Raw genomic sequence first — 110,846 nt, 5'->3', positions numbered from 1 at the left:
GCGCTCCCGCAAAGTGCGAACCGCCTCCCTCTGCTCCCAGCGGGTGATCGCGGGACGCCGCAGATCGCGATAGGGCACCTCGAGGTGCTCGCCATGTGGTAGCTCGAGCCAGACGCGCGAAAGGTCGCGGGGATCCCACCGCACCGGCATCGTCTGCCCCGGCCGCGTGTACCAGCAGGATAGCGCATCATCCCAATAATGAGTGCGGAACAGCTCGATGCCGTGTGGTGTTACGGCGCGCAGCTCGCAGGGTAGAAAGTCGAACAGAAACGCGGCATCGTCGGCCGGAAGGCGGACCAGCTCCGGGCGTCGTTCCACCCCCTCGGCCCAAGCAAGGGCGGGCGGAATGCCGATCCCACGGTGCCGCTCCGCATGATATGGGCCGATGATCTGCGCGGCGAGCCAGACTTCCAGCTCGCTCAGCGTCATGCACGCCTCACCTTCCGCATCGTAGTCGCCACGCTCGGCGACGTTAGAGAATGTAGTTCCGGGTAGGAGGTGGACGGCCCCCATCATCGTGCCAATCAGCCGCTCGATGTGACCGCCAAAGTGCGGCCGACGCACCGGCCGATATTCGACCGCAATCGAGTGAGCTCGGCAGCCGCGCTTCAGCGCGTCTGAGCGGTGCTCGCGCGCGTTGTCGAGGTGCAGCCGATCCATGAGCCCCTGGCTGTCCCACGGTGCCTTCATGCTCCGCTCAGCCAACCAGTCCCGCTTGGGGAGAACGGCGTGCCGCATGCACATACCGACTGAAACAGCGGACGGCGCGAGCATGTGGAGGTGGAAGCCGGGCACGGTTCGGCTCGCCACGTCGATCATCAGCGTGAGCCAAGGCCGGCCGATAGGCTTGCGGTACAGGTCGTCGACAACGATCACGTCGACCAGCGTGTGGTCCGACTGCACGAGCTCAAGCGCGTAGTCCGCCTCGAGCACGCCTCGCGTTGGCTCCCACTTGTCAGCCGCTGACTTGGCACCCTGTCTGCGGGCCGTAACGATCTGAGGAGCGAGCCGAGCCAACCGGGCCTGGATCGCCTTAGTGCTGGGCACCTTGACCCCGATCTTCGTTCCTTCGTGTCGCAGCCAGCGGCGGAGCGCCTGAACGCTGGGCTTCTCGAGTGTGAGGTAGAACTCAGCGATGCCGCGAGCGATAAGATGCTCAGCCGCGGCCGAGAGCCGCTGCTCCCCCTTCTCCCTTCCTCGCGGTCGCGGCAGCAGTGACGCCGCAGCGGGCGAGGCTCGGTAGAGTTGCAGGAGCTTGTGGAAGCGAGCGCGGCCGAGTTCTAGCTGGACCATCGCCTGGGCGGCCACATCGCCGGGCACGCGCGTCATCGAGGCGAGCGGGCGAATGATCTTCTCGCGGCGATGCGCCTCCGCCCAGTCGGCGTCGCTCGCCGTCCTCAGGTCCGCGGTTCGCATGGCACGACGCCTCGGCTAGTCCCAGCTGGGCGATCGTCCGCTGTTTCGGGAACAATGTCCACTGTTTCAGGTGCAGGTCGTCGCTCAGCGGCAATCTAGCCGCGAGTCCACCCTTTCAGGAGAACCGACACCACCCCTGCCCGGCAAGCTCAAGTCTGTCCGATAAGAAAGATTATCGGACAGACTTCTGAGGTGGTGCCGTTGCGGCTGAGCGATCAGAATCCGATCGTCCAGCCGCCATGCTGAAGGTCGATCGCCTGACCGATGGAGCGGCCGTAGACCGCCGGACTCACCAAACAGAACAGCGCCTGCCGTCCACGACGGCGGCGCTGCCGAGCCTTCCGGCCCAACGTTTCAGAGCCGGATTATTCCTCCCGCTGCCCGAACAGGCTGAGCAGCAGCTGGAAGAGGTTCACCAGGTTCAGGTAAAGCGAAAGCGCGCCCATCACGGCCAGCTTTTCGGCTCGCTCCGACCCGGCATAAGCCAGATATTCGCTCTTCAGGCGCTGCGTGTCCCAGGCCGTCAGGCCGGTGAACACGAGCACGCCGACAATCGAGAAGACGAGCTGCAGCGTCGAGGAGCCGACGAACAGGTTGACGATGCTCGCGATCACGACGCCGATCAGGCCAACCATCAGGAAGGTGGACCAGCGCGACAGGTCGACGTTGGTCGTATAGCCCCACAGGCTCATGGCGGCGAACACGGCCGCGGCGCTGAAGAAGGCCAGCGCGATGCTGGTGCCCGTGAACACCAGGAAGATACTGGCCATCGATACGCCCATGACCGCAGCAAAGGCGAAGAACGCCGTTCGCGCCTGTCCTGTCGTCATGCGCTCGACCCTGAACGAGAAGAACATGACAAATGCCAGCGGCGCGAAGATCGCGACCCACTTAAGCGGCGTGCCAAAGATTGGCTGGTACAGCGCCGGCACGCTGGCGACGAGGAATGCCACCAGCGCTGTAATGCCGAGGCCGAGCGCCATGTTGCGATAGACGCCGAGCATGTGCCGGCGTAGGCCTTCATCATAGACGGCCGTGGTTGTGGCCCGGGCCGACGGGAAAGGCCGATAGGTATTCGGTTCGAAAATTCTGTTCATGCCTCACTCCATTGCTCCAATGTCAATGAGGCACTCGGCCGGCTCCACCTGGGAGCCCGCGATCCTGCACCGAGCGCACTCGATGCGGTCCGACATGACGATGGCGTAACGCCGTCGACAGAGGGGCCCGGTCCGCAGGCTTAATGTTGTATTCGCCCGCACCCGTTTCAAGGGCGGAGATGCTTGCGAAGTGCTTTGCTGACTTCGCTAAATTCCACTTGAAACCTCTTGAGCCGTTCCTAGTTTTTCGATTGCCGGACGCCGTTCGGGTCCGGTGGACATAGAGGGCGTCGGCTCTCCGTTTCCGACGCTTCTCATGCCCAGATTGCTCACAGGAGGATTTGGAGATGAGAACCAACTTCGACTTTGCGCCGTATCGGCGATCGACGGTCGGCTTCGACCGTCTGTTCAACCTGCTCGAGGCAGGTGCCCGCGACGACGATGGCTACCCGCCCTTCGATATCGTCAAGGAAGGCGAGGACAGTTACCGCATCACGCTTGCGGTGGCCGGCTTCCGCCCGGAGGACATCGAGATCGTCGCTCAGCAGAATCTGCTCAGCGTCACCGGCAAGCGCGCCGAGGATGACGGGAAGGGCGAGTATCTGCACCGCGGCATCGCTGCCCGCTCATTCGAGCGGCGCTTCCAGTTGGCTGATTTCATCGAGGCCGGCGACGCCCGGTTCGAGAATGGCCTTCTGTCGATCGCGCTGAAGCGCGTCGTCCCCGAGGCCATGAAGCCGCGCAAGATCGAGATCGCCGGCGGGACCGGCGACAGCGATCGGCTCGAAGCGCCCAAAGGCGAGAACAGCGCAGCGGCCTGATCGCGCGATAGATGTGGCTCCGCCGGCGCGCTGCTTCGGCGGCGCGGCCGACGGACCATGTCCAACGCCTGCCAGGAAAGGAGGATAATCATCATGGCAATTCGTGATCTCATTCCCTGGGGCCGGCAGGAGAGCCGCGCTCCAGAACGGACCGACGACAGGTCCGACCAGCAGCACCCGCTTGTGTCCCTGCACCGCGACGTGAACCGCCTGTTCGACGACGTCTTCCGGGGCTTCGGCGTACCGGCTTTGAGCGGCTGGGGGCGCAGCCTCGAGTGGCCGACGATTGAGCTTTCGGAGACCGACAAGGAGATCCGCGTCACCGCCGAGCTGCCCGGGATGGATGAGAAGGACGTCGACATCAGCGTCGACGACAATGTCTTGTCGATCCGCGGCGAGAAGCGCTCCGAAACCGAGGACAAGGAGCGCGGCTATTCGGAGCGGAGCTATGGTCGCTTCGAGCGGCATATCGGGCTGCCGCGTGGGGTCGAGCAGGACCGGGCAAGCGCGACGTTCAACAAGGGCGTGCTGACGATCGTCCTGCCCAAGTCCGCGGAGGCGATCGAGAGCCGGCGCAGCATTCCGATCAACGCAGGCTGATGAGACGTCGGGCAGCCGCCGTCGGCGGCTGCCCGTTTCGGAGGCGCAAATGGCAACACGAGCTGATTCTCTTCCACCCTACATTGCGACGCCGCGCGTGCTGGCTCCGCGCCTTGCGGAGTTTGCAAACGATAACGTCGCGAGCGAGGTGTCTTCGCCGTTTGATACGGCGTGGCGACGCTACGCAAGCGCGCTGCCGACGGACGCATTTGCCATCATCGAACCCGATCCGCTCGCCGGTCGGTCCGGCGGCCGCGCCCGTGAGGGTCGATGGCGGCTCCGTTTCCGCCCGCGGTCGCGCCCGTTCGTCGATCCGCTCACCGGCTGGACGGGAGGAAGCGACCCCCTCGCCCATCTGGAGCTCGGCTTCCCTTCGCGTGAAGCCGCCGAGGCTTATTGCCGGCGGTACGGCCTCTCCTACGAGAGCCGGGGCGCACCGCGACGGTCGGGACCTCGGCCACGGGAGGAGATGGCTTTCATCCCGGTAGGCGCGCCTACCTGCTGCATGCCTGCGGGTCCTCATCCCGTGTGCTGCGGCAACGCAACGTCGGAGCCGATCGAGGCTGCCCATGCGGACACCTGAACAAGGCTTGCCGTCGCGCAGGTAACAGGGACCCAACGCTTGGCATTCCCCTGCCCCAACTGCCGCCACCAGCTTCACTTGGAGGAAAGCGCCTGCCCGAGCTGCGCACACGCCGTTGGCTATGACTGGCGCATAGACGCCTTTCGTCATCTCGACCCCAGGGCGCGCGAGTGGCACGATGCAGAGGGATCAGCCGCCGCGGTAAAGCCTTGCGCCAATGTTCATTACGGCGCGTGCAATTGGCTGGCAGATGAGACGGGCGCTGAAGCGCTCGGTCCGACCCGAGCAATGTGCCGCGCCTGCCGGCACAATCGCATGATCCCCGATCTCGCGGTGCGCGGCGTCCTTCAACGCTGGCGGCGGATCGAGGAGGCCAAGCGGCGCATGATTCGCGGTGCGATCAAGCTCGGCCTGCCCCTCGAGACCAAGGCCGAGCGCGGAGACGGGCTCGCCTTCGATTTCTTGTACGATGCCGCCGCCGAGAACGGCTATGTCCCACAGCTTCTCACCGGCCATGCCGGGGGTGTCATCACGCTGAACGTGATCGAGGCGGACGACGCGGCGCGGGAGCGCATACGCCATCAAATGGGCGAGCCCTACCGCACTCTTCTAGGCCATTTTCGACACGAGATCGGCCACTACTATTGGTACCGGCTCGTCGCTGGGACCGACATGCACGATCCCTTTCGCGCACTGTTCGGTGACGAGCGCATCGATTATGCTGCAGCGGTCCAGCGCTACTATGCCGGCCGTCCGGCACTCGGCTGGGCTGATGACCATGTCAGCGCGTATGCAACTGCGCATCCCTGGGAAGATTTCGCCGAGACGTTCGCTCATTACCTGCACATCGTCGACACGCTCGGAGCGATGGCGGACTTCGGTGTGGGGCTGGAAGGCAATCGCGCACCGCACCCGGACATCGATGCGTATCGTGTTGCAACGGCGACGCTCGTTGAGCGCTGGATACCGATCTCCTTCGCGCTCAACGCGGTAAACCGGGCAATGGGGCAACCGGATCTCTATCCCTTTCGTCTCAGTCCCGGCGTCATGCTCAAGCTCGATTTCGTTAGCCGCCTGATCGCGCGGGCCGCGGGCCGTGAGGAAATCCCGGAGGGGTCTGAGCTGGCCGCGATGATCGCAAGCCTCGGGCACGGCGTGTGAAACCTGCGGGACGCCGGATCGCGGAGTGGAGAGACGTCCATTCAGCTCGTAATGCCCTTTGGAGAACCCCTTGCCCACGCTCGTGCTGATCCGCCACGGCCAGTCGGTCTGGAACCTCGAGAACCGCTTCACGGGCTGGTGGGACGTGGATCTGACGCGGCAGGGCGAGATTGAGGCGAAAGCGGCCGGCGAGCTGATGGCGGCGAAGGGGCTGGACTTCGACTTCTGCTTCACGAGCCTCCAGACGCGTGCGATCAAGACGCTCAACCTTGCGCTCGAGGCGATGGGGCGGTTGTGGTTGCCCGTCGAAAAGGACTGGCGTCTGAACGAGCGCCATTATGGCGGGCTCACCGGCCTCGACAAGGCAGCGACCGCAGCCAGGCATGGAGCGGAGCAAGTGAAGATCTGGCGCCGATCGTTTGACATCCCGCCGCCGCCACAGCAGCCAGGGGGACCCTATGATGTCACCGGCGATCGCCGCTACGCCGGCATCGCAATTCCGAGCGCCGAGAGCCTGAAGGACACGATCGGGCGCGTGCTGCCCTATTGGGAGGCAAGGATCGCGCCGGAGCTCAAGGCCGGCAGAAGAGTCGTGATCTCGGCGCACGGCAATTCGCTGCGCGCGCTGGTGAAGCATCTGTCTGGCATCCCCGACGATGAGATCCCCACGATCGAGATCCCGACCGGTGAGCCGATCGTGTATGAGCTCGCGCACGATCTTACGGCAACAGACCGCTATTATCTGTACGAGCGGTAGGGCGACTACTGAAATGCCACTCGGAGCCCGCCTGTCGCGTGGAGCCCAGCGCGGTGGCTGATCCAGCGTCAGCGCGGCTTGGGGCGATCCGAACCCTTCGCGGAAAATGGTGCCGGCCTTGTCCCGCCTCCCATTCTGACCGGAGTTCGTTCGCTCCATTTATCGACCCAATGCTTGCCATTGCCGGCCATCGCGGGCGATCAGTGCGTCGGCGGCGCGAGGTCCGGAAGTGCCTGGCGTATATTCCTCCAGTACTCCCTCGCCACGAGCCCAGGCGTCCAGGATCGGCTGCACAACGGCCCATCCCGCCTCGATCTGGTCAGCACGCTGGAATAGCGTCTGATCGCCCATCATCATGTCATACAGGAGGGTTTCGTACCCTGTCCGGTGCGCGACGGCGAACTTCTCTGCATAAGCAAAATCGAGCGCTACGGGGACCGCCTCCACTTGCGGACCCGGCCGTTTGACCAGGAAACCAAGGTCAATCCCTTCGTGCGGCTGGATCTGGAACACGAGCTGATTGGCCGGGAGATGAGCGACCGGGGTCTCCCGAAACGTCGCGTAGGGCACCGGGTTGAAAGTCACCACGATCTCGGTGTCCCGTGCGGCGAGCGCCTTACCCGTGCGCAGATAGAAGGGCACGCCGGTCCAGCGCCAGGTGTCGACCATGAGCTTGAGCGCCACATAAGTTTCGGTGGCGGTGTTCGGGTCCACGTGCGGCGTCTCGCGATAGGCGGGGATCATCTGGCCGTTGACCTGGCCGGCTGCGTACATGCCCCGCACCGCGTCGCTTCGCGCCTCATCCGGGGTAATGCGACGGACGGCCCGAAGCAGCTTTGCCTTTTCGTCGCGAATGACCTCGGCGTCGAAGCTGTTTGGCGGCTCCATTGCAATCATCGACAAAAGCTGCATCAGGTGGTTGGGAACCATGTCCCGGAGCGCACCGGTTGTGTCGTAGAACGCCCCGCGGGTGCCGATGCCGATCGCTTCGGCGGCTGAAATCTGGATGTGGTCCACGTAGCGGTGGTTCCATACCGCCTCCAGCCAGGCGTTGCCGAACCGCGCGACCAGGATGTTCTGGACGGTTTCCTTCCCCAGGAAGTGATCGATCCGGTAAACTTGGCTCTCGTTCACTCGCGACAGGATCCGCTGGTTGAGAGCCCGTGCGGATTCGAGGTCGTGACCGAAGGGCTTCTCGATCACCACCCGCCGAAAGCCGCCGTCATGTTCCTCCGTGAAGCCGGCGTCGGCGAGCCTGTCCACGATGACCCCGAAGAACTGCGGCGGCGTGGCCAGATAAAATGCCGCGTCGCCCTCGCCCAGCCGCTGCTTGAGCCTTTCGTAGACAGTCCCAAGCGTGAAGTCGCCGGGGAGGTAGCTGGTCCGCTGGCGCAATCGTTGCCAGCACTGTGTCTGCGGCGCGAACTCATCGAGGCTCACGCGCAGACTTTCATCATCGCCATCCCGAAGGGCTATGCCGATGACGTTGAGCTCTTCGCTCAAGAGTCCGTCGAAGCAGAGGTTGGCCAGCGCCGGAACCAGCAGCCTGCGGGTGAGGTCTCCTGTCGCGCCGAAGATGACGATCGTCGCCGGGCGCCCCGGCACGGTCACTCCATTCACTGCGGGATCTCGACATGCCCGCCGAACCCGAAGCGCATCGCGGAAAGCACCTGGTCGGCGAAGGTGTGCTCGACCCGGCTCCGATACCGGGCAAACAGCGCAGCGGTAAGGACCACAGCGGGAACCGCCTCTTCCATGGCCGCCTCGACGGTCCAGCGCCCCTCGCCCGAATCCGCAACCCGCCCGGAGAACTGCGAGAGCATCTGATCCTTGGCGAGCGCCGCCGCAGTGAGGTCCAGAAGCCAAGAGGATATGACAGAGCCGCGCCGCCACACCTCGGCGATGTCGGTGAGATTGAGAACGTAGCGCTCATCCTCGGGAAGCTTGCTGGACTGCTTCGACTTCAGAATGTCGAAGCCTTCGGCATATGCCTGCATCAGGCCGTATTCGATGCCGTTGTGCACCGTCTTGACGAAGTGACCCGCGCCGGCGGGCCCGGCGTGGATATAGCCCTTCTCCGCGCGCGCATCCTCTCCCTCATGCTCCATCCGGTTCGGCGTCCGCGGAATGGTGCCGATGCCCGGCGCGAGCGCGTCGAAGATCGGATCGAGATGGTCGACGGCCTCCTTCGGTCCGCCGATCATCATGCAATAGCCGCGCTCGAGGCCCCACACGCCTCCCGAGGTACCGACATCAATATAGTGGATGCCCTTGTCGGCCAGCAGCTTCGCCCGGCGAATATCGTCCTTGTAGAAGCTGTTGCCGCCATCGATGACGACGTCGCCAGGTTCGGCGATCGTGCGGAGGATCTGGATCGTCTTCTCGGTCGGCTCGCCCGCGGGCAGCATGACCCAGAAGACTGCCTCCGTGCCCAGCTTCTTCTTGATTTCCTCAAGCGAGTCAGCCGGCTCGAATCCTTCAAGCTCGAGTTCCGCCACCGCCTCAGGATTGCGGTCGAAGACCACTGGCTGATGTCCGGAGCGTTGAAGCCGACGGGCGATGTTGCCTCCCATCCGGCCGAGGCCGATCATTCCGATCCGCATATTTCCAGGCTCCCGCTCAATTCCGGAGTGCTTCGTCGAGCAATTCTTCAAGGTCGCTCAGACTGGCGCTTTGGAGGTGGGCCCGCAGGACGCGCTGGCCCCGGCTGGCGAGCACGTCGAGATCGCCTCGCGCTTGGGCGAGCTGGACCGTGCCGAAGCTGGCTTTACGTCCTAGGATCGGGACGTCGGGATCGGGCGTGCGGGTGATCTCGAGAAACACTCCCGAGCGCGGCCCTCCCTTGTACGCCTGACCAGTCGAGTGGAGGAAACGCGGCCCGAAGCCAGCGACGGTGGCGACGTGTCGCGCCTTCACGACCCGTTCGCGCATGCGTGCGACGAGAGCCTCGTTCGCCGGGTTGCGTTCGACGTAGAGAAGGAACCCTACATAATCGCCGGGGCCGGGACGCGCTAAATGGGTGCGCAGGATCTGGACCGCGTTGTCGCCGGAATGGCCTCGGTCGGCGGGCCCGAAGAAGGCCACCCTGCCATCCTCGAAAAATGGTGTCTCGGGCGCCAGGCTCCCGGTGGCTTCGTAGGCGTCGATCAGCACCCGCGTCCTGATCTTGGCATCCTCGACGTCGGGCTGGTCGAAAGGGTCGATCCCGATCACCGCGCCGGCGACCGCGGTAGCGATCTCCCAGCGAAAGAACTCCTGCCCGATCATCTCCTTTGACGAGAGCGCTATCCGCACGACCGGCTGGCCGGCGGTAACGAGCGCATCGGCATGGGCGTCGAGCCTGGCGTGATCGTCGCCCGAAAGCGACAGCAGTACGAAGAGGCGGTCCGATCCATAGTGCGCCGGCGGTACCGGCGGTTCCAGGTCGACGGGAACGATGCCCCTGCCCTGCTTGCCGGTGGACTCGGCCAACAGCTGTTCGAGCCACGCTCCGAATGCCCGAAGCGCGGGCGAGGTCAGCACCGTCACCTTGTCGCGCCCGCGGTTCGCCGCTTCCCCCAGGATCGCACCGAGCCGCACGCCAGGATTGACGGCGGGCGGCGCGTCGGGCGCGCAGCTCTGCACCATCGGCGCAACCCTGGCGAAGAACTCGGCCACGTCCATGCCCATCACGGCCGCGGGCACCATCCCGAAGACGCTGAGAACCGAATAGCGGCCGCCAATCGTTGGATCGCCCAGGAAGACGCCCGCGTAGCCATGATCGTGCGCGATCTTTGCCAGGCGCGATCCCGGGTCGGTGATGGCGATGAAGCGACTGCCGTCCTGGCCCGCCAGATTCCAGAAATAGGCGCGCAGCAGTTCCGGCTCCATCGTCGAGCCCGACTTGGAGGCAACGATGAACAGCGTGTGCTCGGGGTCGATCGCCGCCGCCACTGCGGCGATTTGCTTCGGATCGGTGGTATCGAGCACATGGATCATCGGGCTGCCGCTCCGCGGCCCCACGATCTCGGCCAAGACCTCCGGGCCGAGGCTCGACCCGCCCATGCCGAGGAGCACCGCGGACCGATACTGGGCTGCCTGAGCGCCGAGAGCTTTCAATGCCTCGGGGTCGATCTGCTCGCCCTTACCTGCGGCAAGCCACCCGAGCCACTTGGCTTCCTCGCCGCCGGTCCATAGCGTGGCATCGCCTGCCCATAGCCGTCTGGACCAGCTTTCCTGACGCATTCGCTCGAGCCGCGCCTCTACCGCCTCGTCGAGCTCCCGCGGCAGTGCCTCGTGCATGCTGTTCAGCCCGTCTCCGACAATGGCGGAGCGCTTGGCAGCAACGGCACCAAGGAGCGCATCGGCTGCGTCGGCGAACTGCTTCACGCCGTCTCGCACGAGCTCGTCCGCGACCGCTGGCAAGTCGAGCCCGAGACGGTCTACCTCGCGGAGAATCCGACGCGCGCTTTCCACTTCGGCGGTCAGGGACGGCGCGAGCGTGCCATGATCACGGAAGGCGTCCATCGTCTTGGGCGGCAAGGTGTTGACGGTTTCCGGCCCGATCAGGTTGTCTACATAAAGGGTGTCGGGGTAGCTCGGATCCTTGGTGCCGGTGGAGGCCCAGAGGAGCCTCTGCGGCATCGCCCCGCGCTCCGCGAGCGCCTGCCAGCGTTCCGAAGCTACGAAGCCGAGATACCATTGATAGGCGAGCTTGGCGTTGGCGATGGCGACCTGTCCGCGCAGTCCCGTAAGCGCCTCGGCCTCCGCGTCAGCGCTTTTCAGGCGTTCGGCAATTTTCCTGTCGATCGCGGCATCGATCCGACTGACGAAGAAGCTCGCCACGCTTGCGATACGGTCGATCGGCTGGCCTTGGGCGAGCCGTGCTTCCAACCCCTCCACGAAGGCCATCGCAACCGCGGCGTAGCTCTGCTGGCCGAACAGCAGCGTCACGTTGATGTTAATGCCATCTTCGATCAGCTGGCGGATGGCAGGGACACCCGCCTGGGTACCGGGCACTTTGATCATCAGGTTGGGACGGTCGATCTGTCGCCACAGCCGCTGTGCTTCCGCGACCGTCTCCTCGGTGCTCTCAGCGAGATAGGGGGAGACCTCGAGACTAACGTAGCCGTCCGTCCCGTTCAGCCGCTCATAGACCGGCTGCAGCGTGTCGGCCGCGTCTTGGATGTCCTGAACCGCGAGCGCCTCATAGGCTTGGGTGATGCTCGTGCCGGGCCGGCTCTGGAGAAGAGCCAGGAGTTGCGCGTCGTAGGCATCGCCATGCGCGATCGCCTTCTCGAAGATGGACGGATTGGAGGTCACGCCGGTGACGCCGTCTTCCTCGACGAGCCTTTGCAGCCCACCTTCCTTGAGGAAGCGGCGGTCGACAAAGTCCAGCCAGGGGGCCTGGCCAAAATCGTGCAGCTTCCTGACCCGGCTCGCCATCGTCACGCCTCCTGCAAGATCATCGAGCGCGCTGCCTCGACCACATGGTCGACGGTGAAGCCGAACTTCTCCTGGAGTTTGGCAAGCGGGGCAGACGCCCCGAACGTCGACATCGTGATCGTTCGGCCGCGAGCGCCGACATAGCGGTCCCACCCGATTGCGCCGCCCTGCTCCACCGCCAGGCGCGCCTCTATGCCGGGGGTTAGGACCAACTGCTTGTAGGCGTCGTCCTGCTCCTCGAAGCGGGACCAGCTCGGCATCGACACGACGCGTGCCCGTACGCCCTCCGCTGCCAGCTTCTCATAGGCGCCGACCACAAGGCTCAGCTCGCTCCCGGTGCCGATCAGGATGAGCTCCGGATCATCGGCGCTGGCAAGGATGTACGCGCCCCTCGCGACCCCGGCGGCGGCCGCATAGCGGCTCCGGTCGAGCGTCGGCAGCGCTTGGCGCGAGAGGATCAGCGCGCTCGGCCGACGGGTCTGGCGGACGGCAAGTTTCCACGCCTCGGCCGCCTCGTTCGCATCTCCCGGGCGGATGGTGTCGAGCCCGGGCGTCGCGCGCAGTGTCGCCAGATGCTCGATCGGCTGGTGGGTTGGGCCGTCCTCGCCGACCCCGATCGAATCGTGCGTAAAGACAAAGGTGACGGGCAGCTCCATGATCGCCGCAAGCCGGACCGGCGCTCGCATATAGTCGGCGAAGACGAGGAAGGTGGCGGCAAAGGGCTTGATGTAGGACAGCGCCATTCCGTTGGCGATCGCGCCCATCGCATGCTCGCGCACGCCGAAGTGCATCGTGCGCCCGCCAGGATTGTCCGCCTGGAACGAGCCGAAATTCTTTAGCTCGGTCTTGGTGGATGGCGACAGGTCGGCCGATCCGCCCACCAGCCAGGGCACGTTGCCGGCGAGCGCATTCAGCACTTTGCCGGCGGATTCGCGCGAGGCGACGCCCTTGGGATCCGGGTCGAAGCTCGGCAGGCCCGACTCCCAGCCCGGCGGCAGCGCGCCCTTGCGCATCGCGTCCAGCTCGGCCGCCATGCCGGGATAGGTCTCACGATAGCCGGCGAAGGTCGCCTCCCACTCCTCGCGCAGCCGGCGCCCGCGCGAGGCGATCGCCTCGTTGAAGTGCTTGGCGACGCCGTCGGGCACGTAGAAGGTCTTGTCCTCCGGCCAGCCATACGCCTTCTTGGTGGCGACGATCGCGTCGGCACCAAGCGGTTCGCCGTGAGCCTTCTCGCTGTCCGCCTTGGGGCTGCCCCAGCCGATGATAGAGTGGACGACGACGAAGGTGGGTCGGTCGTCGGTCGCCTTGAAGCTTTCGATTGCCCGCGCGAACGCCTCAGTATCGTTGGCGTCGTCGACGTGGAGCACGTTCCAACCATAGGACTCGAAGCGCTTGCCCACATCCTCGGTGAAGGCGAGGTCGGTATGGCCCTCGATGCTGATACGGTTTGAATCGTAAATCCAGCAGAGGTTGGAAAGCTTGAGATGTCCGGCGAGACTTGCCGCCTCGCCCGACACGCCCTCCATCATGTCGCCGTCGCCGCACAGCACGTAGACGTCATGGTCAAAGAGGGTGAAGCCATCGCGATTGAAGTGCTGGGCGAGCCAGCGTTCGGCGACCGCCATACCGACGGAATTGCCGCAGCCCTGACCGAGCGGGCCCGTCGTGGTCTCGACGCCGGTCGTCACCCGATACTCGGGGTGGCCCGGCGTCCTGGAGCCCATCTGGCGAAAGTTCTTGATGTCCTCGAGGCTAACCGCAGGCAGGCCAGTGGCCCTGCCTTCCGCATCGACCTCCTTGATGCCGGCGAGGTGGATAAGCGCGTAGAGAAGCATGGAGGCGTGCCCGACCGAGAGCACAAAACGGTCTCGATTGGGCCAGTCCGGCACGTTGGGATCGATCCGGAGGAACTGCGACCACAGCGTGTAGCCCACCGGCGCAAGCGCCATCGGGGTGCCGGGATGGCCGGACTGCGCCTTCTCGACGGCATCCATGGCGAGCGTACGGATCGTGTTGATGGCTAGACGATCGAGGGCCTCGAACGCGCCGCGTGCGGTGGCGGGCTGGCGCAACATGTTACCTCCCGTGGGGCGTTCGCCAGGTTGAACGCCCCTTGTGCTTGTGTTGACCAGCCCCCGCGCGGGAGACGATCGAACGCCGAGTGCTGCCTAGCGCGGGCGCTGGCTCGACCGCCTGGCCTCGTCGAACTTGGGACCAAAGGGATCGAGCAACCCCTTGGCGGATTGCGAGCCGGCGGTCTTACGCTCGAGATCGTCGACCGAGGCGATCAGGTCGGTCATCTCGCTGTCAGTGGCATAGCCCAGCGCTTTGCCGAGCTGGAGCTGCGTGCGGGCCGTTCCCAACAGCTGGCGCATGCGGGCGCTTTCCGCGTCGGTCCGCTTCCTTTTCTCGAGCAGGCTGCGCGCGTCCTCGAGCGCGAGCTGCGCGCGAACGAGAGGGAGCGGGATCACGATCTGGTCGATCACGATCGTGCCCAGTGCGGTCTGAAGGACCACCTTGGCCTCCTGCGGCTTGCCCTGGTGCAGCAGCGCGGCCGCCTGCTTGAGTGCGGCGGGGTAGGTGCCGAGCGGGAGCTTGCTGATGTTCACGACCGTTTCGGAACCCAGGTCGGAGATGAGCTTGCGCGCCAGCTGCAGGCGACCCTGCGCGATCGCGGCGCCCACCTCTCCGCGGATTTTCTCGACGTCGGCCGGGGTTCCGATCACGTCGTGCGTCACGACGCTCACATCGACCGGAGCGAGCGCAAGCGTCGGCGTGCGGGCGAGGACGATCTCGAGCTTGCCGGTCGCGCGCTCCAGCGCCGCGATCGCGTCGTCGTTCTTGTTCTGGTCGATTGCGGTCAATGCGTTCTGCGTCTCGCGCACCGCGGCAACCGCCTCGTCGACGAGCTTGTCCCGCTGCGCCTCGGGTGGATCGGTGGGCTTCGACTGCGCTTGGGCTCCGGCCGGCGGAGCCGCTTGAGTCGAAGGCTGCGGCTGCGCTTGCTGACTGGCTGCAGAAGCCTGGGCCGCCGCGGCGCTCGACCACGCCGAAATGGCGAGGGCGCCAAGGGCTGTCGAGATGATTAGGTGTTTCCGCATCGTCCATCCTCCGTTTGTGAGTTAAAGTTCGGATTTCACAACGCGTGCTGCCGAGTACGGCGAAGTGCTTTCGGACGGGATGGCAGTGCTTCGCTGCCCCTCCGAACCGGCAAGTTGTTGCGGCCTATCGTCGTCACTCGGCACCTGCTCTTGTTTGCAAAGCATCGCGCGAGCATTGCTATGGAGACGCCGTCTGCTAGCTGCGCTGACATATCTCAGCCCGGTTCCGGCAATCTCGCCGTCGTCAGGAAGCCGGCGCGCCGCTTGTTCTCGGCGCTGCGGAGCTTCCGGGTTCAGCCGACGACCCGCCGATTTGCCGCACGGCGTAGGGCGCAATCGCGCCCGTCAGAAGCATGGAGTCCACGAGAGTGTCCGAAATGGCTTAGGCGATGAGAGCGACGCCTGGGCCCGGTCTTCTCCGCGTGGTCAGCACGCGCTCTCGCCGCGGCAGGAGAGTTTCAATGCCTGATCTTGAACGCGCGATCGAAGCGGCGGCTCGTGCCCTTTGCCGTCTTGATGGGCACCCCGAGAATATCAAGTTCGAGGGAAAGCCGATGTGGAAAAGCTATCTCAGCGGCGCCAGGACAGCGGTTGAGGCGGCGATACCACACCTCCGGTCTGCCGATGATCAAAGCCCATGATCACCGCGGCCCTGGCGAGGTGCGATCCTGTTAGTGGAAGTCATGGCTGCGGATGCGCAGAACCTCGGCTTCGTCGATCGCAGTTCCGAACGGCGGCGAGGCGAGCGTACGGGCGCGCGCAAAGTTCGGGTCACGCGGGTCAGGCCCGCCGCCGTTCTTCGCCCCGTCTCCGCGGCCTGGTGCGACGCTGAACTCCATTCGGCCAATCGAGCGCAGCATGTCGTCATGATCGACGATGCGATCGCAGATGATATGGATGACCTCGCCTTCCTTCTGTAGGTGCCCGCGCATCGCGATCATCGACGACGACATGACCTGGCGGCGGTAGATCTCGAACCGGTCGGGCCAGAGGATGCCGTTGGCGATGCCGGTCTCGTCCTCGATCGTCACGAACAGCACGCCTTTGGCGGAGCCCGGACGCTGACGCACGAGAATGACGCCGGCGACCTCGATGTTGCGGCCGTCGCGGATCGTCGCGAGATCGGCGCATCGGACGATCTTCATCGTATCGAGCTGTTCGCGCAGAAAACTGACCGGGTGGCCGCGAAGCGATAGCTGGGTCGAGCGATAGTCCTCGACCACTTCCCGGCCATCGCTCATGGGCCGCAACGCCACCGACGGCTCCAGCCCCTCGGGCGAGAATTTGGCCTCGCGTTCGTCCGCCGCCGCAAACAGCGGCAATGGTGCTTCGCCCAGGCCCTTGACCTTCCATAGCCCCTGTCGCCGGTCCTCGGCGATGCAGTGGAACGCGTCGGCTTCCGCAAGCCGCTCGATCGCGGCGCGCGGCATGCCTGCGCGGCGCCAGACTTCCTCGACGCTATCGAACGGCGCAGGCCCGCGTGCGCCGACGATCGCCGCGCCGTGGATGTTGGCGAGCCCCCGGACCTGCCGCATCCCCAGCCGCACCGCCATGTAGCGGCCTTTGGCCGGCTCCAGCGTGCAATCCCAATGGCTGTCGTTGATCGACACCGGCCGCACCTCGACGCCATGTTTGCGGGCATCGGCGACGATCTGCGCGGGCGCGTAGAATCCCATCGGCTGCGCGTTGAGCAGGGCGGCGCAGAACACGTCGGGATGATGGTGCTTCATCCAACAGCTCGCATAGGCGATCTTGGCGAAGCTGGCGGCATGGCTTTCCGGGAAGCCATAGGAGCCGAACCCCTCGATCTGCTTGAACGTCCGCTCGGCGAAATCCTTCGAATAGCCGCGCTCGACCATCCCGCCCACCAGCTTGTCGTAGAAATGCGAGACGCCACCCGTCAATTTGAACGTCGCCATCGCACGGCGGAGCTGGTCGGCCTCGACCGCGGTGAACCCGGCGCCGACGATGGCGACCTTCATCGCCTGCTCCTGAAACAGCGGCACGCCCAGGGTCTTCTCGAGCACGGCGCGCAGCTCGGGCTTGGGATATTCGGGCTTCTCCTTGCCCTCGCGGCGACGAAGATAGGGATGGACCATGTCGCCCTGGATCGGACCGGGGCGGACGATCGCGACCTCGATCACGAGATCGTAGAACTCCTTGGGCTTGATCCGCGGCAGCATCGACATCTGTGCGCGGGACTCGATCTGGAAGACACCCAGGGTGTCGGCCTTCTGGATCATCGCATAGACGTCGGGATCATCATCCTGCAGGTCGGCCATGCCGACACCGATCCCCTTGCAGTCGCGCAGCATGTTGAACGCCCGGTTCATGCAGCCGAGCATGCCGAGGCCAAGCACATCGACCTTCATGAACTTCAGCTCGTCGATATCGTCCTTGTCCCACTCGATAATCTGGCGATCCTCCATTCGCGCTGGCTCGATCGGCACGAGCTCGTCGAGCCGGTCCTGGGTCAGCACGAATCCGCCGGGGTGCTGAGAGAGGTGGCGCGGCGTGCCGATGAGCTGACGCGCGAGCAGCAGGGTGAGCTTGAGGCGATGATCCTCGGCGTTGAGGTTAAGGCCGGCGATCTGTTCGTCGGTGATGCCATCGACCGACCAACCCCAGACGAGGCCGGTCAGCATCTTGGTCAGGTCGCGCGGCAGGCCGAGCGCCTTGCCGACCTCGGCGACCGCGCCGCGGGTGCGATAGCGGGTAACGACCGCGGTCAGCGCGGAGCGGTCGCGGCCGTAGGTCTCGTAGATCCACTGGATAATCTCCTCGCGGCGTTCGTGCTCGAAATCGACATCGATGTCGGGCGGCTCCTTGCGCTCGCCCGACACGAACCGCTCGAACAGCAGCTCATGCTTGATCGGATCGATCGACGTGATGCCGAGCAGGTAGCAGACGCAGCTATTGGCGGCCGAGCCGCGGCCCTGACACAGGATGCCGCGTCGCCGGCTTTCGGCGACGATCGCGTTGACCGTCAGGAAGTAGGGCGCGTAGCGGAGCTGGTCGATCAGTCGCAGCTCATGGTCGATCTGGTCGCGGTAACGCTGCGGCAGGCCATCGGGAAACGCCCGCGCCGCCGCATCTTCGGTCAAACGGGCCAGCGCCTGCTGCGCCGTGCGGCCGGCCATGACCTGCTCATAGGGATATTGATACTGGATCTCGCCAAGATCGAACCGGCATCGGGCGGCGATGTCGGCGCTGGCCTGAATTGCATCGGGAAAGGCCGCGAACCTTCGCTCCATCTCGACCGGGGATCTGAGATTGCGGTCCATGAACCGCTCGCGCCGGAACCCCAGCGCGTCGATCGTCGTCTTTTCGCGGATCGCGGTCATCACGTCCTGCAGCGGCCGCGCCTCCGGCGTGTGGTAGAGCACGTCGCCGGTCGCGACGCTGCGCATTCCGGCATCGCGCGCCAGCGCGTCGAGCTGGACCAGTCGCTCCACATCGTCGGGTCTGCGCCGCAGCGACAGCGCGAGATAGCCCCGCGCGTCGAACGTCTCGCGCAGCTCGGCGAGATGCGCGGCGGTATTGTCGTCCGGCAGGTCAGGGACGAGGATCGCGATCAGACCCTCGGCATGGGCGACGACATCGCACCAATCGAGGATGCAGCAGCCCTTGCCACCGCGCGCCTTGCCGACCGATAGCAGCCGAGTGAGCCGCGACCAGGCCGCGCGATCGGTGGGGTAAAGCAGCAGCGCGCGGCCGTCAGTGAGATCGACCCGCGCGCCCGCGATCATCCGCACGCCGGTCGCCTTCTGGCCACGCCAGCCTCGGACGATGCCGGGCACACCGCCCCAATCGGTCAGGCCGAGCGCGCTGTGGCCGAGCAGCGCGGCGGCCGAGAACAGCTCCTCGGGCGACGACGCACCGCGCAGAAATGAGAAATGGCTCGTCACCTGAAGTTCGACGTAAGTCGCCATCAGCCAAACAGCCCGTGCATGTACCAGCTAAGATCGCCGGTGCTGCCCTCGACTCCGTCGCCGCGCCGGAACAGCCAAAACCGCTCGCCGCCCTCGGCCTCCACCCGGAAATAATCGCGGACCGCCCACATCTCGCGCTCGCTGCGCCACCACTCGCCGTGGATGCGCTCGGGACCATCGCCGGCGACGACGCGATAGGACTGGCCACGCCACACGAACCGGCGCGGCGGATGATCGGGCAGCAGCGCCACCACGTTGGACAGTAGCTCCGGCCGACGCAGCAGCCGCGCGGGCCGCTTCCATTTGGGCCATCCCGAGGGGCACGCAAGCGCATCGGCGCGGACGATCGCGCGCTCGGGCACGTCGCTTTCCTGGGCGCCGATGCGAAACAGCGCGGCATCGCCGGCACGGCCGGCGAGCTGGTCGACCAGTGGCGCAAGGTCGGGCGTGCTGGATTCGGCCAGCCCGGTGCCGAGCGACACCGGCATCAGGTCTTCGACCCGCGGTGCGGTCAGCGCCATCGCTTCGATGCCGAGGTCGGGTTCGATCCGCTCGACCCGCATCGCGAACATGCGCTTGAGATGCTTTGCATCGCGCGTTGCCTTGGCGGTGCCAAGGCCGATGCGTTGTTCTACCCCATCCACTCGCAGGCAGATGAGGACAGCAGCACGTAAGCCGAGACCGCGTGCCTGGAGCACGCCCACCATGTCGTCGATCAGATCGTCGATGACCTGGGTGATCGCCTCGGCGGTGCTGATCGGTTCGAGCAAGCTGCGCTCGACGCGCGGTTCTTCGAACGGCACGACGGGCACGATCGGCTCGGCGACGAGCCCGCGGGCCTGGTCGAGCCGCGTGACCGTCGTCATGCCGAGCCGTCGGGCGAGCGGTCCGCGCGCGATTGGGTAGAGATCGGCGACGCTTTCCAGCCCGAACCGCGCGGCGGAGCTCAACGCCTCCGGGGTCAGCCGGAGCGCGGCGAGCGGCAGGTCGGCGATGGCCTCCATTTCGCGACCGGGAGGGAGGACGGTGACGGGCTCGCCGCCGTAGCGCGCCAGCGCATGCGCGGTGCCGGGCGAGCCGGCGATCGCGATGCTGGCGGTGAAACCGAGCCGATGAAGGAAGCGGAGCAATCGGCGGCAGAAGCCCGCCTCGCCGCCGAACAGGTGCGTCGTGCCGGTCAGGTCGAGCCACAGGCCATCCGGCCCGGCGACGCTCGCGGTCGGCGTCCAGCGCCCGACTGCATGCAGGGCCAGCCGGTCGAGCAAGGCGCGATCGTGATCAGGCTCGGCATCGCGCACGTCGAGATCGGTGACAAGCGCGCGGGCGTGCGCCGCGGCCATGCCGGGACGCAAGCCCAGCTCCAGCGCGACCGGGCAGGCAGCGGTGACGACATCGCGTTGGCCCATGCGTTCGATCAGGATGGTCGGTCGCGTCCATGCCGCCACGAGTGGCAGCGGCGCGGCGACGGCATAGCCCGTCGCGCCTTCGTCGGGCGGCATCGCCTTGAACGGATTGTCGGCGGCCTCGCTGCGTCGGCCCATCTCGCGCATCGTCGGTCGCTGGTGCGCCGGCAGCGCATCGATCTCGGCCTGGCTCGGCTTATCCGGCCGCGCGCCCTCACGCGGCCAGCTCGCAGCGCCGTGGTCGGCGAGCGCCCAGCGCGCGCCCGGCCGCCAGCCGCCGCCACGCGGCACCGAGCAGGCGCCGGGGTCGTCGTCGATCGGCGCTGCAAATCTCGATTGTGCGGGGACCGGCGGCGCGTCAGGCGGCTTGGCTGGCCGCTCCAGCCGTCGCAATCGCTCTATGGGGAGCTGCGGCAGGTAGAGCGAGGCGACCCGTATCATCACATGCTTCAAGTTCGAGGGAGAAAGGATTGCCGTTCCGCTGGCGGACCAGCTCGACGGACCAGCGAGCGCGGCCGACACCGGCATAGGGCAGCCGTGCCGATGAGGCGCAACCGATCCGCCAGCGCGTCATCGCCGAGGAGGGTTGATCGAGCGGGCAGCGGTCGCGGGCACGGTGGCGGCGATAGAGGAGCATCGGGGTCTTGCCATCCGACGCGGCGAGCTGGAGCCGGCGGGTCGCCGTCTGATCGGCCGCCTTCACTTCGGCAATGACGCAGGCGATCGAGCCATCGCGAAGCGCGTCCTCGGCCATCGCCAGCACGTCGGCGTCCTTCCGGCCCTGCGCGTAGAGGATACGATCGGGACCGAGCCCGACCTGTTCAATGCCGGGTGCATAGAGGTCGAATTTGGAAAGTGCCCAGATCACCGTGAAGCCGGGTCGCGAGGCGAAGCGGGCAGCGATACCCGCCGCGAACAAGGTCGCGGCCGCATCGTCGCTCAGCGACGGCCGCGCCGCCGCGATCTCATGCAGCCCTGCGCCATCGAGGCCGTGATCGGCCAGCCGGTCGTCGAGCGCCGCCAGCCCGAACGCCAGTGCCGGCCCGCGCTGGCTCTGGGCCTGCGCGAGCTGAGCGCGAAGCGCAGCTAGCTGATCGGCGCAAGGCCGATCGATGGGCGACGGTTGGACAGACATCGGGCAAAATCGACTCACTTGTTCCCATTATGTTCCGCCTCAATCGGCACTTCGTCAAGCAGAGTCAGTCGTCGCCCAGGAGCCGTAGCGTCATCTCGTCGCGCTTGCCGCCGAACCAGCGGTCGAGCGCGGCGGCGAGTAGCGGCGAGGGGCGGACCGTCTCGAAGAGAGTCAGCGACGATCGCAGCTTCATCGCGTCGATCTCGCCGAACACCGCGACGGGATCGCTGATGGGCAAGTCCTGCAACGCGGTCACGCACTCGATATAGCGCGGGCCGAGCACCGGATGATCGAAATAGTTGCGCGCTTCGTCCGCTGAGCGGATCGCGAAATGCTGCGCGGTCGAGCTGCGCCCGAGCCCCGCGATCTGCGGAAAGATGTACCAAATCCAGTGCGAGCGCTTGGCTCCGCGGCGGATTTCGGCGAGCGCGCCGGGATAGGCGAGCGTCTGGGCCTCGACGAAGCGGTCGAGCGAATTGGCGTCGGGCATTGTCAGAGCAGCGCCGGCTCGGCGAGGGGCGGATAGACCTGCGTCACGGTGAGGCTGCCCTTCGGCAGTGCCTTCAGGACATCGGCCGCGGGCACGGCGGGATCGAGCCAGTCCGCCCATTGATCGCGCCGGAGCGGGACGATCTGGCGATGGTGATAGGGCTTCACATCCTCACCCGGCTCCATCGTCAGCATCGTGAAGGCTTCACCTGCCTGGGGATGCGAGCGCCAGATCCCGGCGATGCAGAACCATTCATGGTCGTCCAGCGTGAACAGGTATTTGGTCTTGCGCTTATGGCCGGGTTGGGGGTCCCCAAATTCGTAGAAGCCATCAGCAAGAATTAGGCACCGCCCGCTGGTGAACTCGCGGCCTTCGGACCGGAAATTATACACCGGCTTCCCGCCCTGGCCGGGCCAGCTCCACTTGCGATTGACCAGTTCGCCAGCCCCCCGCTCGCCCTCCGCGCTGCGGACGATCGGCGCGGTATCGCTGATCCTGATATCCTCGCGCGCGGCCACGTTCGGTGTGCCCTCGGGCATTTTGATCTTGATCTTCAGATCGTCGAAATCCCCGGCGATCGAGGCGATATCCACCTCCAGTCGGTAGTCATTGCACAAAGCGGTCAGCCTTTCTTGCGACTCTTCGTTGTTCCCATTATGTTCTAGACTATGGAGTCGCCAACCCCCTTTGATTCGGATGCGCCGCTGGGCGCTCGCCGCGCCATCATCCGGCGAAATCCGGACGATGCCAGCGAAATCGAGATGGTCGAGGCGACCTGGGGATCGAACCCGCGTTTCAGCGACGGCGAGTCTTACCGCTTCGTGCGCTCGGAGGGGCGGACCTTTCCGAGCCATCGCTGCCTCATTCCGGCGAGCGAATTCCACATGACGGTCGGCAAGAAGCGCTACCGGGTGTCGCTCGACGACGGCAATCACTTCTACCTTGCCGGCATCTGGGAGCCGGCAACGGGCGACTGGCCGCTCTGCTACCGCGTCGTCACCGTACCGGCGAACTCCGAGGTCGCCCGCTATCAGGATCGCCACGGCGCGATCATCTATCGCCGGCAGGTCAAACAGTGGCTCGATCTCACCTTTGCCGAAGCGGACCTGCTGGTGACGCCGCCGGCGCGGACGTTCGTGGTCGAGGAAGTCGGCGCCAGCGCCGGCCAGCGCATGCTGGCGATCTGACATGCGGGGGCGGTCATCCAGAGAGGAACCCTGCCATGATCAGCTCTTCCAGCGCACCGGGGTGAGGCGGATCGGCAGGGCGGGATCGATGGCGCGCCAGCCGCGCTGGCCGATCACATCATTGCTCTCCTTCGCGGCCCGGCCCGACGCGAGCGACCAGGTAATATGGAAATGGCTGCCGTCGCCGCGCGCGGTAGTTCCGCCAATCTCGACCACAAGCGCCTGCACGCCCACTTCATCGTCCGCCTCGCCGACTACCTCGCCCGCGGTCGCGGTGGGCAGTGGTGTCGCCTCGTCGGTGGAGAACCGCAGCGTCACATGATCGGCGACTGTCTCGGCATAGCGGGGCGGGAAGCGCGCGAGCAGCGCCGCGCGGTCATCGGGATCGAGCTTCCAGCCGACCGTCATGCTTTCCAGCTTTGGCGAAGCGGGCCGTCCTTCCCGAGGATCGGGTCTTCCGCCGGGACGGGGAGCGCGCGCATCCGCTGTCGCGCTTCGTCGGACGGCGCCTCGCGGCAGATGTCCCAGTCCTGCCCCTGCGGGTAGGCGCCGACGACCATGAAGTCGTCGCTTACCTCGAGCCGGCGATGGCCAGTGCCTACCGGCAGAACCACCGCATCGCCGGCGCGCACTTCGAACTCGCGCCCGCCCGGACCACCGAGCAGCAGCGTCCCGAACCCTGTCGCCACGCCGAGCGCTTCGTGCGCGGTCGAGTGATAATGGTGATAGCCATAAACCGTATCGCGCCATTGCGGCGGCCAGCCGTGATCGGTGAAGAGACGCTCGAATTGCTCGGCGGCCTCCTTGCCTTCGGCTTTGACGGCACCGCGATAGACGATAACCGGGAGCCGCTCGTTATTCGGCACCCAATCCTTCTGGTGCAGAATGAACTGTTCGGTCTCTATCATGCCGTCTGCCGCGCTGTCGCCTTGCGGCGACGTTTCGGCTTGTCCGCAAGTTCGATCCACACCGGGGCATGGTCGCTGGTCTTCTCCCACCCGCGCACATGCGCGTCGACCTGCGCATCGACGAGCCGGTCGGCCAGCGCGGGGCTGAGCAGCAGATGGTCGATGCGCAAACCAGCGTTACGGGCATAAGCGTTCCGGAAATAGTCCCAGAAGGTATAGATGACCTCGCCGGGATGGATCGTCCGCAGCGCATCGGTCCAGCCCTGGTCCAGCAGGCGGAAATAGGCGGCCCTGACCTCGGGCGCGAACAGCGCGTCGTCGAGCCAGCGCTCGGGTTTATAGACGTCGAGATCGGTCGGCATGACGTTGAAGTCGCCGGCGAGCATAACCGGCAGGCCGCTGTCGAGCAGTCCCTTCGCGTGCTCGATCAGCCGATCGAACCATTTGAGCTTGTAGTCGAACTTGGGACCGGGCCTGGGATTGCCGTTGGGCAGATAGAGCCCACCGATGAGGATGCCGTTGACGGCGGCCTCGATATAACGGCTGTGGCTGTCGTCGGGATCGCCGGGGAGGCCGCGGCGCGTTTCGTGGATTTCGCCGACGCGGCTCAGGATCGCGACGCCGTTCCAGCTTTTCTGGCCGTGCCAGATCGCGTCATAGCCAAGATCACGGATCGATTGTTCCGGGAATCTCTCCTGCGGCGCCTTCAACTCCTGCAGGCAAACGATGTCGGGCTGCGCCTCTTCAAGCCAGCGTAGCAATACGGGGAGTCGGCCATTGACGCCGTTCACATTGTAGGTGGCGATCTTCACAGGTCGGGGAGGGTCTGATCGGCGCGGCCCCAGCCGGCGAGCGCCTTCGACGCGGCGCGCTTCACCAGTTCCTTGGCATCACCGACACGCCAGTGCGCGGGCGTGTCGATCGTCTCCATCTCCTTCCATGAGATCGGCGCTGCGACCGGCGCGCCCGATCGTGCCCGCACGCTATAGGGCATGATGGCAGTCGCGCCGTGCTGGTTGCGCAGATAATCGACGAAGATGCGGCCCTTGCGCTGCGCCTTGGGCAAGGCGGCGGTGAAGTTGTCGGGGTCGCTCTGCGCGACCGCCTGGGCCAGGCGGTGCGCGAAGCTCTTCACCTCGGGCCACTCGGCGCGCGGTACCAGCGGCGCGATAACGTGGATGCCCTTGCCGCCGGTGACCATCGGGAAAGTTTTGAGTCCGATCGACTGGAGGATCTCGCGAAAGTGGAAGGCGGCCTTGCGCACGGCCTCGAAGTCGAGCCCTTCGTCAGGGTCGAGATCGAACACCAGCCGGTCGGCTTTCTCGACATCCTCGATGCGCGCTCCCCAGCCGTGGAACTCGATCGTGCCCATCTGGACGCAAGTCAGCAGGCCGTCCGGGGTGTCGATGTAGAGATAGGGTTCTTCGTGTCCGTCCTTCTCCATGATGCCGACATGCTTGACGGCATCGCCGAAGCTGCCGGCGTCGTGCTTCTGGAAGAAGCACTTCTTGGCGCGGCCCTGCGGACAACGCACTAGGCTGATCGGCCGCGATCCGACCCATGGCAGCATGATCGCGGCGACGGCGGCATAGTGGTCGGCGAGCGCGCCCTTGGTGATACCGCTGTCCGGATCGATGATCCGCTCCGGGTTGCTGATCTTTACCGACGATGGCGCCGTCACGGTCTCGACTGGCGCCGCGGTCTCCAGCACCACCGCCTCGGGCTTCTTGTCCTCGCGCAGGCCGAGATAGCTCGGATGGCGAAGCGTGCCTTCATTGGTCATCTCGGTATAGGCGATCTCGGCGACCAGCTTGGGCTTGAGCCAATGCGCGCCGCGAACTTCGGCACGGGGCGCTTTCACGGTGGGCGCCGACTGCTCGATCGGCTTCATGATCTCCATGAGCCGGATCAGCTCGGCGGTGTCGAAGCCGGTGCCGACCTTGCCGGCGTAACGCAGCTCGCCTTTCTCGTGGATGGCGAGGATCAGCGAGCGGAACAGCCGCGACTTGTCCGACGGTGTCCAGCCGACGACGACGAACTCCTGTCGCTTGATGCACTTGGTCTTGAGCCATCCACCCGAGCGCGAGCCGACATATTTGCCGGTCGCGAGCTTCGAGATCACGCCTTCGAGCCCGGCGGCGCAGAACTGGTTGAGGAGCTTCTCGCCGCTGCCCACGATATGATCGGAGTAGCGCAGCCGGCTCTTGCTCTTTGGCAGGATCTTCTGGAGCTTCGCCTTTCGCTCGACGAGCGGCAGGCCGGTCAAATCCTCGCCGTCGAGCTCCAGCAGGTCGAACGCGAAATAGTCGATCGTGGCCGGCGCGCCCTTGAGCGCGCCCTGTAGCGCCTGAAAGCTCGATCGCCCGTCGACATCGAGCACCACCGCTTCGCCGTCGATCAGCGCAGAACCGACCTTGAGCTTGAGAGCGTCGGTAACGATGCCGGCGAAGCGATCCGACCAGTCGAGACCGGAGCGGGTGTAGGCACGGCCTTCGCCGCCGCCGACCGCGATCAGCGTCCGGTAGCCGTCATATTTCATCTCGTGGAGCCAGCGGTCGCCGCTCGGCACGGTATCGACGAGCTGTGCGAGCTGGACAGCCCGAAAGGGTGGGGGTGCCGCTGCCCCGGCGCGCGGGAGAGACGTATTGTGCTCGCTACTTGCGCGGGAAGCAGCCCGGGCCATCAGGTGTCGGCGGAAATCGCGATCATCGCGACATCACTTCTTCTTCTGATCGCCGCGATCGCCCTGGCCGGGCTTGACCGTCGTCTTTGCCTTGGTGCGCCGATCAGCGGCCAAGGATTTGCCGACGTCATCTGATTCCTTGAACTGGCCTTTCTCGTCACGCCGAACGTAGCGTTTGTCTGTACCCGTATCGATCAGTTCGCGCTTGCTCATGGACGCTCTCCTTCTTGGTGGAGAACGCGCGAGGAGTCGAGCGGTGCCCGGACAGGCTTCGCCTTCGGCCGCAATGATTGCGGCGCTACTGCCCGGTCTCATCGAGCGTTGTCCGGTGAAGCAGTTCTCGACCATGCCGTGCCAGCAATCCAAGCGGCTCGGGAAGCGCGGCGGTAGGTTCGTTCCTCTTCGATGGAATCAGAGCCAATCTGTTTAGAACTCGCTCGCACGGTGGTAATTCGCTGGGCGGGTAATGAACGAGGCGGATAAGACCCGCTTGTCCAGCGCAGTGAGGATCAGGATCCGACAGCAGCGAGTTCACGGAGGCCAACAAGCACTTCTTGACTGCGCGCCAGGCCTTGATCTTGTTCAAATCATTTCCAAATCTTTCGAGCGGTTCAGCCGGACCGAAGCATAGCCGCGACCTGAAACGAAAGGAGGCAGAGTCATGTCGCAGCCTGTTTCCCGATACCTTCATCCCTTCGATGTCGCCGAGCATCCGACACTCGAACCCGAGGTGAAGCGCGCCATCCTCGCTTCCTGGGCATCCGACCGCGTCGCGGTCGAGGGTCAGCCGGCGCTCCGCCGGCCGCCAGGCGCCCGACATCCCGTCTCAGTCGACGAGATATTGGCTGCTCTACGATCGCTGGACGGCGAAGACGCTGGGCCAACCCTGCAGTGAAAGGCGGACCGCTTCGGCGCTGGCGCGAGCGCGGCGGACGGGTTGTACGCGTCCTGCTGCCCTTTGAAGACATCATGGATGTCGCGCTCGCGCTGCTTGCCCTCTCGCCGGGTGAGCTTGCCGCGCTGGGCTGGAGCTTTGCCGCTCGCAAGCGTCTGCTCGAGCACTTTCTCATAGCCGGGAAAGAAGCGGATGCGATCGATCCGACGGCGCTTGACCGAACGATCCTGACGTTACGTCTGCCAGCGCGGGACGTGCGGCGGCTCCAGGATTTCGCTCGCCGGGAGCTCCCCAAGATGGCGAGCCGCGCGGCCGTGATCGATCGACTTGAAGCGGCGCTAGACACTGCCATCGGTGGGGAGCGCTGAACCCCGCCCGCGCGGCGGGTCACCTCCCCGTCCCCTCGACGGCGAGCAAAGGCGGCGGGTCGCCGATCTTGACCCGCGTCTTCAACGTTCCATCCGGGCGTCGATGCAGGTCGATCCCTCCGAAATGCCGTCGCGTGAATGTCATGAGCTTCACGATGCTTTCGTAAGTCGTCGATGGTCCGAAGAACTTCACGGGCCCATGCCATTTGTCGCCCTCGATGACACGCATCCGATAGGTGCCAGGCGAAACCGGGACAGTGACGTCATCGTCGCCATGGACATAGACCGAGATGACGTGGTGGTCGGATCCGGGGTCGAACAGTTGGACGACAGCATTGGCCGATGCCGTCACCACCCGCATGCGCGATGTGGCATCGTGCGGGTCTATGGCCGCGTTCACCGTGACGCTTCCCGAGGGCGGAAAAGGCAAGGCTGCTTCCCGATCGGGGAGCCAGCCACTGCGCCTCGCTTCCCGGTACATCGGATAAAGGAAGGAGGCGGCGGACAGCAGAATGATCCACTTTTGCATGGGGTGGGGACCGAACCGCACCTTGCGGCCCTTCTGATAGTCGAAGCCCCGGTTGGTACCATCGAACCACGGGGCGCCTCCGAAACGTCCCACCCTGCGCCGCCGTTCGCGCATATAGTCCCTGTCATCGAGGCCCACGGCAACCCTCTGGTGGCGAGGTTCGGGGGACACAGCCGGAGCCGGCGCGCTTCGCGATCGGCAGGGGCGCGAGGCGCATGCAAAAGGCTGCCGTCCGGCTCCAGTGGATGCCAGGGTGCCGAAGCAACAGGATCGCGGGGCCGGGCCCACCCATCGCCTTCAAGTGTCGCTCCGATGGCATAGCGCGTGGCCGTGGGCGCGGAAGCTCAGTGGTCGCGGTAGGCTCGCGAAAGCTAGTGCGCCGAGCGGGGAGCTTCGCCGGCGCCGGCCGCTGATCAAGCATCGCCCGCCTGCCGGTCTTCAGCCGCCGAGATGCTCGTTCTCGACTGGAGGAGGGGCGCGAGCGCGAGCCGGACATCTGGAAGGGCCGGCTTGGCCCGGGCGGGAATGCGGATCGTCGTGTAGCCCGCGCGCTGCGTCATCGCATCGCGGTCCTGGTCGCGACGCGCGACGTGAGAGGAATCGTCGACCTCGATCAGGGCGACGACGGATCCGCTCGAGCGATCCTGCACGACGAAGTCGACAATTTTTTGCGAGAAGCTGTTGCGATCCGCCGCGCTGGCCTTGCGTCCATCGCGGCGGGGTGCCCGCAGGAGCGCTCCCATGGATACTTGGGCGTGGATGCGATGGCCGGGGAGGATCTGCTCGATCGCGGCCAGCATGGCCTCCTCCCTTTCGGTTAGGAACTGCCGCGCGACCGGTTCCGCTTGCGCTTGCGCTGGGACCGGCTCGGGCGGACCGCCGGGACGGGACGAGCTGTTGTTGAGCAATATCAGCAGCGCGAACGCGCAGCCGAGGAATATGATCATCGCAAGGGACGATCCGATGAGGCTGGGCATATGTCAGGCTTCCTCATTGTGGGCGATGTCCCGGCGCAGCCGCGCCGGCTTTGAAAGTCAGCTCCAGCCGTCGCGGCGGCCCTCACCGCTGTCCTTGAGCCCGCGCCGGTCGAGGCTTGAGCGCCGGATCTCCAGTTCGACACCGTCCCGGGTGTCGCGCGTCCGGATGTCCCGCGGATCGACATCGTTTCGCTTGGCAAAATCCTCGGCCGCCTTGGCGCTGCCGAACTTGCCCACCTCGTCGAAATCCCATCCACTCATCGTCGTCTCCATCATCAAGCTCCGGCGTCCGGCCGGCCGGTCTTCACAGGTCGAGCCCCAGGCTACGTTCCGGCAGCGGCGGCAGGGCGTCGCCAAGGTCCGGCTTGAGGTCGGGCGGTGACTTGGAATGGCCGGCAGCGGCGGCGGCGCCTTGCGTGTCGGCTGCGGACGGCAGCTCACCCGGCAACGGCGGCAGGTCGGCCAGGTCGACCGGGCCGACATGAAGCTTCTCGCGGGGACCGCTGCTCTTGCCGCGTGTGCGTCCCTGATCGACGTCGAGCCGACCGAGGGTTTCGAGTGCCGACGTCTTGTTGCCAGGATTGTTGTCGAGCTGGCGCTCGAGCTTCTCCTTGTCGTCGACCACCATCGTGAGCTCATCCCGCACGCGCGTGACCCCGACATTGAACAGACGCTGGTTGGAGAGATTGCGCTCCTGGCTCGACATGACGGTGATCGCCTTGTCGGTCGTGATGCCCTGCGCCATGTGCATGTTAAGTGAGTAGGCAAGGTCGAGCCGCGACAGCATCGGGTCGCCGAGATCGAGCGTCAGCCGCTCTTTGCCGGTGGTCTCGACGGTCACGCCGCCGGCGTCGACCGCGAGCACCCGCGCCAACGCCGAGTTGTGGAGCCCGCGTTCCTTGTCGTTGGCGGTCCAGCGAATGCGGTCGCCCTCACGCAGGTGGAGATCCTTTTTCTCGCTGAGCTGCAGCCGGTCGCGCTTTTCGGTCGGCGACAGCTTCTGCGGATCAAAGCGTATGGACCGGTTGCCGAGCTTCAGGTCGACCTTGCCGTTCGGATGGACCTTGGCGACGTCATAGCGGCCAGCGGCCAGGCCGACGTCCTGGCCGCCGCCGCGGCCGACCTCGAGTGTCTGCCCGGCCTGATAGGTGGCCGCATAGCGCAGCTCCTCGCGCGTGGTGTTGACGCGCTCGTACACCGTGAGGTGGATGCCCTCCCCTCGCACGCTGCCTTCGGTGGCGAGGCCGTCCTGGATGCGCTGGTTGATGACTGCTCGCGCCGCGCGCCCCGACGCGAACACGGCCGTCGCGTCGCGATCGGCGGCGGAAAGGCCGAGCCACATCTCGGCCGCATGGAGCGCCGGACTCTGATGCTCGACGACGCTTTCGCCCAGCACCTTCATCGCTTTGGACGCTTCGCCGAGGTTCGCGAGCGCCGCGACGGTGCGGAGCTGATCCGTGCGCTGCCGGATATTCTCGTCCATTCGCGCCATCGTGCCTCCACCCGCCTGGATGAGCGCGAACGACTTTCCGGCGTCGATTGAAGAGAGCTGCTGGCGGTCGCCCACGAGGACGAGCTTGTCGACGCCGAGCGCGGCGGCGATCTGGTGGAGCTTCAGCATGTCGTCGGACGAGACCATCGAGGTTTCGTCGACGATGAGCATCGAGCCGGCGAGCGCGGCGCGGGCTTCGTCGTATGCGGGTCCCCCGGCCTGAACGTGGCGCTCGTTGGCGAGGATGAACGAGGCGATCGTCTGGGATCTGATCCCTGCCCCTTCCGCGAGATCGGCGACCATCTTGTTCTGGAAGGCCAGGCCCACGACGGCGCGGCCCTCGGCTTCCGCGACACGCGCGACCGCCTGCAGCATGGTCGACTTGCCGGCGCCGGCGATGCCCTGGATCGCGACGGTCCTGTCCTCAGAGGAAAGGATCAGCGCGGCCGCGCCGAGCTGGCCGGCGTTGAGCTCCCTGTCTGCGACCGCCTGGAGCCGCCCTGGAGCGTCGTGCGCGGCGAGGATGGCCGAGGCGAGCCCCCTGCCCTCCTCGACTGCCCCGAGGATCCGTTCCTCGGTCAGGAGGGCTTCCCGGGTCGTGACCATCCGCGGGCGCGTGTCGCCGATCCGCGTCTCGCCCGCGATGAGCTGGCCACGCCCGACAAGCTGCTCGATCCGCCGCTCGACATGGTCGACCGTCACTCCCTTCAGCCCGAGGTCGAGCGCGGTCTTGCCAAGCTGGTGGACGCTGAAGGCGGCTTCGCGTTCGGACAGCATCCGGACGGCGGAGGCGACCGCCAGTTGCGCGCGTGCTTCGGCCGGCGAGGTGGTCACTCGCGCAAGGCCGCGATCGACGAAAGGATCGTGCGCGCGCAGGGCCGACCCGAGCTTGTCCCATGCCGTCGACACCGCTTCCGATACGGCACGGTAGCCGCGTTCGAGCGCGCTGCCGGGATCGCGTTGCGCCGCCCGGGCGAGGGCTGCGTCGAGGAGCGACTTGCCGTCGAAACCGAGCGCTGCCGCCTTGTCGATCCATGCCTGCCGCAGCGCCTCGCGATCCTCGACGTTGAGCTTGGAATCGCGCGTGTTGGTGGTGACGCCGTCCCGCCCCTTTGGCGAGGAGATGCCGAGCTCGGCCGCCTTTTCGAGGATCGCCTCGCGGCGCTGGCTGAACGCGTCCAGCACCGGCTTGGGCACGCCGGCGATCTCGAACGTGCCGTGCTTGCCCTTGAGCTCCACCTGGTAGCCGAGCTTCTCGAGCTCCTCGCGCAGGAAGGCATGGTAGATTGAGCCGATCACGGAGTTGTTCGACCAGATCTTGTCTGCGTGGAGCGCCTGCCACTTGCCGTCGGGCATTTTGGTCAGGTTGGCGATGACGGCGTGGACATGGGCCTGCGGGTCGAGGGCGCGGCTCGTGTCGTGTTGGAAGAGCGCGTAGACGAGGTTCCCGCTCCGCATCGGAACCTTGCGGCCTTCGATGTCCTTGCGCCCCTCGGCGAGGTTGCTCTCGACCCAGGCCATTGCGCGGGTCACGGCTTTCATGTTGGCGCCGTCGGGACCGAGGATGCGCTTGTCGCCGGCGACATAGGCGAGCACCGAAACGGATTTCGGGGCCGAAAAGGTGAGATCGACTCCGGCCCGCCGGTTCTCGACCTGGGCGACGGCCTCGCCGCCCGGCAAGATGCCGTTGAGAACGCGTTCGAATGCCTCCTTCGACACCTCGCCCGAAAGGCCGAGCGCGGCGGAACCTTCCCCGCCCCAGGCGCTGATCTCCGACGAGCCTTCGACCGTGTAATAGTCGTCCTTCGCGAAGTAGCCCGCGGCGCCGGACGCGGATCGGACCGATGCGACCGAGAGCATGGGTCAGATCCCCATGTCTGCGCCGTCATGATCCCGGCTCGCGGAGAAGTCCTGCCGCAATTCGGCGAGCGTCTGATCCTCGGGCATGGGGGCTGTTCGGGCCGCGCGACTCTCGCGGCGATCGTCACGGGCCTCCGTTGGCGCCTGCGCCTGATCGGGCGAGTTGCGGACCGCCTGTGCCCGATCGACGGCGTGCGCGCGCGGAGCTTGCTCCTCGCCGCGATTCTCGGTGCGCTCGGCTGGCGGGCGGCTTGCTTGGTTGTGCTCCTCCGTGGCCTCCGCGGAAAGGATCCGCGCGGCCAAATCCTTGGCGATGTTGACCGGCTCGACGGCCTCTTCCACGACCTGGCCGGCGCCATCCCGCCCGCCCGCGTCGCCCTCCCCGCCATCGTCGAACACCTCCTCTCCGCGCCTTGACCGGACCGGCTGAAGGTCGGGTCGCGGCAGGAAGCCCTCGGCGACCTGGGGATAGTCCTTCCAGAGGAGTTGGGTGCGCGCGGCGGGGAAGCCGTCGGGGAACTTCACGAAGCCGTGCATCGACGGCAGGTTCGTGATGTCATCCGCAATCACGAGCGGCTCGACCTGCTTCCTGGGAGTCAGTGTCGAGGCGTCGCGGGTGTTGTTGTAGCCATAGCTATAGGCTTCATCCATCTGCCGCACCTCGCGATTGCCGATGTAGCGCGCGCACTGCTCGGCGGTGTCGAGATCGGCCGTCGCAAGGATCAGCTTGGAACGTGCAAGCGAGGCGAGGTTGCGGGCGCCTTGCTCGCCATAAACCTCGATCAGTTTCTCGAAGCTGTGGATGCCGAGGATCATGGCGCCGCCGAACGCGCGCGCGGTCTGGAGGCCGTTCTCGATTGCCGGCAGCTTGTGCAGTGCGCCGAGCTCGTCGAACATGAACCAGGTCCGCAACTCGCGCGTGCGCGGCATTGTCATGAGGCGGTTGATGGCGAGGTCCATCCAGAGCGTCAGCAGCGCCCGGTTCATCGGGAGATCGACGTAGTTGGAGGTGATGAAGAGGATCGACCCGGGCTGCTTCTCGCCGGTGATCCAGTCCCGGATCGAGAAGGGCTCGCCAGTGTCGGGAAGGAAGCGCAGGACCTGCGCATTCGTGTTGAAGACGGCGCGGATCGACTCCGCCATGCGCGCCGCTTCGGGCGCGGTCAGCGGGTCGGCGATCGTGTTCTGGAGGAAGCGATGGACCCGCTTCAGATCCGCGGTCATCAGGTTCTCGGAAAGCGCCAGGTTGGTCGTCTGGCCCCGCTCGACCAGGCGGATGCACATCTCGATGAACAGGGTCCGCGCTGCGAGCGCCCAGAACGGCTCGGACGAGCCGCCATCGGCGGGGATGAGGGCGGCGGCGGCGGCGGTGAACTCGCTGTGCGTGCGGCAGTCCGAAAAGATCGACCATGCAGGGCAGCGGCGGTCCATCGGATTGAGGATCGTGTCGCGCGCCGGGTCGTAGAAGGCCTCCACATAGGCACCGGTCAGGTCGAAGATCACGGCGCTGTCCTGACGCTCGCGCATCTGCCGGACGAGGCTCCGGAGCTCGGTGGTCTTGCCCGAGCCGGTCGTACCGATCAGCATGGTGTGCGACTGCTCCATCCGGTGCGGAAAGGGGATGCCGGCGAGCGTGTAGGGATGGTGGATTCCGGCGCGCTTGCGCGCCGTGAAGGGAAGCGCGAGCACCTGCTTGGGCGACAGGCCCGGGAAGCATTTGCGCACGTCCGTCTCGAAGGCGGCCGCGTTATGCTGCGAGACCTCGGCAACGAGGACCTCGCGATCGACAAGCATAGCGCCGCGCTCGTGCCGCTCCTGAAGGATCGTCTTGCCACGGCGACGCGAGAGATCGACGAACCAGATCGACAGGGGAATGGTGAGGAACACCGAGAAAAGCAGCGCGCCGAGAAGGCCGCGCACGGCGATGCTCCAGGCCCGCTGGACCTCGGGCATCAACGGCACCACGGCCATGATCGTGCGGTGGAGTTCCCCGCTCGGAAGCCTGACGTTGACGCGCTTCGTCGGGTCGAACCCGACCCAGTCCCAGAGCATGGCGTAGAGCTTCATGCAGACGAGTTGGAAGCCGTGCTCGTCCAGTTTGAGCGACATGATCACGAACCAGGCCGCGAGAAACACGAAGAACCAGACGACGAAGGGGAGTTTTGCGCCGGCGAACCACATCAACAGCTCGTGGGTCAGGAGCTGGCTGCCGCGCGTGAAATTTCCAGAATTGCGTTGGACTTTTCCGCGTGCGGAATGGTGGGTCAGCGGGATCGGCCGGCCGTCGGTGCGGATGTCGTTACGCGCCATGGTATTGCTCCAGGCGCTTGTCGGCGTTGGCGATGATCCGGTCGCGGAACTCGGGATATTGCTCGCTGATGATGACGTCGAGCGCGAGCTGCATGAACTCGCTGATTCGCGCGAGCCGACGATGGCTTGACGTGAGGAGCGTGGCGGTGCCGAGATAGGCATCCACGGCCGCCCGGATCACCTCCGACGGATTGCAATTCTGCTCGGTAGCGAGCGCGAGGATGCGATCGTGCTGCTGGCGGTTCAGCCGAACCGTGCAGTGCCTGGTAGTGGACAAACCAGCCTCCTAGCAGAGAGGCTGGTGGGGATCGAAAGAGGCGACGAGCCTTATAGTCGATCGCCGCACTCGGCGCAAAGGGTATTGCCGTCGCACGGACCGCGTGTGACCGAGTGGGACGCATAAGTCATTGGAATCGCTGAAATCGGACGTAAGCGCCGAGCTGTCCCACGGCGTGGCACTTACCAGATTGCCCGTAAGCCACTGATATACCCCGGAAAACCTGCACCGCCAGGTGCGTAGGGTGTGCTAGAATCCATCAGGATTGCTCCAGGTCGCGGGCGGTCCTGGTCATCGTCGTTCAGGGGTGGGTCCCGGCTCCGGCCGGGAATGGAGCCGCGCGTCGCGCGGTACCGGCGCCGCCGGGAACGGCTGGCGCGAAAGGGGGGACCTGCGGCATGCGTCGCCAGCTGTCCGAAACATCCGCGCCTCGGATGCGAAGGCCGAACCCGATCGGCAGGGATCGTCACCCGAATGGGCGAAGACGGCGCGTGCCGGCTTCGTGAGCGTGTGTTCGACACGCGAGTAGAGCCCGTGCGGCGGCGCCGGAAGGTGCCGCCGAGCCGCCCGAAACATGCCAAGCCCCTTGAATGCGCGATCAAGGCGCTTCAACAATAGGCCGCGTTCACGGCCCGATCAGCTTTGAACAGCGAGGCCCTTATGGCACGGACTTTGGAACAGGAACGACAGGCGCTCGAGGAAGAGGAGCGCAGGTTGGCGGAGCGCCGCGAGCAGCTCGCGAAACGCGAGCGCGAGGAGGCGATCAGGACGATCGAGAAGGCGGGGTTGCTCAGGCTGCCCGCCCCTCGCCTGGAGGCGCTGACCAAACGCATCAAGGCGCTCGGAATCGAGGAAGTGGAGCGGCGGCTCGCGGCCTGAGCCGGACCCGCCGCGACGCAGTCGCGGCACGGGCATGGGGGGCTCGATGCCCCTCATGCCCGTATGCCCCGGCAGCAAAAAAAGGGAGAGGCGTTTCCGCCCCTCCCTGTCGTTTCAGAACTCGTCGGACATGCCGCCGGGGACCGTGTGCACCACCCGGTCGATGAGCGCCATCGGCAGCGCGCCATAGTCGCCTTCATCGATGGCGATGTAGCCCCGCGCTTCGTCCTCGATGACGTGCTGGTCGAAGAAGCTGTGGAGTGCGCGGCGCTCGGCGTATCCGAGGGCGGCGAGGTAGGCGGCGGTATCGTTGTGGGCGCTGGTCGGGTTGATCTGCATTGGAGCCTCCTGTCGTCTTGAATGACAGGGGAATGGCCGTCGTTGAGGGAGACGCCGTGTCAGGAACGGAGGCGAAGCCGGAGCCGCGAAGCGGGGAGCGGGGGTGCCGATTTTGTCGTGGTCGGAGTGGAGCGAAGCGGAGCGCAGGCCGCGGCAAAATTGGGGGCACCGCTCATTCTTGACGCGGGGTCTCCCTCAACGACACACTGGGAAGTCTGTGAGAGATTTCATCCTCTGATCTGGGCGCGACGGCCGGCGTGAGCACCCTCGACCGCGGCGGTCGATTTGACACGCGGGAATGGTCCGGCCACGTGCGGCGGGACCGCGAGATCTGATCGATCTTGGGGCCGCCGCGCGGGCGCGCCCAACCATCATTGACCGGGGGGCGCAAACAGCCGGCGAGCAGTCGCGGGTTGGTTCGCCGATATGCCTATGTTAGTCCGCAGGGGCGCTGCAGAGCGGCAGCGCCGGGACTGGTAATCCCGTCGAGAACGGCAACTCGGTGTGGTCTCACGCCGGGGTGCCTGCGCATATGTCCAGGTGCCCCGGCACTAAAAGCGTAGGCGCATGTCTCGACGTGTTACCAGCCCCGGCTCCCGCGCCCAGCGCGCGGGAGTTCGTTGGACGGGGCGCTCCGACGCGACCGCTGGGATCAGGTGCGCCCGGGCAATCGAAATGGACGATCTCGATACGGACCCGACGCTCCAGAAAGCGATGGCGCTCGCGCTGATGCGGCAGGCGCTGGAGTGGCTGGAAGCGGCGGAGGAGGACAAGGCTGCCGCGCACCTCCGCGAGGCCGTGGATGCAGTGCTGAAGCGGGCTCCGCAGATGGATCGTGCGGCCGCATCCTGACGCGGGTGAGAGGCCTGGCTTTCGGAGGCGGTGAGGGCGCGCCAGCGAGCTGGCGCGCCCCGCCTGGCGACCGGTTCTGGGTGGAGGCTAGGCCCATTCCAACCGGCAGGATTCGTCGGGAGCCGCCGCCGCGACAAGGCGCTCGAGCCGTTCGATATGGTGGGCTACGCCCTGCTCGGCCGCGTGCCGCCGGACGGCCGGGCTGGCGAGGCGTTCCCGGATGGTCTCGATCGCGGTCTCGCCCACGCTTTCTGCGCCGAGGCCGAGGCTCTCGAGCAGCGCGAACGCGTTGTTCGAGGCGAGGTCGAGTTCAAGCGCCATGTCGGTGGTGAGCGCCACGGTCAGGTTGATCGTGCCAGCCGCCTCGTCGCGAAAGACGCTGACGCGCCGCCCGCGGAACTGTGCTTCCTCGACCACGGTAATGACGTCCGCGGCATAGTCGAAGAGGCGGGCGATTGACGCCAGTGCGAGCGGGCAGACGCGAGCCTCGAAGCGGTAGGAGAGGAACGCGTCCTCGGGAGCATCCGGGTCGAGCAGCACGGCGCCGATACGCTCGCCCTCGCCGCGCAGGAAGGTGCGAAAGGCGGCGAGCTGGCGCGCGGCAATGACCGCCATCGGGCGGGCCTCGTCGTCAGCGGCGGTGGCGATGCGAAACGTGATGGACATCTCGTCCTCCCCTGTTGAACGCTCCCACTCAATCCCTCTCCCCTTGGCCGCCTCGCGGGTCTGCAGGTCGGCTGCGCGTCGGCGCCGGCTCCTCGCGGCGCGAGGGGGCTCGATGCCCCCGAGCGCCGCCCTTGACGCAGCAAAAGGAGGAGAGGCCCCGGCCGTGGCCGGAGCCTCTCCGCGAGGGCTTCACGCCCGCCGTGCGGTGCGCTGGTGGGCGAGCCGGACGATGTGCAGCGGCACGCCTGCCTGGCGCAGCTTCTGGGCGAGGTTCTGCTGGATGCCCGAGCCCTCGCAGATGACCGCCTCGACCGGCTTCAGGCCGAGGATGCGGTCGTTCCGGACGAAGGCCGCGCGGTTGCCCTGGCTGCGGTCGAGACGGAACTGGATGACCTTGACGCCGCGCGATGCCGCCCAGGCGTGTGCCACCGCATCGCAGCCCTTGGCCTGCGCGGTTGTCGCGAGGATCATCTCGGGGATGCGGGCCTTGATGCTGTCGAGGCCGTTCCACAGGAGGTCGGCATCCTCCCAGACCTGCCCGCCGGAGAAGGCCACTACGGGACCCTCGGGTGCGAACTGCTCACGGCGTTCCCGCGCGCGCGACGCGAGATAGTCACGGGCGTCGATCATCGAGGCGTTGAGGGCGCTGGAGACCCTGCTGCCGCGGACCGGCGAGAAGGGCTTGCCGGTCTCGACGCGGTACACCTCGGCGGCGTGATCGCGCATGCATTCCATTGCCTCGCGGCACCCCTGGAGGGTCTGGCAGAGCAGCTGCGTGTCCTCCAGTTCGGTCGCGTAGATCTCGGACGGATCGTAGTTGCGGGCGAGTTCGCCGAGCTTCTTGGCGGCATCGTCCTCGCGCCCTTCGATCCGCTTGGCGACGACATGGAAGCTGTTGGCGAACCCCCAGGCGAGATCGTTCGCGAAGGGCTCCATGCGCGTGTCGCGAAGGACATCGAACATCGTCTGCATCATCATGTCGACGGCGGCCCGGACCTGCTCGGGATCGGGCATGTCGAGTGCCTCCGGCGCGTCGACGATGCTGAGCTTCGCCATCTCGTTCGGCTCGATGAACGCGCCGTCGTAGGTCTGCGTCAGCTCCTCGTTCTCTCGGCTTGCCGCGATGTGGCTGGCGAGGTCGGCAAAGTTGGTGAAAGTGGTCTGCATGATAGCCTCCGTTGGATCTCATCCACTCGATGAGGCTTCCCCTTCGACGTGCGGCGGTCGGGGCAGTCAGGGACGTTAACCGGGAAGCCGGCGCAGCCGGACCCCGGTTAACGCCGCGCCAGCGGGGAGCGGGGGAGCCGATTTTCTCGGGCGCGGAGCGGACGCGTAGCGGGCGTTGCGGGCTCGTGAAAATTGGGGGAACCGCTCATCCTTGACGGGCTCGAATCCCCGCACGTCATATCTAGGAAGTCAGAGAGAGAGAGATTTTTGGTCACCACGGTGCAGCCAGGCCCCCCGCAAGGTGATCGTCACCCGAAGGGCGGAGACCCGCGCATCGCGGGGCTCCGGGAGCCGGAGGCGAGTAGAGCGCCGGTCCCGGCCTGAGCAGCGCGAAGGGCCGGGATGCGCCGCCCTCCAGCGGATGCTCTGGTGCGGCGATTGCCGGTCGCGCGGATGGGGATGATCTGACAGGATCGCGCGCATGAAGGATCCGTTTGGCTTCCCCGAGAGCAGCGTCGAGCGCCTCCTGCGCGAGGAGCGCGAGCGCACCCGGCTGCTCGGCGGCGGCACCGCCGCCCAGGCTATCCTAGAGGCGACCGACGTGCGAAAGCGGCTCGGTCTGGACTTCGGCGCTCCCTATCGCGGCGTCCTCGATATGCTGGAGCGGGATCGCCGGCAGCAGCTTGAGTTCCGGCAGCTCACCAGCAGTGCCTGGGCGCTGTCGATCTCTGAAACCGCGCGCAGCATCGTCGACCGGAACGCAGGGTTGCTCGACGACCAGCGCCGCCTCTCGAGCAGCCTGCTCGACACGGTGAAGACCTTCGATCTCAAGCGGTCGACGATGGCGAGCGTGATCGCCGCCGCGGCGACCGGCGGGACCTACCGCCGGATGATCGAGGAAGCGCTGCCGCGCCTGTCGGCATTTTCGCCCATCGCCGAGCAGATGCGGCTGCTCGATGCGATGACGCTTCGCGCGAGCGAAGGCGTGATCCAGTCGGCGACGGCGCTCGCGACCGAGATGGTGCTTGAGACGCAGCGGATCGCCGAAGCGATCCTTGCCGCGTCGACGGACGAGGAAAGCGCCGAGCTGCAGGGCCGGCTGATCGACCTCATCGTCGGGTTCGTGCAGCAGCTCGGTCCGCGGACGATCGCCGAGCTGCACGAGATGGGCCTGTTCCAATGGTCCGGCTGGCTGGCCGGTATTCTCGGCCTGTTGCTGGCGATCGCCGCCCTCCATCCTGATCAGTCGCCCGAGGAGAAAGCGGCGTTCGCCGCGTTGAACCAGAAGGTGGAGGCGCTTCAACAGGAGACCCGTCGCTATCACGAGGCCGAGGCGCGCGCGGACGAAGCCTATGTCGCGGACCTTCCAAGGGCCGAGCTGAGCCGGGATGCGACGTTTCGGCGCGAACCGCGGCGCGAGGGCGCCGTGGTGCTGAAGGCGCCCGACGGAATGGTGCTGGCGATCGAGAGGCGGCAGGGGCGCTGGCGCCTGGTGGTGTATCGCGATCCGCTCACCGGCCAGCTTGCCCGAGCGTGGGTCCATGCGAGCGCGGTGTCGCCGCTCGCGCCGCCCGTTGACGCTGACGCGCGGTAGCGGGGCTCGACCGATCCGGACGGCGCCGGAGCGCCGCCCGGGCATTCGCTCAGAAGAAGTCGAGCTTGTCCGCGATGATCTCGCAACCATAGCGGGTGATGCCGTCGCGGTCTTCCCAGCTCGAATAGTGCAGCCGGCCCGTCACTGCGACGACATTGCCCTTCTCGCGCGACGCGGCCGCCTTGCCAAGGCCGTTGAAGCAGGTGACCTTGTGGAACTCGGTTTCCTTGGCGGTATAGCCGGTCGCCTCGTCGACATAGGTCTTTCCGTCCCTGAGCTTCACGCGGTCGGTCGCGACGATGAGGGTCGTGACGCTGCCGCGGGTGTCGGGATCCTTGGCGACCCGGCCGGCGATGTTGACGTTGTTCATGGCGATGCTCCTTGTTGGGTCCAGCGGCCTTTCCGCCGGTGCCACCGGGGAGCGGCGTGCAGCCCGCTCCGCACCGGAGCGCGAGCGGAGGGGAACTCCTGAAGGGAGCTGGCGCGGGCAGCCGCGAGAGCGGCAACACGGGCGACCGGCAGGGGTTGCGGGGCCGGCCTGTCACGCCGCAGGTGGCAGGAACAGGCGGAGGAAGGCCGCGGCGCCCTGGGACGCGGCGCCCCTGCAACGACCAACCGCCGGCCGGCGGCTCAGACCGGGGTCGGCAGGCTCCCGCCCCGGTCGATGACGCGGAGGTGCAGATGGGGGACTGGCTGGCGCACTCCGAGCGAGACGGCCGCCGTACGCGGACCGTGGGTCTCGATCGAATGGCGGACGAGACGGCGGCGCTCGGCGCTGGTCAGTGCGTCCCACCAGGCTGGGCTCAGATAGCTGTTCTCGAGATATTCGAGACCAAGGCGGACCGCGGCGGCGGCGTGGTCATCGTCCCCGAGGTCCTGGTAGGATCGCACGAAGCGCTCCGCCGGGCCCTCGGGCCCGCCGGTCCACCCGAAGACGATGACCGACTGGCCGCCATAGGATGTGATGTTGAGCGTGACCTGTTCGAACGTACCCGTGCCATGGGCAAGTCGTTGGAGCGGGCGACCGGTCAGATCATTGTCGGGCAGGAACGCGCCGCAGCAGACCAGTGGCAGGAGCCCGTTGAAGCGTGTCCAGGCATAGGAGAAGCCGTTCGCGTCCCGGGCTCGGACCCGCGCGTCATAGGCCGCCTTCCGGGCGCGCGTGCCGGCCTCGCCCGCGAGAGCGCCGTGATGGAAATTGCGCGCCATGTTTTGGGCGAGTTCCTGGTCCTCGACGGGCAGGCCCTCGTCCAACCGTGCGAAGAGCGGCGCTACGGCAAGCATGGCGCGCTTGAAGAAGGCTTCGAACGACACCGCGCGATAGGCGAAGAGCAGCGCCTCCCAGGCGCCGATCGCGCAGTCCTTGTCCTCGATCGGCTTGAAGAGATCGTTGTCGTGGGTCGAGCAGAAGCCCGGGAAGACCGAAGCGTCGCCGATGCCCACCAGCCGCGGGTCGAGGCGGCCACCATTCTTCTCGAGCCCGCCCATCGTCGCGATGAGAGAATAGACCTTCCCAGCGCGCGAGATCGCCCGCAGCCCGCCTTCCTTCTGGACAGTGTGGGCGCCGATGATCTCGGCGCCACATGGCTCGCCGGCCTCGCCGGCATAGGAGCAGTAGCGTCGGCGCAGCTCCTTGCGGAACGCCTCGGCAACATGGTGGTGGTTGAATTGCGGCAGCCGCTCACGCCCGTCGTGACACGCCTTGAACTTCCTGCCCGATCCGCACCAGCACGGGTCGTTGCGGCCGATCTTCGGCGGGCGGTGGACGCGGGGCGGCCGGTTCAGGGGCATGAACAGCGAGGGGTGCGCAGCGGGAGGCGGTTGGATCGGCATGTCTTGGAGGTTGAGCGGAACAGGGTTGGACGGCGTGCCGGGCAGACGGAGAGGACCGGCGACTTTGGGGAGCTATCGTCACTCGGTGCGAACGCCTCAATGGACGTCGCTCAGCCAATTCTCCACCTTGAGGGCCCGGACGCGGGAGAACTCGCCGATGTTGGCGGTCACCAATGTGGCGCCGAGCGCATAGGCATGAGCCGCGATGAAGAGGTCGTTGGGCCCGATGGGTTTGCCCGCGCTCTCCAGCTCGGCTCGGATACCGCCATATTCAGTGTCCGCCGGGACATCGAGCGCAAGCACGGACACGCTGCCGAGGATCGCCTCTATCTGGGCCAGGAGCCTGGGGGACCCTTTCTTCGCGCAGCCGTAGCGCAGCTCCGCCGCGGTGATGATGCTGACGCAAATCGCATCGGCACCGACTTGCGCGATGCGGGTTGCTACGGCGCCGTGCGGGTTTCGCGCGAGTTCCGACACGATGTTGGTGTCGAGCATGTAGAGCTGGGTCACAATTCGACGGCCTTGGCGGGAAGCAACGTGCCGTCGATGTCCGGGAACTCATCCTCGGGGCCAAGGGGTTCGAGGCTCGCAAGGACCTCGACGATGTTTCGGCGCCGGATCGGCTCGATGACCAGTCGATCTCCCTCCCGGTGGATCATGACCCGATCCCCAGGCAGCTCGAAATCGGCCGGGATGCGCACTGCCTGGCTCTTGTTGTTGCGGAACAGCTTCGCTTCTCTGGTGACCGTTGCTTCATGATCGGGCGTCACGGCAGACTCCTTTGCATATACATAGGCATATACATCACTGGGTGGGTTTGTTCAATGATGTGTTGCCGACGGGAAGAGAACGTGGTCGCACGCTGCCAAAAAAAAGGGCCCGCTTCGCGGTGGGGCGAAGCAGGCCCTGTCGTGGCGTCGGCGCGCAGAGGAGCTGCGCGCCAATCGGTTGGCGGCGATCAGTCCGCCATCTCGGGCGTGCGGCGCCGGCGGCCGCCCGGCGCGGGCTCGCTGCCGCCGAACGCGCCTTCGGCCGAGGACTCACCCAGACCGTCGGTTCCCACGGGTGCGGCCGGCTGCTCGGTCCCCGGCAGCGGCGGCAGGCCGTCGTCGGTTGCGACCGTGTCGGTGGGCGCCTCGCGGCGGCGGGTGGGGCGCGACCAGACGATGTTGTAGGAGCCGTCCTCCTGGCGGAACGCCGAGATGTAGAGCGGCTTGTCGAGGCTCGGATCCTCGATCTTGCCGTTGAGGAAGGTCTCGCCGGTCGAGTTGGAGGCGAGCTCGAAGAGCGCGCCGACTTGCACCCACTGGCGGGCGGCAGACAGTGCGAGGATTTCGAACTTGGGCGCGCGCGGGTTGGTCGACTGGACCGTCCGAAGCGCGATCACGATCGCGACGGTGAGCGTCGAGATCTTGCCGGTGTAGGTGCCGCTGGCGTTCTGGGTGATGGTGCCGATGTTCATGGGAAGTCTCCTGAGATTGAGCGCTCGAACCCCTTGTCCGAACACTCTCTCTCACCCACTCAGCTCCTCGGCCGTTCGGCCGAGTAAGGCGCGTCAGCGCCGCTCCGACGAGCGCCTCTTCGGCGCCGTCGGGATCGTCCCGCAGGTGCCTGGGCCCGGAACCTCAGGCCTCGACTGCGCCAGCGTCTGCGGGTTGCTGCTTGCGCCGCCGCGGCGTCTTGGCGCTGGCCTGGGCGGGGGGCGTGTCCTCGGCCTTGGCGGGGCGGGCGCGGGGCTTCGGTTGCGGAGCGGGCGCGGCGTCACCTGATGGCGGTGCTGCCTCGGCGGGCGCTGTGGGCTCCTGCCGCTTGCGACCCAGGCCGAGACGCTTGGCTACCTCGCGCCGGTGCGCCGAGTAACCGGGCGCCACCATCGGATAGTCGGACTTGAGACCATAGCGGACGCGGTATTCGGCAGGGGTCAGGCCGTGGCTGCTGAGATGTCGCTTCAGCGACTTGTAGGGCTTGCCGTCGATCATCGAAAGAATGTGATCAGGCGAGGCGAGGCTCTTGCGCACGGAGACGGCCGGCGTGAACTCGGGCTCGGCCGCCGGTGTCTCTTCGGCGGGTGTTTCGGGTTCCTTGGCGATGCCGGTGATCGCAGCGTGAGTCTTGGCGATGAAGTCCGGCACGTCTTCGGGTCGGATATTGTTGTGCGCCACGTAGCTTGCGACGACTTCGATCGTCATCGCGACCAGGTTGTTCTCTTCCGGCAACCGCACCTCCCACGAAAGGATACGCCCTGGCGATCTTCGCCCGACGACTTCCCGTTATGGCGCGCGATGGATATCGCGCAAGGTTTGGCGCCCCTCCGGGGGGGTGTCTGTGGCGGCCTCGGTCCGAAAATTCGGGTACCGGCGCCCGGTCAGGTCGCCGAAGTCGAGACCGGCTTGCGCCAGAGCGCGATGATGTCCTGCATCTCCTCGGCGAAGCCGAGGGCATCGATGTAGATAGCGCCGGGGCGTTGTCCGAGATAGCCGACGATGGTCGCAATATCGTTGGCCACAGCGACATCCAGCCCGAACAGGTCGGCGATCTCGAAATGGCCGAGTTCCGGCCCGTTCCACCACGCCATCAGGAAGTTCGCGACCCGGCGCGACTGGCCGGTATCGCTCATCGCGATCGGTATCAGCCGGGTCAGCGCGGCCAGCATCGCGTCGTGATCGGTGGGTATCGAAGTCATCGGCATCTCCGGCGACGATGCTATACGTCTGTGTCGATCGCGCAATCGCGACGTTCGGATCAAAGGCGCAGGGGCTCCGGCATCGCCAGCCATTCGGGCTGGTCGTGCGCGAGAGGCACGTTATGGTTCGCGGCCTCGGCCTCGCTGAAGACCCGCGCGCGCGACAATCGGTCAAAGCCGGTATCGTCGTTCCAGAAGCTGAGCCCGTGCTGCGGATCGCGGATCGCGAGGACGAATCCGTCGGCGCCTTCATCCCGTGCCCGGCAATTGCACGGTCGAGCAATTGGGTCGTGTGGCCATAGCTGATGCCGTGTTCGCTGATGACGACATAGCCGCCGCCGAACTCCCCGATCCGCAGCCTGTCGCAATCCGACGCCCATTCGAACCCGAAGGGCAGCGCCGAGCGCGCGCAATGTTGGATCAGCCTGGCCGCGACATCGATTCCGAACTGCTCGCCCGAGAACGTCACGAGCACCCGGCCGAGCTGGTCGGCCTCGCTGAACGCGACATCGAAATCGAGATAGGGATATTGCGGATCCTCGAAGAGGTCGAGCACTCCCGCAAACGGGTCCTCGTCGCTGCGCGGGAACAGGGCGGCGAAGTCCGGGCCAAGGCTGGTATAATGCGCTTCGCGAACGTCGATCCCGGCCTCGGTGTCGTCGATCAGTTCCACCGTGGCGATGACCCGGCGGAGCATGTCGGCCTCGGCGACGGTGACGGTCAGGTCGAACGCCGCCTTGGTGTAGCTATTGGACATGGTGCGCTCCGTCAGTCGAGGTGAGCGCGGGAGCGGCGGCGGCGGCATCTGCAACGACGAGCGCCGGCACGACGAATTCCGCTGCATCGAAATGAGCGAAGATCGCATCGAGCGAGCCAAGCGCCGTGATGGCGCTGCGGCTGATGACAACCTCGTCATCCTCGGTGACAGCGTAGGACACCGCCTTGCCGTCGCCGATGGCGACGACGCGCTCGGGTCCCCACTGCCCGGAATAGCCGCCGCACCAGCGTACGAAGGGGACGCGATGCATCACGCACCAGTCCTCGATCTCCTCGAAGCGACCGCCTGCGACTTCGTGCGCAAACAGGCGAAGCGGCTCGCCGTCGACGCGATGTTCCGGCTCGAACGGATCGCCGTCCCACTCGACGGCAAGACGCTCGGCAGCAATGAGCTCGGCAAGTTCTGCGAAGGCGGGAGCGTCAAGCGCGCCGCCGATGACGATGGAGGCGGATACCCGGTCGGCCATGATAGTCTCCTCTGGTTGGGCCGGCGCAGCGCGCACGTTCGGCCACCGCGCCGTGATCGCGGGGACCGTTGATGATCGGGCCTTGGAAAGGTTCGTGGCGGCAGCGGCTCGGCTGCGCCGGCACCTGTCTGATTGCAGCTTCAGTGGGTAGAGCCGAACAGGTAGCGCTTGGCGGCGACTTGCTGGCTGCCATCCTCGATGCCGATGGACGACTGCATGTCGGCAGTGAGCTGCCGGTGGAGGTCGGGAGGAATGATGGCATGAGGCGCGACAACGGCGATCGCGGCCTCGGCGGAGAGGAGTTCGCCCGGCTCCGTGCCGATCCAGACGAGGGGCTCGCCTTCGGCGGGCTCGTCTTCGGTGCGAAAGAAGACTTGCGCGAAGAAGGTCTGAAGCGGCCGGTCCCATCCGACCGTCGCGCGGACGACGTCTGGGCTGTCCGGCTTGGCCTGAAGGTCGTGACGGCTCATTCCATCGTCCTCCGGATGCGATGCTGGACATGGCGCGCCGCGCCTTCGGCGCTGCTGATCGCCTTGCCGGCGGCCGAAGCAGCCTGACGCGCTCCGGCCTGGCGAAGCAAGGTACGGGCTTCGCGCAGCCGCTCAACGGCTACCGCAATGGCGTGCCCGTCAGCGGGCGTGGCGGAGGCGATCCGTCGCATGGGCTTCTCCCTTGGATGGACGATGGATGCGGAAAGGCGCGTCTGCGGCGGGCCCCAAGGTCATTCGCAGGGTAGGTCCGCTTGCATTCACGCGCCTACTGCCCGACCCGCTTCCCCTTCACTTTTCCCAGGTTCAGTCGTCCTCGGGCAGCATGATCGTCATGACTCGCGTGGTGACGTGCGGATCGCCAGGGTCTTCCGATCCCCATCCCAGCGCGCGGTCGTAATAGTCGATCGCGAAACGGACGGCGTGGCCACAGACGGTGAACTCCCCGCGAGAGCGTTCCGGGCCATCGTCGCGCGTGAATGCGTAACCTCGGATCGCTGCGAGCAGCTCGGCCTGGGCGGAGAGATCGCCGGCGAAGGCGGCGACGCAAGCCGCAGTGATGACGACGCGGGCAGTCGGATCGAGGCCGTGCCGGCAGCGGTCGTTGAGTTCGGCGATGCGGGATAGCTGATCGGTCATGCAGCCTCCATCAGGCCGGCGTTGAAGGTCTCGATCCAGGCTTCCATCGTCGGCCGCTGGGGAAGCGGCACGATGCTCGCTGCATCCTGGAACCGGATGAGATCGGTGGGTGCATCGCGGCGAATGGCTTCGATCTCGGCGGCCGGGAGCAGCCGCTCGGCGCAAATGAAGTCTGTGATCCTGCCGGGCTTCGTCCTGGTCGAACGCCGCCAGAGCCCCTCGACGGTGCGCAGCCGAGGCTCCGCGCGCGCCTCGATGAGCACGATCAGCCTGAGGCACCAGGATGGCAGCGCCCGTACTTCGTCCGGCTGGATTGCCCCGCAGAAGAAGCAGCTCGATTTGGGAGGGATCGGAAGACCGGCCTGCTCGATACGGGCGGCGCACCGGTCGCGGTTCCAGTTCCACTCACGCAGCGGATAGCGGCACTCGAACAGCGGATCGTTCAACGCGGACGCATGCGCGTAGCGACGCGTGTCGGCAGGCGAGGCATCGTAGCCGATCAGCCGAACGACCTTCTGGCCTCGCTGCCACGCGGCCTGGGCCGGCGCCCATTGCTTGAGGTAGGCGTCCTGCGGCGCGACCTTCCACTTGAGAGAACAGCTATGCCGGCCAAGGCTGATGCTGGGGAGCGTCGCATTGGTGAGCACGTTGGCCAGGATCGAGTAATAGGGTGGCCAGTGCTTGAAGCGCTGCGGCACGTAGCGGACCACCTCATAGGGGATGCGCCGCGCGGCCATCCACGCCGCGATCAACTTCTGGTACTCGTACGTATCAGGCTTCTCGGCGCCGGGATCGGCCGTGAGAACCAAGTCCGGCGGCTCGCCCCGCGAATCGAGTTCGACGAGCAGGGCCGTGGAGTCCACGCCGATACCATAGGCGAGGACGACCGGCGGCGGCGCGCACACCATGATGGTGTCGACCGGCCTCGGCGTGGCAGAGGTGATCATAGGGGCCTCGGGCTTGAACGCGGCTGAATGCCGCCAAACTCAAGGCCCCCCTCCCCTCGCTTGTCCGATGCGACAGCGCCGGAGAGGCGGGTGTCTTCGGGCCGCCTCTCGAAAGCGGGTCTCGCCAGTTATCCGGCGGCCGTGTCGTGCTGGGGTGCCGGGACGGTCGGTTCGCCCATCAGGATCACGGCGATCGAGGGCTTGTCGTCGGGTCCGAGCCTGCGGCTGTCGAAGACGTTCCGGCCGCCCAGGCCGATCGTCAGCATGTCGAAGGTCGGTGACGTACCGCCGTTCGCGTTGGCGATGCGTGTCCCGTTGTCGTGATATTGGATGTCGACGAAGCTTGGCGGGGAGCCGCGCTTGTATTCGCCGAAGAAGAACGTGATCCGACGACCGTCGGTGGTTTTGGCGCTGATCGTGAAGTTGCCGTCGGGGATGTCGATCGGAAGCGTCGGCACGTCGTTGAAGCGGGCGAAGCCGATGCTTTCGGCATCGGCCGCGGTTATGACGGGCAGCTGCGTGATGTCAGCCATGGAGGGTCTCCTGATCGGGCCAAATGAGCGGAAGCAGCGCGTTTCGCGGCGGAAGGGCCTTGGGATACGGCAGGCGCGGAAGGGTGCGGCCGCGGCGGCGGGCCTCGCGCGTCAGCTCGAAGCAATAGGCGAACAGCCCAGCCTGCTGATGCGTGACGAGATGGCGCTCGCGCTGGAGCCGCCACAACCAGCTTCGCGGCTCCTCGCCGATACGCGGCCTCGGGACCCCCAGCGAGACGAGCTGATCGATTGCGCCGGCTTGGCCCTGCTCGCCCAGGCGGATCTTGGACAGCGTGCGCCCCGAGATCGTGATGTTGCCGACCCGAAGGACCGATCGCGGCTTCGTGACTGCGCGGTGGGCGGCCGAGAGCGCACAATAGACGCGGCCGATATGCCCCGCCCCTGGATCGCTGTACGACACCACCGCCTCGATCCCAGGCCGTTCCCGGCGCAGGTGGCGAAAGGCCCGCGCGACGAAGAAGCTCTCGCCGTTCTGCGGCACGGCGTCGGTCAGAATGAGGCGCGCGAGAACGCAGCCGCGGCGAGGATCGTCAAACCCGGTGTGGCGCGAGACGACGGCGCTGGTGGTCGGAACGGCGAAAACGGCAACGCCTTCGAGCGCGCCCTTGCGCGCGAACAGCCCCACCGCGAGCTGCGCGGCCGGATAGCGGGGCAGATAATGGTGCTGCGCGATGAAGGCGCGCGCGGCGGCGTGATCGATGACGTCGACGCTGTAGGCGCCGGGATCGATCAGCGTGAGATCGCGCGCCCACAGAGCGCGCCGTTCGCGCCAGCGCTGGCTGCGGTCGGTCTGCATGGGACGTGGTCCGTGGGTCAGAGGAGCGCGGGCCGGCGCGCGTGGCGGGCGATGATCGCGTGTGCGAAGGCGTCCGCACCTGCCTGGCTCGGGCAGGGGAAAAGATCATGGGAGCACAGCAGGCGGAGGCTGTGGTCGAGCTCCATCGCACAGAGCCAGCGGTCGCTGCCATCGATGTCGACGACGGTAAGCGCGAGGCAGCGCGAGCCGCCATAGGGGCTCGGATCCAGTGGATCGCCCGGAAAGCCGGCAAGCATCCAGAAGCGCCAGCCCAGGGGCGGCGGGTCCTCGATGCGGGCGACGATCCGGAAGGAGCCGGCGGCGGCATGGATCGTCGTCACGACGACATCTGCCGCCCGGCCGCGACCCTCAGCTCTGCAAAGCGCGCCTGGACGGCTGATCCTGTCGGATAGCGGTTCTCGAGCCTGTGGCGCGCCAGGATGGGCCGCCGTGCCGCGGCGATATCCTCGGCCTCGGCGAGGGTGGGCATCCGCGGAGGCCAGCCTTTGACGTATCTGAGGCCTGCCGGCATCGAGGCCTCGAGATGCCGGCGCTCGAGCTGGTCGGCCTTGGCGCGTTCAACGTCCGCGCGGAGCCCGCCGCTCAACAGATGCGGTGAGATGTCGGCGAGCCAGCGTGTCGGCTGGAATGGAAAGGTCGATCGCGCCTCGATGCCGACGAGCTCGCGATAAGCCTCGGTGTTCGCCGGGGCTGCGGCAGAAGCCGACAGGTCGTGAAGCGAGGCGAAGATGCAGTAGCGGCACGAGAGGCGCGTTGCGCCCCATATCGAATAGGCCTCGTGCAGGGTGATGCCGAGCGTGCCGTGAGCACGAAATACGTCTTCGCTGTTCCAATACGCGATCGGGTGCCAGAGGGTGATCGCGGTGCCGTGCCGGTTCCCGGCCTTGGCATGGCGAAGATCGGCCTTGGCGATCGGGGTGGCGGCGCGGTTGTGGCTTTCGTCGCGGCGCAGGCCCAGAACGGAGATGATCTGCTGGCCTCGCAGCATTCTGGCGAGCGCCGGACCGATCACGGCCGCCTTCATCTCGGATTGGCAGAAGCGGAGCGATGCCGACGACCAGGGACCAATCAGGTTGTAGGTCTCGAGCGCCTCGTAGCGGCGCTTGCCGCTTTCGAACCGCTGGATCCAGCGGTCGACCAGGTCGCCGGCCGCCCGGCGCACGACTGTCAGCGGCACGTCGGCGCTAGCGGCTATGCGCGCGACGGTATCGGGGGTCGAATCCCATTCGGCGCGGCCAAGATCGGCATGGATCGCCATCCGCCGCGCCCGCGGATGGCCGAGTGAATCGAGTTGAAGGTTGACCGCGAACAGGGCCGCGCTCGAGTCCTTGCCGCCTGAGAGGTTGAAGACGATCCAGGCGCCGGCGCGGATCGCGGCGACAATCTCGGAAGTGATGGCGATGTCCGGCAGGCCGGGGACGGCCGGATAGGACCGAGTGGCCGCTGCCGCGGCTGCGAGCTGGGCGATGGGTGGCATGACGGCTCCGGAAAAGGGCGGCGGCCTGGTAACTGGCGGCGTCAGGCGAAGAGGCGCTCGGACTGCCGGACCGGCGGCGAGAGCGCGAGTTCGCGGCGGAGCCGGTCGGCGAAGCGGTCTGGGGCCAGCAATTCGGCGATCGAGGCAAAGTGGTTGCGCTCGCCGGTATAGTCCTTGCGCCCCCTGCAGCGCCGGAACAGGATTTCGCGGCCGGCCCCCATCGCGCCCAGGCTGAGGTGGACGTACACCTCCTCGCCGTGGAGGGTGATCTCGCCCGAGACAGCCGGACCACCCTTGTTGGAGCGGACCTCGTAGCTATCGGCCTCCAGCCCAAGGGCCTCGGCGAGCCGGCGCATGGCAATGCGCCCCTCGCTGTGAAAGGTGCGTTTGGCAGCCTCGTCGTAGGCGACACCACGACAAGCGAGGGTCCGCAGGACAGGGTGGCGCCGGATCTCGGCGATCTGGTCCAAGCAGTTGCGGCGCAGCGCCATGTCGTCCGGGCGGCGTTCGCAGACAGTCCCGAGGTGGCGGGCGAGAAGGATGACCGCCGCGTCGATCTCGGGGTCCTTGCCCGCGTTGCGGCAGTCGGTGATGGCGGCACCGATCGCGTGGAGGGTGGCTGCCATCGTGGTCAGCGCGCTGGGATCGAGCGCCTGCTGGTGGCGCATCGCGACATCGTAGTGCATGGGGAGGTTCTCCGGGCTAAAGCGCACGTCCGCTCGCCCCTCCCCTTCCCCCTCTTCTTTTCCTGGCGGTCAGCCGCGCCGACGCCCTGGCCCGGGGCCGATCGCGCGCGCGATGTGACCGGCATAGACACCGCAGGCGGCCCAGTATGCGGCAACCGGCGGCTTGCGGCTCTGCCAGCTCCGTTCGGCGCGCAGCCGGGCTTCGCTTTGGATGTCGAGCAGCACGGACAGCAGCGCGAGGCGCGCCTCCGGACTGAGCGCCCGGAGCCGGGCGACCGCCGGCAGGGCAAGAACGGGGTTGCGCACCTCGGCCCTGGAGGATCGAGCGCCCATCACGCGGGTCCGGGCAGCGCGGCCGATACGAGCTGATCCTGCGCCTCCTCGACCGCGGGAAGCGGGATCGGGACGCATTGCCCGCGAACGAGGTTGATGAAGCCACCAGCGTGGCCGATCGACCCGCGCCCGACGAGGTCGAACAGCAGCGCCAGAGCGTGGCTTGCCAGGACGCGGTTGACGAAAAGCGACTGCCGTTCGAGCGCCTCGGCCACCGAGCAGGACGGCGCATCGTCGTCGGGCTCCGTTTCGTCGGCGATCTCGGGGAAATATTCGACGACGGTCGGGAGGCGCCGCCGGTCGTGGGCGGTGGAGCGGCGAGGCGACCCGATCAGGAACTGCCCGTCTCCGGCGCGGTTGCCGAGGTCCATCCAGTAGGCGGGCACGGGCTTCCCATTCGCCAGATCGGCGCCGAGGGCGCGGCGCGCGGAAGCGGTGTCGACGCAGCTGATGAGGATATCCACGTCGGCGATCTTGACCGCTTCGGGAGCGCGGCCATGGACGGCTCGCCAGCAAAGGCCGTGCGCGAGATTGATCCGCTCGACGAGCGTGCGGGCCTTGGAAGCGCCGAGGTCGCATCGGTAGAAGGGTTGCCGGCCGAGATTGGCTTCGCTGACGACGTCGTCATCGACGACGGTGACCTGGAGCGACCGGGTGGAGATCGCGCGTAGCGCTGTCTCGAGCGAAGCCAGTCCCATCAGCATCTGCGCGCCATTTCCGCCGCAGCCGACTAGAAGGACCTTGATCGCGCGATTGTCGAAGCCGGCAGGAAGATAGTGGCGATTGGGGATGTCAGGCTGCATCGTCGTCTCCTGAAAACGGGCTGCGCGGCAGCGGCAGGAACATCCCGCCGGCGCACAATCGCGAAGCGATGGCGGGTCCTTCCGGTTGACCAAGACGGCCGAGCACCAGCGCGATCTTGGTGGAGTGCGCGTCGTCGGCATCGTCCGTCGCGCTGAAGAATGCCGCGCCATGCGCATGACTGTGGATGTCGCAGATGAGATGTTGGTCGGGCGCCAGAATCGGGGACCGATAGGTCACGCGGGACGGAGTGGCATCGTCGATCTGGGGGTAGTGGATCGAGAAGCTTCGCTCATTCTCGTTCCACAGGACGAAGGCGGCAGCTTCGTTGGGCAAGGCCGCTCGGAAGTGATCGAGAATCCGGCCGAGCAGTTCGCGGGGCATTAGCCCGCAGCGTAGTTCCGCCCGGCGCTCGCCGACGCTCCCATAAGGCAGGTAGGCGGGAAACGGCGGCGTGACGGGAATGTCGAGCTCGAGCCATGGCCGTCGCACGATGAGCATGACTCCGTCCCTCCCGACCGCGAGACATTGGCTTGTGCGGGAGGCGCGTACCGCGTCGATCGCGGGGGACCGACCGACCGGCGGAACCGGATAACAGGGCGCCGCTGCGAGAATGGCGGCCGCGGTCGGATCGTCGGCGAGGACGGTCATGACGCCGCGCCTTCAGCGATCAGCCGCTCGAGCGTCATCGGTTCGGCGTTGGCCTTTCTCGATGGAGGTCGCTGGCTCGTGCCGGTGAACGGCCGGAGGCGCCTCACCGGGAAGCGCGTCGCCTGGCGCGCCGCAAGGTCGTCCCAGAGCTTCAGCAGGCCACCCTTGCCGGTGACGGTCAGCTCCTGCCCGGGATTGGGGTGCGTCGACCAGGAATCGAACAGCGCCCGCTCGAAGTCGGGGATGGCCGCGACGTCCAGCGTGCGCGGCCTCGGGATGTTCCCCCAGCAGAGAGAGCCATCGACGAAGACGTTGAGGACCGGCGAGTGGAGCACCCGCGTGGTCGCCGAGGGGCGCTCATTTTCGGCGAGTGCATAGACCCCGAGCCGGCGCGGCGTCGCCACGAACAGCTGGGCGGGATACGGAACGGGCCGGATCGTCCGTTGCGCGAGAACGCGCAGGCCGGCCGGCGGTGTGGACAGATCGAAATAAGCCGGGCGGACCTGCTCGGGCGTCCACCAGGCGAGCATGTCGCGATGGGCAACCAGCACATTGTGGGGAAGGATCTGAGGCGGCGCTGCGCGCCCGAGCGCCTCGGTCCATTGGCGAAGGTGGGCGCGGGTCAGCGGCGTGCCGGCGGCGATCGTCGGCCCGCCTTCGCCGCCATGCTCGACATGATGGATGCTGGCGAAGGCATGTCCATCCTGCCTGGGGGCGCGGTGGGGATCGAGTCCGCGGGGGGTCTCGGTGCGGTACAGGAGGATGGCGTTGGTGAGCACCATGCCTCCGGCGGTGGCTTCGAAATGGGCGCTATGGTCCGGCATGGGGGCCTCACAATTTGTCGGGATCGAGCTGGATCAGCTGCTGCGCAGCGAGCAGGAAGTGAGCGCCGGTCCGCAGCGACGCGAACCATCGCTCGACGTGCGCGGCCTCGGAGAGCGGACAGATCCCCGCGACATCCATGAAGCCGTATTCCATGCCGTGGCGTCCGACATCGTCCACCTCGGCCGCGAAGAACTCGACCGGCACGAGCGTCAACGGGGGCAGCGTCGAACATTCCTCAAGGCCGGGAACATATTCGTAGAGAATTTGCCCGTCGAAGTGCCAGGCGTTGCAATCTCCCGGCAGGAGCCGAAGCGCGTCGTGAGCGCTGCGGAGTTCGCGTAGTGCCTTGCGAAGGTCGAGAGGCAGCTTCGCCAGCGGCGCTGCATTCGCCGCGATCATCCATGCGGGCTTCTTGGCCTCCATGGTCGACGGCAGGGCGACTTCGTCGAGGTCGCCGGGATCTGCGCCGTGATAGTTGATGAGGCACTGGCGGGCGGCGTCATCGTCGGTCTCGCCGTCCCAATAGTAATTGGATATTTCGTCGAAGAGATCCTGGTAGCCGAAGATCGGCAGGGCAGCCCCCAGGGTCTGCTCGAGCGCCACGTAGGCAGCCGCGCGCCAGGCGATCGGCGCCTCGCTGGTCTCGATCCATCCGAGATCCAGTTGGCCGATGCTCTCGCAGATGATCACGATCGCCGGCGCTCCCTCGGACTCGCCGTTGAGCACGACCACGCGAAGCTCGGCGAGATCGATCGGACGCAGCGCCTCGCCAGCGGCAGAGATGAAAACATGCTCGATGCGCCGTCGCGCCTCGCAGCGGGAATATCGTCTCGTCGCCTTCTCGCGCGACGCCACCCAACGCCCGATCAGCTTATGGTGTCGTGCAAGAGGCTGGTCGAAGGTTCGTGGTATGTCCGGCGAGATCTCAACCGATCGGCCCGCGAGATCAGCCGAGCGGCGGAAGTCGGAGGCTTGCTGGTGGCTGAAGGGGCTCGGGGGAGTGGCTTCGGTGAGTGGGCTCGAGCGCGAGCTGCGCATGGAGGGCCCGGGCCTGGATGCTGCAGGAAGGCTGGGAGATGCCGGTTGCGTTGCCATCATCGAACTCGATCCATTCGAGAAGCGTCTTGCGCGGTGCGGCGGGGATGGCTCCGCCGTGGCGGCGGGGCACGATCAACCCTTGGTGCCGACGGCGCGGCGGTACTCGGTGACGTGGACGCCGCCGGTCACGCCAACGTCGACCGTCTCGGCGTTGAGGATCGCCGGGTAGAGCGTTGCGTGATAGGCTCGCAGAGCCTGCGGGTCGTGGGCGAGATGCGGCGGAACCGGGAGATCGATGCCGTCATATCGATAGGCGCGGTCAAGCTGGTTGATCTGCATTGGGGCGTACTCCTTGGCGTTGGACAGGGGCTCGAGGTGCTCACCAGAGGCTGGCGGGTTCGTCCGACTTGGCATCGGCCGGAGGCGAGCCCGGAGGCGGCGTGGCCGGCGAGCTGCTCGTCGGGGACGGTCGCGGCGCCGTGGAGGCGGCTTTCGCCTTGGCCGCTTCCGCCGATGCCGCGCGTGCGGCCTCGGCCGCCTCGCGCTGCTCGGAAATCTGCTCGGCGAGCGTTTTGCGCGAAGCGATGAGCTGGCCGAGCGCGCCGTCTGCCCCCTTGGCGAGTTCGATGTCGATCTCCGCTGCCGTCGCCGTGATCGAGATCGGCCGCAGCTCTCCCGTCTCGAGGCGCTGGGCTTTGCCCTCCGTTGCGCGAGGGATGACGGTCAACGTAACGGTCTCGCCCGGACCCGCGACGAGGTCGAATCCAAGCGAGTAGCGGCCGAGCAACGGCAAGAGACTTGCGATCAGCATGATTGTCAGTCCTTATTTCGGAGGGAGTGAGGGCCGTCAGGCCGCGATCGCGGAAACACCGCGGTCGGTTTCGGCGCGAAGAGGAGCCGGAGGAGGCCCGTATTTGCCGTCGAGGGTCATGCCGCTCGGCAGGCGGCCGGTCCAATCGAAGCCGACCGCGTTGAGCATCCCGGCGACGAGGTCGGCCTTCTTGGAAGCGAGCAGCTTCGCGAACGCCTTCTCGCCCAAGTGCGCGATGAGGCCGCACTCCTGAGCGATGAATTTGAGCTCGTCCTTTGTGTACCGCTCCAGGAAGGATCGATCGACACGCCAGCCGTGCCGGATGTCGATTGCGAACGCCCGGGCAAGGTCGGCGACATGCGCGAACGACTGCACGTCGCGCGCATAGGCCGCTGCGATCGCGGCAAGGGCGGTCGCTGCCTGCGCGTCCGAAAGCGCGCGGATCCCCTCGATCTTCTCTCCGAAGCTCAGGTCGGGAAACGAAGGGCTGACCAGCAGCCCGGCGCGGGACGTCAAGGTGGCCGGCTTGATCTGCGCGAGCGTACCCGTCAGGCCGGCGACGAGGATCGCAGCATGCGCATGGGAGGGATTATCGGCGAGGCCCCGGGCAAGCGCCGTTCGCCAGGTCGCCTCCCGAAGGTCGGCGGTGCGGCCGGCGATCGATTTGACGGAGACGGTCGCACCGTCAGCCCGGGCGGCCGGCTTGACGATCGCGCCGGACGACGACCGATTGGCTGCGACCGCGGTCGCTCGAACCCCTGGACGCGAGGCTGCACCGTCGCCATCGTCGTCGGTATTTGCCAGCTCGTCCGCGTCGGGAGCAGCTTCCCCTTCGCCACCGTCAGCTTGCCGATCGGCGGCCTCGGCCTGTGCCGCAGCCGCAGCGCGCTCCTGGGCCTCGATCTGCGCCCTCTCGACTGCTTCGGTCTTGAGCTGGAAGCAACCGGGATTGGTGCAATGGCCTTCATCGACATGGGTTTCGAAGAGGGCTCGTTGCGTTCCGGAGTTGAACGGGCAGGCCATGCATTCGGTCTTGTCGAAGCAGGCGTTGGCTAGATCCTGCGTGACGCGCATCAAGAGATCGCGCGTCTTGCCGACGTCGAGACCGGAAGCGGTGATCGTGTCGAGAGCCTTGTCCTGCTTGTCCGCCGGAATGGCAGCGAGCAGCTCGGCATGGCCGACCTTGATGCGGCGCTCATCGAGCGCGAGTTTCACGGCGTCGGAGAGATTCGCGAGGGCGAGGCGGCGGTCGAATTTGGCCTGGGACCAGCCGAGCCGCCGCGCCGCCTCGGCGCGATCATTCTGGCAGGCGGCGAGAACCCGAACGGCGGCGTCCGCCTGCTCCGTCTCCGACGCATCGTCGCGATTGTCGTTCTCGTCGATCGCCGCTTCCAGCGCTTCCTGGTCGGTCATCTCGCGGATGACGACGGGCACCTCCCCTTCTGGACCGAAAGCCTCGAGGGCGGCCCGATACCTGCGGCCTCCCGCGACAACGACGTAGGTGTCGTCGACGTCGGCTGCCGGGCGGAGAAGCATCGGCTGAAGCATGCCGCGCAGCCGGAACGACGCGACCAGGTCCTCGTGCTTCTTTCGGTCGAAATAGCGACGTGGATTGTATCCAAGCATGATCTTGGAGAGCGACAGCGTCGTGGCTGCATTCGGATGCGATGGGGTCAAGGCGGGTCTCCTTCGGGATTGGCGTCGCGCCTCCTTCGCGGGTGCGCGCCTTCTTTCCGTCGAGCCTGATGCTCAACCCTGCCCTTCCCCCTCCCCTCTTCATTGCTCGGCGGCTTGCCTTCGGTGGATGTCAGCGGCCCATTGCTCGACCCAGGCTGCGGTAATCTCGTCATGGTCGAGATCGCCGGACTCGATGAGGTCACGGATTTCCGAACGGGCTCGCGCAATCGCCGCTTCCCAAGGATCGGACGGAGGGTTCTCCCGCTCGGCGTGGAGCTGCTGGGGCAGCCGCTGTGGCGGCAAGCTCAGCCTGCGCTGCTGGCCCGCCACCCAACGCTCCAGGTGATCGGCGACGAACTCGTCCGTCTTGGGGGTGCGGGCAGTGTGGGCCGCCCGTCGCGCGCTGATCCCATAGGCCTGGCTGTCGATCGAAGCGATCCTGTGGCGGAACGGAAGCAAGAATGGCAGCGCTGTCCCCTTCACGCCGAAGGCATGGAGCCGGACACCAATCGGCAGGATCTGGTCGAGGTGATCGACGACAGCGATGAGACCTTCCGGTCCATGGATGTCGCGCCGGCACATGCTTCCGACGCCAATAAGCGCCCCAGGCCGGAGCGAGCCCCAGAGGGCGTCGACGCACCGCTCATAGTCGGTCGGCCGCCGGCCCTGGATCACCGGGATCAAGGTATCGGCGTTGCCTTGGTCCTCGGCGAGCCTGCGGCAATCGCGGTTGGCGCGGATCGTCCGGGCGAGCCGGTCGATGACCTCCTCTCGGTCGGCGGCGATCTCGGCCTCGACGCAATAGTCGGCGCTCGCCCACCATCTGAAGGGATAGGCAGCTGCAAGCGAGACATAGTCCGCCAGCGACCATGGGAAGCCGCCATAGCGGGCCGCTGCGACGAACCCACCGGAATCGAGGCAGAGCGACGCCAGGCCTCGTGCGTTTCGAAGCTGATCGAGCCGCCAGCCCGTCCATTCGCGCCAGCCGCGCCGGTCTGACCAGCGCGACAGACAGTTCGCGGAGATCAGCGTGGGCTGCCGCAGCGTGCAGGCTCGCCTGAGGATCGGACCGGCGCCAAGGTGCGGAAGCCCGACGATGATCTCGATATCCATCGATTGCGCCTTCTGAATGGTGGGGAGACGACGCGGTTGACGGGAACTATTGTTCACGTTACGTTCCCGGTCGCAGGAGATTTGCCATGGCGGCCGCCAGATTCAGAGAACGGTTCGACCTCGACATCACGCTGCGGGACGCGGCGCTGGATGCCGACAACCGACCGACGCGAAGGATGATCGCGAACGCCGCGATCGGCATCGACGTCGAGGACGCCTATTATTCCGTCCGTGAGCTGCGCGAGGCGGTCAGCTGGGTCCATGAAGGCGTGCCCGGTGGCAAGCTGAAGCTGGCAGCGATCCTCGCGAACGATGGTGCTGACGACTTCCAGCGCTGCATCTACTTCTGCCTTGCGGGCCGCGGCGTCGTCGCCATGCTCGACGATCTTGAGTGGCTCGAGGACCTTCTGGAACGAAGGGGCCGCGTCGCGGGAGAGCAGAAGCGGATGAAGACCACGCTGATGCCGCTCATCAATCCCTATGTCGCCGATACGCCTGATGGGCCGATGGTGAAGCTCGATGGCGAATTCGAGCAGGGTCCGTCCTGGTGGGCGGAGACGATGCCGTCGGCCTGATTGTCAGGGGGCCGGTCGTCGCTCGCAGCGAAGACGCTCCCCGTGGCGCCAGCGTGATGGTTCGATCCATGTGCCGGCGAAGGCCCCTGCCCTGCTCGCCTTCGCTTGCGCGAACGCTGCCCGGTACCGGGTAGCGCGACCGGGGTCGTTCTTCAGATACTGGATTTCGGGCACGGCAAGACCGGCGCGGATGAGGCGTTCCCCGAGGTCCTTGCCGGCCATCGTCACCGTCGCGATACGTCGCCCGTAAGAGTTGGCAGCGGTGAGGCGGATCACCGCGGTCCTCGAGCGCAGGGCGTTCGCTGCGAGATCCTGGGCGGCCTTGCCGCAAGGCCAGCATCCGGAAGCGCGCTGGCAGAGCTGTCGGCGCTCGAAGGAATCGACGCCGAGCAATCGGAAGTCGACGGCAACGGTGTCGCCGTCGAGCGCGCGCGCCTGCGCTTCAAACGTCTGTGCGCCGCTCGGCGCGGCCGGACCGAGCATCACCATCGCGAGAAGGGAGGGTGCGAGGAGGCGCATCAGGACACCATCTCGACTTCAACACGCTCGCCGCGGCAGGGCATGGTGCAGACGCGGAAAGGCTGCAGCGGATTGCCGGTTCGCACGATGCTGACGCGGCCGGGCTGCAGGTCAAAAAGGCGCGTAGCGACGCGCTGGGCATTCTCGCGACTGCACAGGAGCAGACGCTTCGGCGAAAGGCCGGGGTCGGGAGCAAACATGGGGGTTCCTCTTCGGAAGACATGATACCGGCTCACCGGCTCAGGCAAAGATCGTCTTGTGGACCTTGGTGGTCGGCACAATTTGCCACTGCCGATCCATGAAGCGGCTGATTCGGTAACGACACCCGGTCTCAGGATTCCGGAAGCACAGCTTGCGGCCGCGCTTCTCGACAACAAACTCCTGGCCGACGTGACCATCGTTGAAGGTGAGCGGCGTCTCCAGCCTGATCCGATCGCCATCCTCGAGCTTGCGGGCCCGCCGCTTCAGATTCTCGGCGCAGCGCCGTCGCCAGTCGATGGCATGCTCCCGGTCGGTGGGGGTGAGAAGATCGAGTATGTGCCGCGGGCAGTGGTCCTCGCATGGTCCCATTGCTTCGGTCAGTCGGGTAGGATTGGTGCTGCTCATGGAGTCAGCCCTGATCCCCCCGCCGAACCGCACGTGCAGCTTTCACCGCATGCGGCTCTCCACTGTGACGAACCATCACTTTGCCGTAGATCGGGCAGGCGGCCTCTGTGAGTATCCCAGTGGCATTGCTCGCACAGGACCACCGTCCTGCGGGCGCGTGCCACCTTCATTCTCACGACAAAACCGCGGTGCGAAACATCGGCCATCCCCCGGATATGGTGCACCTGACACGGAACATCGGATCGACCGCAAGCCTCGCATTGCTTGGCATTCTGACGATCAACCCAGTCCGTACGTGAGTGGGTGAACACCTGCGTCCAAGGCTGGATATCAATCCTGGACGAGGTGGCCGGATCACGTTTCAGATGAGCCAGTTTCCAGACTTTGACCGATCGGGGCTGGCCATCGACGTCGTAGCCGATGGTGAATTCCTGCCCCGTCCTCATGCGGGCCACGACCGCTCGCACATTGGTTTTGTGCTTGCTGGCCAAGGTCTTGAACAAGCTCCACCGCTGGAGAAACTCAAGCCTGTTCAGCTTGAAGCTCACATCCTTGGCGAGAGCATAGTAGTTCGCAAAACCCCGCAATTCGGCGTTGTAAGCTAGGACGATCTCAACGTCGCTGCAGCTGAGCAGCAGGCTACGATGACGCGGCTTCAACACCGACAGATCACCATAACCTTTTGCAGAAGCGAACGCGTGGACCTTCTCCCAAGGGACATGCAGCTGCATCACTTCCGACGGCGGCCTACGAAGGAAGCTGACGGAACCTTGTCGGCTCCGGACAACCCGTTGGCGTGTCGTATATGTGCGGACCTCATATCCAAGGAAGGCGGCTCCATCGCTCGCCTTGCGGATACCGCTTTTCTCCTCGGACACCGTGAGCGCCAGCGCCTCGGTCAGGAATGCCCTGACTTCGGCGAACACGCTTCGTGCATCCTCCTTGCTACCGATAACCCCAATCATGAAGTCGTCCGCGTAGCGACAGTAACGAAGTCGGCGATAACCGGGGTCCATCGCGTCTCTCGACGGGATGGACCGCTTTTGCGGCAGTAAGGTTTGGATTTTGGCCAAGGAGGCCGCAACCTTCACCTCGTCGACATTGTCTTTGGCCCGCAGCATGGTGACGCGCTTCCGTTGTTTCTGGATGCGCCCAGCCAGTCGCCCATATTCCGGGTTCGTGGCACGGACCTTCCCCCTCTCGAAAGCCGCGATCCGTTCCGCCATGAACATATCGAGTTCATGGAGGTAGATGTTGGCCAAGATTGGAGAGACGATACCGCCCTGCGGAGTGCCGCTGTAGGTCCGGGTGTGAACCCGGTCTTCCATAACACCCGCCTTAAGCATGCTGCCGATCAAGCCGATGAATTTCTCGTCATCGATCCTTTTCCGCAACAGCCGCAGGAGGATGTCGTGGTCGATGTTCTCGAAGAACCCCGCGACATCCACATCTACGAGCCATTTCACCCCCGTCCATACGGCTTTGACGTGTTCAAGCGCCGTATGACACGACCGGCCCGGCCGGAATCCATGGGAGGCGTTCGAGAACACCGGTTCATAGATCCGTTCGAGCAGTTGCCGCGCCACTTCCTGAACGAGGCGGTCGTCGCGCGTGGGAATGCCCAGCGGACGCCGTTTGCCCTTGCCTTTCGGGATAAACACCCGACGCACTGGTTTGGGATCATAGGTCCCTGCCGTCACGCTGGCGATAATCGGGTCGAGGTCTTCCGGTCCGAAGTCCGCGAAGGTCTCGCCGTCAATACCCGGCGTCATCGCACCCTTGTTGGATCCGATCTTCTGGAGCCCCTCCTCCCAAAGGAGGCGAGACCCCATCAGACGATAGAGTCCATTCACCCTTTTGCCCGACGCAACGAGCGCCGGAATGGCCTCCAACCGGCCTTTCACAGTTTCTGGCAGCATCAGCACACCCCATGATCGGTGGTTGAAGAATCACAGCTGCCGCCCTTCCCCCGGTCTTCCCCGCTTTCGGCCCGATCGCTCGAGACCTTATACAGTTGCACCGCCGCCTCCGAAGAGGTCGATGTCCCGGGCATTACCCCGGGCATTTGAGTAATATGGCGGCTCCGTACCCATGCAGGCCGGCAGAAGCCGCCTGTTTAGGGCATCCCGTAGTTACGCTGAATGGAGATGCGGCGCGGTTAGGTGTCCCGTTCGTCCACTAAACCCCTCGACGAGAGGCGCACCGGATGGGCTGAGAAACAGGCGGCCAAGACATGAGACCGCTGTCATCATCCGGACCTGGCGTGACAGTCGCTTTCGCCAGTATCGCTATATAGATTGCTGCAGACTGGGATTTAAGCAGTGTAGCCTTCACCATACGCACCTTGCCCTGACCGTCATCGCCTCCATTTGCGACTAAGACGCATCTGGCCTTTTCCGAACATGCTATTGTTCCCCGTCCCTTTCGGGATTTCAGACCTTGTGAGGCCCGAGGTTAGTCCGGCGAGCAGAGGCATTCTCAACTTACCTCATCATCACTGATACTCCATTTCAGCGCCGCAACGGCGCACTGTCTTTGTAGCCGAAATTTTCGCCGGTCTTGCTGTTGGGGCTCCAGAGGACCTTGCAGACGATCGCGAAGATCTCGCCCCCGATGCCATTCGTCAGGACTTGGGCAGCGGCGTAATAGGTGCGGTTCTTGGGGCAGGACGAGGCGAGGATCCTCAGTCCCTTCGTCCCGCCCTCGACATCGCGCGTGTAGGTGAATTGCGCGTCGAGATAGGCCTTGGCAGTCGGATGTCCGCCCATCGAGGCGAACGGCATGGTCAGCCATCCCATGGCTGGTCTCCTTGGCGAAGAGGAAGTGGGGTCAGGCGGCTTCGGCCAGCGGCTCGACGGCCTCGAGGGGCGCGGACTCGGCCGGACTGATCTGGTCGTCCGCAAACCCGCACAGATAATTGAAGGCCTGCTCGGCCTTGGATGCCGCGTGAATGATCGCGGTCTTGTCGGCGCGCAGGATGCCGAGCCAATGGCCCACATAGCTTGCATGATTGTCGTGGAGTTCATTGGGCAGGCCGAGGTGCGCGCAGACGAGGCCACTCCCGATCTCGGCCACGAGTTCCTCGAAACTATAAGCTTGGTCACCGAACCGCTTGCCGAATGTCCGGGCGAGCCGCGCCGTGCCTCCGGACCAATGAACGGTTTCATGGGCTCGGGTCGAGGCATAGTGGTCCATCGACTTGAACGAGCGCTGATGCGGCATCTGGATATAATCGAACGTGGGGTGAAAATAGGCGCGGTCGCCGCCGTGCCGCACCTCGGCAGGAATCGGCTCGAAGAAGGCGTCGATCGCGGATTGGCGCGCCGAAGGATCGACCGGCGTAGGATCTTCGTCAGCCGGATAGAAATAGGCCGGCAGGCCATCGATCTGGTCGGCGTTGAAGACGATGTAGTGGCGTAGGAAGCGGATGCTGCGCTCGGTCTCCGCGCCGGTGACGGGGTCGGACTCCGTTTTCTTGAAGCTCGAATAATAGACCGAGAGCGAGCCTTGCTCGCCCCGGCGGACGTTGGCGCCCAGCGCCTCGGCCTGGCGGTATGTCATCCAGTAGCGCGACCGATAGCCGCGCACATCGGCAATTGCCCAAAGGTAGAGGACATTGATCCCCGTATAGGGCGTGCCGCAATGCCGAAGCGGTCGCCCGCCGGCGCCGGTGACCCGCCAGGGGCGGCTCCAGGGTGCGACGCCCTCTTCGAGCTTGCGGATGATGAGGTCGGTGATCTCGGCCGCGGCGTCGCGGCTCGGCTTCTGTTTGCTGCGCATGACCGTTGGTCCCGTGGTTTGGGCAAGGGAAGACCGCCGGCGCGAAGGAGCACCGGCGGTCTGTCGCTCAGGAGATGGAGCGCGCTTCAGGCGTCCGCGGGTTCGAGCGTCTCGTGATCGGCGCTGGGTTCGCCCTCCCCGTCCGAAGGCTCGACCTCATTGGCCTCGCCTTCGCCGTCATCGGCCTCGGTCGGGTCAGCCGGCGCTTCGGTGGCGGCGTCGAGGAAGCGCATCGCGTTAGGCACCCAGGCGAGTGCCGCCTCCTTGACCTCCGGCTCGACGATCGCCTCGCCCGCAAAGAGCTTCTGGCAGCTTTCCGATATTTCGGTCTTCTTGAGCGAGGTATGACGGACGGTCAGCGCCGGCCCGCCGATTTCGGTGAGCAGCGTGAGGATGCTGCCCTTGTTCACGCGGTCGAAGAAGTTCTCCGAGGTCGGCCGCCACCAGCTCGCGACGTCGATCTCGAGGATCGATGCAAGCCGATTGTGAAGCTTGATCTGCTCGTTCGACCAACCCGGCTTCGCCTCGAGCGACATCGCGACGATGTAGGCGAGCCAGTTGGCCTTGGTGTCGTCGTCGAGCGCGCGAAAGGCCTCGAACCGCGCAACCTCGCACTCGTGCTCCGTCCAGGCGGCGTCGAGACCGTCCTTCGCCTCGGCCAGATAATCGCGCGCGCGCGAGCCCGGAATGTCGCCAGAGGCGGGATCCTGCGGCGCGCTGGCCCGGATGGTCGTGCCGTACTTCACGGAGCTGAGGTAGCGGGACGCCGAGTTGGTCCGGGCGTCGACCATGACGAACAGCGCATAGTCGAGCGCGAGCGCCGGCTGCGCCAGGATGCAGGACGCCAGAATGTCGCGCCGCTGGACCGCCAGTTCGTCGTAGAGCCGGGCGCTGAGCGGCTTGCCGCCGGGCGCCACGGCCTCGGGCCGGTACTTCGGCTCGGACGAGGCATTGCCGCCGATGCGGGCGCCACCGCGCGTCGACTCTCCGTCCTCGCCGTCGTCGTGGTCCTCGTCGCCGGGCTCGTCGATGACGAGCTCCTGCTCGCTGTAATATTGGCTGTCGAGCCGCATCTCGCCCTGCGGGGTGAGGAGAAGGAAGGCGCCGACATGAGCCTTCATTTCCTCCGGCAGGACCGGCGCGCGGTTCTCGATGGCCTCGGCCTCGGCGATCAGACGATCGTCCTCCTGGTCGAGCAGCTTAAACGCCTCGTCGTCGAGCTCCTCGTCCTGCATCTCGGCCTCGATGACGGACCGGCGCTCCTCGATCTCCGCGAGGCGCGCGGCTTGTTCGTCGGTGAGCGGAGGCTGCTGCAGGATCGCGCGATAGAGTCCGTGCGCCGCGTTGTGCGCGTAGTTGCTCGCGATCGGGCGGATCCAGGCAAGACCGGTCTCTTGGCCGATGCGTGCGGCCTCGGCTTCCATGATCTCGCCGGCGAGGCGGTGAGCGATTTCGGGATCGACCCAGCGGTCATTGCCGTCGGTGAAAAGATCCCCATCGATCTTGCCGCCGGCGTCGCGATACCGCGCCTCGCCGACCAGCACCGCGATCGGGTCGCTCGCCTTCAGCGTCTCGTTGGCGATCACGCGGCGGATGGTGTCGGCCGTGACGTGGCTCGACTGATAGCTGTTCCAAACCAGAAGCTGCTTCTCCTGGTTCTCGGTCGACGCATAGGCCTTGGCGATGTCGAGCGTGATCGCACCCTTGCTGAGCGCCTCGAAGATCGGCTCCGCAAGCGAGGCCAGGCGCAGCCGCCCCTCGACGAAGCGGCGGGTCACGCCAAAGCGTTTGGCGACCGCGTCGATATCGCCCGTGGTGCCGATGAAGTGCTGGAACGCGCGGCATTCCTCGGCCGGCGTCATCTTGAGCTGGTGGAAGTTGGTCGCGGTCGACGTCTCGGACAGCTCGGCATCGTCGCCGGTCAGCACCATGACCGGAACATCGAAATCGGTCTCGGAGATGGTGCCACGCTCGGCGAGGAGGCGCAACGCACGCCAGCGACGGCCGCCGTCGAACACTTCGAAGGTGCCGCGCGGCTTCTTGGCGGGCGTGACGAGAAGGTTCTGCAGCACGCCCTTGGCCTCGATGCTCGCGGCCATGGGTTCGATCTGGAGCTGCTCGTCCGGGGCGGTGCGCACGTTGATCGGAGACAGGCGCAGCTTGTTGAGCTTGATGGTCTGGATCACAGGGGTAACTCCTTCTGGCGTTCGGGTATTTCCGAACACCACCCCAGCTCCCCCTCCCTCTCTCTCAGGCGTGCCTGAGGTCGCTTAGAAGTACGCCGTGCGCGCGTGCCGATCGGACCGTCCTCATCGCCGGAAGACCGGTCAGGGCGAGCCCGAGACGATCCGCCCGACGATCTCGGCTGCCGTCGGTACCGGCACGAAGACCCTGGTCCGGTACTGGATCACCTCGGTGAAGCATCCGATCGACTTGAGCCAGGCGAGCTGCGCCGGCGGCGCACCCACCAGCTCGATCCGGGGTGATCCGTTCACGAGGGAGCGCTTGATGCACATCGGGAACGGCCGTGCCAGATCGACGCTCCGGCCGGTCAGCGCGGATTTCACGAGGTCGGTGGGCGGGAGATTGTCGGTCCGGTCCAGGCCGAGCTTCGTGAAGAGCTGCACGACGTGATCGTCAAACACCAGGCGGCCGAGCCAACTGTTGCCCTCCTTGTCCGCGATGCGATTGACGACGAGGTGGTCGTTGGGAAGCGCGGACCAGATCGGGAGAAGGAGGCCCGTCGCAAGGCGGATCGTTTCCGTATCGACTTTGTTGGCCGCCTCCTGTGCTTCTTCCAGCCACTTCTCGGAGAAGAGCTGGCGATCGATGGGGCTCCAGGCGCTTTCGAACAGCTCTTGCTCGCGCATATATTCGCGCCGCGTGGGACGGATGAGTTCGAACCGCGGGATCGGTGTGCCCTCCTTCTCCTCCATGAGGGCGCGGGCGCGGGTCTGCAGCGCAACCATCCCGGACTTGGCGTTCATCAGATAATCGGCGGTGCCGTCATTGTCGGCGATGCGCAGGACCCGCTCAAGGGAGACCGGCGTCCGCCGCCGAGCGATCTCGATCGTGAGCAGATGAGAGGTCGCGCCACTGACCGGGTCGGTGCGCAGCACGGTGTCGTCTATGAGGGTCGCCGTATCGACCAGGATGGTTTCAACGCCGACATCGAGCCGTCCGGCCTCGCGCGCGGCCGATACGCGCGTCTCGACGAGTGCGAGGAACTCGTCGAAGATCTTGTTCTGCAGCGCGATCGGCAGCGCCAGGATGCGGTTGAGCCACCGCTGGATCGGCGGGAGGTCGTCCTTCATGACGCCGTCCTTGTCGCAGAGCTCGAGACCGGTGCGCTTCTCGAACTCGGCATGGGAGACGCTGGTCAGCTTCCCTCCGACGAGCAGATGAAACCAGCTCACCAGGGCCGCGCAGGCATATTCACTTTCGAGATTGTCGGCGGGATCGAACAGGTTCTGACCACCCGTCTGGCGTTGACCGCGGGTGAGCGCGCCCAGGCTGTCGAGCCGGCGGGCGATCGTGCTCGTGAAACGGAGCTCGCCCTTGCAGTCGGTCGTCACCGGCCTGAACAGGGGTGTGCTCGCCTGATGGGTGCGATGGGTCCGGCCAAGGCCCTGAATCGCGCGATCGGCCCGCCAGCCGGGTTCGAGCAGGAGATGAACGCGCTGCTGCTGATTGGGGACGTCTCGAGAGGCGTGATAGGAGCGCCCAGTGCCGCCCGCATCGGAGAAGACGAGGATCCGCTTGCGACCCTGCATGAACGCGGCGGCCTCGGCCTGACTGGTCCTGGTCGAGCGACTTTCGAGCTTCTGCCGTCCATCGCCGGTCGAGACGAGGCGCTTCGTGCGCCCGGTCACCTCCGCAACATTATCGTGACCGAAATGCTCGAGGATGCCCTCCAGCGCCGACATGATCGGCGGAAGGGCGCAGAGATTCTCGATGAGCTGGGCCCGCGCCGCTTCGGCCTCGGGATTGTAGACGGGGTTGCCCGCCTCGTCTTCCATCGGAACCGAGCGCTGCGCGCCGGTCTCGTCGGTGAAGATCCGCATCTGACGGGTCGGGAAAGCGCGCTCCAGATAGTCGATCATATATTCCCGGGGCGAGAGGTCGATCTCGAGGTCCGCGCGGTCGTCGGGGCTGAGCGCGCCTAGTCTCCGGTCAAGAATGGACTCGGCCGTCGTGACGAGCTGCATCACGACTGACTGCCCCGCGGCGAGATGCTCGTGGACCGCGGCGATGACGGTGGGGAGCTTCATGGAGAGCAGAACCTGTCCGAAAAAGCGCTGCTTCGTGGACTCGAACCGCGAGCGCGCGGATGCCTTGGCGCCGCTGTTCAAAGTCGCGTTCTCAAGCGCATCGACGATGCCGGTCAGTTCGAGCGCCTTCTCCAAGTTCTGGTGAATGATCGACCACGCGTCCGCATAGGTGTCGTAGATCTCGATCTGCGCGGCGGTCAGCTCATGGCGCAGAATGTCATATTCGACACCTGCGAAGCTCAGTGCGCGGGCCATGTAGAGGCCGGTGGCCTTGAGATCGCGCGCGACCAGCTCCATCGCGGCGATCCCGCCTTTGCTGATGCTGCTGATGAACTGCTCCCGGTCGGGGAAGGCGGTCCCTGGGCCCCAGAGCCCCAGTCGGACCGCATAAGCGAGGTTGTTGACGACAGAGGCGCCGGTGGCTGAAGCATAGAGGACGCGGGCCGCGGGCAATTGGTTCTGGAGGAGCACGCCGCAGATTCCCTGCTGGGATCCATCCTTGGTGCCGAGAGCGCCCTCCCCACCCGCAACGCCGCCCATCTCGTGGGCCTCGTCGAAGGCGATGACACCGTCAAAATCGGCCCCGGCCCAGTCAACCAGCTGCTTCAGGCGACCGTAGTCACCACGCATCGAACGCAGCGTCGGATAGCTGACGAACAGCACGCCCTGGTCGAGGCTGATCGGCTCATCGATCTTCCAGTTGGAGATGGGCTGAATGTCGCCGTTAAGGCCGCCAAGGGCCGTCCAGTCGCGTCGCGCGTCTTCGAGGAGCGGCGCATTCTTCGAGACCCAGATGTTGCGGCGGCGGCCCTGGAGCCAGTTGTCGAGGATGCAGGCCGCGATTTGACGACCCTTCCCCGCCCCCGTGCCGTCGCCCAGGAAGAAGCCCTTACGATAGGAATGGCCGTCTTCGGCCAGCACGAGGCCGACACCCTCCTTGTCGGGTCTGAAAGTGCCTGGGATCCACTGGGTCCAGGCATGCCCCGCGTAGACGACCGTCTCGAGTTGGGAGGCGGAGAGCAGCCGCTCGGCGACGGTGCGCTCGGGCAGCGCCGGCACATACTCTGGGACCGGCGCCGGGATCGAGCCCATGGCGACAGATTCGACGAGCGGCGTTGGATGCTCGCCAGCGCTCGCGAAGCTGATACGGCTCGGTCGATATGGAAGATAGACGCCGCTCTGCTCGAGCAGCGGCGCCGGCGTCTCAAGTTTCGCATATTCGACGGGGAGCACGTGGTTGCGTGCCGGGGCATGGTAGGCGCGGGGCGCCGGACGGCTGCTTTTGACGGCCCGGAAGAGCGAAACTCCACCTGAGCGCTTCGGCGCCGACGCTCCGCGATCGGGCTTCGCCGACGATCGTTCGGGGATGATCAGGATATCGAGCAGCTCGGCAACGGACGAACGCTGGATGAGCGCGGGGGGCGACCGGCCGGGGACCTTGTCGATGACAAACAACCGCACGGCGATCGAAGTCCCATGCTTCAGGTAGCACTTCTCGAGACGGACGGCCGCCAGGACGCTCACGTCGCGCAGGATCGTCTCATATTGCTCACGCATGCGTGCGCTCGGGCCAAACCAATCGGGCATGATGGCAACGAGCCGGCCGCCCGGTTGAAGACGGCGCAGCGCCGCTTGCAGATGACGGACTGCGGCATAGTCGTCGGCGCCGCGGCCGACCGACCTCGAAAAGGGCGGGTTCATCAGGATGAGGGTTGGTCGATCGACGCTTGCGAGGGTGGAATTGATGGTCGCACCATCGTGCCCGGTGATCGATGCTGAGGGGAAAGCCGCCTTCAATCGGCCACGGCGGAGCGGATCGAGCTCGTTCAGATGGAGCGATTCGACGTGACGGAGCTGCGCGACCAATAGGCCGTTACCCGCGCTCGGCTCGAGCACGATGTCGTCGGGCTGGACGTTGGCGAGAAGCGTCATAACCGCAGCGATGTCGACAGGTGTCGAGAATTGCTGCCATTCGATCTGATCCTCGCTGCGAACCGTCTGAGTGGGCAGGCGATCGGACAAGTCGATCAGCGCGCGGACGTCGCCGAACGCCGCAATTTTTTGGGCGCTCGACTGAAGATGGATGGCAAGGGCATGCTCGAGGAGTTCAAAGCTGGCGCGTTGTGTCCAGCGACCGTCGGCATCAGAACCGCCGAAGGCCTTGGTCATCGCGTCGTTGAGGTGACGACGCTGAATGGCCTCGTCGGAGCGCAGACGGGGTAGAAGGAGGCGCACGGCCTCGCGCTCAGCCTGGGCGGCCGCTTCGAAGAGATCGGACATGGGTGTGGTCTCCAGAGTGGGCTGCACCCTCGGCAGCGACACCCTTTCGATCCCCCTCCCCTCTCCTCCGGCGCTTCGCGCCTAGACGCGGCTCTGCTGCGCTCGGGCATCGAGCGCCTTTGCCCAATCCTTGTAGATTGGCGGCGGGGGCGCGCGTTCGATGATGAGGCCCGACCGGGCGTAATGCGCTTGGGCACTTTCGGCTGCCCTGCGCCCTTCGGAATCGTTGTCCTCGGCGACCAGGAGCGTTGTGACCGTGGGCGGAATGACGAGCTGGTTGAGCCGACGTGCGCCGAGTGAAGCCCAGCACGGGAGGTTGCTCAGGCGCGCGAAAGCGTCGGCCGTCTCAAAGCCCTCGGCGATGGCAAGGGTGTTGCCCCCTGCCCCGCCCCGCCAAGCGCCGTGCCCCGGGGCGCCAAGCATGACCTTGCGCGTGTAATGGGCGGTGTCGGGGTTCAGGAATATGCGTTGAATTGCGACCAGACGGTTTCCCTCGCGCACCGCTACCAGGAGAGCGGGTTCGAAGATCGTCTTCGGCTTGGGCAGGTAAGGGCAACGCGGATGGAAGCGAAGATCGCGTGGTGGTGGGAGGAGGTTCCGGCACTGGAGGTAGCGCTCGGCAAGGGTGCCCGGAACGTCGACCGCCTCATTCCAGATTCTTTCGACGTTCATCGGCCGCGGCGAGTCCGCCAAGGCGGGTGGCGGATAATGGCGACCCGGGCGAACAAGGCGCAGTTCACGCAGGACGTCTTCGCGCGAGCATCCTGCGAAACAGGTGACGAGAATGCAGCGATCCCCTTGCCGAATCGACAAGCTTGGATCGCGATCGCTGTGTGCGGGACAGCGGCACATCGCGACATTGCCGCTCCACGTGCCGCCCAGGGCCCCGACAATGTCGACTATCTCCTGCGATGGCCGTCTGGCTGTAAGCGGCATAATTCTACCTCCTGCTTACACGCTCGGCCCCTCCTTTCCTCTTTTCGGTCGGTCTGAGACTTGGAGACAGATTCAGCCTGCGCTCGCCTCAACGCGAACGGCTCGGAGATCATCGGTTAGTCGTCGCTTCGATTCGCGCGGCGTTCAGCATAGGCGACGACGAACTTCTCCCAGATCCGCAGCCACTCTGAATCGGTGCGCGGCCGGCTAAAATCGGGGCATCCCTTGCGGAATGCAGCCGCCATGTCATCCACTGACCACGGATGGCCCTTGGTCAGCGCGATCTGGCGGAAGACGGCCTCACGCGTGCCGTATGAGAGAGACCCGGCGGGGAACGGAAGAGTCGGCGCATCGTCCTTCGCGGGCGCGGACTTCGCTGCATGGGCCGGTTTGACCGATGATCTCGGTGCCGTTTTCGGAGCCTCGCCCCCGACGAGTCGAAGGTGCGGCCCCACGAGCTTGCGCTCCAGCGGTGCCGGTGACGGATGAAGAATGACCTTCCGCCCGGAGAGATCGACATTTGCGTTGGGATAGACCGCCGACACGATCTGCATGGTTTCGCGGACGGTCTGTCGGAAGCGCTTGCTGTCGGCCTCGTTGCCAAGGTGCTTGGCGAGCTGGTCCCATGAGATAACCTGGCCCTTGTCGGATCCAATCCGCGGGAGCCGGTAGGCAAGGTAAGTGTAGAGATCGAGCGCCGTTGGCGTACCCTTGAGCTCGCGGATGGCGATCTCATTGAGTGGCACGGCATGGTCGATGAGGTGCGAGTAGAACGCCTCGGACATACGGATTTCGCGCGCGAATGAGCCGTTCTTGTCGAGCGAACCGGCATATTCGTTGGAAATCTTGACGTCCCGGACAGCGAAGGCGTTGTCTTCCGTGTCGGTGCCGTCCCAGCGGATCTGCCACTCGCACGCCAGCAGCCGATCCACCTGCTCTCGCATCAGGTTCGCCGTCCCGCGTGGTCCATAAGACACGGTCTGGTAGCCAAGGCGGCGCATCCACTCGGTGAAATTGCGGCCAAGATAAACGTCCCGCGATTGCTTCATGACCGCCTGAGAGAGGAGGTAGATCAGGGCAACGCGTGGATAGGCGCCATAAGGCACACCAAGGCTTCGCATGACGGACTTGCCGTCGACATTCTGAAGCACTGGCCTGGGATTGATGGCCAGCGCATATTTGCCGTCCTCACGGACGATGGGCTGAGTGTCGTCCTTGGGCCGCTTGGTTGGCAGCGACATCGCACAAAGCGCGGAGTGGAGGAAGGCAGGAACCGGTTCTTCGTCCTGGACGCGCAGGAATGCGTCCAAGGTGAGCTGGGTGCCGGCGGTGGTGGCGAGCTTGCGGACGCTCTCCTCGCCGCCGTTGAGCATGGCTAGTGCGTACTGATGCCCCAGCGGCCTATGCTGATCCCCATTCATGGTCTGCCCTTCCCCCCGAATCTACCGGGGGCTGTGATGGGCATGTCTCAACAGGTTTGAGGCGTGAAATCAACCCCGTTGGCAGTTTGGGAGGGGAAAAGGCCGCGAGAGTTGCAGAAACACCGATGATGTCGGTGCCGTTCTGCGCCCTCCCCCTGCCCTCCTTCACCCAAAATCGAAAAATCAAAACGATTCGCGAATCGGTTTTTTATAGGGTGATTCTAGTAATAGGTATGGGCTCTGAGATCATCGGTCGACTCGCACCGAGATCATCGCTGATACGCACCGAGATCATCGCAAAGTACCGAGATCATCGGTGGTTATCCACAGGTAGCCGTTTGTCGCCACAATCCCAGCGCCAGACTTTGCAGCAACACGCAAAGGCACGGAGATCATCGGTCGCAGCCGCCGCCGATTGGCCAGAAAGCGCGCACATGCGCAAGGGGCTCGGAGATCATCGGTCAACTTGTAAGTCTGGTGGCCATTTTCTTGCTCGAAACCGCCAACGTGGCTATCATGGCGCATCAAACCCACAGAAGCGGACTGAGATGGCTACCGACCCCTCCCTAGCACAGCCGGACGACCTCATCGAAGGTGGTCTGGACGTGCTCCACAGAAAGTCGTTGACGATCCTCAAGCGCATTCGTGACAGCGCGGTTGATCCCGAAACCGGTCAGAAGAAGGGTCCGACCTTCCCGATTTCGAAAGCTGCTGCACTGGTCGGGCGGACGGCATCTGCTGTCCGGGAAGCGGAGCGCGACGGCCGCCTCCCCGCTCGAGGGCGGACGGGCTCCGGGCATAGGCTGCAGTATACGCTCGAAGAGCTTGATCATATGCGCGAGGTGTTTGGAACGCGTCCCTGGCGCGAGCCAACCGATACCCCGGCGATCATCTCGGTCTGCAACTTCAAGGGGGGCGTCGGCAAGTCGACGATCGCGCTGCATCTCGCCCAGCATTTTGCCATCAAGGGCTACCGGGTCCTGTTCATCGACTGCGACAGCCAGGCGTCTTCAACCATGATGTTCGGCTATCGCCCCGACGTGGACCTCGACGAGGAAGACACGCTTTACGGGCATTTTCACAATCCGGAGCTGCTTGGCGTTCGCAAGATTATCCGCAAGACGCACTTTCACAACCTCCACCTGATCCCGTCGAACCTGCGACTTTATAATCTCGAGTATGAGATCGCCGGGCACATGGCGCGAAATCAGAACATGGAGATCATCGACCTGATCGCGCAGGCCATTGATGAGGTGGTCGATGACTATGACGTCGTGATCATGGACCCGCCGCCGGCATTGGGCATGGTGTCGATGGCTGTGCTCCAGGCCGCTAACTGCATGGTCATTCCGGTGCCGCCGAGCCTTGTCGACTTCGCCTCGACGGTATCTTTCATCGACATGACGCGAACGACGATGAAGCAGCTCGAGCAACTCGCGGGGCGGGGAAGGCCGGCCTACAACTTCATCCGGCTGGTCGGCAGCCGCGTGGACGAGAGCAAGTCGATGCACCGGGAGATACTGTCGATGATGCGGCAGGTCTTCGGTGGCTCAATGACGCAGTCGGTGATGGTCACCAGCGCCGAAATCGACAATGCCAGCTCCAGGATGAAAACCGTTTTCGAACTCGACAAGCCCGTCACGTCGCACGAGGTCTACAACCGCTGCATGAAGCATCTCAGCGACGTTTGCCAGGATATTGAGCAGGACGTTCTGCGCACCTGGGCGAGCAGGGCAGGGGGCCGAATTTAGGGAGAGTTGCCACGTGGCAACTCCGATATTTCTCACGTCGGCGAGCACGGGCAATCGGGGAGTGAGACGAAGCCGGATCACCGAGTTGCCACGTGACAACAAAGTGGAAGAACCCAATAGAAGCAATATGTTAGGTAGGAATACCATGTCAGATCGCACACGGCAGGAACGTCAGTGCAAGCGCCTGGGGGCGGCGCAGTTGCCACGTGGCAACTCTGGCCTGTTGGCACCCGTCGGCGAGGGCAAGAGAGAAGGAGAAACGGGCCGATGAGCAAGGGCAACAAGGGCTTCGGCTCGATGTTCACAGAGGGGCTCGACGACGAGGAGAACCTCGATAAGGCGACCCCTGCGGACGGCATCATGGCAAGTCGCAGCCAGACGCTCGCGCGCATCGCGACGGGGAAAACGGTCGCCGACCGGACGGAGTGGGTCGATCCGGAGCGGTGCCGCCCATGGCGGATGCACAATCGCGATCTGGATCATTTGAACGAAGATAGCTGCCGCGATCTCATCGACTCCTTCCTCTCCGCCAAGAAGCAACGGATCCCCGCTATCGTTCGGCGTCTGAAAGATGACCCGAACTTCGACTTCGAGATCATCGCCGGCGTCCGCCGTTGGTGGACGGTGAAATGGCTGCGAGCGCATCACCACCCGGAGTTCGAGTATCTGGTGACGATCCAGAGTGTCACGGACGAGGAGGCGTTCCGGGTTTCAGATGTCGAGAACCGCTCGCGTAAGGACATCTCGGATTGGGAGCGGGCCAAGGAATATACGGTGGCGCTCGCGGAGTTCTACGAGGGCTCGCAGTCGCAGATGGCCGAGCATTTAAACCTTTCCAAGTCGTGGCTGAGCCGGCTTCTCGACGTTGCGCGCTTGCCCGAACCAGTTGTCGCGGCGTTCTCCGATACGCACGACATCACGGTACGCGTCGCGCGTGACATCAAGCCGCTTACCGGAGATCCGAAGGCGCTGGCGAAGATGCGCGAAGAGGCTGAACGCATCGAGGAAGAGCGCAGCCAGAAAGGCTTGAAGCTGAGCGGGCCGGAAGTCGCGAAGCGGCTCGTGAAGGCGACTGTCGCGCCAGCCGTGAAGGCTGCCGCCGAGAAGGAGATCACCGGCAAGGGGGGCAAGGTCATCCTGCGCTACACGAAAGCGCGGGGAGGGGGGCTGACGATCAAGGTGCCGCCGAAGGCTGAGGCGTCGCCCGCCGAGCTTTTGAAGGCGATCGAGGGGCTGCTGTCGTAGGGTGATGGAGCGCGGCGTCTGGCGAGGTCGCCGCCTTATATGGCGTCCCGCTTATATTTGTCGGCGATGCTCTGCGTCACGGAGTGGCGGCTTCGCAGGCCGAAGTTCGCGCGGATGAAGTCGCCGGCTTGACGCGTCCTCGCGCCTACGAACGCCTGGGCATGTCCCACGGTCGACCGGTTCTGCCGCGTGATCAGTTCTCGCTCGGGTAGGCTCACGATCCGATTTGCCAGCGTAGTGGACCCGGCAGCAACGAAGAGGGTCTCCGGTCCGATCGGAAGAGTGACATAGGATGAGGCACTACCAAGCCAGGCGAAGCTGACCGGCACGTCGAGCGGCCAATCGGAGACGAACAATTCCCGGCGATTGTTCGTCTTGATTATGCGCCAGTCCATGTTGATGAACGCTCGTCCGCGATCCGCGTCGTCGATGACCAAGCGCAGGACTTCCATCTGAAGCGCGCTCACGGCCTCGGGCGGCAGCGCCCCATCTTCGCCGCGCAGCACGGACTTCGCGGCCTCTGCGCTTGCGAGAGCGCCGACGGCGTCCTTCATGCCGCGCATATCCAGCGGTGTCCGGAACCACAGCGACATGACGAACCGGCCCCAATCCGAGCATTGCGCGTCGCTGAGCGAGTTGACCTTGCCGTCGAGGAGCAGCGCGTGAACCTTGGCCGCAGCGTCATCGATCACCTGCATGAACAGGGTTTCCATCTGCTGGGCATGCTCGGGCGGGAACCCGATCGTCTTGTACAGGTCCCGCTCGAAGCAGACGCTCTTGGGTGATGCAGGACTGCTCTCGATCTCCCCGATCCGATTGCGCCGATAGCGCAGCAGGGTGTCGCCATCCTTCCACTGGTCGAGGAGGAACTGCGGGATGAAGTGATGCCGGGACGGAGGGTTCTGTGGCTTGGATTGCACGGTGTCTGTGGTTCAAGAGGGATGAGCAAGTGAGGCGAGTAGCTTGCGCGCGCCTTGCGGGGTGACCTTCAACAGGCGCGCGACAGCGGCCGGCTGAAGGCCCGGATAGGCAAGCTGCAGGCGGGCAAGGAGAGGGGCCTTGCTCCGCTTCGTGACGGCCAGATCGGTCTGGATGCGCGACGCCGCACGCTCGATCGCGTCGAGGTCGCGCAAGCCAGCATGCGCCGTCCGACCGATCGCCTGGGCCAAGGTCTCTGCCAGATCGGCGGGGGAGGGGGGCAGAAACTTGGACATCAGGATGAACGAGGGGATCACGCGGGTCGTGAAGCCAGCGCGGCACAGCATCCGCGGTACGGCGGCGGCGATCAGCCAGTTTCGATCGCGTCCACGGGGAGGCAGCTCGAGAGCGCGACCATCGACGCTGACGACATCCCAGCTGCCTGGTGCCGCTGGTTCGGTCAGCGCGAACAGCTGGAAAATGCGGTTGGCGACAGAGAGGAGGTCACCGGAAGGGAAGGGGGCGTCCGCCACGGTTCGCAGCTGTCGCCACATCGGCCCGAAGTGCGCCAAGTCTTCGGCCGCATAAACCTTCGCCTCGGTGCGGTCATCGAGTACCGTACGGAGCACGTTGAGCGTGGCGCGGCCGAGCGAATCCTTGAGATCCTCGTCGCGGCTGAGCGCAAGGTGGAAGACGGCGGCAACCGAGATCGGATCGTTGAGGCCTTCGGAAGCGCGGGGAGGGGGTGTGCGGCCGGCGATCCAGTCCTGCAGGTCGCGCACCGCGATCGGCACGCCGGCGAGGCCGGCCAGGACGGTGGCGCCTTCCAGGCGCGAGCGCGCGAGAAAGATGTCGGCGCATGGACTACCGTGCAATCGGCCATCGAGGCGCCCGAGCAGGAGCAGGCTGTCGTCGGCGCGCAGGTTGTCTGTCCGCGTCATAGGATGGCGACAATGCCATGGCGGGAAACCAAAGTCAGCAGTTCGTTTCTACATCCGTGACCTCCCGAAAGTGGACATTCGATAATTGCAGTTATCATATAAGCGGATTTGACGCCTTTCTATAAGGTGGGTATGTGCATCCCGGCGGAGGGCAGGGCATTTGGACACTGAAAAGACGATATTCTGGTCATGGCAGAGCGATTTTGATGGGCGCGTGACGCGTGAGGCTATCTATGGGGTCGAACCGCACAGCTTCGACCAGATTGTCGCGCTGTCCAGATGAGCCTCCCAGCGCCCATCAGCAGCCGGCGAGGCCGACAGGCCGTCGACCTCGCCTGGGAGGTGACCAAGCTGAACTGTCGATCGCCAATCACGATCAACGCCGAGCTGATCGCCGCCTATCAGGCGGCATCCTCGCCGCATTCCCTGCGCGCGCTTGCCAGCGACATCGAGGCGTTCGACCATTGGTGCCGCCGAAACGGGCGCGTGACCTCGCCGGCGACTCCCGAGACGGTCGCCGACTATCTCGATGCCCGGGCAGGGCAGGGGGCGAAACCCGCCTCGCTCGGTCGCTACAAGGCGTCGATCGCCAAGATCCACCAGCTGCTCGACATCAAGGATCCCACCCAGGCCGAGCTGGTCAAGCTGCGGCTCCGCGCGATCCGCCGGGAGAAGGGCAGCACGCAAGCCCAGGCGCGGCCGCTGCGGTTCAAGGGGCCGGTGCGCAATGTCGAGCGGGACGCACCCCGGGGGCTTAATGTGCGGGGGCTGCTTGAGGCCTGCGCGGATGATTTGCCGGGGCTCAGGAATCGGGCTTTGCTGTCGGTCGCCTACGACACGGGCTTGCGCGCCTCCGAGCTGGTCGCGGTCGAGGTCGAGCACATTGTGGACGCCATCGATCCCGAGGCGCGGCTGCTGACGATTTCGCGCAGCAAGGGCGATCAGGAGGGAAAGGGCGCGACCGCGTTCCTCAGCCCGCGCTCGGTGCGGGCGATCGCCGCCTGGACTGCGGCTGCCGACATCGAGGAGGGACCGCTGTTTCGCCGGGTGCAGGTGCGCCGCTACAAGGCGCGGGCCGCGGTCAAGGGGCGGCGGATCGAGACGATTTCTGGCCGCGAAAGCTGGGATCTGCGCAAGACATTGCCGAAGTCGGCGGTGCCGGCGCGCACCGAATATGATGTGGGAGAGGGGGCGTTGCACCCCGGTTCGATCGGGCCGATCTGGCGGGCAATGATCCGGCGCGCCTTCGACAAGGGCGCGCTGAGCGACCTCACCGCCGATGATCTGGCGCAGTTGCTCAAGGGCGTGAGCGCGCATTCGACGCGGGTGGGCTTGAACCAGGATCTGTTTGCGAGCGGCGAGGATCTGGCGGGGATCATGGATGCGCTACGCTGGAAGAGTCCCCGGATGCCGCTCGCCTATAATCGCAATCTGGCGGCAGAGCAGGGTGCCGCCGGCCGCTTGATCGCGAAAATCGGGTGATTAGATCTTGAGCTGCGCACAATTAGGTATTTGTGACGGTGTTTGAAAATTCCGAGTGCGCCAGATCACGCGGATTAGCGTTCCAGCGAATGTCCTACGGAATCGGAAAAGAAAACCCGCCCGTCTTTTGACGGGCGGGCAAGGAAAGGTGCCTACGTCTCACCGAGACTCCTTCGGGTCGCTGGCTGATGCTATGCCTTCGTGTTTCGGATTCAAGGCTAAACTAGCGGGGCTGAGCAGTTTCTCAGGCTGTGTACATCCCCGCGACCGACGACCTGGAAATATGCGCTAGCCTTGCGTTTATGCGCAATCATGATCGATGTATTATATATACATGATTGGAGCGCGAGTCGTGGACGGTGTCTCGAAAATCAGAGAAGAAGAGCTGACTCCTTTGGTGGAGGAATTTTACGCGCGGGTCCGCGCCGATCCCGCGCTTGGGCCGATTTTCAACGATGCGATCGATGACTGGCCGGAGCATCTTGGGAAGCTGACTGCGTTCTGGTCCTCCGTCATGCTCACCAGTGGCCGATACAAGGGGCAACCGGTGCCGGCCCATTTGAAGCATAAGGCCAGGATAACGCCCGCGCTGTTCGAGCGCTGGCTCGCACTCTGGGTTCAAACGACCAATGACAGGATGACGCCCGAAGCGGCAGCGGCGCTACAAGCGAAGGCGCGGCGCATCGCCGAGAGCCTGCAACTGGCGATGTTCTTCCAACTGGAGGAACGGAGTGCTGCATCGGTCGCCAACGCGGAAAGTAAGGATGCCATCGAGCGACCAGGGCAAACCCATGGCTGAAATCTTGCCTTACCGTTCCACGCCGGTGTTCAACCAGGACACTCTGCCGGCTGCCTTGCGCGCGCGACATGACACGAAGGCTGGTGTTTGGGGCGTGATCCGGGTTTTGGAGGGCGAACTCCGGCTAACCTACCTCGAGCCACCTTCGGAGATCGTCCTGACGCCTGACCAGCCTGGCTTGATTCTCCCTCAGCAACCGCATTTCGTAACGCCGACAGGGCCGATGAAGATGCAGGTGGATTTTTACGATCACATTCCCAAGCTCTGACATTCCGGGATTTTCAACGCATTCAAAAAGGAGAAGTTGATGACGCAGCCCCTCAGCGATCAGACCATTGCGCTCGTCAAGGCGACCGTCCCCGCGCTCGAAGCGCATGGCCTCGACATCGTGAACGAGATGTATTCCCGGATGTTCCAGAACCCGAACATTCGCGACCTTTTCAACCAATCGCACCATGGTGATGCCGGTTCGCAGCCGCGGGCGCTGACCGGCGCCATTCTCGCCTATGCGAGCAACATCGAAAATCTCGGTGCGCTTGCCCCGGCGGTCGAGCGGATCGCGCAGAAGCATGTCGGCCTGCAAATTCTGCCCGAACATTATCCGCACGTTGCCGAGGCGCTCCTGGGGGCGATCAAGGCGGTGCTGGGGAATGCGGCCACCGATGAGATTCTCGCTGCCTGGGGCGAAGCCTACTGGTTCCTGGCCAACATCCTGATCGCCCGCGAGCAGCGAGTCTACTCAGAACAGAAGGATGCGACCGGCGGATGGAATGGCTGGCGCGATTTTCGCGTCGAGGACGTCGTGCGTGAGAGCAGCGTCATCAATTCCTTCGTTCTGCGCCCCGTTGATGGCGGGGCCGTCATGCGGCACAAGCCCGGGCAATATCTGACCTTCTGGCTTGAAATTCCGGGACATCCGCCAGTCAAGCGCAACTATTCGATTTCAGCAGCCCCCAACGGCGAAACCTATCGCATTTCGGTCAAGCGTGAGCCGCTTGGTCTTGCGTCAGGCTGGCTTCATGATGAAGCCAAGCCGGGCACGGTGCTCAAAGTTGCCGCGCCTGCAGGCGAATTCTTCCTGGCAGCGCATGTCGAACGCCCGGTGATCCTCCTGTCGGGCGGCGTGGGGCTGACCCCGATGGTGGCGATGCTCGAAACGCTTGCTGAGGGCGAGGCGGGAGTCCCCGTGCACTATGTCCACGGAACTCATGACCGCGACACCCACGCAATGCGTGATCATGTTCGCGCTGTCGCTGGGCGGGGCAAGTCAATCACCGTCACCGATTTTCATCAGACCCCGCTCGAAGATGAAGTCGCAGGACGGGATTATGACGTCGCCGGCATCATTACCGATGAATGGCTGGTCGCCAACACGCCTGTAGGTGAGGCCGATTACTATATCTGCGGACCACGCCCGTTTCTGCGGCACGCCGTCTCGACCTTGTCGCTGGCTGGCGTCCCATCCGACCGCATTCATTACGAATTCTTCGGTCCGGCGGACGAATTGCTCGCCGCCTGACTGAGCGCGGAGAAGGGCGACATCGCCCTTCTCCGCGTCTACTCAAACCGCCATGTCGGGGGCGTCACATAAAACGGGCACAGATATACGCTCTCATGACTGCCATCCGAGACGCTGGCCGAGTTTACTCCTTCGCTGGCCTCGAGACCAGCGGTCGCATTGACCTTGGCGGGTGTGCCGCGGGCGCCTGATCGACGACGATTGATCATGCTCTCATCCGCGGGTTGATTACCGCACTACCCGTATCCGTCGCTGGGCCTATCCTCCGTATAAGTTCGGGCGTCGGACGAACCTGCCCCACCGTACACCGTGGATTGCCCATCACAGTCGGGTGCCCGCGGCACGTCGGCCAAGGCTATGCAGTTGGTGCGCTGGCGCCTCCTCTCGTTAATGTCGTGGGTGGATCAGCCGGCTATCGCCGGCGACACCCGACGGGCGATGTCCCAGGCATAGCCGAACAGTTCACGCGCGATCGCGGTGGTCACCTTGGGCTGAGGCTTGCCCGTGGCCGCCAGGCGACGGTAGCGCTGGCAATGGTTCCGTTCAGCGAGCCCGAGCTGATCGCCCAGGAGATCATGCGTCTCGTCGATCGATCCCGCGCCGAAGCAAGGACAAGCCTATGACGGATATCCAGCGGCTCCCGCTTCTTCGTCTCTGCGGTATCGCGGGCGTGATCGGCGCGATCCTCTGGACGCTCGGCGACGCGCTGATCATCGGGGCTAGGGCAAGTCCCGACGACTATCCGCTGATCCTGAAGACCTATGCCGATCGCATCCAGTTCGACGGTGTCGCGCTGATGCTTCCATCCTCCGAGGCGCGGCTCGCCGCGGGCGCGCTGGTGGCCGATGCCGGCATCGTCTTCTATCTCGCGGGCTGCTGGCATCTGCTCGAAGGGCTGCGTCCGGCGATGGGCTGGTGGCGCTGGCTGACCTTCGTCCTGCTGGTCGCCGGCAACGCCTGGTCTCCGCTCGGCCATGCGGGCTTCTACTATGTCGGCATGGCCTACAAGACGATCCTCGAAACGCCGGCCGCGGCCCATGGCGCGCTGCTCGATCTCGGCCAGCACTTCTACCATGTCCTGCTCATCGCCTGGTTGATGCCGATCGTGACGCTGGGCCTGGCGCTGCTGCTCCTCGGGATCGTCATCGCGCTGGGCCGCACCGCCTGGCCACGCTGGTTCGCAGCGCTGGCCAATCCCGTCTCGCTGGTCGCGATCGGCATGCTGATCGCGCGCATCCTGCCCGAGCCGGCGCACACCTGGCTTGACGGCGCCGCGTTCAACCTCGGCTGGCTCGTTGTCTATGCCGTCTCGACGGCGCTGCTCTGGAATGGTGGCCGTTCGCCGGTCGCATCACGGGACGAAGCAGCATGACCGAAGCTGCGACAGCGACAGGCGACGAACAAGTGGGGGAGGAAGCATCAGGCGCTTTCAGCATGAAGCCACTGATGTTCGAGACCTTCGTCTGCTCGATGGCGATGATGTCGTTCGTGGCGCTCGCGGGCCCCATCGCGCGCGTGCTTGGCCTCGAGCCATGGCAGGTCGGCGGGGCGATGACCGCGTCGGGCATCGCCTGGATGATCATGGCGCGGTTCTGGGGCGGCCTTAGCGATCGGCGCGGCGCTCGTCGCTTGACGGCTTGATTGGATCGGGGGCGCCGCGATCAAGCGTTACCGCTCGGTTAGAGAATGGGATGACCAAATTATCGCTGCAACTTTGCCATCGCTTCCACTTCGATGGTTGTAAGCTCGTCGATTGTCAGGTCGAGCGCAGAGCGCTGCGTCTTCAAGTCGACCAACCTTTCCCGGATGCGGGCAATCAATCGCTCCATTTGCTCCTTATGCTCGGGATCGGCATCGTAGAGATCGAGAAACTCCTTGATTTCCTTGATGGAGAAGCCAAGGCGTTTGCCGCGCAAAATCAGCTGTATGCGTCCGATCTCACGCCTGGAATATGCCCGGGTACTGCCTACCCGTTGAGGGGCGATAAGCCCCTCCTTTTCGTAGAAGCGTAGCGTGCGAAGTGTCAGTCCGAGTTCCTGAGCGACATCCTGGATGCCGTACACTTGTAAATCCGCATCCTTTGCGCGGGTTCTCCCCTTGTGCGTGGGGTTGTCGCGATCCGCGTCCTTAAGCGTTTCATCGTCCTCGGCGAGGTGGAGCGAGTTCCCCATGCCATCCACTCCCTGTCCTCCAATCACGGCTACCCTACCACTCAAGCGCATAAGCCTCGTAGCTTGACAGGGGATAGAGGCTCAGGCGAGCTTTTTGTTCTCCTCCTCGATCAAATCCTTCTTCGAAAGTTTGCCGATCAACGTCTTGGGCAGGCTGTCCCGGAATGCGAAGGCCTTGGGCATCTCGATCTTGCTGAGGCGATCCTGCAAAAAGACCTTGAGTTCATCGACGGTCAGGTTCGATCCCTCGTGCAGCGCGATGAACAACTTGGGAGATTGACCTCTGTAGGCGTCAGGAATCGCGATTGCGATCGCCTCCTTTACCGCCGGGTGCTGGTAGGCCGCATCCTCGATGATCCGGGGATATACATTATATCCGCCACAGAAGATGATGTCCTTGATGCGGTCGACGAGGAAGAGATAGCCATCCTCATCAAAATAGCCGATATCGCCGGTTCGTAGCGCGCCATCGACGAAGACAGCACTGGTTTCTGCAGGGCGCTGCCAATAGCCCTTCATCACCTGAGGGCCGCGGGCGCACACTTCTCCGCGTTCTCCCTGGGGAAGAACCCGCGAGGGATTCTCCGGATCTCGGATCTCGATGATGGTGCCGGGGAAACTTGGGCCGCAGCTATTGTCCTTCACCGTCCCAAACAACGGGTTGCAGGCGATGATCGGGGCGGTTTCGGAGAGCCCATATCCTTCCACGACCCTGGCACGCGTGCGTGCCTCGAACTCCTCGCGTACCTCGAGCGGGAGCGGTGCGCCGCCGGATATACAGGCGCGCACGGCCGAGAGATCGGGTATCTCGTCGTCCGGAAGCGCGTTCAGGGCAACATAGATCGTAGGCACGCCGAAGAACTGTGTCGGCGGCTTGCGCTTCATCGTGTTGAGAACCTGCTTCATCTCAAACCGTGGCAGCAGGACGATTTCGGCGCCGATTTCGACTGAGAAGTTGAGCACCGTCGTGAGTGCGAAGACGTGAAACATGGGCAGGACGCCGAGAGTTCTCTCCTGCTGCGGGCGAAGTCCTCCCACATGCACCACCATCTGGGCGCTGTTCGCCGTGAGGTTGGCGTGGGTCAGCATTGCGCCCTTGGGCACGCCGGTTGTGCCTCCGGTATATTGAAGGACCGCGACATCATCAGGGTGACGTTCTACCGCGTCAGGTTCGGCATCATGGGCGAGAAGCGCCTTGAGCCGGACATGAAGGCCTTCGTCGAGTATCCGCGCGTGGTCTTTTCGCTTGAATAGCGCAAAGCCCAGGCCTTGCAGCCAGGGCAGCATATCCCTCATGCCGCACAACACGATCTTGTCCAGCCCGGCACGTGGCGCGACGGCTTGCACTTTCTCGTGGATTATCCGGACGTCCGGTACCGCCATCATGCGCGTTCCCGAGTCCCGGATCTGATGCTCCAGTTCGCGCTCCGTGTAGAGCGGGTTGAAGTTGACCACGATCGCACCCACGCGCAGCGCCGCGAAGTACAATATCGCGAAATAGGGGCAGTTCGGCAGGCACAGGCCGAACCGATCGCCCTTGCGCAGCCCCTGATCCTGCAATCCACGTGCTGCACGGCGAACGAGTTGCCCCACCTGCGCATAAGTCCAGGTTCGCCCGAGAAAGTCGATGGCGACGCGTTCGGGATAAAGGTTCAACGCATTGTCGAGGAGGTCGGTCAGGAGCCGTGGCGGAATTGCCGGTTCCGGTATCGACGGGAAGGCGCTGATGGCGGGCTGGGGCATGGCGATCTCCAGCATCAGAAGTGGAAACGTCCGCCGAGCGACAGCACGACGGCGTGCGCGTCCTCGAGCTTGCCGTCCATCAGGATCGGCGTCTGCACGGCCGTGCCGGCATAGGCCGCTGTCGTGCGATCAATAGTCGTATCCTTGAACGTAATATACGCTGCGCCCGCATCGAGCGTGAACCGGGAAGACACGGCATAGCTTGTGCCGGCAGCGAAATTCCAACGGTTGCTGTCAGGCACTCGAGCGTCCCGATTGCCGTTGCGCGTCGGGGTCTGGGCGTGTTGAACGCCGGCACGAACGGTCCAGGCTGGTGTGACCGCGTAATCGATGCCGCCTGCGAAGCTCCAAGTGTCCCGGTAATTTTCCGGGATTGAAACGTTGAGCGGCGCGCCGAGCCGGATAGCGTCGAATTTCGACCAACCCATGCGGGTCACCTGACCGTTGAGGGTGACCTTGGGCGACACCGCCACGCGCGCTCCGAAGATCGCCTGCCAGGGGGTCTCGAACGTGGCGTTTGCATTCACTACGCTGTTTTGCCCGGCGAGCGGACCAAGAAGACCGGTCGTCGTCACCGAACCGTCGAGATTATGCTTCACGCTCGACTTGTAGCTGGCGCCCAGTTGCATGGGGCCGGCGCGATATTGCAGCCCGGCCGACCAGCCAAGATCCCAACCATTGCCTTTCAGCTCCTGGTGGCCGTCGGCGAGAAGAGGCGATAGGTTCGGCAGATAGTTGGACAATGATGCGTCGGCATATTCGATATTAAGCGCGGCGCCGATGCTGAGATTTGGCGTAACGAGGTAGGCGATCGATGGCTGGATGTCGTATGTTCGCAGCTTGGTCTTGTCGGCGCTATACCGTGCCCAGCTGTCGGCATCATAATTGGTTGTGAAGCTATAAGGGGAGGCGACGGTCAGCCCCAAAGCGAGCCGTGATGTCAGGCCGACGGCTATCGCGCCGGAGGGTAGTACGCCATTATTGATCGGATCACGAGAGCGTTGGCTCCCGCCTACAGCCGCAGCCGACTGCCCGGGACGGACAATGAGCGTGTTGACATTGTCAACCGACCCTTTGGGAAGGATTACGCTTACGGCCTGGTGGGCATCGACTCCTTCCATGCCTGCGATCGCAGCCGGATTCCACCAGAGGGACTGTACGCCCTGGTCGGCGACCTCGCCCGAAAAGGCTCGTCCGGCACCTCTGGACGATTGTTCCTGAAGGTAAAAGGCCTGCGCGCTCGCGGCTTGCGGCGCGAGCAATCCAGCCGCCACGGCCGATGTTGCGATCCCAACTTTCCAATTTTTGCCTGCCACGCCCATCTCCCCTTTCGTGATTGTCAAATTCCTCGTGCTTATCGAAGGCGCGTCCATGTCTGCGTCTTGCACAGGGGCCAGACGATGCAGCCCTTGAGGCGCAAATGATCCCGATCGGCTAACGTGACCGTCGCGCTGTATGTACCGCCATCCTCAGCGTTGTAGATGGAACCACCCGACCAACTGCCCGACTTCCACGTAAAACCCTGCAGAATCTGCAATCCACGAAGCGGACGACCGCGCAACGCAGCGGTCTTGTTCTTTTCGTCACGTAGTTCGGGGTTGGCTTTGATCCCGTCGGAACTGATCAAGGCACCGCAGATCGATTGCCCGCAGCGGGTGATTTCCACGACGCCATGACGGCTCTCGGTTTGCCAGCGACCGACAACGGTGTCGGCGGGCAATGCAGTGCTCGAAGCCAGTAGTGTCAGAATGATCGACATTGTTCCTCTCCGCGCGCCTTCAGGCGACCGTCTGTTTCACGTCTGGAGCCAATATGCGGCAAATCAGCGTCCCATAACCATCTCAATGACGTATAGGTAAGTCAATAGCTCAATGCGTCATCAAACTGCCTATTAGGTTGTGTGCGAATTGGAGGGGTCAGGCGCTGCTGGCCCCGTCGTCAGGGTTCGGGCGTGTTCGTGTGTGACGCCGTCAAGCTATTGATCTGTGCGTGCCTTCAAGCAAGGAAAGATTGCGATAATTGCCCAGTTCCTGAATGCGCTGGATGGAACGCGACACTTCGCCGTCAGCCGCCCCGTTCGCGGCAACGACCAGGCGCCCGTAGCCGCCGGCGTGAATGCGAAAGTCGCTCCAGATCCGGACGCTATCCCCGATGATGCAGGAGACGAGATGGCCCGGATGGAAGTCGGCCCGATCGACAACCGGCTCGGCGTAGCTATCGTTCGCCACAACGACGATGTGGGTTGCGCGGATGACCAGGCCCGGCAGCGTTTCCATCCACTGCAAGGTATCACTGAAGGGGCCGACGTCGGGAGCAGACCAGAACTGCGCGTCCGCGCTGACCGAGGTTGACGTTAGCGTCGTGGTGACCGCTTCACTGTGCCTTTCCCAGGCCAGCCGCCCGTTGGCGGACCACTCCGTTTCCAGGTGGCGCCGGTTGCGATCGAGTCCAGAGGCGCATCGCTGCTCCAGGATCAGCCATTCCTTCTCCCGGTCATTCTCATCGACCAGGCGAACCGTCTGAAATGCCATGGCGGGCAATTCGAGTGCAGGAAAACGGCGCAGATGCATTTCGCCGACGATCTGACGCCGGAGGGGATGCTCAGAAAATCGCATGTGTGCGCCTTCGAAAACAGGTGCAGTGGCGCTTGGGGAGAGGCGCAGCCGTCGATAAGACGGGCGCGAGCATCATCGCCGGGATGAGAGTGCGCGGTTTTTCACTGGCGAGCATCCGTACGTTCCTCGGCCAAGACCTCCGATATCAAGCCTCCCGGGAACCGGTGCATGACGATTCCCTCGACGGCGTGAGAAGAGTGCCAAAGATTTTAGTTGACGTAAACGTCATTTCACGCACCATTAGGTAATCAGATGTCCGATTCCCTGGAGAGGCTATCATCGATGCGTAATGTGGTTGTTGCGGGCTATGCCCGGTCCCCCTTTCACCTGGCAGGCAAGGGCGCGCTGGCGCGCGTCCGCCCTGACGATCTGGCCGCTCAGGTCATTCGCGGACTGATTCAGCAGACCGGCGTGAAGGCCGAAGATATCGAGGATATCGTGCTGGGCTGCGCTTTTCCTGAAGGCGAGCAGGGCTTCAACATCGCGCGCCTTATCGGTCTTCTCGCCGACCTGCCGCTCTCTGTCGGCGGCATGACCGTTAATCGCTTCTGCGGATCGTCGATGAGCTCGGTCCACATCGCTGCGGGCCAGATTCAGCTTGGCGCCGGCGAGGCCTTCATCTGCGCGGGCGTGGAGTCGATGAGCCGCGTGCCGATGATGGGGTTCAATCCGCTGCCGAACCCCGAGCTCGCGAAGAAGAGCGCCGCCTATATGGGCATGGGCGACACGGCGGAGAATATCGCGACCAAATATCAGATCACCCGTGCCCAGCAGGAAGCCTTTGCGGTCGCCAGTCAGGACAAGGCGGCCGCGGCTATCGCGGCCGGCAAGCTCGAGGCCGAGATCGTGCCGATCACGACCAAGGCGGGCGTGGTCGACAAGGATGGCACGCCGCGTGCCGGCACGACGACGGAAACCCTCGCCGGGCTGAAGCCGGCCTTCAGCCAGGACGGCACGGTAACGGCGGGAACGTCCTCGCCGCTGACCGATGGCGCAAGCGCAATCCTGGTCACGAGCGAGGATTATGCGCGCGCGCATGGACTGCCGATCCTTGCCCGCATCAAGTCGGTTGCTGTCTCTGGCTGCCAGCCGGAGATCATGGGCATCGGACCGGTCGAGGCCTCGCGCAAGGCGCTGCAGCGGGCGGGGCTCAGTGTGGACCAGCTTGACGTTGTCGAGCTCAACGAAGCCTTTGCGAGCCAGTCACTGGCCTGCATCAGCGACCTGGGTCTTGACCAGTCGAAGGTCAATCTGGACGGCGGCGCCATCGCGATAGGCCACCCTCTGGGGGCGACCGGTGCGCGGATCGTGGGCAAGGCCGCGGCTCTGCTGAAGCGCGAAGGCGGCAGCTATGCGCTTGCCACCCAGTGCATCGGCGGCGGTCAGGGCATCGCCACCGTGCTGGAGGCGGCGGAATGAGCGAGCAGGCCATCAAGCCAGTCGGCGCCCCGCCGGAAACCATCAAAAAGGTCTGCGTGATCGGCGCAGGCGTCATGGGCGCCGGCATCGCAGCGCAGGTCGCCAATGCCGGCGTGCCGGTGCTGCTGCTCGATATCGTGCCCAAGGAGGGCGGCGATCGTGACGCCGTGGCGAAGGGTGCGGTCGCGAAGATGCTGAAGACCGATCCGGCGCCCTTCATGTCGAAGGCTGCGGCGAAGCTCGTTGAAACGGGCAATATCGACGACCATCTCGAGCGGGTGGCCGAATGCGACTGGATCGTCGAGGCGATCGTCGAACGGCTCGACATCAAGCAGGCGCTCTACGCCAAGCTCGAGCAGCTCAAGCGTCCGGGCACGGCGGTATCGTCCAATACCTCGACGATTCCGCTTGGCCATCTGGTCGAGGGGCGGGACGATCAGTTCAAACAGGACTTCCTGATCACCCATTTCTTCAATCCGCCGCGCTACATGCGGCTCATCGAAATCGTGACCGGCCCCGACACTGATACGGCTGTGGCGAGGCGCGTCTCGGATTTCGTCGATCGAAAGCTCGGCAAGCGCATCGTGCCGGCGCGGGACACGCCGGGCTTCATCGCCAATCGCATCGGTACCTACTGGCTGGCCGTCGCGATCAATGCCGCGATGGACCAGGGGCTGACGGTGGAGGAAGCCGACCAGATCGGCGGAAAGCCGATGGGCGTGCCCAAGACCGGCATTTTCGGCCTTGTCGATCTCGTTGGCGTCGACCTCATGCCGCTGCTCACGAAGAGCCTGTCCTCGACGCTGCCGGCAGGTGACGCCTATTTCGACACGGTGAGGCCGATGCCGCTCGTCGACAGGATGATCGCGGAAGGCTTTACCGGGCGGAAGGGCAAGGGCGGTTTCTACGCGTTCGACAAGGCGACGAAGACCAAGAAAGCGCTCGATCTCGCGACCGGCGAATATCGCGTATCGGTGAAGCCGGCTTCCTTGCCGGGCCGGGCCGAGAAGGACCTGGCAGCATTGGTTGCTGCTCCCGGCAAGGTCGGCGCCTATGCCTGGGAAATTCTCGGCAAGGTTCTTTCCTATGCCGCGAGTCTGGTCGGTGAAGCTGCGGACAACATCGTCGGCATCGATGACGCGATGAAGCTCGGCTACAACTGGAAGTTCGGGCCGTTCGAACTGATCGATCGCCTCGGGCCGGGCAAGCTCGCCGAACGGCTGGCCGCCGAGGGGCGGGATGTTCCCGCGATCCTCAAGGTAGCCGGAGATCGGCCTTTCTACCGGGTGCAGGACGGCCGTCGGCAATATCTCGATGCCGCCGGCGACTATCATGATGTCGTGCGGCCCGAGGGCGTGCTGCTGCTGGAAGACATCAAGCTCCATAGCCAGCCGATCCTCAAAAATGGTTCGGCGGCACTCTGGGATGTCGGCGACGGCGTTGCCTGCCTTGAGTTCACCGGCAAGATGAACGCGCTCGACGGCGATGTGATGAAGCTGATCGGTCAGGCGATCCCGGTCGTGCAGGACAAGTTCAAGGCGCTCGTCGTCTATAATGAGGGCAGCAATTTCTCCGCCGGCGCCAATCTCGGTCTTGCTCTGTTCGCACTGAACATCGCGGCATGGGGCGAGATCGAAAAGCTCGTCGCGGGCGGGCAGCAGGCCTACAAGGCGCTCAAATATGCGCTGTTCCCGGTCGTGAGCGCTCCGGCCGGCATGGCATTGGGCGGCGGTTGCGAGATCCTGCTCAACAGTGATGCCGTGCAGGCCCATGCCGAAAGCTATGTGGGTCTGGTCGAGTGCGGCGTGGGTCTGATCCCTGGCTGGGGCGGATGCGGTGAAATGATCGATCGCTGGCGCTCCAGTCCCGGCATGCCCAAGGGGCCGATGCCGGCCGTAGCCAAGGTCTTCGAGACGGTATCGACAGCCACTGTGGCAAAGTCGGCCGCCGAGGCGAAGGAGCATGGCTTCCTGCGTCCCTCGGACGGCATTACGATGAACCGGGACCGTCTGCTGGCGGACGCCAAGGCGAAGGCACTGGAACTGGCCGACGGTTACAAACCGCCTGTGGCTCCGGAATTCCGCTTGCCTGGCGCGGGAGGCAAGTCCGCTCTTTCGATGGCTGTCGAAGGCTTCCAGGCCCGTGGCCTCGCCACATCTTACGATGGTGTCGTATCCGGCGCGCTCGCCGACGTCCTGACGGGCGGCGAGAAGGATCTCATCGACATCGTGACCGAAGAGGATCTGCTGGCGCTCGAGCGCAAGGCCTTCATGCAACTGGTGCGCGACCCGCGGACCCAGGCGCGCGTCGAGCAGATGCTCGTCACCGGCAAGCCGCTGCGTAACTGATTGGCGGCCGGCGGCCGGATGGCCGACCGGTCAGGAGATATAAATATGCAAGTCTATGACGCCCCGTTGCGCGACATGCGCTTCGTGCTCAACGAACTCCATGCCGATGACGGCTTCGGGGATATTCCCGCGCTGTCGGAGTTCACACCGGATCTCACCGATGCGATCCTCGAGGAGGCGGCGCGCTTCTGTCGCGACGTCCTGTTGCCGATCAACCGGTCGGGCGACGAGGAGGGGTGTCATCTGGAAAACGGCGTCGTGCGGACGCCGGCGGGGTTCCCCGAAGCCTATAAGCAGTTCGCCGAAGGTGGCTGGACCGCGCTCGCATCCGATCCGGAATGGGGTGGGCAGGGGCTGCCGGAAGCGGTCAACAAGCTGGTCGAGGAGATGATCTGCTCGTCCAACCTCTCCTTCGGCCTCTACCCGGGCCTCACCCATGGTGCCACCACTGCGATCGAGGGCCATGGCAGTGACGCGCTCAAGCAGGCCTACCTGCCCAAGATGGTGAGCGGCCAGTGGTCCGGCACGATGTGCCTGACCGAGCCTCATTGCGGTACCGATCTCGGGCTCCTGCGCAGCCGCGCGGTCCCGCAGGGCGATGGCAGCTACAAGGTCACCGGCTCCAAGATCTTCATCTCCGCCGGTGAGCATGACCTGACCGAGAATATCATCCATCTCGTGCTCGCCCGCCTGCCCGACGCCCCCAAGGGCGTGAAGGGCATCAGCTTGTTTCTCGTCCCCAAATATCTGCCCAGGGAGGACGGTACTCCCGGTCAATCGAACGGCGTCGCCTGCGCCGCGATCGAGCACAAGATGGGTCTCAAGGCGTCGGCGACGTGCCAGATGAACTTCGATGATTCGATCGGCTGGATCGTCGGTGAGCCTGGCAAGGGCATGGCCGCCATGTTCACGATGATGAACACGGAGCGTGTCTCCGTCGGCATCCAGGGCCTGGGTGTGGGCGAGGCGGCGTATCAGGCGGCGGCCTGGTATGCGAAAGATCGTATTCAGGGTCGGGCGCTCTCGGGACCCAAATATCCCGATCAGGCAGCCGATCCGATCATCGTTCACCCCGATGTTCGCCGCATGTTGATGACGATGCGGGCTTATAATGAGGGATGCCGGGCGCTCTCGGCCTGGGTCTCGCGCGCCCTGGACGCGGAAAAACATTCTCCCGAACCCGAAGTGCGCCAGCGTGCGAGTGACTTCATTGCGCTCATGACCCCCGTCGTCAAAGCGCTCTTCACCGACCTTGCGTTCGACAGCGCGAACCTTGCGGTCCAATGCTATGGTGGCCACGGCTACATCCGCGAAAGCGGCGTCGAGCAATATGCCCGCGATGCCCGGATCACCATGATCTATGAGGGGACGAACGGCGTTCAGGCGCTCGATCTCGTCGGCCGCAAGCTCGGCGCCCATATGGGCCGCTATCTGCGCAGCTTCTTCCATCCGGTGTCGGCTTTCATCGAGGAAAACAACGTCGACGGACCGATGAAGCCGATGATCGAGGCGCTCGCCAAGGCGTTCGGGGCGCTGCAGCTTTCGACGGCCACGGTCGCGCAGCGGGCGCTCAAGGATCCCGAAGAGGCGGGCGCGGCGTCGGCGGACTATCTGCGTCTGATGGGCCTGGTGGCCATGGGCTATTGCTTTGCCAAGGCGACCAAGATCGCAGGCTTGCAGCTCTTCTTCGGCAGCGAGGACAAGCGCTTCTACGATGCCAAGATCAAGACGGCGACGTTCTTCTTCGAGCGTATCCTGCCTCAGGCGACCGCCAGCTTCCTGGCGATCAAGGCGGGCAAGAAGTCGCTGATGGCGCTGGAAGACGACGTGTTTTGACGCTTCCGGCAAGCCTCGAAAAGCGGCTGGCCATTCCAGCCATCGTTGCGCCGATGTTCCTTGTGTCGGGACCGGACCTTGTCGTCAGTTGCTGCGAGGCGGGACTGCTTGGTACTTTCCCGGCGCTCAACCAGCGCACCAGTCAAGGTTTCGGTGAATGGCTGGATGAAATCGAGGAGCGGCTGGCTCCCATGCCGGGAGCGGCGCCCTTCGGCGTCAACCTCATCGTCCATAAGAGCAATCCGAGGCTCGACGCCGATCTGGAACTGATCGTTCGGCACCAGGTGCCATTGGTCATCACCTCGCTCGGCGCCATCGCGGATCTTGTCCAGGTGGTTCAGGGCTATGGCGGGCTGGTCTTTCACGACGTGACGAACGTGCGTCATGCGGAAAAGGCGCTCGAAGCTGGCGTCGACGGTCTGATCGCGGTCGCTGCCGGCGCGGGGGGACATGCCGGCACGATGAGCCCGTTCGCACTGGTTGACGAGATACGGCGCTTCTTCCAGGGGCCGCTGGCGCTTTCCGGCGCCATCACGCGCGGCCACCAGATCGCGGCCGCGCAGATGATGGGGGCCGATCTTGCCTATATCGGATCCCACTTCATCGCGTCGGAAGAGAGTCTCGCCTCGCCGGCACAGAAAGACATGGTGATCGGGGCCGGACCAGCGGATATCGTCTATACGGACCGGGTCACCGGCGTCGGGGCCAATTTTCTCCGGCCCTCGCTGGAAGCCGCGACTCTCCCTGAGCCACATGGCGCGCTTTCGGTTTCGGAGGAGGCCAAGGCCTGGAAGACGATCTGGTCGGCAGGCCACGGTGTCGGCGCTACCACTGCCGTCCAACCGGCCCGATCCATCTGTGAGAGACTCATTGCCGAATATCAGGCGGCATTACAATCAGAGTAGGATTGATCCATGAAGGTGCTTGTGCCCGTCAAGCGGGTTATCGATTATAATGTGAAACCGCGCGTGAAGGCGGATGGGACGGGCGTCGATTTGGCGAACGTGAAGATGTCGATGAACCCGTTCGACGAGATCGCCGTCGAAGAGGCTATCCGCCTCAAGGAAAAGGGAGTCGCGACCGAAATCGTGGTGGTGTCGATCGGCGTCGCCAAGGCGCAGGAAACGCTGCGCACCGCGCTCGCCATGGGGGCCGACCGCGCGATCCTCGTCCAGACTGACGATGAGGTCGAGCCGCTCGCCGTCGCCAAGATCCTGAAGGCCATCGCCACCGAGGAGGCTCCAGGCCTGGTGATCCTCGGCAAGCAGGCCATCGACGATGATGCCAATCAGACCGGCCAGATGCTGGCAGCCCTTCTCGGTTGGGGGCAGGGCACATTCGCCAGCAAGGTCGAAGTATCGGGCGAGACTGTCGCGGTGACCCGTGAGGTGGATGGCGGTCTGGAGACCGTAAGCCTCAAACTGCCGGCGATCGTGACGACCGATCTGCGTCTCAACGAACCGCGCTATGCGAGCCTGCCCAATATCATGAAGGCCAAATCCAAGCCGCTGGCGACGAAGACGCCGGCCGATCTCGGTGTTGAGATCGCCTCGCGCCTCAAGACGCTCAAGGTGACCGAACCCCCCAAGCGCTCGGCGGGCATCAAGGTGGCCGACGTCGATGAATTGGTCGCCAGGCTCAAGGAAATGGCGATTTGATAAACTTTCAAACGCGCCGAACTTGCCGAACCTCTCCCATGCAAGTGACGGCGCACCCCGCTTCATCCTGTGCGCACAGAGATGAAGCGGGGGCGGATTTCTCGGAGAATAAGTTATGAATACGCTCGTCTGGGTTGAACATGACAATGCGTCGGTCAAGGATGCGACGCTATCGGCCGTCACCGCCGCTGCCAAACTTGGTGAGGTCCATCTGCTGGTTGCCGGTGCGGGCATCGGCGGCGTGGCCGAGGCTGCTGCGAAGGTCGCGGGTGTCGCCAAAGTCGTAACGTTCGACGATGCGGCGTTCAAACACGCTTTGCCCGAGAATGTCGCGCCGGCCGTCGCGGACCTGATGCGCGGCTATGACGCGTTCGTGGCGCCTTCCACTTCGAATGGCAAGAACATCGCGCCGCGCGTGGCGGCCTTGCTTGATGTGATGCAGGTCAGCGACATCCTGTCGGTGGAAAGCGCTGACACGTTCACGCGTCCCATCTACGCGGGAAATGCGATCGCGACGGTCCAGTCGTCTGATGCAAAGAAGGTTATCACGGTGCGTGGCACAGCCTTCGAGAAGGCGGCCCGCGAGGGTGGCTCGGCCAGTATCGAGGCTGCGACGGGCACGGATGCGGGACTTTCCAGCTTCGTGGGTGCCGAGATCGCCCAGTCCGAGCGCCCGGAACTCACCTCGGCCAAAATCATCGTCTCGGGCGGGCGAGCGCTGGGCTCGGCCGGGCAGTTTCATGGCGTGATCGATCCGCTGGCCGACAAGCTGGGCGCGGGTGTGGGCGCAAGCCGCGCAGCGGTCGATGCTGGCTATGCGCCCAACGATTTTCAGGTCGGCCAGACCGGCAAGATCGTGGCGCCGGAAGTCTATGTCGCCGTCGGCATATCGGGTGCGATTCAGCACCTTGCTGGCATGAAGGATAGCAAGACCATCATCGCGATCAACAAGGATGAGGACGCGCCCATCTTCCAGGTCGCCGATATCGGCCTGGTCGGCGACCTCTTCAAGATCGTTCCTGAACTGACCGAAAAGCTTTGAGGTAAGCGATGACCGGTCTGGAAGAGATCGAACAGTTCATGGCGGCCGGCACCCGGCCGCCCATGATGGACCTGTTCGACATCGATCTGCTTGAGGCGGAGGAGGGGAAGGTCGTCTTTGTCGCGACGCCCACCTCGCAGACCTACAATTTCATGGGCATCGCCCATGGTGGCTATGCCGCGACGCTGCTGGATTCGGCCTGCGGCATCGCGGCGAACTCCGCGGCCCAAGTGCCCATCAACTGCGTCACGCTCGAACTCAAGGTCGCCTATCATGCGCCCTTGACCGACAGGGTCGGGATGGTCCGTGCAATCGGCCAGGTGGTGTCGATGGGCAAGAGGGTGGCGCATACCGAGGCGCGTCTGATCGACATGGCCGGCAAACTCTATGCCTCCGCGACATCGACCTTGCTGCTCGTCGATCGGGCGGCCTGAACAGGAAAGAAGATATGGAAGTCGTTATCCCGCACAGCCTTGGTAAAATCGAAGCGAAGAGCAGGATCGAGGCCGGCCTGCCCAAGCTGGCAGCGCATATCCCGGGAGGCGGTTCGCTCAGTTCCGAGTGGGTATCGGACTACGCACTACACTTGGTCATCGGGGCGATGGGGCAGAATATCCCGGTGCAACTCGACATTGAGGATAGCGAGATTCGCGGCGACGTCAGCGTACCGCTGTTCCTCAAAATGATGTCAGGACAGATTTCGGATTTTGTGAAAACGAGCGCCGAGAAAATGCTCAGCAAGGCATGATGAATTTACTGGCCGCAGGACAATATCGTTGCTCTGCGATGATTGAGTTTACGAGAATCTGCCCTGTTTCCTAGCCGATAGTGTCCGCGCGAGGGCTTTGTGATGGAAGAAATCGCTCCCCGAGTTTTCAGGATCATTAGCCGTCAGCTCGGCGTCTATCCGGATCAGATTGCCCTTGCTTCGTCTTTCTACGATGACATCGGCGTGGATAGTCTCGATGTGCTGGAAGTTGTGATGGCGCTTGAAGACGAATTCGGACTCACTATCCCGGATGAAGCCGCCGGTGAGGTCAAAACAGTAGAGGATGCGGTCAAGCTGGTCGAAGCATGGATAGCCAAGTGAGATAAAACCCACGATCCTCTGAAACCGCAATTCACGACGACAATGAAATCTAGATAGCTCTTTGGTCGCCTGACGTATCACTTCCATGATCATGGCTACCGTGATCGCGCATAGCCGCAATATGCTTTGCGCCAGAAACGGGATTTCATCTATCGCTTTGCCCACTCGATGACGGAATGGTGTTTCCGAAAAGAATATAGCGAACCATGTTATCTAATGACGAATTGCTGTCTTCTCACATTTGACGAACTGGCTGGTAACGTCGGAGCGGGAAGATGCATGAAAGAGGTAGATCATGCGATACCGTTCATTAGGCCTGGCTACAGTCTTGATTGTCACGAGCACCGCTTGGGCGCAGACGCCGTCGGATAACCAACATGCGCTGATCGGACCGCCCCAACTCCACGCCCTTCCCGTCACCGCTCCGACGCTCGTCGAGGCCTATGGTCCTGATCCTCTGCAGATCGGTGAACTGCGCTTGCCTGCAGGTCCTGGCCCGTTTCCCGTCGTCATGGTCATTCACGGTGGCTGCTGGACCAAAGGCTATGAGACACTGGCAGGCACGGCGCCGTTGGCGAGCGCCTTGACGGACAAGGGCGTGGCGACATGGAATATAGAGTATCGACAGGTTGGTGACACCCGCGGCGGGTGGCCTGGGACCTTCCAGGATTGGGGAGCGGCGCTCGATCACTTGAGGGTGCTGGCACGAACCCAGCCTCTGGACCTGAAGCATGTGGTGACGGTGGGACATTCTGCCGGCGCCCACGCTGCCCTGTGGCTGGCGGCCCGTCCCAGATTGCCTGCCGACAGCGAGGTCCGCGGCGCTGATCCACTGAAGGTTTCCGCCGCGGTCGCCATCGACGGCCCAGGCGACCTGCGAACCCTGTACGGGTTCGACAAGGATAGCCGAATGCGTTCTCGGCAGTGCGGAACATCAACGTCAGCAACGTGATTTCATCGCCGGTCGTCGAAATCGTAAGCGCTACAAGGACCAACCATCCCCAGCCTTGCCGAAACTCAACTCCCACTCACTTAACCTTCCGCACAGCCCCGCACTTTCCGGGTCACTCTGCACACTTCAAATCTCAACCGACAATCAGGTGAATAGCTTTAGCGTCGTTCTGCCAACCACTTAAGCGCCGATAGGCTTGGCATGAACAGATATTCGCCTCCCTTCATGACATTGAAAGTCTGCACACCGTCGATGCGCTTGCGCGCGGGCGCCTGCGGGATGGTGAACCGACCGTCCTCCTCATGCAGGCCGACGATTGGATCGCGCTCTTCGCCAAGGTCGACGAAATTCCCGCGATTGATCCATTCCTGCTGCATGAACTCGATCGTGTCATAGGCACGCGCGCTGATGAAGATGAAGAACAGGCCGCGATCGCCTTTCTTATCGTCCTGCGGCGTGACATCCTCGGAATAGGCGTCACCTCAAGCTTTGTACGCTGAACAACGATTTTCCGGACATAATGTGAACATTGGTGTCAGGCAGCGGCGCGAAGGTACTGGTAGAGGGTTTCGCGGCTGATGCCCATGTCGCGCGCGATGGTCGCCTTGCGTTCACCGGCGGCAACGCGGCGGTGCAGATCGGCAATCATCTCATCCGAGAGCGACCGTTTCCGCCCCCGATAGGCGCCGCGCTGCCGAGCGATCGCAATGCCTTCGCGTTGCCGTTCGCGGATCAGGGCGCGCTCGAACTCAGCAAACGCACCCATGACCGAGAGCATCAGATTGGCCATCGGGGAGTCCTCCCCCGAGAAGGACAGGCTTTCCTTCTCAAACTCGATCCGGATACCTCGCTTGGTGAGGCCCTGGACCAGCTTGCGCAGGTCATCCAGATTGCGGGCCAACCGATCCATGCTGTGGACGACGACGGTATCGCCTTCGCGGGCGAAAGTGAGCAGAGCCTCAAGCTGGGGGCGGTTGACGTCCTTGCCCGATGCCTTGTCGGTGAAGGTCCGATCGAGCGACTGACCTTCCAATTGGCGATCCACATTCTGATCGAACGTGCTGACCCGGACATAGCCGATCCGTTGCCCCTTCACTGCGCACTCTCTCCATCAAAATGTCAGGTTGAAATCTATGATACGCAACGACATTCGTCAACAAATTCCGTTTAGTACCCTAATCTGACAGAAACCGCGGTAGCGCCCTGACGTCCGGTTAGGCTATACTCCAAGCTGACATCACAAAATCAAATCCCTCAAAGATGGCGTCAATTGCCTTGATGGGGTAAAAACTGGAGTGCTTCCAGGATGGGACATTCGGCAACGTCATCTCCAGTGCATCTGGCTAACGTGGTCGCCAGCGTCACCTCTATCTTCTGCAAATCTGCAATGCGGCGGCGGACATCTTCAAGGTGGAGTTCGGTTCTCGCCATAACCTCCGCGCAGGTTTGTGCACCGGTATCGGTGAGCGACAACAATGACCGTATCTCATCCATTGCATAGCCAAGGTCGCGCGCGCGCAGGATGAACTGCAACCTTTGCACCAGTTCCGGCGAATAGACGCGGTAGCCGTTGGAACTGCGAGGCGGCCCCGGCAGCAATCCCACCTTCTCGTAATAGCGGATGGTTTCGAGATTGCAGCCTGTTTTCCGGGCAAGCTGGGCACGCAAGATGCCGACCTGTTGCTCCATGAAAATACCTCTTGAGTCTGTAGTGGCTACAGAGCCTACACTGCGAATCACTCAGTTGGAACAAGGGATTCAAGCCATGGTCTCAACGCCGGAAGCGGGACAGCCAGCCCTCACCGAAAACCACGAGCCGAAGCAGGCAAACTGGGTTGCGGCGGGCGCATTGATCGGCGCGGGGCTCGCCTCGGCTTGCTGCGTCGTCCCGCTACTGTTGGTTATGCTCGGAATTTCCGGCGCGTGGATCGCCAACCTGACGGCGCTCGAACCTTACAAGCCCTATGTCGCAGGCGTAACGCTCGCGCTGCTCGGCTACGGCTTCTGGCATGTCTATTTCAAGCCGAAACCGCCCTGTGAAGACGGTTCCTACTGCGCTCGTCCACAATCGGCTTGGACCACCAAGGCGGTGCTGTGGCTGGGCCTTGCCGTCGCCATCCTGGCGCTCACCATCGACTGGTGGGCACCCTGGTTCTATTGAAAGGAAATACCCATGAAAAAGACAGTATGTATCGCTATGGCCGTGCTGGCTATGGCTGGCGGCGGGGTCGCCTATGCAGTTAGTGGCACGGCGCAAGATCGCCCCGCGGCTACCGCAACCGCTCAGAAGCAAACCACCTTTGCCATAGAGAACATGACCTGCGCCACCTGCCCGATCACCGTGAAGAAGGCGATGGAAGGCGTCGCCGGGGTAACGGCGGTCACGGTCGATTTCGCAGCCAAGACCGCGCGCGCAACCTATAACCCGCGCCGCACCAATGCTGCTGCGATTGCCGCTGCATCAACCAACGCGGGTTATCCGGCGCGCGCTATTCAAAACTGAGCGGGGCGCCGCCAGCGCCTCAAGAAAGCGATAAGCAATGAACGACTGTTGCAACCGCCCCGGGCAGGAAGGATTTGACGTGGCCGTCATCGGCGCGGGTTCTGCCGGGTACTCCGCCGCGATCGCCGCTGCCGATCTGGGCGCGAAAGTGGCGCTCGTCGGTCACGGCACGATTGGCGGCACCTGTGTCAATGTTGGCTGCGTTCCTTCCAAGACGCTGATCCGCGCCGCCGAAGCGGTGCATGGTGGGCTTGCCGCCGCGCGCTTTCCCGGCCTTGGGGGCGCTGTCCAGATGGATGACTGGTCCGTATTGGCGGCGTCGAAGGACGATCTTGTCACGACGCTGCGCCAAAAAAAATATGTCGATCTGCTGCCCGCCTATGACGGTGTGAGCTATATCGAGGGCAAGGCACGCTTTGCCGATGGTGCGCTGATTGTCGGCGATGCGCCCATGAAGGTCGGCAAGGTCATATTGGCGATGGGTGCGCACGCCGCCGTGCCGCCGATTCCGGGGATGGACAGCGTGCCCTACCTAACCAGCACATCGGCGCTGGCGCTGGATCGCTTGCCCAAATCGCTGCTGGTGATCGGTGGCGGGGTGATCGGGGTAGAACTGGGACAGATGTTTTCGCGTCTGGGCGTTGATGTCACCATCTGCTGCCGAAGCCGCCTGCTCCCCGAAATGGACCCGGAAGTGAGTGCCGCGCTGAAAAACTATTTGGAAGCCGAGGGCGTGCGGGTTTGCGCAGGTGTCGGCTATCAGCGTATCGCCCAAACACAGAGCGGGGTCGAATTGACCTGCGAGGGGCATTGTGACACCGTCGCGGCGGAACAGGTGCTCATCGCCACCGGACGCCGACCCAATAGCGACGGGCTTGGGCTGGAGGAGCGCGGCATAGTGCTTGCCCGTAATGGTGGAATCGTCGTCGATGACCACCTCGAAACGTCGGTTCCAGGCATTTACGCGGCGGGCGATGTAACGGGACGGGACCAGTTCGTCTACATGGCCGCCTATGGCGCAAAACTGGCCGCGCGCAACGCGGTGACGGGCAACCAATACCGCTACGACAATTCCTCCATGCCATCCGTCGTCTTCACCGACCCGCAAGTCGCCAGCGCCGGCCTCACTGAAACGACAGCACGGGCGCAAGGCCTGGACATCAAGGTTTCGCTGCTCCCGCTCGATGCTGTGCCAAGGGCACTGGCAGCACGCGATACGCGGGGTCTCATCAAACTGATTGCCGACAAGGCGAACGACCGTTTGCTGGGCGGCCAGATCATGGCACCCGAAGGCGCGGATTCGATCCAGACACTGGTGCTGGCGATCAAACACGGCATGACCACCCTGGAATTGGGTGCAACGATATTTCCTTACCTGACCACTGTGGAAGGCCTCAAACTGGCGGCCCAAACGTTTGATAAGGATGTCGCCAAACTGTCTTGCTGCGCCGGGTGATTGCTCGGGGATCAACCGGCAACGAATGGCCTCCCTCCAGTGCAAGCCGCTTTGGTGTCAATTTTGTTATTCGCCTCAGCGGGAGAGCAAAATGGCACGACGCCGACTTCTGACCGGAGACGAGCGCCGGCGCCTGTTCGATCCTCCTGTCCAAGAAACCGCGATCATTGGGCATTATACCCTTTCTGCGGAAGATGTTGAATTGGTTGGGCGCCGCTATGGTCCAGCAAATCGCCTCGGTCTGGCTGCACAAATCGCTTTGATGCGACATCCCGGCTTTGGTCTGCAACCCGAGATCGGGCTTCCCGACGTCATTCTTCAGTACCTCGCGGCACAGTTATTCGTCGATCCTTCCTCCTTCTCTGCATATGGTCAGCGCGCGCAAACCCGTACCGATCATGCCGATCTCGTGGCGCGTTATCTTGGCATACGCCCGTTTCGACGCGGCGACCTGGCACTTGCCCTGAATCTTGCCGCGCAAGCCGCCGAGTATACAGACAGAGGTGAACCGATTGTTCGCGCCCTCATGGTTGGCCTGAAGGGTGAGCGGTTCATTCTTCCGTCAGGCGACACACTGGAACGCGCCGGTCTTGCTGGCCGGGCACGCGCACGCAAAGCTGCCGCAGCCGCAATCGTCGAAGGCCTCAGCTCTGCTGAACTGACACGGCTAGACGAACTCGTAATCAACAACCCGGATTTCGGCATGACACCGCTGGCGTGGTTGCGTAATTTCGAAGAAGCCCCGACTGCGGCCAATATCAATGGCTTGCTTGAGCGCCTGCGCTATGTTCGCGGCATAGGTATCCACCCGGTAGTTGGGGGCGCCATTCCGGAATTCCGCTTTGCCCAATTTGTCCGCGAGGGCGGCGTGGCACCGGCATTCCTGCTTTCGGATTACAGCGTCAATCGCAGGCGGGCGACGTTGACGGCCGCAGTGATCGACCTTGAGGCCAGACTTGCCGATGCCGCGATCCAAATGTTTGACCGACTTATCGGCGGCATGTTCACGCGCGCGCGGCGTGGGCGCGAGCGTCGCTACCAAGATAGTATTCAGTCGGTGGGGCAACTCATGCGGCTGTTTGGCGCCACGATTACAGCACTTGATGAGGCTGTCCAGAATGGCGGCGATCCGCTCGAATTGATTGACGAAGCGGTGGGCTGGCACCGGCTTGTTGCGGCAAAGGCCCAAGTAGATGCCCTTGCTGATCTTGCCGGCGAGGACGCACTGGTAACGGCAACCGAGCGTTACGCCACGCTACGGCGTTTCAGCCCGGCATTTCTGGACGCCTTCACCTTCAAGGCGTCTGGAACAGGGACGGCACTGATCAAAGCCATCGATGTCATTCGCGATGCGAACACACGAAAGTCGCGCGACCTTCCCGATGGCGTTCCACTGCCATTCCCCAATCGGCAGTGGAAGCGTCTCATCACCGAAAGCGGCCGTATCGACCGCCGACGTTATGAAATTGCGATCATGGCAACCTTGCGTGATCGTTTGCGCGCCGGTGATGTATGGATCGAGGGAACCCGCAACTATCAGCGCTTCGATGCCTATTTGCTGGGTCGGCGCGACGCCGCCAAAGTGGCGGATGTGCTTCCGTTCGATTCAAATGCTGCATCCTACCTCGCTGACCGGGCACGAAATCTTGACTGGCGGCTGCGCCGATTTGCCAAGCAGTTGAAAACAAACAAGCTTGAGGGAGTGTCGCTCGAACGAGACCGGCTCAAGCTTCAGCAAATGCCGCCTGTCACCCCACCGGAAGCTGAAGCCCTCGATCGCAAGCTCGATACCCTGCTTCCCCGCGTGCGCATCACCGAGCTGCTGCTTGAAGTCGCCGAACGCACTGGTTTTTTGAACGCATTCCGTGACCTGCGCTCAGGCAAGGAGCACGACAACCCCAGCACGGTACTCGCCGCAATTCTGGCTGATGGCACCAACCTCGGGCTGGAGCGGATGGCCAATGCCAGCGAAGGCGTCAGCTATGCCCAACTCGCATGGACCCACAACTGGTATCTTTCACCCGAGAACTATCAGGCCGCGCTGGCCATGATCATCTCAGCCCATCACGAATTACCCTTCGCGCGGCATTGGGGCGCTGGCACCAGTTCGTCGTCCGATGGCCAGTTCTTCCGGTCGGGGCGGAGCCGTTCAGGGGCGGCGGACGTCAATGCCAAATATGGCGCCGAACCTGGCGTGAAAATCTATTCTCACCTTTCCGATCACTTCGCATCATTCGGATCACGGATCATGTCCGCGACGGCAGGTGAAGCGCCTTACGTGCTCGACGGGCTTGTCCTGGGCGCCGGCAACCTTCCGTTGCATGAGCACTATACCGATACCGGCGGCGCCACCGATCATGTTTTCGCACTCTGCCACCTACTCGGGTTCCGCTTCGCGCCACGGCTGCGCGATATTGGCGACCGCAAGCTGGGTTCGATCGCTGCGCCATCGACATACAAGGGCATCGAAAATCTGATGGGCCGCACCATCAAAACGGCAGCGATCGAGGCCGATTGGGATGACATCGTCAGGATTGTCGCCTCAATCAAGGATGGCACGGTGGCGCCGTCAGTAATCTTGCGAAAACTTGCCGCCTACAAACGCCAGAACAGGCTGGATTTTGCATTGGCTGAACTGGGCCGTATCGAGCGCACTTTGTTCACGCTCGATTGGCTTGAACAACCGGAACTGCGACGTGCCTGTCAGGCCGGTCTCAACAAAGGCGAGGCGAGGCACACGCTTGCCGCCGCCATCTATACCAACCGGCAGGGTCGGTTCACCGATCGCTCGCTGGAAAATCAGGAATTTCGCGCATCTGGGCTGAACCTGCTGATTGCGGCGATTTCCTACTGGAACACGGTCTATCTCGACCGGGCCGCCCAGCACCTCAACGCTGTCGGCACGACGTTCGATGCGGCACTGCTTGCGCACCTTTCTCCGATGGGCTGGGCGCACATCAGTCTGACCGGCGATTACCTCTGGGAGCAGGCCAGGCGACTTCCAGCAGGTGAATTCCACCCACTCAACGAGCCAATGGCGCGGTTGAAGCGTGTAGCGTAGCCCATGTTCCGCTTATGTCCGAGAAATCGTTGTCTGGCGAACAAACCTTGAGGTGACGCCGACAAGGGTTCTGAACCGTTCCCAGCCAGGCCCGGTGGCGATTATCCCGTCCAGGGCCGTGCCATCGTCCTGCGCTCCAAGCAAAGCACCACCGATTTCGGCAAAGGACTTCAGCGTGTCCCGAACGGCCGCCTTTTCGTCGGCGATCCTGGTGTTGCAAAGGCGTTCGGAGGCCCGATAGAGACGGCCTACGATGCGATCGTGGGTCTCCACGATGACATCGGCCAGCGATGACCGCCATTCCAGGGTGCAGACAGCGAGGATCGCAAGCCGCCTGTCTTCGGGCAGATCACGCATGCCGTCGGCGTAATAGCGCTCGCCCTGCCGGCGAAGCCGGGTCACACGATGCGCCGGCACGCCGTCCAGCAAATCCGCCGGAAGATCGAACCTTTGAAGATATTCCAGTCGATCCATCAGCCGGTTAGCGGCTGCTGAATTTGCGCCAACCTCGAACTGTCGCAGCCATACGAAGCGCGTGACGCGACCATCCACCGTATCCTCCAACAGGTGAGCCAAATTCTCGCTCAGGGTTGGCGTGATGCGATGGGCGATAAGATCCTCGATCCGGCGCTCGGCCTCAACCAGCGCATCGGCGCAAAGGCGCTCGATCGTCGAGGAGCCGGGAAGGATCGTGCGGGTGCGGCGACACTCCGCAACGAAGCGACGGGCAAGATCCTCATTCGATGTCGCCGCCTCGGCTTCCCGAGCGATCCATTCGCGCAAATCCCGTGCGCCCCGCCCCGAAAAGGAGCGATAGCCGTAGATTCGGCGAAGGTCCGCCAGATGCTCGTGCCGGGTCTCCTCGCGCGCGGCATAGAGGAGTAGATCGTCGCTGGTCAGGCCGAGCTGGGCCGCGATGAAATCCGATACCTGCGCCGGGATCAACTCGCCAGGAGCGAGCACCCGGCCCGGGTAGCGCAGGACGCACAGTTGCAGCGCGAAGCCAAAACGATTGTGGGCGCGCCGGCGCTGGCGGATATGCCCGAGATCCTCATCGCTGAGGGTATAGTGCCGCAGCAGCTCACCTTGATCGACCGGCAAGTGAAGCAGCGCCTCGCGCTGTCGATCGGTCAGGGTCACGCGACGCGGCATACATGCTCCTTATTCTTTCCGAGCTACGGTTTGAGATAGCTTGATTGAGATGCTGGTTAAGATACACAATAGCCCAATCTTATGTGCTCATGTTCGTCACCGCCTCAAACCTTCGTTTGTGATCCATGCTGATCGGCTACGCCCGCGTGTCCAAAGCCGACGGCTCGCAGTCGCTCGACCTGCAGCACGATGCCCTTCGCGCTGCCGGTGTCGAGCCAGGCAATATCTATGATGATCGTGCATCCGGTAGCCGTGATGATCGCCCCGGTCTTGCCGCCTGCCTGAAATCGTTGCGCGACGGCGATGTCCTCATCGTTTGGAAGCTCGACCGGCTCGGCCGAACGCTCACCCACCTGGTCAGCACGGTGCAGAATCTGTCGGATCGCGGTATCGGTCTGCGGGTGCTCACCGGCAAGGGCGCGCAGATCGACACCACGACGCCATCGGGCCGGATGGTGTTCGGCATTTTTGCCACACTGGCGGAGTTTGAGCGGGATATGATCCGCGAGCGCACCATGGCTGGCCTGGCCGCTGCCCGCGCGCGGGGACGCAAGGGTGGCCGCAAGTTCGCCCTCTCCAAGGCCCAGGTGCGGCTCGCTCAGGCTGCTATGGCCCAACGCGACACGTCCGTTTCCGACCTCTGCAAGGAACTCGGGATCGAGCGCGTCACTCTCTACCGCTATGTCGGTCCCAACGGGGAACTCCGGGATTACGGTCAGCGCGTGCTTGCTGCCAAAACGCGATGATGATGACGGGAGCCCCGATCAAACTTACCCAAGCGGACGCCGCAGACGTTGCAGACCTGTACAACCGTTGCAGCGACTATTTCCTGTTGCAGGACGGGGCCGCGCCCACGCTGGACGATGCTCGCGAGCTTTTCTCCGATGTGCCGCCCGAAAAGAGCGCCCACAATCAAGCTGTCCTGGGATGGAAGGGGCCTGGCGGCCTATATGCAATCGCGGCCATCCTCCGCGATTATCCGCGTGATGGCACATGGTATCTCGGCTTCATGATCGTAGATGCCGCACAGCGTGGTCGTGGCGTCGGACGCTCAATTTACTCGACGGTCGAAAGCTGGGCCGCTGCGAGAGGTGCCACAGAGATTCGGTTGGCCGTGCTGGAAGCGAATGAAGCGGCAGAGCGATTTTGGCGTTCTCTCGGCTTCATTGAGTATCGGCGCGTTGGGCCAGACACCTTCAAAATGCGTAGCCATCGCCGGATAGAACTGAGCCGTCGCCTTTCTGGCGCGACCGTAGAAGGCAGCAACAAGTAAGATCTCGCGCCGGCTATCTGGGCGAGCTTGGCGTAGGATTCCGCCCCCTCCCGCAAACGCCCCCTTTCAGGGAAGGGGGCTTGAGATCGCCTTGATGGCCTTCAATCCCGTTCCAAAACGAGCGATCGCGTCCCTGTTTCTCTCCAGCTCGCCATAGGGCAGATAGGCGAAGTCGAGATCGGCAATACGGCTGAAAGCCGGGCGACGGAGTTGCGCGCGAACGTCCTGCTCGCGCGCATTCGGTGCGACCAGGAATAGCCCGGCGGCAGCGTGCAGATCGCTCCCCGACAGCGCCAGATCGAGCATGCGCACGATCCCCGAGTAGATCGAGGTCGAATGTTCAACCTCGAACGCGGCGGCGACGCCGTCGCCACCCTTCGCCAGCCACAACACGTCGATGAGGCGGATCGAGTCCGCTCCGGGAGAGGTCGCAATGGCGTCTGGAAGGCGCTCGAGGCATCCCTGTCCAAGCGGGCAGCCAGCGTGAAGTCGACCGCGGTCATTGGCGGCGATCCACACATCGTAACCGAGGGCATGGCCGAGGTCGCGCAGCCAGGCCTGGATTTCGGCGTGCGTGCGATCGGTTTCGCCCTGCGCGGCGGCTGTCTTGTCGAGCCGGCTTGCCTCCGCTCTGGCATGTTCCAATCTGCCGAGCCAGTCGTCGGCCGCCGTTGCGTCATCCTCCAGCGGTGGCGCGGGATAGCGGCCCGAGCCAATGTCGAACAACAGTCCGCCGATCGCGCCGAGATCGTTGGAGAGCAACTCGCGGTAACGGTCGTTGAGGTCGAGGATGCCGGCGCGCATGGCGAGAAAATGATCCCATGACCCGAGCTTCACCTTGGCGCCGGTGACGGCATTGTAGCCCTTGACGATCGCGGTATTGAAGGGCGGCACCAGCGTCGGGTGAAGGAAATAGAGCAGGTTGGCCGCCGCCGGCCCCAGCCCCTTGATCTTGAGCGCGTCTATGCTGCGGATGTGGCTGATGATCTCCTCGGCGGTATCGCAGCACGAGCAATTGTCGAGCAGGCGACCGAACGCCCGCTGGTTGTCCGGGCTTTCGTAGATGTCTGGAATGCGCAGCTTGGGCTTCCACAGCCAGGCATGGTCGGCGCCCTTGAAGATCTGCCGCTGTTCGGCGATCGAGTGGACAACCGTTTCCAGTGACGAGCCGCGATAGGCGACGCCGAACCGCCCACTTTCGATTTCTGCGACCACCTGCTGCAGCCCGCGACGGATGGAGCGGAAGTTTTTCAGCCGTTCGTCCCACAGAAACCAGGAGCGATAGGTGGCGCCGGGATCGTCTCGCCAACGACGGACAAGCTCGCTCACGAGATCATGATGTGTCGCGGGTAACAAGGTCATACTGGCTGGGTCATCTAAACTGGGCTCCTTGCCGTTCAGGCTATCGCGAGCAAGGGCGGCTTGCACGTTCAATGTGCGATCCGCGAAGCGTGCTCAAATTGTCGGTGATCGCGCAGGGAAACGCCGCTGGCATTGGGCGTTGCCGGTCGCAACCGTCGACCGGGCGCACAGCCAGGCAGACGGCCGGCACGGGCGTCGCCGCCCGGGAGCGGCGACGCAACCAGCTTTTTCCGGTCGAACTTAGCGGATCACTGCTTTGCGATCGCGGTGACCTCGCCATCGCTGCCCTTGAGCGAGAGGTCGAAATCGACCTTGTCGCCGACCTTGACCGCATCGGTGATCGACGGCGCGGCCTTGAACGCCATCGTCATCGCGGGCCACTTGGCCTCCGGGATCGGACCATGATCGAGCGTGATCGTGCCTGCCGCCTTGTCGATCGCGGTGACGGTGCCATGGCCCTTGGCCTTGATCGCGGCGTTCGCGTCAGGCGCCATCGACATGTTGCCCATGTCGCCGCTCATGGTCGCGGCGGGCGCCGCCTCGTTGGTCTCAGTCGCAACGGGGGCCTCCGCCTTCTTGCCGCACGCGGCAGTCAGGGCGGC

111 protein-coding genes and 3 pseudogenes (2 of these 114 only partly in view) are annotated in these 110,846 nt (G+C 64.5%); 39 read left to right on the top strand and 75 right to left on the bottom strand.

The window, feature by feature from the left end; translation table 11 throughout:
• Together GGR89_RS16420 and GGR89_RS16415 are read right to left on the bottom strand one after the other, a co-directional pair.
• A protein-coding gene (locus GGR89_RS16420) for a Mu transposase C-terminal domain-containing protein (RefSeq protein ID WP_053003297.1) crosses the window boundary here: on the bottom strand, window positions 1–1,416 show its 5' portion. Its footprint begins 267 nt before the window's first position; the window shows 1,416 of its 1,683 coding nt (coding positions 1–1,416); it begins with the start codon at window positions 1,414–1,416; the stop codon falls past the left edge of the window.
• A gap of 365 nt (window positions 1,417–1,781) precedes the next feature.
• Window positions 1,782–2,513: a Bax inhibitor-1/YccA family protein gene (locus GGR89_RS16415; RefSeq protein WP_030541305.1), complete on the bottom strand. Its 732-nt coding sequence runs from the start codon at window positions 2,511–2,513 to the stop codon at window positions 1,782–1,784.
• 347 nt (window positions 2,514–2,860) lie between these two features.
• Here GGR89_RS16415 and GGR89_RS16410 point away from each other — a divergent pair, with 347 nt between their 5' ends.
• The 5 genes from GGR89_RS16410 to gpmA all read left to right on the top strand — a co-directional run bounded on the left by GGR89_RS16410 (window position 2,861) and on the right by gpmA (window position 6,435).
• A complete protein-coding gene (locus GGR89_RS16410) occupies window positions 2,861–3,334 on the top strand; it encodes an Hsp20 family protein (protein ID WP_030541304.1) in 474 nt (157 codons plus the stop codon).
• Between the two features lie 93 nt (window positions 3,335–3,427).
• Window positions 3,428–3,934: an Hsp20/alpha crystallin family protein gene (locus GGR89_RS16405; RefSeq protein WP_037486176.1), complete on the top strand. Its 507-nt coding sequence runs from the start codon at window positions 3,428–3,430 to the stop codon at window positions 3,932–3,934.
• Window positions 3,935–3,983: 49 nt separating this feature from the next.
• Window positions 3,984–4,517 (top strand): NADH dehydrogenase ubiquinone Fe-S protein 4, encoded by a 534-nt coding sequence (locus GGR89_RS22910; RefSeq protein ID WP_082052514.1) that lies wholly within the window; start codon window positions 3,984–3,986, stop codon window positions 4,515–4,517.
• 39 nt (window positions 4,518–4,556) lie between these two features.
• Entirely contained in the window at window positions 4,557–5,678 is a 1,122-nt protein-coding gene (locus GGR89_RS16395) for a zinc-binding metallopeptidase family protein (protein WP_042469223.1), read from the top strand.
• A gap of 70 nt (window positions 5,679–5,748) precedes the next feature.
• Window positions 5,749–6,435: a 2,3-diphosphoglycerate-dependent phosphoglycerate mutase gene (gene gpmA / locus GGR89_RS16390; protein WP_037486207.1), complete on the top strand. Its 687-nt coding sequence runs from the start codon at window positions 5,749–5,751 to the stop codon at window positions 6,433–6,435.
• A 159-nt stretch (window positions 6,436–6,594) separates the two neighbouring features.
• Here the strand turns inward: gpmA and zwf are convergent, their stop codons facing one another.
• From zwf to GGR89_RS16365, 5 genes are all read right to left on the bottom strand, one after another.
• Window positions 6,595–8,040 carry a glucose-6-phosphate dehydrogenase gene (zwf, locus tag GGR89_RS16385; RefSeq protein WP_206434258.1) on the bottom strand — a complete coding sequence of 482 codons (1,446 nt, stop codon included), beginning with the start codon at window positions 8,038–8,040 and terminating at the stop codon, window positions 6,595–6,597.
• 11 nt (window positions 8,041–8,051) lie between these two features.
• The gene (gene gnd / locus GGR89_RS16380) at window positions 8,052–9,038 is read right to left on the bottom strand and encodes a phosphogluconate dehydrogenase (NAD(+)-dependent, decarboxylating) (RefSeq protein WP_042469226.1); all 987 of its coding nucleotides are present in this window, start codon (window positions 9,036–9,038) and stop codon (window positions 8,052–8,054) included.
• Window positions 9,039–9,054: 16 nt separating this feature from the next.
• Complete coding sequence (locus tag GGR89_RS16375) at window positions 9,055–11,859, bottom strand: bifunctional transaldolase/phosoglucose isomerase (RefSeq protein ID WP_042469227.1); 2,805 nt, start codon at window positions 11,857–11,859, stop codon at window positions 9,055–9,057.
• Between the two features lie 2 nt (window positions 11,860–11,861).
• On the bottom strand, window positions 11,862–13,934 hold the full coding sequence (gene tkt, locus GGR89_RS16370; RefSeq protein ID WP_042469228.1) for a transketolase: 2,073 nt from the start codon (window positions 13,932–13,934) through the stop codon (window positions 11,862–11,864).
• Between the two features lie 93 nt (window positions 13,935–14,027).
• Window positions 14,028–14,960, bottom strand: a complete 933-nt coding sequence (locus tag GGR89_RS16365; protein ID WP_042469230.1) for a YfdX family protein — start codon at window positions 14,958–14,960, stop codon at window positions 14,028–14,030.
• A 461-nt stretch (window positions 14,961–15,421) separates the two neighbouring features.
• Here GGR89_RS16365 and GGR89_RS16360 point away from each other — a divergent pair, with 461 nt between their 5' ends.
• Window positions 15,422–15,601: a hypothetical protein gene (locus GGR89_RS16360; protein ID WP_123905547.1), complete on the top strand. Its 180-nt coding sequence runs from the start codon at window positions 15,422–15,424 to the stop codon at window positions 15,599–15,601.
• 30 nt (window positions 15,602–15,631) lie between these two features.
• Here the strand turns inward: GGR89_RS16360 and GGR89_RS16355 are convergent, their stop codons facing one another.
• The 5 genes from GGR89_RS16355 to GGR89_RS16335 all read right to left on the bottom strand — a co-directional run bounded on the left by GGR89_RS16355 (window position 15,632) and on the right by GGR89_RS16335 (window position 22,537).
• A complete protein-coding gene (locus GGR89_RS16355; protein ID WP_042469231.1) occupies window positions 15,632–18,892 on the bottom strand; it encodes an error-prone DNA polymerase in 3,261 nt (1,086 codons plus the stop codon).
• On the bottom strand, window positions 18,892–20,736 hold the full coding sequence (locus GGR89_RS16350; protein WP_082052516.1) for a DUF6504 family protein: 1,845 nt from the start codon (window positions 20,734–20,736) through the stop codon (window positions 18,892–18,894). Before GGR89_RS16350 ends, GGR89_RS16355 begins: the two co-directional genes overlap by 1 nt.
• On the bottom strand, window positions 20,654–21,430 hold the full coding sequence (locus GGR89_RS16345) for an ImuA family protein (RefSeq protein ID WP_125972939.1): 777 nt from the start codon (window positions 21,428–21,430) through the stop codon (window positions 20,654–20,656). Before GGR89_RS16345 ends, GGR89_RS16350 begins: the two co-directional genes overlap by 83 nt.
• Window positions 21,431–21,494: 64 nt before the next feature.
• The gene (locus tag GGR89_RS16340; RefSeq protein WP_042469232.1) at window positions 21,495–21,920 is read right to left on the bottom strand and encodes a DUF1810 domain-containing protein; all 426 of its coding nucleotides are present in this window, start codon (window positions 21,918–21,920) and stop codon (window positions 21,495–21,497) included.
• 2 nt (window positions 21,921–21,922) lie between these two features.
• Window positions 21,923–22,537 carry an SOS response-associated peptidase gene (locus tag GGR89_RS16335; protein WP_042469234.1) on the bottom strand — a complete coding sequence of 205 codons (615 nt, stop codon included), beginning with the start codon at window positions 22,535–22,537 and terminating at the stop codon, window positions 21,923–21,925.
• Window positions 22,538–22,588: 51 nt separating this feature from the next.
• Between GGR89_RS16335 and GGR89_RS16330 the strand changes: the two genes are divergently transcribed.
• Window positions 22,589–23,107: an SOS response-associated peptidase family protein gene (locus GGR89_RS16330; RefSeq protein ID WP_241217813.1), complete on the top strand. Its 519-nt coding sequence runs from the start codon at window positions 22,589–22,591 to the stop codon at window positions 23,105–23,107.
• 39 nt (window positions 23,108–23,146) lie between these two features.
• Here GGR89_RS16330 and GGR89_RS16325 read toward each other — a convergent pair whose 3' ends face one another.
• Genes GGR89_RS16325 through GGR89_RS16305 form a run of 5 tightly spaced genes read right to left on the bottom strand, consistent with a single transcriptional unit; the run spans window position 23,147 to window position 26,911 of the window.
• Window positions 23,147–23,515 carry a hypothetical protein gene (locus GGR89_RS16325; protein WP_066518870.1) on the bottom strand — a complete coding sequence of 123 codons (369 nt, stop codon included), beginning with the start codon at window positions 23,513–23,515 and terminating at the stop codon, window positions 23,147–23,149.
• The gene (locus GGR89_RS16320) at window positions 23,512–24,015 is read right to left on the bottom strand and encodes a cupin (RefSeq protein ID WP_125972941.1); all 504 of its coding nucleotides are present in this window, start codon (window positions 24,013–24,015) and stop codon (window positions 23,512–23,514) included. Before GGR89_RS16320 ends, GGR89_RS16325 begins: the two co-directional genes overlap by 4 nt.
• Window positions 24,012–24,827 carry an exodeoxyribonuclease III gene (xth, locus tag GGR89_RS16315; protein WP_042469237.1) on the bottom strand — a complete coding sequence of 272 codons (816 nt, stop codon included), beginning with the start codon at window positions 24,825–24,827 and terminating at the stop codon, window positions 24,012–24,014. Before xth ends, GGR89_RS16320 begins: the two co-directional genes overlap by 4 nt.
• Window positions 24,824–26,698, bottom strand: a complete 1,875-nt coding sequence (gene ligD, locus GGR89_RS16310; RefSeq protein ID WP_125972943.1) for a DNA ligase D — start codon at window positions 26,696–26,698, stop codon at window positions 24,824–24,826. The genes xth and ligD overlap by 4 nt, the downstream gene beginning before the upstream one ends.
• Window positions 26,699–26,731: 33 nt before the next feature.
• Window positions 26,732–26,911, bottom strand: a complete 180-nt coding sequence (locus GGR89_RS16305; protein ID WP_042469238.1) for a hypothetical protein — start codon at window positions 26,909–26,911, stop codon at window positions 26,732–26,734.
• A gap of 448 nt (window positions 26,912–27,359) precedes the next feature.
• Here GGR89_RS16305 and GGR89_RS16300 point away from each other — a divergent pair, with 448 nt between their 5' ends.
• A complete protein-coding gene (locus GGR89_RS16300; RefSeq protein ID WP_066518880.1) occupies window positions 27,360–27,593 on the top strand; it encodes a hypothetical protein in 234 nt (77 codons plus the stop codon).
• Between the two features lie 74 nt (window positions 27,594–27,667).
• A complete protein-coding gene (locus tag GGR89_RS16295; protein WP_232252440.1) occupies window positions 27,668–27,961 on the top strand; it encodes a hypothetical protein in 294 nt (97 codons plus the stop codon).
• 19 nt (window positions 27,962–27,980) lie between these two features.
• Here the strand turns inward: GGR89_RS16295 and GGR89_RS16290 are convergent, their stop codons facing one another.
• From GGR89_RS16290 to GGR89_RS16265, 6 genes are all read right to left on the bottom strand, one after another.
• Window positions 27,981–28,628, bottom strand: a complete 648-nt coding sequence (locus tag GGR89_RS16290; protein ID WP_042469241.1) for a hypothetical protein — start codon at window positions 28,626–28,628, stop codon at window positions 27,981–27,983.
• Between the two features lie 275 nt (window positions 28,629–28,903).
• Window positions 28,904–29,467, bottom strand: a complete 564-nt coding sequence (locus GGR89_RS16285; RefSeq protein ID WP_042469242.1) for a DUF2726 domain-containing protein — start codon at window positions 29,465–29,467, stop codon at window positions 28,904–28,906.
• A 57-nt stretch (window positions 29,468–29,524) separates the two neighbouring features.
• Window positions 29,525–29,743 carry a hypothetical protein gene (locus GGR89_RS16280; protein ID WP_223308180.1) on the bottom strand — a complete coding sequence of 73 codons (219 nt, stop codon included), beginning with the start codon at window positions 29,741–29,743 and terminating at the stop codon, window positions 29,525–29,527.
• 28 nt (window positions 29,744–29,771) lie between these two features.
• Window positions 29,772–32,819: a MobF family relaxase gene (gene mobF, locus GGR89_RS16275; protein WP_042469244.1), complete on the bottom strand. Its 3,048-nt coding sequence runs from the start codon at window positions 32,817–32,819 to the stop codon at window positions 29,772–29,774.
• 3 nt (window positions 32,820–32,822) lie between these two features.
• Window positions 32,823–35,129, bottom strand: a complete 2,307-nt coding sequence (locus GGR89_RS16270) for a type IV secretion system DNA-binding domain-containing protein (protein ID WP_042469245.1) — start codon at window positions 35,127–35,129, stop codon at window positions 32,823–32,825.
• A complete protein-coding gene (locus GGR89_RS16265; RefSeq protein ID WP_030541282.1) occupies window positions 35,119–35,406 on the bottom strand; it encodes a hypothetical protein in 288 nt (95 codons plus the stop codon). Before GGR89_RS16265 ends, GGR89_RS16270 begins: the two co-directional genes overlap by 11 nt.
• Before the next feature lie 642 nt (window positions 35,407–36,048).
• Here GGR89_RS16265 and GGR89_RS16260 point away from each other — a divergent pair.
• Window positions 36,049–36,285, top strand: coding sequence for a hypothetical protein (locus GGR89_RS16260; protein WP_425338764.1), 237 nt, complete (start codon window positions 36,049–36,051; stop codon window positions 36,283–36,285).
• Between the two features lie 114 nt (window positions 36,286–36,399).
• On the opposite strand, the gene GGR89_RS16255 is transcribed toward GGR89_RS16260, so the two are convergent.
• Window positions 36,400–36,624 carry a hypothetical protein gene (locus tag GGR89_RS16255; protein WP_042469248.1) on the bottom strand — a complete coding sequence of 75 codons (225 nt, stop codon included), beginning with the start codon at window positions 36,622–36,624 and terminating at the stop codon, window positions 36,400–36,402.
• A gap of 675 nt (window positions 36,625–37,299) precedes the next feature.
• Between GGR89_RS16255 and GGR89_RS16250 the strand changes: the two genes are divergently transcribed.
• Window positions 37,300–37,476: a hypothetical protein gene (locus tag GGR89_RS16250; protein ID WP_156146121.1), complete on the top strand. Its 177-nt coding sequence runs from the start codon at window positions 37,300–37,302 to the stop codon at window positions 37,474–37,476.
• An 87-nt stretch (window positions 37,477–37,563) separates the two neighbouring features.
• Here the strand turns inward: GGR89_RS16250 and GGR89_RS16245 are convergent, their stop codons facing one another.
• Window positions 37,564–38,142, bottom strand: a complete 579-nt coding sequence (locus GGR89_RS16245) for a hypothetical protein (RefSeq protein ID WP_042469249.1) — start codon at window positions 38,140–38,142, stop codon at window positions 37,564–37,566.
• A 189-nt stretch (window positions 38,143–38,331) separates the two neighbouring features.
• The gene (locus GGR89_RS16240) at window positions 38,332–39,309 is read right to left on the bottom strand and encodes a DUF2493 domain-containing protein (RefSeq protein WP_030541261.1); all 978 of its coding nucleotides are present in this window, start codon (window positions 39,307–39,309) and stop codon (window positions 38,332–38,334) included.
• A gap of 481 nt (window positions 39,310–39,790) precedes the next feature.
• Here GGR89_RS16240 and GGR89_RS16235 point away from each other — a divergent pair, with 481 nt between their 5' ends.
• Entirely contained in the window at window positions 39,791–40,903 is a 1,113-nt protein-coding gene (locus GGR89_RS16235) for a hypothetical protein (RefSeq protein ID WP_042469251.1), read from the top strand.
• 49 nt (window positions 40,904–40,952) lie between these two features.
• Here the strand turns inward: GGR89_RS16235 and GGR89_RS16230 are convergent, their stop codons facing one another.
• The 7 genes from GGR89_RS16230 to GGR89_RS16200 form a co-directional block, all read right to left on the bottom strand.
• Window positions 40,953–41,273, bottom strand: coding sequence for a single-stranded DNA-binding protein (locus GGR89_RS16230; protein WP_042469252.1), 321 nt, complete (start codon window positions 41,271–41,273; stop codon window positions 40,953–40,955).
• A gap of 260 nt (window positions 41,274–41,533) precedes the next feature.
• Window positions 41,534–42,694: a YecA family protein gene (locus tag GGR89_RS16225; RefSeq protein WP_053003298.1), complete on the bottom strand. Its 1,161-nt coding sequence runs from the start codon at window positions 42,692–42,694 to the stop codon at window positions 41,534–41,536.
• A 138-nt stretch (window positions 42,695–42,832) separates the two neighbouring features.
• Entirely contained in the window at window positions 42,833–43,231 is a 399-nt protein-coding gene (locus GGR89_RS16220; protein ID WP_206434259.1) for a type II toxin-antitoxin system VapC family toxin, read from the bottom strand.
• 11 nt (window positions 43,232–43,242) lie between these two features.
• Window positions 43,243–43,506: an antitoxin gene (locus GGR89_RS16215; RefSeq protein ID WP_042469255.1), complete on the bottom strand. Its 264-nt coding sequence runs from the start codon at window positions 43,504–43,506 to the stop codon at window positions 43,243–43,245.
• Between the two features lie 188 nt (window positions 43,507–43,694).
• A complete protein-coding gene (locus GGR89_RS16210) occupies window positions 43,695–44,198 on the bottom strand; it encodes a DUF736 domain-containing protein (protein ID WP_030541254.1) in 504 nt (167 codons plus the stop codon).
• A 163-nt stretch (window positions 44,199–44,361) separates the two neighbouring features.
• Window positions 44,362–44,952 (bottom strand): Ros/MucR family transcriptional regulator, encoded by a 591-nt coding sequence (locus tag GGR89_RS16205; protein ID WP_232252439.1) that lies wholly within the window; start codon window positions 44,950–44,952, stop codon window positions 44,362–44,364.
• A gap of 149 nt (window positions 44,953–45,101) precedes the next feature.
• A complete protein-coding gene (locus GGR89_RS16200) occupies window positions 45,102–45,419 on the bottom strand; it encodes a DUF7673 family protein (RefSeq protein WP_042469311.1) in 318 nt (105 codons plus the stop codon).
• Window positions 45,420–45,729: 310 nt separating this feature from the next.
• Here GGR89_RS16200 and GGR89_RS16195 point away from each other — a divergent pair, with 310 nt between their 5' ends.
• Window positions 45,730–46,200, top strand: coding sequence for a hypothetical protein (locus GGR89_RS16195; RefSeq protein ID WP_156146122.1), 471 nt, complete (start codon window positions 45,730–45,732; stop codon window positions 46,198–46,200).
• Here GGR89_RS16195 and GGR89_RS16190 read toward each other — a convergent pair.
• The 19 genes from GGR89_RS16190 to GGR89_RS16100 form a co-directional block, all read right to left on the bottom strand.
• Window positions 46,166–46,663, bottom strand: a complete 498-nt coding sequence (locus tag GGR89_RS16190) for a hypothetical protein (protein WP_125972947.1) — start codon at window positions 46,661–46,663, stop codon at window positions 46,166–46,168. The two genes, GGR89_RS16195 and GGR89_RS16190, sit on opposite strands and share 35 nt — an antisense overlap.
• Window positions 46,664–46,803: 140 nt before the next feature.
• Window positions 46,804–47,133 carry a hypothetical protein gene (locus GGR89_RS16185; RefSeq protein ID WP_125972949.1) on the bottom strand — a complete coding sequence of 110 codons (330 nt, stop codon included), beginning with the start codon at window positions 47,131–47,133 and terminating at the stop codon, window positions 46,804–46,806.
• The gene (locus GGR89_RS16180) at window positions 47,130–47,324 is read right to left on the bottom strand and encodes a hypothetical protein (RefSeq protein ID WP_042469259.1); all 195 of its coding nucleotides are present in this window, start codon (window positions 47,322–47,324) and stop codon (window positions 47,130–47,132) included. The genes GGR89_RS16185 and GGR89_RS16180 overlap by 4 nt, the downstream gene beginning before the upstream one ends.
• Before the next feature lie 133 nt (window positions 47,325–47,457).
• Window positions 47,458–47,790, bottom strand: coding sequence for a DUF3768 domain-containing protein (locus GGR89_RS16175; RefSeq protein ID WP_042469261.1), 333 nt, complete (start codon window positions 47,788–47,790; stop codon window positions 47,458–47,460).
• Complete coding sequence (locus GGR89_RS16170; RefSeq protein WP_042469263.1) at window positions 47,787–48,737, bottom strand: adenine nucleotide alpha hydrolase family protein; 951 nt, start codon at window positions 48,735–48,737, stop codon at window positions 47,787–47,789. Before GGR89_RS16170 ends, GGR89_RS16175 begins: the two co-directional genes overlap by 4 nt.
• A gap of 128 nt (window positions 48,738–48,865) precedes the next feature.
• Window positions 48,866–49,270: a hypothetical protein gene (locus GGR89_RS16165; protein WP_042469264.1), complete on the bottom strand. Its 405-nt coding sequence runs from the start codon at window positions 49,268–49,270 to the stop codon at window positions 48,866–48,868.
• Window positions 49,263–50,087 (bottom strand): Mom family adenine methylcarbamoylation protein, encoded by an 825-nt coding sequence (locus GGR89_RS16160; RefSeq protein WP_042469266.1) that lies wholly within the window; start codon window positions 50,085–50,087, stop codon window positions 49,263–49,265. Before GGR89_RS16160 ends, GGR89_RS16165 begins: the two co-directional genes overlap by 8 nt.
• 17 nt (window positions 50,088–50,104) lie before the next feature.
• Window positions 50,105–50,428, bottom strand: coding sequence for a hypothetical protein (locus GGR89_RS16155; protein ID WP_042469267.1), 324 nt, complete (start codon window positions 50,426–50,428; stop codon window positions 50,105–50,107).
• Window positions 50,425–51,585: a phosphoadenosine phosphosulfate reductase domain-containing protein gene (locus tag GGR89_RS16150; RefSeq protein ID WP_042469268.1), complete on the bottom strand. Its 1,161-nt coding sequence runs from the start codon at window positions 51,583–51,585 to the stop codon at window positions 50,425–50,427. The genes GGR89_RS16155 and GGR89_RS16150 overlap by 4 nt, the downstream gene beginning before the upstream one ends.
• Window positions 51,586–51,626: 41 nt before the next feature.
• Window positions 51,627–52,271, bottom strand: coding sequence for a hypothetical protein (locus GGR89_RS16145; protein ID WP_042469269.1), 645 nt, complete (start codon window positions 52,269–52,271; stop codon window positions 51,627–51,629).
• A gap of 69 nt (window positions 52,272–52,340) precedes the next feature.
• Window positions 52,341–52,604 carry a hypothetical protein gene (locus GGR89_RS16140; protein ID WP_042469270.1) on the bottom strand — a complete coding sequence of 88 codons (264 nt, stop codon included), beginning with the start codon at window positions 52,602–52,604 and terminating at the stop codon, window positions 52,341–52,343.
• Window positions 52,604–53,407, bottom strand: a complete 804-nt coding sequence (locus tag GGR89_RS16135; RefSeq protein WP_042469272.1) for a PRTRC system ThiF family protein — start codon at window positions 53,405–53,407, stop codon at window positions 52,604–52,606. Before GGR89_RS16135 ends, GGR89_RS16140 begins: the two co-directional genes overlap by 1 nt.
• Window positions 53,397–54,056, bottom strand: a complete 660-nt coding sequence (locus GGR89_RS16130) for a PRTRC system protein A (RefSeq protein ID WP_042469274.1) — start codon at window positions 54,054–54,056, stop codon at window positions 53,397–53,399. Before GGR89_RS16130 ends, GGR89_RS16135 begins: the two co-directional genes overlap by 11 nt.
• Window positions 54,053–54,880 (bottom strand): PRTRC system protein B, encoded by an 828-nt coding sequence (locus tag GGR89_RS16125; RefSeq protein WP_042469275.1) that lies wholly within the window; start codon window positions 54,878–54,880, stop codon window positions 54,053–54,055. Before GGR89_RS16125 ends, GGR89_RS16130 begins: the two co-directional genes overlap by 4 nt.
• 7 nt (window positions 54,881–54,887) lie before the next feature.
• Entirely contained in the window at window positions 54,888–55,919 is a 1,032-nt protein-coding gene (locus GGR89_RS16120) for a hypothetical protein (RefSeq protein ID WP_232253933.1), read from the bottom strand.
• 132 nt (window positions 55,920–56,051) lie between these two features.
• Window positions 56,052–56,258 (bottom strand): PRTRC system protein C, encoded by a 207-nt coding sequence (locus GGR89_RS16115; RefSeq protein ID WP_042469276.1) that lies wholly within the window; start codon window positions 56,256–56,258, stop codon window positions 56,052–56,054.
• A 40-nt stretch (window positions 56,259–56,298) separates the two neighbouring features.
• Window positions 56,299–56,730, bottom strand: coding sequence for a PRTRC system protein E (locus GGR89_RS16110; protein ID WP_042469277.1), 432 nt, complete (start codon window positions 56,728–56,730; stop codon window positions 56,299–56,301).
• Between the two features lie 36 nt (window positions 56,731–56,766).
• The gene (locus tag GGR89_RS16105; protein WP_172463292.1) at window positions 56,767–58,356 is read right to left on the bottom strand and encodes a PRTRC system ParB family protein; all 1,590 of its coding nucleotides are present in this window, start codon (window positions 58,354–58,356) and stop codon (window positions 56,767–56,769) included.
• A gap of 150 nt (window positions 58,357–58,506) precedes the next feature.
• Window positions 58,507–59,520: a deazapurine DNA modification protein DpdA family protein gene (locus GGR89_RS16100; protein ID WP_042469281.1), complete on the bottom strand. Its 1,014-nt coding sequence runs from the start codon at window positions 59,518–59,520 to the stop codon at window positions 58,507–58,509.
• An 86-nt stretch (window positions 59,521–59,606) separates the two neighbouring features.
• Between GGR89_RS16100 and GGR89_RS16095 the strand changes: the two genes are divergently transcribed.
• Window positions 59,607–60,095 carry a hypothetical protein gene (locus GGR89_RS16095; RefSeq protein WP_042469282.1) on the top strand — a complete coding sequence of 163 codons (489 nt, stop codon included), beginning with the start codon at window positions 59,607–59,609 and terminating at the stop codon, window positions 60,093–60,095.
• Window positions 60,096–60,098: 3 nt separating this feature from the next.
• Here GGR89_RS16095 and GGR89_RS16090 read toward each other — a convergent pair whose 3' ends face one another.
• From GGR89_RS16090 to GGR89_RS16045, 10 genes and pseudogenes are all read right to left on the bottom strand, one after another.
• A complete protein-coding gene (locus tag GGR89_RS16090) occupies window positions 60,099–60,614 on the bottom strand; it encodes a thermonuclease family protein (protein ID WP_053003299.1) in 516 nt (171 codons plus the stop codon).
• A complete protein-coding gene (locus GGR89_RS16085) occupies window positions 60,614–60,814 on the bottom strand; it encodes a hypothetical protein (RefSeq protein WP_042469284.1) in 201 nt (66 codons plus the stop codon). The genes GGR89_RS16090 and GGR89_RS16085 overlap by 1 nt, the downstream gene beginning before the upstream one ends.
• A 40-nt stretch (window positions 60,815–60,854) precedes the next feature.
• Complete coding sequence (locus GGR89_RS16080; RefSeq protein ID WP_407695341.1) at window positions 60,855–61,220, bottom strand: DUF6927 domain-containing protein; 366 nt, start codon at window positions 61,218–61,220, stop codon at window positions 60,855–60,857.
• Entirely contained in the window at window positions 61,217–63,139 is a 1,923-nt protein-coding gene (locus tag GGR89_RS16075; RefSeq protein ID WP_024018999.1) for a reverse transcriptase domain-containing protein, read from the bottom strand. Before GGR89_RS16075 ends, GGR89_RS16080 begins: the two co-directional genes overlap by 4 nt.
• Window positions 63,140–63,751: 612 nt before the next feature.
• Window positions 63,752–64,018: pseudogene (locus GGR89_RS16070) on the bottom strand (DUF6927 domain-containing protein); the annotation flags it as partial.
• A gap of 31 nt (window positions 64,019–64,049) precedes the next feature.
• Window positions 64,050–65,000 carry an ArdC family protein gene (locus GGR89_RS16065; RefSeq protein WP_066521747.1) on the bottom strand — a complete coding sequence of 317 codons (951 nt, stop codon included), beginning with the start codon at window positions 64,998–65,000 and terminating at the stop codon, window positions 64,050–64,052.
• Between the two features lie 86 nt (window positions 65,001–65,086).
• Complete coding sequence (locus GGR89_RS16060; RefSeq protein WP_066521745.1) at window positions 65,087–67,186, bottom strand: ParB/RepB/Spo0J family partition protein; 2,100 nt, start codon at window positions 67,184–67,186, stop codon at window positions 65,087–65,089.
• Window positions 67,187–67,327: 141 nt separating this feature from the next.
• Window positions 67,328–71,551, bottom strand: a complete 4,224-nt coding sequence (locus GGR89_RS16055) for a strawberry notch-like NTP hydrolase domain-containing protein (protein WP_066521743.1) — start codon at window positions 71,549–71,551, stop codon at window positions 67,328–67,330.
• An 81-nt stretch (window positions 71,552–71,632) separates the two neighbouring features.
• Window positions 71,633–72,487 carry a DUF7146 domain-containing protein gene (locus GGR89_RS16050; RefSeq protein WP_066521740.1) on the bottom strand — a complete coding sequence of 285 codons (855 nt, stop codon included), beginning with the start codon at window positions 72,485–72,487 and terminating at the stop codon, window positions 71,633–71,635.
• 116 nt (window positions 72,488–72,603) lie between these two features.
• Window positions 72,604–73,908, bottom strand: coding sequence for a replication protein RepA (locus tag GGR89_RS16045; protein ID WP_037456189.1), 1,305 nt, complete (start codon window positions 73,906–73,908; stop codon window positions 72,604–72,606).
• A 548-nt stretch (window positions 73,909–74,456) separates the two neighbouring features.
• On the opposite strand from GGR89_RS16045, the gene GGR89_RS16040 reads away from it, so the two are divergent.
• Complete coding sequence (locus GGR89_RS16040; protein ID WP_037456192.1) at window positions 74,457–75,659, top strand: AAA family ATPase; 1,203 nt, start codon at window positions 74,457–74,459, stop codon at window positions 75,657–75,659.
• A gap of 267 nt (window positions 75,660–75,926) precedes the next feature.
• The gene (locus GGR89_RS16035; protein ID WP_007406427.1) at window positions 75,927–76,904 is read left to right on the top strand and encodes a ParB/RepB/Spo0J family partition protein; all 978 of its coding nucleotides are present in this window, start codon (window positions 75,927–75,929) and stop codon (window positions 76,902–76,904) included.
• A gap of 35 nt (window positions 76,905–76,939) precedes the next feature.
• Here the strand turns inward: GGR89_RS16035 and GGR89_RS16030 are convergent, their stop codons facing one another.
• Complete coding sequence (locus GGR89_RS16030; protein ID WP_066521739.1) at window positions 76,940–77,824, bottom strand: DUF4238 domain-containing protein; 885 nt, start codon at window positions 77,822–77,824, stop codon at window positions 76,940–76,942.
• Window positions 77,825–77,836: 12 nt separating this feature from the next.
• Window positions 77,837–78,763, bottom strand: coding sequence for a hypothetical protein (locus GGR89_RS16025; protein ID WP_007406383.1), 927 nt, complete (start codon window positions 78,761–78,763; stop codon window positions 77,837–77,839).
• 279 nt (window positions 78,764–79,042) lie between these two features.
• On the opposite strand from GGR89_RS16025, the gene GGR89_RS16020 reads away from it, so the two are divergent.
• The 4 genes from GGR89_RS16020 (at window position 79,043) to hmpA (ending at window position 82,563) form a co-directional block, all read left to right on the top strand.
• Complete coding sequence (locus tag GGR89_RS16020) at window positions 79,043–80,245, top strand: tyrosine-type recombinase/integrase (RefSeq protein ID WP_037522307.1); 1,203 nt, start codon at window positions 79,043–79,045, stop codon at window positions 80,243–80,245.
• Window positions 80,246–80,564: 319 nt separating this feature from the next.
• A complete protein-coding gene (locus tag GGR89_RS16015) occupies window positions 80,565–81,044 on the top strand; it encodes a group III truncated hemoglobin (protein ID WP_125972951.1) in 480 nt (159 codons plus the stop codon).
• Window positions 81,037–81,312 carry a TehB family protein gene (locus GGR89_RS16010; RefSeq protein ID WP_004206958.1) on the top strand — a complete coding sequence of 92 codons (276 nt, stop codon included), beginning with the start codon at window positions 81,037–81,039 and terminating at the stop codon, window positions 81,310–81,312. Before GGR89_RS16015 ends, GGR89_RS16010 begins: the two co-directional genes overlap by 8 nt.
• Window positions 81,313–81,351: 39 nt before the next feature.
• A complete protein-coding gene (gene hmpA, locus GGR89_RS16005; protein WP_125972953.1) occupies window positions 81,352–82,563 on the top strand; it encodes an NO-inducible flavohemoprotein in 1,212 nt (403 codons plus the stop codon).
• Window positions 82,564–82,967: 404 nt separating this feature from the next.
• On the opposite strand, the pseudogene GGR89_RS22375 reads toward hmpA, so the two are convergent.
• Window positions 82,968–83,096 (bottom strand): annotated as a pseudogene (locus GGR89_RS22375) (IS110 family transposase); the annotation flags it as partial.
• Between the two features lie 86 nt (window positions 83,097–83,182).
• On the opposite strand from GGR89_RS22375, the gene GGR89_RS15995 reads away from it, so the two are divergent.
• Window positions 83,183–83,935: a DUF6796 family protein gene (locus GGR89_RS15995; RefSeq protein ID WP_004206961.1), complete on the top strand. Its 753-nt coding sequence runs from the start codon at window positions 83,183–83,185 to the stop codon at window positions 83,933–83,935.
• Entirely contained in the window at window positions 83,932–84,204 is a 273-nt protein-coding gene (locus GGR89_RS15990) for a hypothetical protein (protein WP_017503288.1), read from the top strand. The genes GGR89_RS15995 and GGR89_RS15990 overlap by 4 nt, the downstream gene beginning before the upstream one ends.
• Before the next feature lie 59 nt (window positions 84,205–84,263).
• On the opposite strand, the gene GGR89_RS15985 is transcribed toward GGR89_RS15990, so the two are convergent.
• From GGR89_RS15985 to GGR89_RS15965, 5 genes are all read right to left on the bottom strand, one after another.
• Window positions 84,264–84,734, bottom strand: coding sequence for a MerR family transcriptional regulator (locus tag GGR89_RS15985; protein ID WP_017503287.1), 471 nt, complete (start codon window positions 84,732–84,734; stop codon window positions 84,264–84,266).
• An 81-nt stretch (window positions 84,735–84,815) separates the two neighbouring features.
• A complete protein-coding gene (locus tag GGR89_RS15980) occupies window positions 84,816–86,492 on the bottom strand; it encodes a long-chain-fatty-acid--CoA ligase (RefSeq protein WP_017503286.1) in 1,677 nt (558 codons plus the stop codon).
• Entirely contained in the window at window positions 86,492–87,799 is a 1,308-nt protein-coding gene (locus GGR89_RS15975) for an OmpP1/FadL family transporter (RefSeq protein ID WP_036526777.1), read from the bottom strand. The genes GGR89_RS15980 and GGR89_RS15975 overlap by 1 nt, the downstream gene beginning before the upstream one ends.
• A 32-nt stretch (window positions 87,800–87,831) precedes the next feature.
• Window positions 87,832–88,236, bottom strand: coding sequence for a DUF2147 domain-containing protein (locus tag GGR89_RS15970; protein WP_026109759.1), 405 nt, complete (start codon window positions 88,234–88,236; stop codon window positions 87,832–87,834).
• Between the two features lie 211 nt (window positions 88,237–88,447).
• Window positions 88,448–89,092 (bottom strand): DUF3422 family protein, encoded by a 645-nt coding sequence (locus GGR89_RS15965; protein WP_167713007.1) that lies wholly within the window; start codon window positions 89,090–89,092, stop codon window positions 88,448–88,450.
• 282 nt (window positions 89,093–89,374) lie between these two features.
• On the opposite strand from GGR89_RS15965, the gene GGR89_RS15960 reads away from it, so the two are divergent.
• From GGR89_RS15960 to GGR89_RS15910, 11 genes are all read left to right on the top strand, one after another.
• Window positions 89,375–90,511 (top strand): thiolase family protein, encoded by a 1,137-nt coding sequence (locus GGR89_RS15960; protein WP_066861522.1) that lies wholly within the window; start codon window positions 89,375–89,377, stop codon window positions 90,509–90,511.
• Window positions 90,508–92,859, top strand: a complete 2,352-nt coding sequence (locus GGR89_RS15955; RefSeq protein ID WP_004206971.1) for a 3-hydroxyacyl-CoA dehydrogenase/enoyl-CoA hydratase family protein — start codon at window positions 90,508–90,510, stop codon at window positions 92,857–92,859. Before GGR89_RS15960 ends, GGR89_RS15955 begins: the two co-directional genes overlap by 4 nt.
• A gap of 45 nt (window positions 92,860–92,904) precedes the next feature.
• Complete coding sequence (locus tag GGR89_RS15950; protein WP_017503705.1) at window positions 92,905–94,695, top strand: acyl-CoA dehydrogenase C-terminal domain-containing protein; 1,791 nt, start codon at window positions 92,905–92,907, stop codon at window positions 94,693–94,695.
• A complete protein-coding gene (locus GGR89_RS15945; protein ID WP_167713005.1) occupies window positions 94,692–95,600 on the top strand; it encodes an NAD(P)H-dependent flavin oxidoreductase in 909 nt (302 codons plus the stop codon). The genes GGR89_RS15950 and GGR89_RS15945 overlap by 4 nt, the downstream gene beginning before the upstream one ends.
• A 9-nt stretch (window positions 95,601–95,609) precedes the next feature.
• Window positions 95,610–96,353, top strand: a complete 744-nt coding sequence (locus GGR89_RS15940; RefSeq protein ID WP_004206977.1) for an electron transfer flavoprotein subunit beta/FixA family protein — start codon at window positions 95,610–95,612, stop codon at window positions 96,351–96,353.
• Window positions 96,354–96,468: 115 nt separating this feature from the next.
• Window positions 96,469–97,395, top strand: coding sequence for an electron transfer flavoprotein subunit alpha/FixB family protein (locus tag GGR89_RS15935; RefSeq protein WP_004206978.1), 927 nt, complete (start codon window positions 96,469–96,471; stop codon window positions 97,393–97,395).
• An 8-nt stretch (window positions 97,396–97,403) separates the two neighbouring features.
• Window positions 97,404–97,829, top strand: a complete 426-nt coding sequence (locus GGR89_RS15930) for a PaaI family thioesterase (RefSeq protein WP_004206979.1) — start codon at window positions 97,404–97,406, stop codon at window positions 97,827–97,829.
• Between the two features lie 14 nt (window positions 97,830–97,843).
• The gene (locus GGR89_RS15925) at window positions 97,844–98,143 is read left to right on the top strand and encodes a polyhydroxyalkanoic acid system family protein (protein ID WP_004206980.1); all 300 of its coding nucleotides are present in this window, start codon (window positions 97,844–97,846) and stop codon (window positions 98,141–98,143) included.
• Window positions 98,144–98,245: 102 nt separating this feature from the next.
• Complete coding sequence (gene acpP, locus GGR89_RS15920; protein WP_004206981.1) at window positions 98,246–98,485, top strand: acyl carrier protein; 240 nt, start codon at window positions 98,246–98,248, stop codon at window positions 98,483–98,485.
• Between the two features lie 328 nt (window positions 98,486–98,813).
• A complete protein-coding gene (locus GGR89_RS15915) occupies window positions 98,814–99,437 on the top strand; it encodes an alpha/beta hydrolase family protein (protein WP_245201702.1) in 624 nt (207 codons plus the stop codon).
• 302 nt (window positions 99,438–99,739) lie between these two features.
• On the top strand, window positions 99,740–99,937 hold the full coding sequence (locus GGR89_RS15910) for a hypothetical protein (RefSeq protein ID WP_167713003.1): 198 nt from the start codon (window positions 99,740–99,742) through the stop codon (window positions 99,935–99,937).
• Between the two features lie 35 nt (window positions 99,938–99,972).
• On the opposite strand, the gene GGR89_RS15905 is transcribed toward GGR89_RS15910, so the two are convergent.
• Window positions 99,973–100,533, bottom strand: coding sequence for a recombinase family protein (locus GGR89_RS15905; protein ID WP_004213255.1), 561 nt, complete (start codon window positions 100,531–100,533; stop codon window positions 99,973–99,975).
• A gap of 170 nt (window positions 100,534–100,703) precedes the next feature.
• Window positions 100,704–101,126 (bottom strand): MerR family transcriptional regulator, encoded by a 423-nt coding sequence (locus GGR89_RS15900; RefSeq protein WP_014072603.1) that lies wholly within the window; start codon window positions 101,124–101,126, stop codon window positions 100,704–100,706.
• Between the two features lie 76 nt (window positions 101,127–101,202).
• Here GGR89_RS15900 and GGR89_RS15895 point away from each other — a divergent pair, with 76 nt between their 5' ends.
• From GGR89_RS15895 to GGR89_RS15880, 4 genes are all read left to right on the top strand, one after another.
• Window positions 101,203–101,598: a mercuric transporter MerT family protein gene (locus GGR89_RS15895; RefSeq protein ID WP_014072602.1), complete on the top strand. Its 396-nt coding sequence runs from the start codon at window positions 101,203–101,205 to the stop codon at window positions 101,596–101,598.
• Window positions 101,599–101,610: 12 nt separating this feature from the next.
• A complete protein-coding gene (locus GGR89_RS15890; protein ID WP_004213249.1) occupies window positions 101,611–101,940 on the top strand; it encodes a heavy-metal-associated domain-containing protein in 330 nt (109 codons plus the stop codon).
• A 79-nt stretch (window positions 101,941–102,019) separates the two neighbouring features.
• Window positions 102,020–103,396, top strand: a complete 1,377-nt coding sequence (gene merA / locus GGR89_RS15885; protein WP_017503488.1) for a mercury(II) reductase — start codon at window positions 102,020–102,022, stop codon at window positions 103,394–103,396.
• A gap of 91 nt (window positions 103,397–103,487) precedes the next feature.
• On the top strand, window positions 103,488–106,457 hold the full coding sequence (locus GGR89_RS15880) for a Tn3 family transposase (RefSeq protein WP_014072601.1): 2,970 nt from the start codon (window positions 103,488–103,490) through the stop codon (window positions 106,455–106,457).
• Between the two features lie 45 nt (window positions 106,458–106,502).
• Here GGR89_RS15880 and GGR89_RS15875 read toward each other — a convergent pair.
• Window positions 106,503–107,609 (bottom strand): annotated as a pseudogene (locus GGR89_RS15875) (DUF4158 domain-containing protein); the annotation flags it as partial.
• A gap of 125 nt (window positions 107,610–107,734) precedes the next feature.
• On the opposite strand from GGR89_RS15875, the gene GGR89_RS15870 reads away from it, so the two are divergent.
• Together GGR89_RS15870 and GGR89_RS15865 are read left to right on the top strand one after the other, a co-directional pair.
• Entirely contained in the window at window positions 107,735–108,355 is a 621-nt protein-coding gene (locus GGR89_RS15870) for a recombinase family protein (RefSeq protein ID WP_008832583.1), read from the top strand.
• On the top strand, window positions 108,352–108,882 hold the full coding sequence (locus GGR89_RS15865) for a GNAT family N-acetyltransferase (RefSeq protein WP_007686150.1): 531 nt from the start codon (window positions 108,352–108,354) through the stop codon (window positions 108,880–108,882). Before GGR89_RS15870 ends, GGR89_RS15865 begins: the two co-directional genes overlap by 4 nt.
• 66 nt (window positions 108,883–108,948) lie before the next feature.
• On the opposite strand, the gene GGR89_RS15860 is transcribed toward GGR89_RS15865, so the two are convergent.
• Window positions 108,949–110,211, bottom strand: coding sequence for a hypothetical protein (locus GGR89_RS15860; RefSeq protein ID WP_007683327.1), 1,263 nt, complete (start codon window positions 110,209–110,211; stop codon window positions 108,949–108,951).
• 281 nt (window positions 110,212–110,492) lie between these two features.
• On the bottom strand, window positions 110,493–110,846 hold the 3' portion of the coding sequence (locus tag GGR89_RS15855; protein WP_007406376.1) for a copper-binding protein. 51 nt of this gene lie beyond the right edge of the window; the window shows 354 of its 405 coding nt (coding positions 52–405); its start codon lies beyond the right edge, outside the window; the stop codon is at window positions 110,493–110,495.

Origin of the sequence: Sphingomonas trueperi (assembly GCF_011927635.1) — a bacterium.
GTDB classification, from domain to species: Bacteria; Pseudomonadota; Alphaproteobacteria; order Sphingomonadales; family Sphingomonadaceae; genus Sphingomonas; species Sphingomonas trueperi.
The sequence above is the reverse complement of the archived record's forward strand: the minus strand, read 5'-3'. Positions and strand labels throughout refer to the sequence as shown.

What these genes read in the sequence shown, in the direction of transcription:
- GGR89_RS16010 (WP_004206958.1), top strand. Translation starts at nt 81,037, where the DNA reads ATGGCTGAAATCTTGCCTTACCGTTCCACGCCGGTGTTCAACCAGGAC.
- GGR89_RS16255 (WP_042469248.1), bottom strand. Translation starts at nt 36,624, where the DNA reads ATGCAGATCAACCCGACCAGCGCCCACAACGATACCGCCGCCTACCTC.
- GGR89_RS16165 (WP_042469264.1), bottom strand. Translation starts at nt 49,270, where the DNA reads ATGGCTGACATCACGCAGCTGCCCGTCATAACCGCGGCCGATGCCGAA.
- GGR89_RS16120 (WP_232253933.1), bottom strand. Translation starts at nt 55,919, where the DNA reads ATGCGCAGCTCGCGCTCGAGCCCACTCACCGAAGCCACTCCCCCGAGC.
- GGR89_RS16150 (WP_042469268.1), bottom strand. Translation starts at nt 51,585, where the DNA reads ATGCCACCCATCGCCCAGCTCGCAGCCGCGGCAGCGGCCACTCGGTCC.
- GGR89_RS16185 (WP_125972949.1), bottom strand. Translation starts at nt 47,133, where the DNA reads ATGAGCCGTCACGACCTTCAGGCCAAGCCGGACAGCCCAGACGTCGTC.
- GGR89_RS15890 (WP_004213249.1), top strand. Translation starts at nt 101,611, where the DNA reads ATGAAAAAGACAGTATGTATCGCTATGGCCGTGCTGGCTATGGCTGGC.
- GGR89_RS16110 (WP_042469277.1), bottom strand. Translation starts at nt 56,730, where the DNA reads ATGCTGATCGCAAGTCTCTTGCCGTTGCTCGGCCGCTACTCGCTTGGA.
- GGR89_RS22910 (WP_082052514.1), top strand. Translation starts at nt 3,984, where the DNA reads ATGGCAACACGAGCTGATTCTCTTCCACCCTACATTGCGACGCCGCGC.
- GGR89_RS15900 (WP_014072603.1), bottom strand. Translation starts at nt 101,126, where the DNA reads ATGGAGCAACAGGTCGGCATCTTGCGTGCCCAGCTTGCCCGGAAAACA.
- GGR89_RS16250 (WP_156146121.1), top strand. Translation starts at nt 37,300, where the DNA reads ATGGACGATCTCGATACGGACCCGACGCTCCAGAAAGCGATGGCGCTC.
- acpP (WP_004206981.1), top strand. Translation starts at nt 98,246, where the DNA reads ATGGAAGAAATCGCTCCCCGAGTTTTCAGGATCATTAGCCGTCAGCTC.
- GGR89_RS16300 (WP_066518880.1), top strand. Translation starts at nt 27,360, where the DNA reads ATGTCGCAGCCTGTTTCCCGATACCTTCATCCCTTCGATGTCGCCGAG.
- GGR89_RS16360 (WP_123905547.1), top strand. Translation starts at nt 15,422, where the DNA reads ATGCCTGATCTTGAACGCGCGATCGAAGCGGCGGCTCGTGCCCTTTGC.
- GGR89_RS15965 (WP_167713007.1), bottom strand. Translation starts at nt 89,092, where the DNA reads ATGCGATTTTCTGAGCATCCCCTCCGGCGTCAGATCGTCGGCGAAATG.
- GGR89_RS16055 (WP_066521743.1), bottom strand. Translation starts at nt 71,551, where the DNA reads ATGTCCGATCTCTTCGAAGCGGCCGCCCAGGCTGAGCGCGAGGCCGTG.
- GGR89_RS15980 (WP_017503286.1), bottom strand. Translation starts at nt 86,492, where the DNA reads ATGCTGGAGATCGCCATGCCCCAGCCCGCCATCAGCGCCTTCCCGTCG.
- tkt (WP_042469228.1), bottom strand. Translation starts at nt 13,934, where the DNA reads ATGTTGCGCCAGCCCGCCACCGCACGCGGCGCGTTCGAGGCCCTCGAT.
- GGR89_RS16245 (WP_042469249.1), bottom strand. Translation starts at nt 38,142, where the DNA reads ATGTCCATCACGTTTCGCATCGCCACCGCCGCTGACGACGAGGCCCGC.
- GGR89_RS16045 (WP_037456189.1), bottom strand. Translation starts at nt 73,908, where the DNA reads ATGAATGGGGATCAGCATAGGCCGCTGGGGCATCAGTACGCACTAGCC.
- GGR89_RS16170 (WP_042469263.1), bottom strand. Translation starts at nt 48,737, where the DNA reads ATGATCACCTCTGCCACGCCGAGGCCGGTCGACACCATCATGGTGTGC.
- mobF (WP_042469244.1), bottom strand. Translation starts at nt 32,819, where the DNA reads ATGCTCTCGGTCGCATCGGTCCGATCCGCGTCCGGCGCCGCGGGCTAC.
- GGR89_RS16035 (WP_007406427.1), top strand. Translation starts at nt 75,927, where the DNA reads ATGAGCAAGGGCAACAAGGGCTTCGGCTCGATGTTCACAGAGGGGCTC.
- GGR89_RS15910 (WP_167713003.1), top strand. Translation starts at nt 99,740, where the DNA reads ATGCAGGCCGACGATTGGATCGCGCTCTTCGCCAAGGTCGACGAAATT.
- GGR89_RS15975 (WP_036526777.1), bottom strand. Translation starts at nt 87,799, where the DNA reads ATGGGCGTGGCAGGCAAAAATTGGAAAGTTGGGATCGCAACATCGGCC.
- GGR89_RS16095 (WP_042469282.1), top strand. Translation starts at nt 59,607, where the DNA reads ATGGCGGCCGCCAGATTCAGAGAACGGTTCGACCTCGACATCACGCTG.
- GGR89_RS16075 (WP_024018999.1), bottom strand. Translation starts at nt 63,139, where the DNA reads ATGCTGCCAGAAACTGTGAAAGGCCGGTTGGAGGCCATTCCGGCGCTC.
- GGR89_RS16285 (WP_042469242.1), bottom strand. Translation starts at nt 29,467, where the DNA reads ATGCCCAGCCTCATCGGATCGTCCCTTGCGATGATCATATTCCTCGGC.
- GGR89_RS15960 (WP_066861522.1), top strand. Translation starts at nt 89,375, where the DNA reads ATGCGTAATGTGGTTGTTGCGGGCTATGCCCGGTCCCCCTTTCACCTG.
- GGR89_RS16355 (WP_042469231.1), bottom strand. Translation starts at nt 18,892, where the DNA reads ATGGCGACTTACGTCGAACTTCAGGTGACGAGCCATTTCTCATTTCTG.
- GGR89_RS16100 (WP_042469281.1), bottom strand. Translation starts at nt 59,520, where the DNA reads ATGGATATCGAGATCATCGTCGGGCTTCCGCACCTTGGCGCCGGTCCG.
- GGR89_RS16200 (WP_042469311.1), bottom strand. Translation starts at nt 45,419, where the DNA reads ATGACTTCGATACCCACCGATCACGACGCGATGCTGGCCGCGCTGACC.
- GGR89_RS16240 (WP_030541261.1), bottom strand. Translation starts at nt 39,309, where the DNA reads ATGCAGACCACTTTCACCAACTTTGCCGACCTCGCCAGCCACATCGCG.
- GGR89_RS16105 (WP_172463292.1), bottom strand. Translation starts at nt 58,356, where the DNA reads ATGCTTGGATACAATCCACGTCGCTATTTCGACCGAAAGAAGCACGAG.
- GGR89_RS16210 (WP_030541254.1), bottom strand. Translation starts at nt 44,198, where the DNA reads ATGAACATCGGCACCATCACCCAGAACGCCAGCGGCACCTACACCGGC.
- GGR89_RS16145 (WP_042469269.1), bottom strand. Translation starts at nt 52,271, where the DNA reads ATGCACTACGATGTCGCGATGCGCCACCAGCAGGCGCTCGATCCCAGC.
- GGR89_RS16305 (WP_042469238.1), bottom strand. Translation starts at nt 26,911, where the DNA reads ATGAGCAAGCGCGAACTGATCGATACGGGTACAGACAAACGCTACGTT.
- GGR89_RS16220 (WP_206434259.1), bottom strand. Translation starts at nt 43,231, where the DNA reads ATGCTCGACACCAACATCGTGTCGGAACTCGCGCGAAACCCGCACGGC.
- GGR89_RS16025 (WP_007406383.1), bottom strand. Translation starts at nt 78,763, where the DNA reads ATGACGCGGACAGACAACCTGCGCGCCGACGACAGCCTGCTCCTGCTC.
- GGR89_RS16295 (WP_232252440.1), top strand. Translation starts at nt 27,668, where the DNA reads ATGGATGTCGCGCTCGCGCTGCTTGCCCTCTCGCCGGGTGAGCTTGCC.
- GGR89_RS16130 (WP_042469274.1), bottom strand. Translation starts at nt 54,056, where the DNA reads ATGACCGTCCTCGCCGACGATCCGACCGCGGCCGCCATTCTCGCAGCG.
- GGR89_RS16350 (WP_082052516.1), bottom strand. Translation starts at nt 20,736, where the DNA reads ATGATACGGGTCGCCTCGCTCTACCTGCCGCAGCTCCCCATAGAGCGA.
- GGR89_RS16175 (WP_042469261.1), bottom strand. Translation starts at nt 47,790, where the DNA reads ATGACCGATCAGCTATCCCGCATCGCCGAACTCAACGACCGCTGCCGG.
- hmpA (WP_125972953.1), top strand. Translation starts at nt 81,352, where the DNA reads ATGACGCAGCCCCTCAGCGATCAGACCATTGCGCTCGTCAAGGCGACC.
- GGR89_RS15870 (WP_008832583.1), top strand. Translation starts at nt 107,735, where the DNA reads ATGCTGATCGGCTACGCCCGCGTGTCCAAAGCCGACGGCTCGCAGTCG.
- GGR89_RS16090 (WP_053003299.1), bottom strand. Translation starts at nt 60,614, where the DNA reads ATGCGCCTCCTCGCACCCTCCCTTCTCGCGATGGTGATGCTCGGTCCG.
- ligD (WP_125972943.1), bottom strand. Translation starts at nt 26,698, where the DNA reads ATGGCCCGGGCTGCTTCCCGCGCAAGTAGCGAGCACAATACGTCTCTC.
- GGR89_RS16085 (WP_042469284.1), bottom strand. Translation starts at nt 60,814, where the DNA reads ATGTTTGCTCCCGACCCCGGCCTTTCGCCGAAGCGTCTGCTCCTGTGC.
- GGR89_RS16225 (WP_053003298.1), bottom strand. Translation starts at nt 42,694, where the DNA reads ATGCCCCTGAACCGGCCGCCCCGCGTCCACCGCCCGCCGAAGATCGGC.
- gnd (WP_042469226.1), bottom strand. Translation starts at nt 9,038, where the DNA reads ATGCGGATCGGAATGATCGGCCTCGGCCGGATGGGAGGCAACATCGCC.
- GGR89_RS16020 (WP_037522307.1), top strand. Translation starts at nt 79,043, where the DNA reads ATGAGCCTCCCAGCGCCCATCAGCAGCCGGCGAGGCCGACAGGCCGTC.
- GGR89_RS16050 (WP_066521740.1), bottom strand. Translation starts at nt 72,487, where the DNA reads ATGCCGCTTACAGCCAGACGGCCATCGCAGGAGATAGTCGACATTGTC.
- GGR89_RS16180 (WP_042469259.1), bottom strand. Translation starts at nt 47,324, where the DNA reads ATGCGACGGATCGCCTCCGCCACGCCCGCTGACGGGCACGCCATTGCG.
- GGR89_RS16365 (WP_042469230.1), bottom strand. Translation starts at nt 14,960, where the DNA reads ATGCGGAAACACCTAATCATCTCGACAGCCCTTGGCGCCCTCGCCATT.
- GGR89_RS15955 (WP_004206971.1), top strand. Translation starts at nt 90,508, where the DNA reads ATGAGCGAGCAGGCCATCAAGCCAGTCGGCGCCCCGCCGGAAACCATC.
- GGR89_RS15935 (WP_004206978.1), top strand. Translation starts at nt 96,469, where the DNA reads ATGAATACGCTCGTCTGGGTTGAACATGACAATGCGTCGGTCAAGGAT.
- GGR89_RS16140 (WP_042469270.1), bottom strand. Translation starts at nt 52,604, where the DNA reads ATGGGCGCTCGATCCTCCAGGGCCGAGGTGCGCAACCCCGTTCTTGCC.
- GGR89_RS15880 (WP_014072601.1), top strand. Translation starts at nt 103,488, where the DNA reads ATGGCACGACGCCGACTTCTGACCGGAGACGAGCGCCGGCGCCTGTTC.
- GGR89_RS16415 (WP_030541305.1), bottom strand. Translation starts at nt 2,513, where the DNA reads ATGAACAGAATTTTCGAACCGAATACCTATCGGCCTTTCCCGTCGGCC.
- GGR89_RS15940 (WP_004206977.1), top strand. Translation starts at nt 95,610, where the DNA reads ATGAAGGTGCTTGTGCCCGTCAAGCGGGTTATCGATTATAATGTGAAA.
- GGR89_RS16040 (WP_037456192.1), top strand. Translation starts at nt 74,457, where the DNA reads ATGGCTACCGACCCCTCCCTAGCACAGCCGGACGACCTCATCGAAGGT.
- GGR89_RS15970 (WP_026109759.1), bottom strand. Translation starts at nt 88,236, where the DNA reads ATGTCGATCATTCTGACACTACTGGCTTCGAGCACTGCATTGCCCGCC.
- GGR89_RS16135 (WP_042469272.1), bottom strand. Translation starts at nt 53,407, where the DNA reads ATGCAGCCTGACATCCCCAATCGCCACTATCTTCCTGCCGGCTTCGAC.
- GGR89_RS16230 (WP_042469252.1), bottom strand. Translation starts at nt 41,273, where the DNA reads ATGAACAACGTCAACATCGCCGGCCGGGTCGCCAAGGATCCCGACACC.
- GGR89_RS15995 (WP_004206961.1), top strand. Translation starts at nt 83,183, where the DNA reads ATGACGGATATCCAGCGGCTCCCGCTTCTTCGTCTCTGCGGTATCGCG.
- GGR89_RS16125 (WP_042469275.1), bottom strand. Translation starts at nt 54,880, where the DNA reads ATGCCGGACCATAGCGCCCATTTCGAAGCCACCGCCGGAGGCATGGTG.
- GGR89_RS16190 (WP_125972947.1), bottom strand. Translation starts at nt 46,663, where the DNA reads ATGGCCGACCGGGTATCCGCCTCCATCGTCATCGGCGGCGCGCTTGAC.
- GGR89_RS16330 (WP_241217813.1), top strand. Translation starts at nt 22,589, where the DNA reads ATGGAGTCGCCAACCCCCTTTGATTCGGATGCGCCGCTGGGCGCTCGC.
- GGR89_RS16405 (WP_037486176.1), top strand. Translation starts at nt 3,428, where the DNA reads ATGGCAATTCGTGATCTCATTCCCTGGGGCCGGCAGGAGAGCCGCGCT.
- GGR89_RS15895 (WP_014072602.1), top strand. Translation starts at nt 101,203, where the DNA reads ATGGTCTCAACGCCGGAAGCGGGACAGCCAGCCCTCACCGAAAACCAC.
- GGR89_RS16325 (WP_066518870.1), bottom strand. Translation starts at nt 23,515, where the DNA reads ATGACGGTCGGCTGGAAGCTCGATCCCGATGACCGCGCGGCGCTGCTC.
- GGR89_RS16375 (WP_042469227.1), bottom strand. Translation starts at nt 11,859, where the DNA reads ATGGCGAGCCGGGTCAGGAAGCTGCACGATTTTGGCCAGGCCCCCTGG.
- GGR89_RS15985 (WP_017503287.1), bottom strand. Translation starts at nt 84,734, where the DNA reads ATGGGGAACTCGCTCCACCTCGCCGAGGACGATGAAACGCTTAAGGAC.
- GGR89_RS16235 (WP_042469251.1), top strand. Translation starts at nt 39,791, where the DNA reads ATGAAGGATCCGTTTGGCTTCCCCGAGAGCAGCGTCGAGCGCCTCCTG.
- GGR89_RS16320 (WP_125972941.1), bottom strand. Translation starts at nt 24,015, where the DNA reads ATGATAGAGACCGAACAGTTCATTCTGCACCAGAAGGATTGGGTGCCG.
- GGR89_RS16160 (WP_042469266.1), bottom strand. Translation starts at nt 50,087, where the DNA reads ATGCAGACCGACCGCAGCCAGCGCTGGCGCGAACGGCGCGCTCTGTGG.
- GGR89_RS16080 (WP_407695341.1), bottom strand. Translation starts at nt 61,220, where the DNA reads ATGAGCAGCACCAATCCTACCCGACTGACCGAAGCAATGGGACCATGC.
- GGR89_RS15925 (WP_004206980.1), top strand. Translation starts at nt 97,844, where the DNA reads ATGGAAGTCGTTATCCCGCACAGCCTTGGTAAAATCGAAGCGAAGAGC.
- GGR89_RS16340 (WP_042469232.1), bottom strand. Translation starts at nt 21,920, where the DNA reads ATGCCCGACGCCAATTCGCTCGACCGCTTCGTCGAGGCCCAGACGCTC.
- GGR89_RS15990 (WP_017503288.1), top strand. Translation starts at nt 83,932, where the DNA reads ATGACCGAAGCTGCGACAGCGACAGGCGACGAACAAGTGGGGGAGGAA.
- GGR89_RS15930 (WP_004206979.1), top strand. Translation starts at nt 97,404, where the DNA reads ATGACCGGTCTGGAAGAGATCGAACAGTTCATGGCGGCCGGCACCCGG.
- GGR89_RS16015 (WP_125972951.1), top strand. Translation starts at nt 80,565, where the DNA reads ATGTATTATATATACATGATTGGAGCGCGAGTCGTGGACGGTGTCTCG.
- GGR89_RS16345 (WP_125972939.1), bottom strand. Translation starts at nt 21,430, where the DNA reads ATGTCTGTCCAACCGTCGCCCATCGATCGGCCTTGCGCCGATCAGCTA.
- GGR89_RS15865 (WP_007686150.1), top strand. Translation starts at nt 108,352, where the DNA reads ATGATGATGACGGGAGCCCCGATCAAACTTACCCAAGCGGACGCCGCA.
- GGR89_RS16280 (WP_223308180.1), bottom strand. Translation starts at nt 29,743, where the DNA reads ATGATGGAGACGACGATGAGTGGATGGGATTTCGACGAGGTGGGCAAG.
- GGR89_RS16065 (WP_066521747.1), bottom strand. Translation starts at nt 65,000, where the DNA reads ATGCGCAGCAAACAGAAGCCGAGCCGCGACGCCGCGGCCGAGATCACC.
- GGR89_RS16270 (WP_042469245.1), bottom strand. Translation starts at nt 35,129, where the DNA reads ATGGCGCGTAACGACATCCGCACCGACGGCCGGCCGATCCCGCTGACC.
- GGR89_RS16410 (WP_030541304.1), top strand. Translation starts at nt 2,861, where the DNA reads ATGAGAACCAACTTCGACTTTGCGCCGTATCGGCGATCGACGGTCGGC.
- GGR89_RS16115 (WP_042469276.1), bottom strand. Translation starts at nt 56,258, where the DNA reads ATGCAGATCAACCAGCTTGACCGCGCCTATCGATATGACGGCATCGAT.
- GGR89_RS15950 (WP_017503705.1), top strand. Translation starts at nt 92,905, where the DNA reads ATGCAAGTCTATGACGCCCCGTTGCGCGACATGCGCTTCGTGCTCAAC.